Here is a 115,343-nt window from a genome sequence, read left to right on the forward strand (position 1 = left end):
CCGAAGTGCCCGAAGTGCCCGAAGTGCCCGAAGTGCCCGAAGTGCCCGAAGTGCCCGAAGTGCCCGAAGTGCCCGAAGTGCCCGAAGTGCCCGAAGTGCCCGAAGTGCCCGAAGTGCCCGAAGTGCCGGAAGTACCCGAAGTACCGGAGGTGCCGGAGGTGCCGGAGGTGCCGGAAGTACCCGACGTACCGGAAGTACCCGACGTACCGGAAGTACCCGACGTACCGGAAGTACCCGACGTACCGGAAGTACCCGACGTACCGGAAGTACCCGACGTACCCGAAGTGCCCGAGGTACCCGAGGTACCCGAAGTACCGGAGGTGCCCGAAGTACCCGACGTACCGGAAGTGCCCGAGGTGCCCGACGTCCCCGACGTCCCCGACGTCCCCGACAACCCACCATTACCAAGCGGGTTGTTCGGAGTCTGAATAGTCGACCCGCAGCCGTAGAGTGAGAGAAGCATGGATGTCGCGACAGCGATGGCTGTACGACCGGCGAATTTTTGCATGATGTCCTCGTTGAACGACTATTGATGGAGGTCACCAACGCAAGTTGCAGGCCAAACGTAATTTATATTTCTATTTCTTCTTTTATAAGAACATTTACCGCCGAATCATGCGAAAGGCGCAATTCATATCTGTAAAACGCGTGTTTTTCAGATTGTCCGAGGGCGATGTACCGGCCGGTGCTACGTAACGTTCGAGCCGGGCGTAACAGTCTTTTGAGGCATTGCGCATAACGCTCCGTAGCGCCGCTGCCGAACCGCATGCGTTTTGCTTCGCCCATGGATAACTCACCGGCAGATCGGGCTGCGCGCTCTTGGCCACACACCGTGCATCGCCGTCTAAAGCTCGGGCACACGCTTTGTGCCCCGATGAAGAGACCATGCCCTCATCGCTCCGTCGTCGGCATCCGGCTCGCGCTTTCCCGCATTGGGTTGTTCCCGTCCGCGCCGCTATCGTCCGTTCCAACAGCGGGCCCGCGCCTGAGCGTCGATTCGCGCAAGACGAGGTGCGGATCGAGCATCGAATAGCCGGCGTGTTCTTCGGCTTTGCCTTGCAGTTCGCCGAGCAGTTTCGTCATCGCGAGTTCGCCCATCTTCTCGCTCTGGAAATCCACCGAGGTCAGCGCTGGCGACGCGTACTCGCCATACGGCACGTTGTCGAAGCCGGCCACCGACACGTCCTGCGGCAACCGGAAGCCCAGTCCGCGCGCTTCCTTGATGAAGCCGAGCGCGATCAGATCGTTGTAGCAGATCACGGCATCCGGACGCCGCGGGCCGAGCATCAGTCCCGAGCACATGCGCTCGCCGGCCGCGGGCGACGGCGCTTGCGCCTCGTGAACGTCGAGCGGCAACCCGAAGGCGTCGAGACAGTTGCGGATGCCGCGAATCCGCTCGTCGTTCCAGCGCGAGCGGCCAAAGCCGAGATAAGCGATTCGCCGGTGGCCGAGTTTGACGAGGTGATTCGCGAGCATGTAGCCCGCGAGGCAGCTATCGGTGCCGACGCTCGAAATCGGAAAGCGCTCGCTGCGCCCGAACAGCACGACCGGTTTGCCGAGATCGAGCAGCCATTGCACGGAATCGTCGGGCATGCGCGAACTGACGATCATGCCGTCGACGCGTTGCGCGAGCGATTCGATCAGCGTTTGCTCGCGCTCCTGGCTTTCTTCGGTATCGACGAGCAGCAGCGTGTAGTCGTGCTGAAGCGCCACGCGGTTGGCGCCCTTCACGATGCTGGTGAAATGCGGATTGCGGATGTCGAGAATCGCGAGGCCGATGGTGCGCGTCCGCCCGGTGATCATCGAGCGCGCGAGCGGGTTCGAACGATAGCCGAGCTGTTCGATCGCCTGCTTGAGCCGCGCTTCGACGACCGGGGTAAAGCGCTGTGCCCCATTGATGTACTTCGACACGGTCGCAACCGATACGCCTGCTGCGGCCGCGACGTCGCGAATGGTGGCACTCTTTTTCATCGGCTCGGGATAACGTTTTCCGGTAACTTCTTAATACTAACGGCAATGCCCCGCACCGTAAAGGCAAACGCCGCGCGCGCAGTGCCCGAATGGCGCGGCGCGAGCGCGCTGACAGCGCAATCTCGTCGGCTCAATAACGCGGCTTCTTTGCGATCCATTCGGGGTGCAGCTTGCGCATTTGCGCGGCGTCGTTGCGCTGCGTCATGCCGCATTGCAGATAGCGCTCGTGCAGCGCGCCCAACGCGTCCCGATCGAGTTCGACGCCGAGGCCCGGCGCGTCGGTGATGCTCACGCAGCCGCCTTCGATCGCGATCTTGCCGCCCTTGAGCACTTCGTCTTCCTGCCACGGATAGTGCGTATCGCACGCATAGGTGAGATTCGGCACCGCCGCCGCGAGATGCGACATCGCCATCAGGCTGATGCCGAGATGCGAATTCGAATGCATCGACAGGCCGAGGCCGAACGTCGCGCACATCGTCGCGAGCGTTTGCGTGGCGCGCAGGCCGCCCCAGTAGTGATGATCCGACAGCACGATCTGCACGCCGCCGAGCGCGACGTTGCGGCGGAATTCGTCCATGCTCGTGACGACCATGTTGGTCGCGAGCGGCAGGCCCGTTGCGCGATGCAATTGCGCCATGCCTTCGAGTCCGGGCGTCGGGTCCTCGTAGTACTCGAGATCGCCTTCCAGTTGTTTGGCGATCCTGATCGACGTATCGAGCGACCAGTTCGCATTCGGATCGATCCGCAACGGATGATCGGGAAACGCGCGCTTGAGCGCCTTCAGGCTCGCCACCTCGATGTCGGGGTCGAGCGCGCCGGCCTTGAGCTTGATGCTGCCGAAACCATAGCGCTCGATCATCGTGCGCGCCTGCCCGACGATCTGCCCGGGCGTGAGCGCCTCGCCCCAGTTATCGGGGCGGTACGAGGCATCGACGTCGCTCGCGTACTTGAAGAACAGATAGGCCGAGAACGGCACCCGGCGCCGCACCGCGCCGCCGAGCAGCTCGTGCAACGGCACGCCGAGCGAGCGCGCCTGCAGATCGAGCAGCGCGACTTCGAAGGCGCCGAAGACCTTCTGCTCCGCCTTGTCCAGCTGCGAGCCGGGCGCGAGATCGATCTCGACCGCGCTCGCTGGCGGCGCGCCCGCCGACAAGGCCGCGCGCACTTCGCGCGCCGCGCCGTTCAGATCGAACGGGCTCAGTCCGGGCAGGCGGTCCTTCACTTGCAGCAGGCCGTCGAGCACGGGCTTGTCGCCATACGTTTCGCCGAGGCCGATCAGACCGTTGTCGGCTTCGATCTCGATGATCGAGCGCAGCGCGAACGGTTCATGCACGCCGCTCGTGTTGAGAAGCGGCGGGTCGCTGATGGCAATGGGCGTGACGCGGACGGAGGCGATCTTCATGGGGGCGGTTTGCTTTATCGATGAACAGCGCAGTCGCTTGCGCCTGGCGCGGGAGAAGGATAACGATTTCCAATTCTAGCGAGCGAGGACGGTCGAGTAAACGCGCTTCGACATCGCAATTCGAGAATTTTGATGTCGCCGCCTATACAGAAATCGAGCATTCATGACGCGTGCCACGGATTTTGCTAGGGCAAGGAAAACGCCTGAAAGCACTCGATTTACCACTGCGGTGGCCCGAAGAAAAAAGAAAACGTTTTCTTCATTCCGCGCCTTCGTGCGACAATCCAGCCGACAAAGACTATGCGGATTCCACCCGGTTTCGACCGGAGAATCGTCGCGGTGTCGATTGCGTTCGCGCCCGCCGGCTTGCCGCCGCGTCGCGCGGCACACGCCCCGCGACCAACGAAGCGCGCGGTTCGCCTGCAACCGCGCGACGCACGGAGACACGAGGTAACGGCATGACCAAGTCTATCAAGGTGAAAGGCCTGCGCTGGTGGATGATCGGGCTGCTCACGCTCGGCACGATCACCAACTATCTCGCGCGCAGTTCGCTGAGCGTGGCCGCGCCGACGGTGCTGCAACACCTGAACATTTCCACGCACGAATATGGCTGGATTACCGGGGCATTTCTCGTCATGTATCCGATCGGCGCACCGCTGACCGGTTATCTGATGGACCGCGTCGGCTTGCGCATGGGCTTTCTGCTGTGCGGCGTCGCGTGGTCGCTGATCTGCATGGCGCACGGTTTCGCGGCGGGCTGGGTCGGGCTCTTCGTGCTGCGCGGCATGCTCGGGCTCGTCGAAGCCGCGTTCATTCCGGGCGGCATGCGCGCGGCGGCGTACTGGTTTCCGTCGCACGAGCGCGGCACGGCCGCGGGCGTGTTCAACCTCGGCACGTCGACGGGCGCGATCCTCGCGCCGCCGCTGATCGCGTGGTCGATCTTGCACTACAGCTGGAATGTCGCATTCCTGATCGTCGGCGGACTCGGGCTTGCGTGGGCCGTGCTGTGGCTGCTGCTTTACCGGCATCCGGACCGTCATCCGGCGTTGTCGAAGGAAGAGGCGGCGTATATCGGCGCGACCCAGGAGTCGAGCTTGCGCGCCGCGAAAGGCTCGGGCCCAAAGGTCTTCGAGATCCTCCGGCAGCGTAATTTCTGGGGCATCGCGCTGCCGCGTTTCTGCGCCGATCCGGTGTGGGGCACGCTGGTCTACTGGATGCCGCTGTACCTCTATCAGGCGCGCGGCTTCGATCTGAAGGCGATCGCGCTCACCGCGTGGCTGCCGTTCGTCGCGGCCGACCTCGGCTGCATGGTCGGCGGTCCGTTCTCGGCGTGGCTCAAGCGCCGCTTCGACGTGCCGATCGTCAACGGCAAGCGCATCGCGTTCACGATGGCCGCGTTCCTGATGATCGGCATGGCCGGCGTCGGCTTCGTCCATAGCCCGGCGGTGGCGGTGTTCCTGCTGTGCCTCGGCGGCTTCGCGCATCAGACGCTGTCGATCACCGTGATCTCGATGTCGGCCGACCTGTTTCCGCGCCGCGAGGTCGGCACCGTGACCGGCATGGCCGCGCTCGTCGCGGGCTTGGGCAACTTCGCGTTCACGATGACGATGGGCTGGTTCGTGACCCGCGTCGGCTACACGCCGTTTTTCGTCGCGCTCGGTTTCGGCGATCTGATCGGCGCGACGCTGCTGTGGACGCTCGTGCGCCGTCCCGCGACGAGCGAAACGCCGGAAGCCGCGCCACAGCAAGCGCGGGCCTGATCAGAACTGCAAGGTCGCGCTCGCGACCGCCGTCCGCTGCGGCGACGGCGACACGTAGTAGCCCCACGCGGTCGTCCAGTAACGGCGGTTGAACAGGTTGTTCACGCCGGCGCGAAACGTAACGTCCTGGCCGGCGATCTTCGTTTCGTAGCGGCCGCTCAGATCGAACGTTGCGTAGGCCGGCACGAACTGCGTGTTGGCCGCGTCGACCGCCTGGTTGCCGACGTAGCGGCCGCCGAATGCGAGCGTGAGCGGCCGCAGATATGCCGGGTTGTATTCGATGCGCCCCGTCGCGGTAAAGCGCGGCGCGCCATAAACGCGCTTGCCCTCGATGCCCGGATCGTCGATATCGACGGCCTTCGCGTCGAGCCACATCACGCCGCCCGTCACGCGCCATTCGCTCGTCAGCGCGAGCCAGCCGCTTGCGTCGATGCCGGTGTAGCGCTTCGTGCCGTCCTGCACGAAAACGTTCGCGGTGTTCGTGTAGTTGTAGCCCTGATCCACGCGGAACAACGCGAGGTTCGCGCCCCAGCGGCTGTGATCGGACTTGAAGCCGACTTCGTACTGCTTGCTGCGCAGCGGGCCGAACGTCGCCGGATAGTTCAGGTTCGTGTTCGACGCCGCGCCGCCCTGTTCGAGCGATTCCACATAGCTCGCGTACAGCGTCGAGTACGGATCGGTCTTGAACATCAGCGCGAAGGTCGGTGTGACCGGGTTCGCGCTGTATTGCGACGTGACCGCGCCGCCCGGCTCGTACACGTTCTGCCGGTACTGCGTGTAGCGCACGCCGAGCAGCGCGGAGAGGCGCGGCGTGAACTGCACGGTGTCGCTCGCGTAGACGGCGGTCTGCGTGGTGCGCTGCTGGCGGTACAGTTCCTCGCCGATGCTCACTTCGTCGTTGCTCAGCAGCGTCGTGGCGTACAGGTTGCCGTTGCCGAGGAAGTAGCCCTCGTTCCAGCCTTCGCTGTTGCTGTACTCGCTCGTCTGCGTCTGGTAGCCGGTGCCGAGCACGATTTCGTGATGGATGCCGCCGGTGTCGAACTTGCCCTGCACCATCGCATCGACGTTCTGATAGAAGTAGCGCGTCATTGCCGCGTAGAGCGTATTCGCGTAGTTGCCGGCGGCGTCGGTCACATAGAGCAGGCTGTCCGAATTCGTGCGGTTTTCCTTCGCGAAGCGGTACTTCACGCTCGCGCGCCAGTTCTCCGACAGACGATAGTCGAGGCCCGCGCCGAACGACGCCATCTCGGTCTGATAGTAGTTCTGCGGCTGCGCGAGCGCGCCGCCGATCGTACTCGCGTCGGGAATGCCGAGGCCGCCGCCGAACATCAGGCCGAAGATCGTGCCCTCGGTCTTGCGCTTCTGATAGAGCGCGTCGGCGCTGAAGACGAGGTCCGGCGTGATGCGGAAGTCGAAGGCGAGCGACGCCACCTGGCGGCTCACGTGGCCGTCCTGCTCGGCGGTGGTGCCGTATTCGTTGGCGAGATTCAGGCGATAGCCGAAGCGCTGGTCGTTGCCGAAGCGCCCGCCCACGTCGACGGCCTGGCTGAATACGCCCGCCGATCGATAGCCGAGCGTGAAGCTGCGGTACGGGTCGTCGGTCGGGCGCTTGAGCACGTAGTTGACGATGCCGCCCGGCGAGCCGAAGCCGTACATGAAGCCGGACAGGCCCTTGAGCAGTTCCACCTGCTCGAACGGTTCGAGCGAGAGGTCGGTGTCCCAGGACGGGAAGGTTTGACCGTCCACCTTGATGCTGTTGAGCGTATCGATCGGCATGCCGCGCACGTTGAACGTCGAGTTTTCGCTGATCGAGTTCTCGCTGCTGATGGTGACGGCCGGGTCGTATCTGAACAGATCGTTGGCCGTCGTCGCGAACAGGTCCTGGGCGTCGTCGCTCGTGGCGATACGCGTCGAGAAAGGCGTGTCGACCTGCTTGCGCGAGCCGAGTGCGCCCGCGCTGACGGTGTCGGCCTGCGCGACGGCCGCATCCTTCGACGCCGATACGCTCACGGCCGGCAGTGTCGTCGCCTCGGCGTCGCTCGCCGCAGCCTGCTGCGCCCAACCCGCTGACGACAGCGTTGAAAGCGACAGCCCCGCGCTTACGAGCAGCCCCGCACTGAGGCGCGACGGGGTACGGCGCAAGCCGCGCGCGGAAGCGGGGCGGCGGATAACGGCAAGCTGGGCGGATTCGATGGATTTCTGCATGTTTGTTTTAGGTAGGCGTAGCGTGGCGCCGCCATGCGCCTATGCTGCGCGGCGGAATTCCAGTCGGCCGGGTGGTTGCGAGAAGTGATGAAGCGCTTGAGTCGTTAAGGTTGGCTAAACGGTTGAAACGAGCGATCCAGGTGCGAAATTTTCATAAATCATAATGCATATGATTCGCATTTACAAATAAACAGAGGGTCAACCCGAACTTCAAGTCATCTATAAGATATCTGTTTAAAGACTTGGGTAATCGGCCGCAAAGCCTTATCTGGCGGGGCTTGACCCCTTTGGGCGAGGTGCGGCCGTCTGTTTGTCGCGCCCCGGATAGAGGAAAACACGCATATACTCACGGTCTGGCCGCAAACTGAGGGCCGCGGGTTGCGTCGTGTCGCATTGCGCCGTAGCCGCCGCCGCGATTGCGCTGGCTCCGCACCGCCAACGCTCTGTCTACCACTTCCTAGCAAAGCATCGATCATGTCCACACCGCCGAAGATCATCTACACCCTGACCGACGAAGCGCCCGCTCTGGCAACGTACTCGCTGCTGCCGATCGTCAAGGCGTTTACGCGCTCGTCCGACGTGCTCGTCGAAACGCGCGACATCTCGCTCGCCGGCCGGATCATCGCCGCATTTCCCGACTACCTGAGCGCGGAACAGAAGGCTTCCGACGATCTGGCGGAGCTCGGCGGACTCACCACGCGCCCGGAAGCGAACATCATCAAGCTGCCGAACATCAGCGCCTCGGTGCCGCAGCTGAAGGCCGCGATCGCCGAGCTGCGCGACCAGGGCTACAAGCTGCCGTCGTATCCGGACGTCGCGACGACCGACGCCGAGAAGGACGTCAAGGCTCGCTACGACAAGATCAAGGGCAGCGCGGTGAACCCGGTGCTGCGCGAAGGCAATTCGGACCGCCGCGCGCCGCTGTCGGTGAAGAACTACGCGCGCAAGCATCCGCACAAGATGGGCGCCTGGAGCGCGGAGTCGAAGTCGCACGTCGCGCACATGAGCAGCGGCGATTTCTACGGTAGCGAAAAGTCGGCGCTCGTGGCGGCAGCCGGCAACGTCAAGATCGAACTCGCGGCTGCGGACGGCTCGACGACGGTCCTGAAGGAAAAGACGCCGGTGCAGGCGGGCGAGATCATTGACGCGTCGGTGCTGAGCAAGAACGCGCTGCGCAGCTTCATCGAGGCGGAAATCGCCGACGCGAAGGCGAACGGCCTGCTGTTCTCGGTGCACCTGAAGGCCACGATGATGAAGGTCTCGGACCCGATCATCTTCGGTCAGGTGGTGTCGGTGTTCTATAAGGACGTGCTCGCGAAGCACGCCGAGGCGCTGGCCAAGGTCGGCTTCAACCCCAACAACGGTATCGGCGACCTGTACGCGCGCCTGAAGGATCTGCCGGCCGAAACGGCCGCGGCGATCGAAGCCGATATCAAGGCGCAGTACGAACAGCGTCCGCCGCTCGCGATGGTCAACTCGGACAAGGGCATCACGAGCCTGCACGTGCCGAGCGACGTGATCGTCGACGCGTCGATGCCGGCGATGATCCGCGAGTCGGGCAAGATGTGGGGCGCCGACGGCGCGCTGCACGACGCGAAGGCCGTGATTCCGGACCGCTGCTACGCGGGCGTCTACCAGGCGGTGATCGAGGACTGCAAGAAGCACGGCGCGTTCGATCCGGTCACGATGGGCACGGTGCCGAACGTCGGCCTGATGGCGCAAGCGGCCGAGGAATACGGCTCACACGACAAGACGTTCCAGATTCCGGCGAACGGCGTGGTCCGCGTGACCGACGCCGCCGGCGCGGTGCTGCTGGAGCAGCCGGTCGAGCAGGGTGACATCTTCCGCATGTGCCAGACCAAGGACGCGCCGATCCGCGACTGGGTCAAGCTCGCGGTGAACCGCGCCCGCGCGACCGGCACGCCGGCCGTGTTCTGGCTCGACGCGGCGCGCGCGCACGATGCGCAGATCATCAAGAAGGTCGAGCAGTACCTGAAGGACCACGACACCAACGGTCTCGACATCCGCGTGATGACGCCGGTCGAAGCGGCGAAGTTCTCGGTCGAGCGCATCCGCGCCGGCAAGGACACGATCTCGGTCACCGGCAACGTGCTGCGCGACTACCTGACCGACCTGTTCCCGATCATGGAACTGGGCACCAGCGCGAAGATGCTCTCCATCGTTCCGCTGATGGCCGGTGGCGGCATGTTCGAAACCGGCGCGGGCGGTTCGGCGCCGAAGCACGTGCAGCAGCTGGTCGAAGAAGGCTTCCTGCGTTGGGACTCGCTCGGTGAATTCCTCGCGCTGGCGGCGTCGCTCGAACATCTGGGCACGACGTACCACAACCCGAAGGCGCAGGTTCTCGCGAAGACGCTGGATCAAGCCACCGGCAAGTTCCTCGACAACGACAAGTCGCCGGCCCGCAAGGTCGGCGGCATCGACAATCGCGGCAGCCACTTCTACCTCGCGATGTACTGGGCCGAAGCACTGGCCGCGCAAACCGAGGACGCGGCGCTGCAGGCGCAGTTCGCGGGCGTCGCGAAGGCGATGGCCGACAGCGAGGCGAAGATCGTCGCCGAACTCGGCGCGGCACAGGGCAAGCCGGTGGACATCGGCGGCTACTACCGTCCGAATGTCGGTTTGACGAGCCAGGCAATGCGCCCGAGCGCGACGCTGAACGCGATCGTCGATGCGATCGCCTGAGGCCGAAGCCGCGTGCGCGACTGAGGCGGTGAGCATGACGATGGCTTCGAAAGCCATGCGGTAAGCACGCAGCCCGGCCGCCAGAACGGTGGCAAATACGACAATGGCGCTTTCGAGCGCCATTGTCGTTTCTGCGTGCACTGCTACGTCACCGTCGGTCATACCCTTTCCTGGTCCTTACACGTGAACGATTTCCCAATCGGCGAGATGCTCCGGAAACTCGAGCTGCGACGTGTCGAGTTCAGACAGATGCTCGCAGTTCAGGCCGCGCGCGAGATCGTCGGCGGCCTGTTGCGGGCTTGAAAATTCACCGAGCGTTTCGTTGCCGTAGGTGGCCTCCCAACCGTCCTGACCCGGCAGAATGTAGAACGCTCCCAACGTCGAACCAAAGCGAAAGCCTTTCATTTTTTGTCTCCCAGTTGCCAATAAAAAAACCGTGGTTCGTGACGGCTTCTTCGCAATCTGTGGGATTGGGGCGGACCGCTCTGTTAGGCCTTCCCGAATCCGACTGCGTGAAGCGCGTGCTCTTGTAAAAGAGTCTACGTCAGCGGCTAGTTGGGCAAGCAGGCGTCAAACGGTTCTTTCTAATAAAAATTATGTTTTAAAAACAACAATTTGCGAGCTTAATTTTGCGATGTGCAACGTCGGGCGGCATTGCGAAATGGCTGATTTGTGCCACGCACCATGATTTTTTACGAAGCGCGGCATCGTTTCGTATCGCGAAAAATAGGGGGCTGTGTTAGGCCTGAAATGACGGTGTGCGGCTTTGAGCCGAGCCAGGGTGGGTTTCGGCCTCGCTTTGTCATGGATTCCTGCCGGCTTCACGCCATCGGTTAGCCATGCGCCGGCCGGCGCTTCAGCCTGCGTTTAACCCCGCGATGCGCCGCAAAAACTCGAGCAGCGCGCGATCGAACTGCGCCGGCCGTTGCAGCGGCGCGGAATGGCTGACGCCGGGCAGGACAGTCAGCCGTGCGCCTGGAATGCTGCGCGCAAGATAATCGGCGTGCTCGGGCTTGATGAACTCGTCGTGCTCGCTTTGCACGATCTCGATCGGCACGCGGATGCGTGCAAGATCGGCCGCCGAATAGTTCGGCTGCGTGCGCATCATCTCGCTGACCGCGGCGACGAATGCATCGAAGTCGTTCGGCGTCGCCGAGAGGCTGGCGTAGTCCTTCGCATGGCGGCCGAAGCAGCGGTCGATCACCTCCGCAGGCACGAATGGCTTCGTCCCGGTCGGGTCCATGTTGCAGCCAAAGAAGAACACGCCTGCGACGCGCTCGGGCGCGAGCGCCGCCAGCACGAGCGATACGCACGCGCCGTCGCTCCAGCCGATCATCGCGGCCTTGGCGAGTTGCAGCGTGTCCATGACGGCAAGCACGTCCGACGCCATCAGTTCGTAGCGATAGGGCCGTGCATCGCGTGTGCTGCGGCCGTGGCCGCGGCTGTCGATCACGACGACGCGATGCCCCGCATCGAGCAGCGCCGGCACCTGATAACCCCAGTTGCCGCTATGTCCCAGTCCGCCGTGCAGCAGGATCACCGGTGCGCCCGAGCCGTACGACGCGTACCAGATGCGCGCGCCGTCGTGCTCGACGTGGCCGCTCTGGTCCGTTGCCGGCAGCGGCGCGGCGCCCTGTACGGCGAACTGTTCGAGGGCGTCGTCGTGGTGCTGTGGTGCCATGCTGGCCTCCGTCGCGTTAGCCGCGTGACGAAGCCGGCGCGAACATACTGCGCCGGTTTCCCGCCGGAAGTATCGAGGTGAAATGCAACTGCGCGGACTGGTCCAGTCTCGTGCCGATGCGCGGGCAAGACGCCCTCAGGCGCCGACTTTCGTCAACTCATGCGCGCGACGCAGCCGCTCGCGGCTGTTGCTCAGATGCATGCGCATCGCGGCGCGCGCGTCGTCGGCGTCCTGGCGTTCGATCGCGCGATAGATCAGCAGGTGCTCGCCGAGCACGTTGCGCAGCACCTCGATGTGATCGAGTTCGGCGATCTCGGCGGTGCCGAGCCGCGTGCGCGGACTGACCGAGCGGCCGAGCTGGCTCAGCACGTCGAAGAAATAGCGGTTGCCGCTCGCTCGTGCGATCTGCAGATGGAACTCGATGTCGTGCGCGAGCGTGTCGGTGCTGCCGCGCTCGAGTTCCGACTCGAAGCGGTCGAGCGCGGCGTAGATCTGCTTGAGGTTCTGCTCGGTGCGGCGCGAGGCAGCCAGTGCCGCTGCGGCGGCCTCGACGTCGATGCGGAATTCGATGATCGCCATCACGTCGAGCATGCTGGAGAGATCGGCGGCGGGCAACTGCATCGGTTTTTCGGCGGCCGGGGCGAGCACGAACGTGCCGATTCCGTGCCGTGTCTCGACGACGTTGGCCGCCTGCAGGCGCGAGATCGCCTCGCGCACCACGGAGCGGCTCACCGAGAGCTGCTTCATCATCGCGACTTCGGTGGGAATGCGGTCGCCCGGCCTCAGCGTGCCGCGGCGGATTTCATCGGAAAGAGTGGCGACCACCTTTTCAGTTAGGCTGCTCATTTTTGTGGCTTGTTGACTGATCCAGCAAAGTATCGCACAGGACTTTACTGGATTCCCATGCGTTCGACGGTAGCGCTCGGGGCTATTGCGCGCGCGGGCGCATGGTGGGCGCGCGGCGCAACGGGCCGTTATCAGGCGTTCCAGGCCGCTTGCCTGCCTGTGCGCAACTAACGGTCAAGCCGTTGCCGCGCCTGCGGCTTGCCGATACAGGTTATCGGAAAATTATAGTCATCAGACGTCTTAGTTCGACGTGGGATACGTCATGAGTTCTGGGTCTTCATGCCGTAAAGCCTTGTGCCTTAGAAAGATTGCAGGGTAAACACTCATCTGGAATCGTCCAGGATATCGGAGTAGACTGTCGTCGTACAACGTGTCATGCTTGTCATGAGGCGATGTGCTTCGCCCGGATGCGCATCGTTGCGGGAGTCCCGAGGCCGCAACGTCCATTGGCTACACTGACGGTCGCAGGCGGCCGTCGATCCTTGCCAGTTCGCATTTCCATCCGGTCCGCTCGAAAGCGCGCAACTCGCGATGTCGTCGAAGGCCGGCTCATTTCACAAACAGGTGCTTTTTCCATGTCCACGAAACCAACCGAATCGAACGCCACGCCGGTCGTCACCGAACTGCGCGTCGTGCCCGTCGCGGGCCGCGACAGCATGCTGATGAATCTGAGCGGCGCGCATGGCCCGTTCTTCACGCGCAACATCGTGATCCTGCGCGATAGCTCGGGGCATACCGGCGTCGGCGAAGTGCCGGGCGGCGAGAACATCCGCAAGACGATCGACGATGCGCGGCCGTTCGTCGTCGGTCAGTCGATCGGCAATCTGCAAGCAATCCTGAACAAAGTACGCACGCAATTCGCCGACCGCGACGCGGGCGGCCGTGGTCTGCAGACTTTCGACCTGCGCACGACGATTCACGCGGTGACCGCGCTCGAAGCCGCGCTGCTCGATCTGCTCGGCCAGCATCTCGGTGTGCCGGTCGCGGCTCTGCTCGGCGAAGGCCAGCAGCGCGACGCAGTGGAAATGCTCGGCTACCTGTTCTATATCGGCGATCGCAAGAAGACCGATCTGCCGTACGCGGACAACACCGGCGCGCGCGACGACTGGGAGCGCGTGCGCACCGAAGAGGCGCTGACGCCGGAAACGGTCGTGCGTCTCGCCGAGGCCGCGCAGGCGCGTTACGGCTTCAACGACTTCAAGCTGAAGGGCGGCGTGCTGCCGGGCGATGCCGAAATCGAAGCGGTCACGGCGCTGGCCGAGCGCTTCCCCGAAGCACGCGTGACGCTCGATCCGAACGGCGCATGGTCGCTCGCCGAAGCGGTGCGCCTGTGCCGCGACAAACACGACGTGCTCGCCTACGCGGAAGACCCGTGCGGCGCGGAGAACGGCTATTCGGGCCGCGAAGTGATGGCCGAATTCCGCCGCGCGACCGGTCTGCCGACGGCGACCAACATGATCGCGACCGACTGGCGCCAGATGGGTCACGCGATCCAGTTGCAATCGGTCGACATTCCGCTCGCCGATCCGCACTTCTGGACCATGCAGGGCTCGGTGCGCGTCGCGCAGATGTGCAACGACTGGGGCCTTACGTGGGGTTCGCATTCGAACAACCACTTCGACATCTCGCTCGCGATGTTCACGCACGTCGCCGCTGCGGCGCCGGGCAAGATCACCGCGATCGATACGCACTGGATCTGGCAGGACGGCCAGTTCCTGACGCGCGATCCGCTGCAGATCGTCGGCGGCAAGGTCAAGGTGCCGCAGAAGCCGGGTCTCGGCGTCGAGCTCGACATGGATGCGCTGGAGAAGGCGCATGCGCTGTATCAGCAGCACGGCCTCGGCGCGCGCGACGACGGCGTGGCGATGCAGTATCTGATTCCGAACTGGACGTTCGATAACAAGCGGCCTTGCCTCGTGCGCTGATTCGGGCCGCACGGCGGTTGAGGTAGTGTGATGTAAAGAGAGCGGCTGCGTGGTTTACCATGCAGCCGCTCGATGTTTTTTAAGGCCCGGTGTTGGCGTATGCCCGGGCGAATGCGCTTCACTCCAGGTTCGCTCATTGCGTATCGAGCGGACTCATCGGAGACCTTGCGGAAGCGCTCGTGTTTTCGTCTCGCTGAATCTTTGCCCATCCCTGCCGATCCCCTGCGGCAACGCTTGAGTTGTCGATCTTGAAATTCTCATCGGACATCAGCGCATCAATATAAGCCATTGTTTTTATTGGTTTGATGTAAACCCTAGTCGTCTGATGACGAATTTATATCTACGATGCCTATCACTGGATAGCAGACCGTGTCGCCGCTGTTAGCCCGAGGTTCGATTCGGCAGGCGGATGAACATCAAGGGACGAAAAGCTTCCAGTCAGGCCTGCATGCTTTTGGGAGTCGAAGCTGAAGGGAGACCGCCGGCCGGGTCATAACAACTCATCAGGTAGTAATCCTTAGTACTAGAACGAGCAGTGCGTCTCGCGCATTTGTGCCTATAACAATTGAGGAAAGACAATGTCTGTGAAATTCATTCAGAGGAGAACCGCCGCCGCCGCAAGCATCATGTTCTTTCTGGCGGCGTGCGGAGGCAGTAATAACCCCAACCCATCGTCGACGGCTTCGGCGCCCACCCCGGCATCGACGCCGTCAGCCGCAATGCCGTGGATGAATACGTCGCTTTCTCCTGAAGCACGCGCGGCACTGCTTGTCCCTGCCATGACGCTCGCCGACAAGGAGGAGCAACTGGCCGGTTCGAACCCCGGGATTCTGCCCGAGTTGCCGCAGTGCTATGGCGCGCGGCACATTCTCGGTCTCGCGAAGTACGCGATTCCGACTCTGCGGATTACCAATGGCCCTGTCGGCATCGGCCAGAACGATTGCGTTTCTCCGTCCGTAACGGGCTATGCAGCCTATACGGATTCCAGTTCGGCCAAGGCGACGGCCTTGCCGTCGGCGATCGCGATGGCGGCCTCGTTCGATCCTTCCGTGGCAACCCAGTTCGGTAACGTGGTCGGCGTCGAGGGCGGGAATCTGGCGCTGCACGTGTTCGAAGCGCCCGGTATGAACCTGGCGCGCTTGCCGGTGGGCGGCCGCAATTTCGAGTACATGGGCGAGGACCCGTATCTCACGGGCACGATGGGGGTCGCCGAAATTCAGGCCGTGCAGGCTCACGGCATGATTGCGATGGCCAAGCACCTGGTGGCGAACGAACAGGAAACGAATCGCATGACGATTCAGGAGAGCGTCGACGATCAGACGTTGCACGAGCTCTATATGCTGCCGTTCGAGATGGCGGTGAAGGCAGGCAACGTCGGCGCCGTCATGTGTTCGTATAACTCGGTGAACGGTTTCTCGATGTGCGAACAGAAGCACATTCTCTCCGATGTTCTGCGCGGGCAATGGGGCTTCAAGGGCTACGTGCAATCGGACTTCTTCGCCGCGCATAGCACCGCGCCGACCATGCTGGCCGGTATGGATAACGAAATGCCGCTACCGCAGAACTGGACCCCGGCGAACCTGAACGCGGCGCTGGCCTCGGGCCAGATTCAGACCTCGGACATCGACAATGCGCTGCTGCGTCGCTATACGCAGATGTTCCGCGCGGGTATCTTCGATCGGCCGATTGCTCAGACTGCCATCAATGCGACGGCGGACGGTACGGTCGCGAAGCAGATCGGCGAGCAGGCCGCCGTGCTGCTGCAGAACAACGGTACCTTGCCGCTGAAAAAGACGGTTCGAAACGTGCTCGTGGTCGGCAAGGCGACGCAGGTCTATGCCCAGCAGGCCGTGGCCGGCGGCAGCTCGGTCGGCAACCCGATGGGTTCCGGCGGCGGCAGCTCCGATGTCGTCGCCTTGTACACGGTGACGCCGGTGCAGGGCATCAAGGACACGCTCGCCAACCTCGGGAACACCGGCGCAACGGTTCACCTGGCGCTCGTGGACGACAGCAATTCGACCGCCACGATCGATGGCGCGGCCGCGTCCATCTCGGCCGTGACGACAGCGGCGACCAGCGCCGATGCCGTGATCTTCATGGCCGGCTCCATGTCGGAAGAAGGCGCTGACCAGGCGACATTTACGGACTCGACGGGCCTGACGCTCGACACCGGCAAATACCTGAATACGCTCGACTGGTATGCGCCGAAGTCGAACTCGATCACGACCTCGAGTACCGCGAAGAACAGCAACACGCTGGCGTTGCTCCAGACCATCGTCGCGGCAAACAGCAATACCGTGCTCGTGCTGAAGGACAGCGCCGCCGAGGCTCTCGATCCTTCGCTTCTCACGGGCGGCACGTCCGCACCGGGCGCGATTCTCGAAACGTGGTTCCCGGGCGAGGAAGACGGGCATATCGTGGCGGATCTGCTGTGGGGTGTGGCGAATCCGTCCGGCAAGCTGCCGGTGACGTTCCCGCAGGTCGGCCAGGGCTTCATGGATTCGATCACGCCGTATCAGTATCCCGGCGTGTCGATCAACGGAAGCGCGACGGTGACTTACTCCGAGGCACTCAATGTCGGTTATCGCTGGTATGACGCGATGGGTAAGACGCCGGCATTCCCGTTCGGTTATGGTCTCTCGTACTCGACCTTCACGATTACCAACCCGACCGTGAGTTCCGGCGCGAACGGCACGTACACGGTGACCGCGGTCGTGAAAAACACGGGTTCTGTGGCGGGCGCCGAAGTGCCGCAGGTGTACGTCGCATTGCCGAGCTCGGCTGGAGAGCCGCCCAAGCGTCTGGTGGGATTCCAGAAGGTCAGTCTGAATGCCGGCGGATCGCAGACGGTGTCCATCACGATCGATCCGGCCGCGCCGAATCATCCGCTCAGCACCTGGAACAAAGACTCGCAGCAGTGGACGACCCCGGCCGGTTCTTATTCGGTGTACGTCGGTAACTCGTCGCGCAGCCTGACGCTTGCGGGAACGATTACGCAATAACGTCGTGTTTAACGTTGCGTAAGTCGCCGGAGTCCGATGCTCCTTCGGACTCCGGCATAAGCGCTCGAACCAACCTGAGTGGTCCGCCGAATGAAAGTACTATCACGATGGATGCTTGCACTGGTGTTCGGTGCAACGCTTCCCCTGGCCGCGAGTGCCGCGGAAAAGCCATTTGTCACCGTCAACGGCAAACCGGTTTCTCAAGCAGACGCCGACTTGTATATCGGACAGGCGCATGCGCAAGGTTTTCCCGATTCGCCGCAATTGACCGACCACGTGCGCGACGAACTGGTGCGCCGCGAAGTCATCTTCCAGGCGGCGCAGAAGGCCGGCTTCGACCGGCAACCGGACGTCGCGGCGCGCGCCGAGGCGGCCCGGCAAAAGATTCTGGCTCAGGCTCAGGCAACATGGGAGACTGAAATCGTCAGGGAGTACATGCAGGACTTTCTCAAGAAAAATCCTGTCACTGACGATCAATTGCGGGCGATGTACAACGACATGAAGGCGAAAGGCGGGAGTACCGAATATAAAGTCCGCCATATCCTCGTCAAGGATGAAGGCGCAGCCAAAGACATCATTGCGAAGCTCAATAAGGGCGCATCGTTCGCGGACCTTGCTCGCGAATCGGTCGATCCGGGTTCGAGATATAACGGCGGAGACCTGGGCTGGGTCACGTCCAGCAAGGTCGTCAAACCGTTTGCCGACGCGATGGCTCATTTGCACAAGGGCGAATACACGCAGACTCCGGTTAAAACCGGCTACGGCTTTCACGTCATAGAAGTGGATGACACCCGCCCGTTGCAGGTGCCCTCGTTCGAGGACATGAAGCCGATGCTGTACCAGCAGGCACAGGCCGAACTCGTCGACAGAATGGTGAAGAATCTTCGAGCCAAAGCCACGGTTCAGTGAGCAGGCTCCCCTGACGTTCATCTCCTTGGGATGCGACGGAGAGCCTGGCGAGACGTTATCCGGCCTCTTCGACCTGCCCATTCGCTCCCCGCGCCCTTATCCGGACCGGGGAGCTTTTTTATTCGAGCGGGGCACGCGCGATTCGCCGATCGCAACCGAACCGCTCAGTTCTTGTGAAACACCACGTGCGAAATGCGCGGCACGAGCAGCGCGGCCGCGAGCGATGCCACCGCCGTCAGCCACACGCCGAGATGGATCGACTGCACGAGCGCATCGCGCGCGCTATCGATCAGCGCGAGCGTGTCGAGTCCCGACGGTTTCATATCGGCGATCAAGCGGATGCGCGATGCTTCGTCGATCAGAATGCGCAGATCGACGAAACGCGGCTGCCATTGCGACGCGGCCGGCTCGCCGAGCACGCTCATCGTGCGCGTGACGACGCTGCGGTAGTGATGCGAAACCACGGTCGTGACGATGCTCGTGCCGAGCATGCCGCCGACCATACGCGTCGATTGCAGCAGCGCGGTCGTGATGCCGAAGCGTTCGCGCCCGGCGATCTCCTGGGCGAACACGTTCAGATTGTTGAGGATGAACCCGAGCCCGATGCCGACCGCGGCCATCGGCAGCGCGATGCGCACGTGCGGCGTATCGGGATAGGCAAACGCAAGCGCGATCGACGCGAACATCAGCAGGGCGAAGCCGATCGAGAGAATCTGCGTGGGCTTTTTCATGTGAATCACGATGCGCGTGTTCAGCAGGCTGCCGAGCGCGATGCAGGCGGCGATCGGCGTGGCGAGCAGGCCGGCCTGTTGCGGCGAGAGGCCGAAGCCGCCTTGCAGCAGCAGCGGCGCGAAGAAGATCAGCGAGAACATCACGAAGCCGGACAGCATGCCGAGTGTGAACAGTGTGACGAGCTGCGAGTCCTTGAACAGGTCGAGGGGAATGATCGGGTGCGTCGCGCGTTTTTCGCAGATCAGCAGCGCAACCGTGCCAAGGACCACGCAGGTGCCGAGCACGACGTTGCCGGTCGTGAGGCCATGCTTCGGCACGCCTTCGATCAACGCCTGCAAGCCGCCGAGCACGGCTGCGACGAGCGCCGCGCCGAGCCAGTCGATTTTCACTTCGTCCTGTTGCGGACGCCGGAAGCTCGGCAGATGCGCCCAGGTGAAATAGAGCGCCGCCACGCCGACCGGCAGGTTGACGAGAAACGTGGAGCGCCAGCCGAGGTGTTCGCTCATCCAGCCGCCGAGCGACGGCCCCGCCGCCGTGCCGATGCCGTATGCCGCGGCCAGCACCACCTGCCAGCGAACGCGGGTGCGCGGATCGGGGAACAGATCGGGGATCGAGGCGAACGCGGTGCCGACCATCATCCCGCCGCCGATGCCCTGCAGCCCGCGCGCGATGACGAGAAACAGCATGTCGTTGGCGAGCCCGCACAGCACCGACGCCACCGTGAACGTGATGACCGAGGCGATCACGAAACGCTTGCGGCCGAAGTAGTCGCCGAGCCGCCCGAACACCGGCACCGTCACGACCGAGGCGAGCAGGTAGGCGCTTGCGATCCACGCGAAGTATTCGAAGCCGTGCAGTTCGGCGACGATCGACGGCAGCGCGGTACTGACGACGGTCTGGTCGAGCGCGACCAGCATGTTGACGAGACCGATGCCGAGCATCGCGAGGAGGGCGTTGCGAAACGGCAGGGCGGAGGCGGGGGCGGTGGAATTCACGTGTCGGGCAGAAGGCGGTTCGGGTGGGCGCTGCGCGGTGGCGGGCGGGTCGGGCTCTTGGCGGCTTCGTGCAATGCTAGTTGTCTGACCTCTTGATGATTATACGGGTTTCCCCTTAATCGAAACTATTCGTTGAACGAAAAGAGACACGGGGAGGGCAAAAAATGGCCGGTCTCGCTGCGCGTGCGGGAAGGCGCCGGCCCATGCGTGCCGAACATGGTCGAACCTGGCCGAACGTGGTAAGTTCGCTCGCGATATATGTCCGATATGTGTCCGCGGAGGACTTCATCCTGCACGACGCCCCGGCTTCATTGCTCAAGACGGCCCGCACGATCCTCGCGGCCGCATGGCGCCAACGCGATGCGGCGAGGTTTGGCCGGGCCGTCGCCATGAGCGCCGCGTTGCTGCTCCCTTGCCTGCGCGAGGCGGCCGCCGCCGACATGAACGCCGGCTTCGTCTCGCTCTATGGCGTCTTCGACACCAGCATCGAAATCACCGATCCCGGCTCCGGCTGGACGCCGCGCATGGATTCGGGCGCGTATCGCGGTTCGCGCGTGGGCTTGCATGGCGCGGAGCCGATCGGCGGCGGCACGGCGATCGTGTTTACGCTCGAAAACGGTTTCAGCTCGGCCGACGGCTCGTTGCAGGTGCCCGGTTCGCTGTTCAACCGGCAGGCGTGGATCGGCGCGCGTGGCGCGTGGGGCGAAGTGAGAATGGGCCGTCAATATTCGCCGATCTACATCCCGTTCAAGGGCGGTCTCGACGCGTTCGGCGCCGGCACGATCGCCTCGGGACTCAATAATCTGTCGAAGATCACGCCGTATGCGAACGACGCGTTCGCTTATCTGTCGCCGCGGATCGCCGGTTTCGACGCGACCGTGATGATGGCGACGCGCGATCCCTCCGAGGACGACGGCAACGGCCTCGACGGCTATTACGTCACGGCATCCTATCGGCTCGACGGACTGCACGTGCTGTACGCGCATCAGCAGACGCACGGCGCCGGCGCGCTGCGCGCGAATCTCGGCGGCGCGAGCTACGGCTTCGGCAAGTTGCGCGTGTGGCTCGCCTTCTTCAACGGCGACGGCGGCACGCCGGTGTATCACGGCGCGGGCGGATCGCTGTCGGCGCAGTACCGTTTTTCCGCCGTCGCGCGCGCCTCGCTCGGCTATGCGCACGTACGCGACTACACGCTGGCGGGCGCGAACGCGGACCAGTTCAGCGCCGCCTTCGAATACGACGTTTCGCCCACGCTGCTGCTTTACTTCAGCGCCGCTTATCTCGCCAATCACGACGACGCAAGCTTTACGCTGCGCGGCGTCAACGTGACCGGACTGCCGGTGGCTTATCCGGGCGCGCCGGTCGCGGGCGTGCAATTCGGCCTGCTCGAACGGTTCTGACACGCCGCGCAATACAGCGGGTTTTATTCACTGATTACCCAATCATTAGATAAAAGCGCTTAAATTTTCTGGAATGTGGGAAACAGGATAGGCGGGGACCGGGCGTATTAATTTTGAGATATCGCGTGTGATTTTTTGGCGAAACTATGATTTGCGTGGCAGGAATTTGACAGATTGCCGTAAATACAAGGTTTGCGGAATAAAAAAAGGCCGACACGATGTGTCGGCCTAAAGATCCTGGCGTCCGAGGATGTTTGCCAGAACCTGAGAGACATGCCCACAAACCGGCGCAGGGCACGGTGCACGGGACTTCGAGCCGGAAACCGGAGCGTATGAATATCGCGTCGCGGTTTCCCTCGTCAGGCTGGGACGGCATGTTTGGCCGATGGCGCTGGCGAGTGGGGTATTAACCAGAAAGCATGGCGGCAAGTATAACGTCAGCCCTGAAATTTGTGGGTACGAATGAGGCTAAATTAATTGTAAAAAAGTTCTTCTGCTTATCCAGATATTGGCCGGCTCGAATAAGGCGCCGATACGGAGTCGATAAGACGCCGAATTGAGCGGCGCTACGCCCGTTCGAGGCGCCGGTTTGAAGCGCGGGAGCCGATAGCGCAGGATTCGCGGGACAGGCGCTATGCTACCGGTTTCGTCTATCCGAGGAGAAACCCATGACGCAGCCAGCAGGTTCGATGATTACCTTCAACCGTCCCGATGGCCGGCAACTTCAGGGCTACCTGGCCAAACCGCGGAAACCGGAGGGCGCGCCCGCGGTCGTCGTGATCCAGGAATGGTGGGGCGTGAACGGGCAGATTCGCGGTGTCGCCGACCGTCTCGCGCAGGCCGGCTACCTCGCGCTCGTGCCCGACCTCTATCGCGGCAAGTCGACGGTCGAGCAAGAGGAAGCGCACCATCTGATGAGCAGCCTCGATTTCGGCGATGCCGCCACCCAGGACGTGCGCGGCGCGGTGCAGTATCTGAAGCAGCACGCGGCGAACGTGGGCGTGACCGGCTTTTGCATGGGCGGCGCGCTGACGCTGCTCGCGCTGTGCAACGTGCCCGAAGTGGCGGCCGGCGTCGTCTGGTATGGTTTCCCGCCGCTCGACTATCTCGACGCCTCGAAAATCAAGGTGCCGGTGATGGGCCACTGGGCTCTGCAGGACGAATTCTTCGCGGCGGAAACCGTCGACGCGCTCGAAAAGAAGCTCGGCGAGGCGAACGTCGACCTCGAGTTTCACCGTTATCTCGCGCGCCACGCGTTCGCGAACGAAACGGCCGTCGGACCGGGCCGCATCGCGGCGACGCAGTACGATCCGGCATGGGCGCAGCAGGCGTGGGATCGTACGTTGACGTTCTTCGGCCGCACCTTGTGGAAATGAGCGCTTAGCGCCGTTCAGCGGCAGACTGGGGGCAGGCGGGGCAGGCGGGAGCGGCGCAGGGCATCCCGCCGCGCCTCACGCGATTCACGCGAGGACATCTTGACGACCGATTCCGCAACGGGCTACGCGGCCGCTCCGGTTTGCGACTATAGCCACTTCGATACTTACGGTAGCGCCGCGCGCCTGCAGTTGCCCGCGTGGCGCGAGCGCGTCGGCCATTTTCTCGACGTGCCGATCTCGCGCCGGCAACTGGCCGACGGTTTTCGCGGCAGCATCGACAGTTACCGCGTCGGCGGCATGGCTTTCATGGACTGCCGCACCGATCCGGTCGAGCAAACGCGCGCGGTCGCGCGCATCTCCACCGACAACGTGTGCCAGTTCGTGTTTCATGTGGCCGTGGACGGCGTGGTCGAAACCGCGACGGGTCTTTATCCGAAGCGCAATGCGGTGCAAACGGTGCCCGGCATTCTCGCGCTCGATCTGAACCAGCCGATGTGGATGACGCGCGGCCCATGCCGCGTGATGGCCTTGTTCGTGCCCCGCGAGATCGTGGAGGCGGTGCTGCCGGAGGCGGCGTCGATTCATGGCCGCGTGATCGAATATCATTCGCCGCTCGCGCGGATGATTCCCGCACATCTTGCCGAGCTGTCCCGCTCGTTGCCCGAGATGAGCCCGCAGGCCGCCTACGAGGCGCTCCGCGGCTGCGCGATGCTGATCGCCGCGGCCTTCGGCAGGCAGACTGGCTTGACCGGCAACGCTCGCGCGGCGGCGCGCACGGCGATGTTCGCGAGCGCGCGCCGCTATATCGACGCGCATCTCGGCCAGGCGGATCTGACGATCGACAAGGTGCTCGCCGTATCGCAGCTTTCGCGGCCCACGCTGTATCGTCTGTTCGAGCCGGAGGGCGGACTCGCCGCGTATATTCGCAACCGGCGGCTGCGCGAAGCGGCGGACGAGTTGCATCGCTATCCGCACAGGCCGGTGATCGAAGTCGCGTATGGCCTCGGCTTCAATAGCGCGTCGGATTTCAATCGCGCGTTCCGGCGCGCTTACGAAATGTCGCCGGGCGATTTTCGCGAGGCGGCGCTGGCGCTCGACATACGCAGATAAGCGCGTGGCGAAGCCCGATGCGCGCCGCACAGGCATGCAGATGCAGCACGAGCCGCCTATCGGCACGTCGGGCACGCCGGGCACACCAGGCACGCCGCGCCGGTCCAGTGAGGCCGTGATCGTTCGGCAAAACAGCCGCTATGGAAGCAGTAACGACATGAATCCGATCGCAGGAGATAACAACGTGGTAAACATCAACCCGACCCGCCTGATGGCCGACCTTAAACATCTGCGCAGTTTCGGCGCGACCGGTCCCGGCGTGGTGCGGCTCTCGCTCTCGCCGGTGGATCTGGCGGCGCGCGCATGGCTCGTCGGCCGGATGACGGAAGCCGGGCTCGAGGCGCGCATCGACGGCGTCGGAACCGTGTTCGGGCGCTCGCGCAACGGCGGCCCCGCGCTGCTGGTCGGCTCGCACACCGACACGCAGCCGACCGGCGGCTGGCTCGACGGCGCGCTGGGCGTGATGTACGGCCTCGAGATCGCCCGCGCGCTCGCGGAGAACGAGGCAACGCGTCATCTCGCGGTGGACGTCGCCTCGTGGATCGACGAAGAGGGCACCTTCTCCGGCCTGCTAGGCAGCCGCAGCTTCGTCGGCGAGGCGGTCGACGAAGCGATTCGCGGCGCGGCGAACCGCCAGGGCGAGCGTCTCGAAGACGTGCTCGCGGCGGCCGGGCTCGCGGGACGGTCGCGCGCGCATTTCGAAGCGGGGCGGCACGTCGCGTATTTCGAGCCGCATATCGAGCAGGGCGGCCGGCTCGAAGCGATCGGCAAATCGATCGGCGTCGTCACGACGATCGTCGGGATGCATGAGTTGCGTTTGCGCTTCACGGGCCAGCGTAATCATGCGGGCACGACGCCGATGGCGATCCGCCGCGACGCGGGCGCGGCGCTCGTGGCGTTCATCGCGCGCATGAACGAGGCATTCGAGCAGCTTGCGGATGCCGACACGGTCTGGACCGTGGGCCGCATCGATCTCGATCCGGGTTCGATGAGCGTCGTGCCGGGCGCGGCCGACATGTATCTGCAATTCCGCGACGCGAACCCCGCGCGTCTGCAGGCGATGGAACAGCGGCTCGCCGAACTCGTGCGCGACTTCAACGCGCATCACGCGGTGAGCGTCGAATGGCAGAAGATCGACGAGCCGATCGAACCCGTCAGCATGGATGCGGCGCTTGCCGGTCATCTGGCGCGCGCCGCCGAAGCGCTCGCGCCAGAGCAATGGCTGCGCATGCCGAGCGGCGCCGCGCACGACGCGCAGGTGATCGCGCGCCGTATGCCCGCCTGCATGATGTTCGTGCCGAGCATCGGCGGCGTGAGCCACGACTTTATCGAAGACACGGCAGAGGAGCATATCGTGCTCGGCTGCCAGGTCGCGGCGACCGCCGCGGCTTCGATGCTGCTGGAAGCGGCCGCCCAGCGCGCCTGAGGGATGGCCGCGCCGACGGTGCGGTGAGTTGCGTCTTGCCGTCGGCGTCGTCAAACGGAGCGCGCCGCGGTTTTCCCCGTTATTTCCATTTTGAGCCGAGCCCGTCGAGTCCGGCTTTCATCAGATCCGCGGGCAGCATCGCGATGCGCAGTTCGCACTCGGCGTCGAGCTTCAGGAACCACGGCTCGGCGAGTGCGGGAATCGCCGAGGCATCGTCGATGTTCACGACCGCCACCGCGCCGCGTTTGCCGCGTTGCTCGGTGAAGTAGATGCTCTCGGGCTTCGTTTCTTCGAGTATCTGCGCGATCAATTCGCCGGCGCGGCCTTCGCGCACGAGCGTGTTGAATGGCTCGTTGGGTATTTGTATGTTGAGAAGCATCCGCATGTCGTCCTCCCGATCGATGCCGAAATGGCATCTTAAGGATAGGTGCTGCATGCGCCGCCGCTGGCGTCCATCGCGGACGATTTATCGCCCGTTATCGCCCGTTGCAGCCGCACGCGGGATGCGTCGGGCTCAGTTGCCGAACAACGAAGCCTGCGTTCCGCGGCTCGCCGTATGGCGCGCGGGTTGAGGCTGCGCGCTGTCTTGCCTGGCCTGTGCCGCTTGCGTGGAGGCGGGCTTCGGCGCCGGCGGCCGTGCCTTCGCTGCGGCATCTGTCATTGCATCTGCTGCCTCATCGGCCGCCGCTTCCAGCGAAGTCTGCCCCGCTTCGAGCGAGAGCAGCAGCATCTTGTTCGCGAGTCCGCCAGCGAAGCCGGTCAGATCGCCCGACGCACCGATCACGCGATGACATGGCGCGACGATCGAAATCGGATTCTTGCCGTTGGCCGCGCCCACCGCGCGCACCGCGTTGACGCTGCCGATCTGCTGGGCGATCTCGGTGTAGCTGCGGGTTTGGCCGAACGGGATCGTCAGCAATGCCTGCCACACTTTCTTCTGGAATTCGGTGCCCTGAAAATCGAGCGGCAGATCGAACGCGTCGCGCGTGCCCGCGAAATACTCGCGCAATTGCCGCTCGGTTTCGACGAGCACCGGGTGTTCGCCCGCTTCGCTCATTTCGCCGAGGCGCACCCGGTTCGGCTTGTCGTTTTCCCACAGAATCGCGGCAAGGCAATCGCCCCTGGCCACCAGCTTCAACTGCCCAACGGGCGAGTCGATCAATTTGTATGTGTAAGTCACTTTGCTTGACTCCTGACGGGGTGAGGCCATTCGGGCCGACCGGCGCGAGAAGGCGCGCCGTTATGGAGCAGTGTGCTCGCCGCGTTGTCCGAAGGCGCTCCAGATATTGCTATTTCATTCGCATTGCATGGCCGTATTTGATACGACGATCATGTCACTGTACCGCAGACGGCTCGCGACTCAGTAGAATTGATACCTTCGGTACGACGCGCGGCGCTACCCGAATCTCTTCTCCTCGATCGTGATTACGACTCTAGAACAACTGCGGGCCGGGCAACTGGCGGGTACGCGCCAGCTCAAGCTGGCAGGCGGCCTGCGCGAATTTCCGCGCGAGATTTTCGATCTCGCCGATACGCTCGAAGTGCTCGACCTCTCGAACAACGTGCTCTCGACGTTGCCCGACGATCTGCCGCGCCTGCGCAAGTTGTGCATTCTCTTCGCATCCAATAACCCGTTCACCGCATTGCCCGAGGTGCTTGGCGAATGCGCGCAATTGAGCATGATCGGCTTCAAGGCGAATCGCATCCGTACCGTGCCGGGCCGCGCATTGCCGCCGTCATTGCGCTGGCTGATTCTGACCGACAACGAGATCGAGCGCTTGCCCGCCGAGCTTGGCCGCTGTGCGCAATTGCAGAAGCTGATGCTGGCCGGCAACCGCTTGCGCGCCTTGCCCGAGGAACTGGCCGCGTGCTCGCGGCTCGAACTGCTTCGGCTCGCGGCGAATCGCTTCGACGCCTTGCCGCGCTGGCTGTTGCGTCTGCCGCGCCTGGCATGGCTCGCCTATGCGGGCAATCCGTTTGGCATGGCGCTCGAAAATGCGGCGCTGATCGATACGCCGATCCGCGCGATTCGCTGGAACGCGTTGAAGCTCGAACAGCCATTGGGCGAAGGCGCGTCGGGCGTGATTCATCGCGCCTCGCTGTTTGCCGGCCGTGCGGATGCGCCGGAGCGCGAGCCACATGCGGTCGCCGTAAAGCTCTTCAAAGGCGCGGTGACGAGCGACGGGTTGCCCGACTGCGAAATGGCCGCTTGCATTCGCGGCGGCGACCATGCGAACCTGATTCCGGTGCTCGGCAAGGTGGTCGATCATCCGGCGGGCGCGCACGGTCTCGTGATGGAACTGGTCGATCCGTGCTTCGCCAACCTCGCGGGTCCGCCGAGCTTCGAGTCGTGCACGCGCGACATCTATCGCGACGGCACGCGTTTCGATCTCGCGACCGTGCTCGGCATCGCAAGCGGCATCGCGGACGTCGCGAGTCATCTGCATCGGCATGGCGTCATGCATGGCGACCTGTATGCGCACAATATCCTGCATGGCGGCGCGGGGCATGCATTGCTCGGCGATTTCGGCGCGGCATCGTTTTATGATGCCGATGATCGAAGTTCCGGCATGGCCTTGCAGCGGCTCGAAGTGCGAGCCTATGGCTGTCTGCTCGAAGAACTGATCGAGCGGTGCGAAGTGCCCGATACGCCGCCTCGTCGCGCCGCCGTCGCGCAACTCGCGGCGTTGCAGGCGCGCTGCCTGAGCGACGAGATCGACAGCAGGCCGCTCTTCGATGAAATTGCCGCGAGCCTCGCGGCCCTGAAGGACGCACAATGAGCATGCGACGATACCGGCACGGCCGGCGCCACGATAATCCTGCATCGGCACTGAAGGCGCGCGCTACCGCGATACGCCAGGGCCGCAGCGAAGGAGACGCGCGATGACGCCGAACCTGCGCCGCCGCATACTGCTCGCCGGTACGCTGGCCGCAAGCGGACTCGCGGGCCTGCCCGCCCTCTTCGCGAGCGACGCATGCGCTGAAGCGCTGCCCGGCGCGAAGCGCAAGATCGCGCTCGTGCTGAAGTCGATGTCGGACCCGTTCACGGTCTCGATGGTCGATGCCGCACGCAATTATCAGCGGCACTTCGCGTCGCAATTGAGCCTGACCCTGCACGGCACGGCCAAACAGACCGACACGGCCGCGCAGATTCGCATCGTCGAGGACATGATCAAGGCGCAGATGAATGCGATCGTGCTCGCGCCGACCGACTCGAAGGCGCTCGTCGCCGTCGTCGCGCGCGGCATCAAGGCCGGCGTCATCATGATTACGATCGACAATCCGCTCGACGACGCGGCGCAGGCGGCCGCCGGCATTTCCGTGCCGTTCGTCGGGCCGAACAATCGCAACGGCGCGAAGCAGGTGGGCGATTATCTGGCCAGGCACCTGAAGGCCGGCGACGAGGTGGGGATCATCGAGGGCATTTCGGTCAGCACCAATGCGCAGCAGCGCACGGCCGGCAGCCGCGATGCGATGGACGCGGCGAACGTGAAAGTCGTCGCGGTGGAGTCCGGCAACTGGGACTACGCCAAGGGCCGCGACGTGGCCGCGAAAATGCTCGGCGAGCATCCGCAGATTCGCGCGCTGCTGTGCGGCAACGACAGCATGGCGATGGGCGCGGTCGATGCGATTCGCGACGCGGGCCGAAGCGGTAGCGTCTATGTGACCGGCTATAACGCGATCGATGCGATCAAGCCCTTGCTCGCCGATGGCCGCGTGCTTGCCACGATGAACCAGTTCGCCGACCGCCAGGCCGTGTTCGGTATCGACTTCGCGTTGCGGGCGGTCACCGAGCGGCGCAAGCAGCGCGACTTGTCGACGCTGATCGAGACGCCGCTGCAACTCGTGACGTCTCCCAAAGGTTGAAGCACCGCATGCGGGCCCGCTATCCGGGCCGCATTTCTCGCGCACTTTTCGTGACGCTTGATAACGCTTTCTCGAGCGCGGCAATTCAGAAAACAGACTGAAAAAAGTATTGGCGATACTGCTTTGGCGATATCGCATCAAGCCCGTTTGTGTTTTAGCCTGTCGTTTCCGGCGGTTTTGCGTTATCGTGCTGCAGCAAAAATAGCGGCTGCCGGTGTATTTCCCGCGTATAGCGCGGGACGCGCCGCGATTCGATTTATCCATTGCTGCATGGCGATGGATTCGGAAGGATCAGGAACGCCAACCAGCCGGTTGGCAAGCAAAGAGGAGATGTGTCGTATGTCGTTCAAGTTTCATAAGCTGTTGCCGGTTAGCGCCGCGGTCGTGGCATTCGCAAGCATGGTGGGCACCGCGAACGCGGACCAGATCGTCAAGATCGGTCACGTCGGTCCGCTGACGGGCGGCTCCGCCCACCTCGGCAAGGACAACGAAAACGGCGCGCGTCTCGCGATCGAGGAAATCAACGCGAAGGGTCTCACGATCAACGGCCAGAAGGTCACGTTGGTGCTCGACGCACAGGACGACGCCGGCGACCCGCGCCAGGCGACCCAGGTTGCGCAGAAGCTCGTCGACGACAAGGTCGTTGCGGTGGTCGGCCATTTGAACTCGGGCGCATCGATCCCGGCCTCGAAGATCTATAGCGATGCGGGCATCGTGCAGATTTCGCCTTCGTCGACGAACCCGGCCTATACGCAGCAGGGCTTCAAGACGACCTATCGCGTCGTCGCGACCGACGCGCAGCAGGGCCCCGCGCTCGCGACCTATGCCGCGAAAAACCTGAATGTGAAGAGCGTCGCGGTGGTCGACGATTCGACCGCATACGGTCAAGGTCTCGCGAACGAATTCGAAAAGACCGCGAAGGCACTCGGCCTGAAAGTGATGTCGCACGATGCGACCAACGACAAGGCCGTCGATTTCCGCGCGATTCTGACCAAGATCAAGGGCGAGAATCCCGACGCGATCATGTACGGCGGCATGGATGCCACCGGCGGTCCGTTCGCGAAGCAGGCGCGTCAACTCGGTCTGCGCGCGAAGATGCTGTCGGGCGACGGCGTCTGCACGGAAAGCCTCGCCGATCTCGCCGGCCCGGCGGCAGGCAACGTGGTGTGCTCGCAGGCCGGTATGGCGGTCGAGCGCATGAACGGCGGCGCGGAATTCGCGGCCAAGTACGTGAAGCGCTTCGGCCATCCGATCGAATTCGACGCACCGTTCACGTACGATGCGGTGTATATCGTCGTCGATGCGATGAAGCGCGCTAACTCGACCGATCCGGCGAAGGTGCTCGCGAAAGTGTCGGGCACCGACTACAAGGGCGTGACCGGCGAAACGACGTTCGACGCGAAGGGTGACCTGCAGCACGGCGTCATCTCGCTGTACGACTACAAGGACGGTAAGAAGACGCTGCTCGACGTCATGAAGATGTAAAAGCGCTTGCCAGGGTAGAAGAGGAAAAGGCCGATGAAGCATAGCTTCATCGGCCTTTTTTAACGGCAATGGCTTCGCTCGAGCGAGGCCATTGCATTGATGGCGGCGCTTACAGCACCCACGGCACCTACGGCACGAGCCACAGCGCCACGGCATAGATCACGAGCGACACGGCGAACGTCACTGCCGTATAGCCCATGACGCGCTGAATGCGGATGCCCGCGATCGCGACGATCGGCACGGCCCAGAACGGTTGCAGCATGTTCGACACGTTCTCGGCCATCGCCACGCCCATTGCGGTACGCGGCACCGATGCGTGCAGGCTGATGGCGGCAGGCAGCACGAACGGACCCTGCACTGCCCAGTGACCGCCGGCGCTCGGCACGAGCAGCGTGATAATCAGCGAACTCAGATAGCTCCACAACGGCAGCGTGGCCGGCGAGGCAATCGTCACGAACGCTTTCGCGATCATCGACGCGAGGCCCGTGCCCTTCATAATGCCCATGATGCCGCCATACATCGGGTATTGCAGCAGCATCGAACCGGTCTGACGCGCCGCGCGGCGGATCGAATTCGCGTAGGCGATCGGCGTGCGCTGCAGCGCGAGTCCGATCAGCAGGAAGATCAGGATCGTGTTGTTGATGTCGAGATCGAAGCCTTCCTTGTGCCACGTCATTGCGAGGTAGCCGATGCCGAGCGCGAGCAGCAGCAGCGTGCCGAGAACCGATCGTTCGAGGCGCGCCGCGAGCGACGAGGCACCGCTCGCGCGAGCATGCGGATCGTCGCTTGGTGCGTCGGCGGCTTCCTCGCCGCTCTGGCGAAACGCGACGACGTTCTCGGCTTTCGGATGCATCCTGATGAAGATCGCGGTCATCACGACCACGACGAGCACGGTCGGAACGAACACGAACGGCGCGAAGATGGTTTCGCCGAGCGGCACCACGTGGCCAGTCGCTTTCTCGACGAGATTCAGCGCGTTGCCGTGCGATGCCTGCGAAAGCGCGATCGAACTCGACAGCCCGCTGTTGCAGATCGACCAGGCCGAATAGCTGCCGGCGACGAGCCACGCGAAATCGACATCGACGCGCCGTGCAATTTCCCGCGACAGCAGCGCGCCGACGATCAGACCGAGCCCCCAGTTGAGCCACGCCGCCACCGCGACGACCGGAAACACGAGCAGCGCGGCGCGCGTCGGCGTATTCGCGTTGGCCGCGAGCGCGCGCAGTCCGCGCTGCACGATGGGGGCTTCCGCAATGGCGTAGCCGGTCGCGAGGATCAGGATCATCTGCAGTGCGAAGCCCAGAATGCCGAATGTTCCGGTGTACCAGGAATCGAGCAGCGTCGGCAGCGTTCCGGTCGGCGCGATCAGCAGCGCGAGCGCGGCGACGAAAAACGTCAGGCAGATGGACAGCACGAACGGGTCGGGCATGACCTGCTCGAAAACGTAAACCAGGCCTTCGACGAGGCTGCGCGACGTGGCGGGCTGGGCGGCAGGGTGGGGGGAAGTGTCTCGCGTCATATGTGTGGCTCTGAATGATGCCCGGTCATTTGCATGACGGAGCGGACAGGGCAGGTGCGCGGCGTGCCGTCAGGACCTCTGCCCTCCTTTTCGATGTTCTCGCAATGAACACCGTTTCGTTAACCGAACGGGCTATTATTCTGCTCACGCGAGATCAATGTCAAGAAAAGCGATGCTCGACGTTGGACGTTTCGATCATAGAGCACCGAGTTTGCAATTCGTCACAATCGCACCTTCGATTGCGCTTGCAGGCGCCGAAGTTAAATGAGAAGGTGCAGCCCCATGAAGACGGGCGAGTTGATCTTTGGCATGACGAAATGAGTCGAGGCCGAACGATTGGAATGCCAGTGCGAGACTGCCGGGCGAGGTCCTGCTGCATGGTGTCGATCCGTTTTCCCTTGACACACTGCGCGAGTCAAGGTGAGCACGCCGAAGGCGTCAGGCCTCGCGTCGCGAACGTTTTTGCGATACGCCCGCTGGGCGCTTGCAATCTCAGCGAACTCAGCGATCTCAACGAACAAGACCAAAGACTATGACGATTGTTTATCGCGGCATGGACCGGCCGACACTCGATGCGGCCTACAACAACACCAAGGCCATTCCTAACTTTCCGGAAGTCCTGGCGGATTTTCAGTCGCGTAGCGCGACGCTGTACGAGCGTGTGCCGGGCCGGCGCGATCTGCGTTACGGCGAGCGCGTTCGCGAGCGTTTCGACTGGCTCTCCTGCGGCGAGGCCGATGCGCCCACCTTCATCTTCATCCACGGCGGCTACTGGCAGAACTGCGTGAAGGAAGATTTCGCGTTTATCGCCGATGGTCCGCTCGCGAGAGGCTTCAATGTCGTGCTGGCCGAATACACGCTGGCGCCCCAAGCCTCGATGACGCAGATCGTCGGCGAGATCGGCCGGCTGCTCGATCATCTGCACGCGGACCCGGATGGGCTCGGCATCGCGGGTCGGCCCGTGTGCCTGAGCGGGCACTCGGCCGGCGGTCATCTGACGGCGCTGCATCGCGCGCACCCGCTCGTCACGCGTGCGCTGCCGATCAGCGCGCTGGTCGATCTCGAACCGGTCAGCCTGTCGTGGCTCAACGACAAGCTGCAATTGAGCCCGCACGAAATCGCCGCCTACAGTCCGCTGCATCACATCGGCAAGGGCGTGCCGACCGTCGTCGCGGTGGGCGCGGCGGAATTGCCGGAGCTCGTGCGCCAGTCCGAGGACTACGCGGCGGCGTGCGGCGCCGCCGGCGAGAACGCCGTCTACGTTCCGATGCCGGGGTGTACGCATTTTTCGGTACTCGACGATCTCGCGCGGCCGGACGGGATGCTGCTGAGCGCGCTTCAGCGGCTGGCTTGAGCGTCAGCGCGCCGGAGCGGGGCCGCCGGCATCACCTGATCCGCTCGAATCGATTAATATCTTTTCCGACCTGATGGCGCCGGAAAAATATATTGGACGTCTTACCGGCGCTCTTGCACTATTCGTTTCCAGCGCAAGCCGCGCCCCGTGGCGATTCTCACCGCTCGCGGGCCAGCGGAATGCCGGCGCCGCCCACGGCGGGTCCACGGCAGCGCCCCGGCGGGTCCGCGCGCCATTCCAATTCGATAACAGCAATCCCCAAGGACACAGATGCCTCACTATCGCTCACGCACCTCGACGCATGGCCGCAACATGGCCGGCGCCCGCGCTTTGTGGCGCGCCACCGGCATGAAGGACAACGATTTCGGCAAGCCCATCATTGCGGTGGTGAACTCGTTCACCCAGTTCGTGCCGGGCCACGTGCATCTGCGCGACCTGGGCGCGCTGGTCGCGCAGCAGATCGAAGCGGCTGGCGGCGTGGCGAAGGAATTCAACACGATCGCCGTCGACGACGGTATCGCGATGGGCCACGACGGCATGCTCTATTCGCTGCCGTCGCGCGAACTGATCGCGGACTCGGTCGAGTACATGGTCAACGCGCATTGCGCCGACGCGATGGTTTGCATCTCCAATTGCGACAAGATCACCCCGGGCATGCTGATGGCCGCGATGCGCCTGAACATTCCGGTCGTGTTCGTGTCGGGCGGTCCGATGGAAGCGGGCAAGGTCAAGTCGCCGGCCGACGGCCAGGTGATCGCGAAGATCGACCTGATCGACGCGATGATCAAGGCCGCCGATCCGAAGATCAGCGACGCCGAAGTCGCCGAGGTCGAGCGCAGCGCGTGCCCGACCTGCGGTTCGTGCTCGGGCATGTTCACGGCGAATTCGATGAACTGCCTGACCGAAGCGATCGGTCTCGCCTTGCCGGGCAACGGCACGATCGTCGCGACGCACGCATGGCGCAAGGGCCTGTTCGAGCAGGCCGGCCGCCTCGTCGTCGATCTGTGCCGCCGCTACTATCAGGAAGAGGACGCGTCGGTCCTGCCGCGCAATATCGCCACGAAGCAGGCGTTCGAGAACGCGATGACGCTCGACGTCGCGATGGGCGGCTCGACCAACACCGTGCTGCACCTGCTGGCCGCCGCGCAGGAAGCGGGCGTCGATTTCACGATGTCGGATATCGACCGCATCTCGCGCAAGGTGCCGTGCCTGTGCAAGGCGGCGCCCATGACCGACAAGTACCACATCGAGGACGTGCATCGCGCGGGCGGCATCATCGGTATTCTCGGCGAACTCGCGCGCGCGGAACTGCTCGACCTGTCGTGCGGCAACGTGCATAGCGGCACGCTCGGCAACGCGATTGCGAAGTGGGACGTCGCCGGCGGCGCGGGCGAGGAAGCGCAGAAGTTCTTCCGCGCGGCGCCGGGCGGCATTCCGACCACGGTCGCGTTCAGCCAGGAAGCGACGTTTGCCTCGCTCGACCTGGACCGCAAGAGCGGCTGTATCCGCAGCAAGGCGGATGCGTATTCGAAGGACGGCGGCCTCGCCGTGCTGTACGGCAACCTCGCGCTGAACGGCTGCATCGTGAAGACCGCTGGTGTCGACGAATCGCAGTGGAAGTTCTCGGGCCGCGCGCGCGTGTTCGAAAGCCAGGACGCAGCCGTCGAGGCAATTCTCGGCGACCAGGTGGTCGCGGGCGACGTCGTCGTGATCCGCTACGAAGGTCCGAAGGGCGGCCCCGGCATGCAGGAGATGCTGTACCCGACGTCGTATCTGAAGTCGAAGGGCCTCGGCAAGACCTGTGCGCTGTTTACCGACGGACGCTTCTCGGGCGGTTCGTCGGGCCTCGTGATCGGCCATGCGTCGCCGGAAGCGGCCGAAGGCGGCATGATCGGTCTGGTGGAAGACGGCGACAAGATCGAGATCGACATCCCGGAGCGCAAGATGCATCTCGCGGTGTCGGACGAAGAACTCGCACGCCGTCGCGCGGCGATGGAAGCGCGCGGCGACAAGGCGTGGATGCCGGCGAACCGCGAGCGTGTCGTGTCGCAGGCATTGCAGGCGTATGCGGCGCTCGCGACGTCGGCGGATCGCGGCGCGGTGCGCGATATCTCGCAACTGAAGCGCAAGTAAGACGGGCATGGCGCGCTAACGACGCGCTGATGTGGCGATAACGGCTCCGGCGCGATCGAGCGAGCGGAGCCGATAGACAACCGGTATGCGGGGTTCCGCGTACCGGTTTTTTTATTTGCCGCGGAGCGTTGTCTAACCAGCGGGCGCAAGGAGGAGGCGCAATGAGCGGGCTGCTTGAAGTATTGGCAACTTCGTGCACGCAGCGGCGGTGCCTTGCGGCGGGTTCGAACAGTCGGAAATTGGCCGCGAATACGGCGCGTTCAGGCTCTGGGCGCTGCTTGAGCCGAAGAAGACATGGCCTCGCGTGAGGCAATGAAAGCGCAGCGGCAGGAGCCCGCGGATTTTCCGCCAGGCTCGTTGCCGCCGCGTGAGGAACCCGCTTACTTGATGGCCTGGATTTCGTCGGCGATCTGCTTCATTTGCGGGGTCTTCTCGTACTTCGTCCACACCGGCTGCATCGCCTTCACGAAAGCCGCGCGGTCGATCTGCGAAGCGGGGATGATCGTCGCGCCGCCCTTCGTGACCGTCTTCTGCGCATCGGCTTCACGCGCGGTCCACAGCTTCTGGTAGTAAGGCACCGAGTCGGCCGCGGCCTTCTTGATGATCTGCTGTTCCTGCGGGCTCAGCGTGTCCCACACCTTCTTCGAGAACACCAGCACTTCCGGCGTCATCGAATGCTGGGTTTCGGAGTAGATGGTCGCGACTTCGTAGTGCTTGCCTTCTTCATACGTCGGCAGGTTGTTTTCCGCGCCGTCGACGAGGCCGGTCTTCAGGCCCGTATAGACTTCGGCGGTCGGCATCGGCGTCGGGATGCCGCCCATTGCCTTGATTTCGTCGACCATCAGGTCCGACGGCTGCACGCGCACCTTCACGCCCTTCATGTCGGCCGGCGACTTGATCGGCTTCTTCGCGTACATCGAGCGTGCGCCGCTTTCATAGAACGTGAGCGCGATCATGCCCTTCGCCGCGAACGCGTCGAGAATCTTCTGGCCTTCCGGGCCGTACATCACCTTGCGGAAATGGTCGATGTCGCGGAACAGGAACGGCAGCGACGGAATCATCGATTCCGGCACGATTTCGTTGAACGCCGCGCCGTTCGCGCGCGTCATGTCGAGTGCGCCGATGCGGACCTGGTCGATCGTGTCGTTTTCGGAGCCGAGCGAGCTATTGCCGAAGACCTTCACCGAATCCTTGCCGTTGGTCGCCTTGCTGATTTCCTCGCCCATGAACTTCACGGCCATGTTGGTCGGATAGGTATCGCCATGGACGTCGGCCACACGAAACACGCGCGCTTGTGCCGAACCCATGCTGAACGCCAGCGCCGCGGCTGCGATGATCATCGAAACACGGGAAGAGGCAAACTTCTTGTTCATCGTGACATTCCTTAAGAAATAGATCACTCAGCGGATCGCGGATACCGCCGGGTGGTGTGGGGTACGTCGTACGGCCCGCAAGGCGTGTGGCATTTTTGCGGGCTGCACGGTCGCCCTCATCGAGGGCGAATGCTTTAAACCGGGTTCGATACGCTGACAGGCAAAGGCGCTGCGGCGGCTCAAATGTTGTACGACAACGTACAAATTTTATAAAACTCGTCTGAGCTGCACATTTAGTGTTTACCCGCTAGGTAGATGTAATCGAGATGACGAATCTGTCAGAAAGACAAATTCGATCGCGGGTTTTGGGGACTGGAATCGAGGGTGACGGGTGTGCGGGGCGATGCTGTGGTTGGGGAGGTGGGGGGAGCGGGCTTGATTGAAATAGAGTTGTACGACGACAAACGTTTATCGCTTGGCGCCTCACTTCGCGATAAACGTATCGATCCGTTTAATGAGGGTGATCCAGGCCCTGTCGAATAAAGCGGAAGCAGACAAAAAGTAAACCAGAAGTTGAACGTTAGGCCACGCGGCAGTCACGACCCGATAATGACGGTTGCCGAACCTCACGGGCGTTGACAGCTTTGTAATATACATAAATAATGAGACGCATTATCATTTCGGGCGTGATGCTCGCTCATCCCGTAACAATGTGACAGGCTCGCACCGCGATTCCGCCCACTCTTCGTTGATCGCTGCCTTCATCAAGCACTACGAAGATCTCGTCAGCCATGTACGGCGTCGCTTTGGCGATCGAGCGTTCGCCTGCGATGTGGTTCAGGATGTCGGTGTCCAGCTTCTCCAGCGGCCTCCTGAAGCCGCCGTCCATGCGCCACTCGCGTTTTTGCGGCATATGTCTATCCATCGGGCGATCGATCGATGGAGAGGGGATGAGGCGCATGCAAGTCACACGGAATCGACGGGTGTGGTTGTTCCCGATACGCGCTCGGACGATAACGACGGAGAGCAGGCCCTGAGTTACCAGCAGACCGTGCAGGAGCTCGAGCAGATCATCAATGCCTTGCCCGAGCGATGCCGCGAGGTGTTCATCCTCCACAAACTGCACGATTTATCGCAGGAAGAAGTGGCGGCACAATTGCGGATGTCGCGTAACATGGTGGCCAAACATATGGCCCGTGCGATGACGGCCCTTACTCCGATCCTGCAGAACACTCTGCATACCTAGACGGCAAATGCCGATGTTGCCTGAGCCTTCCCGTAGTCACGATTCGACATCCCTTCAAGACGGCTCGCTCGATCCCTTCAAGGACGCGTTGCGCGCGCGTTATCCGCTTGACGCGGTGGTGCGCCGGGCGGCTCGCCGCCGAACAATACGGCGCGTTACCGGCAGTACGATGCTGTCCGCGGCGGCGGTCGCTGCAGTCTGGTTCGCCGATCCGCCTTACCGTGTCGATACGCTGCAGACCGCCGTAGGCGAGCACCGTGACTGGTTGCTTGCGGACGGTAGCCGGCTTGCGCTCAATACGGGTTCGTCCGTGCGTGCCGAATGGCATATCCGGTCGCGCCGTGTGCAGATCGATCGTGGAGAGGCATCGATTGAAGTCGCGCATTCCTTGTTCCGCCCGCTCGTGACCTACGCAGGTGATGTCGTGATTCACGACGTCGGGACGACGTTCGCTGTACGGCGCGATGCTGCCAGCGTGCAGGTTGGCGTGGTGTCCGGTTCGGTCGCCGTCGCCACAGGCGCGCAAGCTCCCGTCGACCTTAAGCCCGATCAGGCCGTTACCGTTGCCGCGGGTCATATAGGTGCACGCCAGTCGTTCGATCCCAATCAGGCGTTGGGCTGGCGCGATGGGCGTCTGGCGTTCGACGGAACGCCATTAAGCGTCGCCGTTGCGGAAATGCGCCGTTATCGGCAGGCGCCAATCGAACTCGATCCTCGCGCGGCAAACCTGCGTGTATCTGGCCAGTTCAATACCGCCAACATCGACGCGCTGCTCGATATGTTGCCCCACGTGCTGCCGCTGAAGGTAAAGCGTGACGTCAGTGGTGCGGCCATGATCGCGCATCGCTAGTCACCCACCCTGCCTCAAAAATATTTTCTCCGGGACGTCAACAAAACCATCGGCCGATCCGGCAACCCTTGTGAGAGTCATCGATTTATATCGATTCAAACGAGGAGTGGTGGTATGGGGATTCATGGGCGCCATGCTGGTTTGGGGCGCATCGCGTGCGTAGCGGTTGCGAGTAGCTGTCTGTCGGCCGCGGCGTGGGGGCAGGGTGGGGACCTGGCATCATTCGACATTCCTGCGCAGCGACTTGACCGCGCGCTGAATGCGTTTGCACGGCAGTCCAATGCGCAACTGCTGTTTTCGACGGCCAGCGCCGAGCAGGCGACGAGCCATGCCGTGAAAGGCAGGATGACCGCCTCCGCAGCGCTAGACCAGTTGTTAGCGGGCTCCGGAATGCGCGCTCAAGCGACAGGCGCGAACACGTTCACAGTGGAGCGTGCAGCGCCCGCATCGCCAGAATCCGATTCGAGTGCGAGCCGTTCGGCGGAGCCGGCAGAGCTCTCGGCCATCGCTATTTCAGCAGATCGGACCCATAGCGACCTCGTTCGTCCTACGCGACAGATCACGGTCATTGACCGCGACGAACTGCGCGATCTGCAAACCGGCTCGAACAATCTGGCGACGGTATTGAGCAAGGCTGTGCCCGGCATGGCCGATTCGAGCCATACGATCACCGACTACGGCCAAACCCTGCGTGGCAGAAATATCCTCGTGCTGGTCGATGGCGTGCCGCTGAACACCAATCGCGATTCCGCCCGCAATCTGGCAAACGTCGATCCGAACAACATCGAGAAAGTCGAAGTCCTGCGTGGCAGCAGCGCGGTCTACGGCGCGGGCGCGACAGGTGGCATTGTGTCGTTCACGACGCGGCAACCCGGTGGTGAGCCTCGCGCCGAGACGACGTTTTCCATGACGTCGCCGCTTTCCCATTTGGGGAGTAGCGGCCTTGGCGGCACCGTCCAGCAGTATTTCGCGGGCAGTCACGGCCCCGTCGAATATGAGTTCAACGTCGACGCGCAGCACATCGGCAGCTCATACGACGCGCGCGGTCATCGCATTGCGCCGGAGCCCAGTCAGGGCGATCTGTTCGACTCGAACGTCTATAACGTCGAAGGCAAACTCGGATTTCGCATCGACGCGAACCAGCGCATCGTGTTTTCGGCGAGCCACTTCGACGCGAAGCAGGACACCGATTACGCAAGCGATCCATCGGTCGCGAAGCTGACGCCCGGCACGGTTGCCGCGCGCGCAAAAGATGGACTCCAGCTCGACGACCAGAACCGCATCCGCAACACGCAGCTCAACCTGCAATACAGCAACAAGGATGTGCTGGGCAGCGAGGTCGCGGCGCAAATCTATTATCGGGACTACTACACACGTTTTGCACCGTTCGACGCGCGTGCCGTTGCAACGCGTGGGAGCAATATCGACCAGGTCATGCAGGATTCGAAGGTATTCGGTAGCCGTCTGACGATCACGACGCCGCTCGATCGCGCCGGCCGCACGAAGATCCAGTGGGGCGCCGATTTCAACCAGGAGCGCAGCGACATGCCGGACGATATTTTCTCGCCCACGGCATACGACGCCAGTGGCGGTCTGGTCTATCGCAAGACCGGAACGCTCATGTATCTTCCGCCGCTCACGACGACCAGCGTCGGCGGATTCGCGCAGTTGCAGCACAAGTTCAACGAAAAATGGTCGGCGGAAGGCGGTGTGCGCTACGAGCATGCAAGCGGGAGCTTCGATAGTTTCGTGCCGCTTTCGCAATTGCGGTTGGCGAACAGGTACACGGTGCCGGGTGGATCGACCGATTACGGCGCGTGGTTGTTTAATGCGGGCGTTGCCTATGCGCCCATTCCGGGCCAGGAAGTCTATGCGGCGTTCAGTCAGGGCTTCCAGTTGCCGGACGTCGGCCTGCAATTGCGCAATGCAACCGCAGGTTTCGATATTCACTCGTCGAGCCTTGAGCCTGTTAAAACCAATAACTATGAGATCGGCTGGCGCGGCAGCCTCGGCAAAAACACGGACGGCACCATCGCATTGTTCTACACGACGTCCGAGCTTGGCGATGTGCAGAGCTTTAACAACGGTTTGATTCTCACGCGAACGGCCGAGCGCATTTCCGGCGTCGAAGCGACGCTCGACTACGTGAGCGACGATGACAAGTGGGGCGCAGGCGGCACGCTGACCTACATTCAAGGCCGCGAGCGTCCGCAGAACAGCGCGAATTTTCAGGACATGACGGGCTACCGGATTCCGCCGCTCAAGCTGACCGCGTATCTCGAGTACCGGCCGTCTTCTCGCTGGAGCAATCGCCTGCAGGCGACGTTCTACGCGGCCCGTGACTACCGGCTCAACGGCAAGACCAGCTTCGGGCGCATGGATGTGAGCAGCTATACGACCGTCGATCTGATCTCGCGCTATCAGGTCACGAAAAAGGATCGCGTGACGGTCGGCGTCGAAAACCTGCTGAACCGTTATTACTTCCCGCAATACAGCCAGCTCATGCGCAACAGCAACAACACGAGCCGCCTGCCTGCCGCAGGCGCCGTGATGACGGCCAGCTATACCCATCGCTGGTAAGGGTGCGCGGCGTTCTTCGGGGCGCTGTGCGCGTTCGTTAGTTAATGAGACGCAATCTCATTAACTGTTGGAAACATCCTCATCAAGGAGGGAGTGATGATCGGCAGAAATATCGTCGATTGCGTTGGTGGCACGCCGCTTGTGCGGCTCGATCGCCTGTACGCCCAGCATGAAGCCGAAGTGTTCGCAAAGCTGGAAATGCTGAATCCGGCGGGCAGCATCAAGGACCGCCCGGCCCGCTATATCGTCGAACGCGGACTGGCCGACGGCACGATCGCGCCCGGCGCTCACATCATCGAAAGCTCGTCGGGAAATCTTGCGATCGCGCTGGCGATGGTGTGCCGGGTGAAAGGCCTGCGTTTTACCGCGGTCGTCGATCCGAAGATTTCGCCGACGAACCTGAAGATTCTGCGCTGCTACGGCGCGGGCATCGAGCAGGTCAGCCGCAAGGACAGTCAGGGTGGTTACCTCGAAACCCGCATTGCACGTGTGCAGGAGATGCTTGCTGGGGACACGAGTGCTGTGTGGATCAATCAGTACGGCAATCCGCGCAACTGGGAGAGTCATTTCCACGGAGAGGGCGATGAGATCGCCCGCGCGCTCGAACAACCGGCCGACGTGCTCGTGCTGGGCGTCAGCACATCGGGCACGGTACTCGGCATCGCGCGACGGCTCAGGCGTGCGTGGCCGGAACTGAAGGTCGTGGCGGTGGACGCGGTCGGCTCGGTCCTGTTTGGCGCGAAACCTGGCCCGCGTGAACTGCCTGGCATTGGTGCGAGTCGCGTTCCCGAGCTGCTCTGTCTGGACGATATCGACGAAGTCGAGCATGTCGATGACTACGACGCGGCGCTCGGCTGCCGGCGTCTGCTCGAACATGAAGGCATTTTCGCGGGCGGGTCGTCGGGCGCCGTTGTCGTCGCGATTGACCGCCTGCTGGCGCGCGCAGCGCGTCCACTTCGCGTGGTCACGCTGCTGCCCGATCGCGGGGAGCGCTATCTCGACAGCGTGTACGACGACAGCTGGCTGGCGCGCATTGCCGCAGCGCGCGCTGCGCAAACGCAGCCTGAAACATCGTCACTTTCAACTTCCCTTCTCGAAGAGGTTCACTGATATGACCCAACCCGCTCATTCCGGCCTTCTCTATCTCGGCCGTCAGGATCTGATCGCCCTCGGTGGCAACCGATCACAACCTTATGTCGACGCCATTGCCGATGGACTGGCCTTGCACGCGCGACGCGCCTTCGTTCAGCCGTTGAAGCCGTATCTGCGCTGGGCGGGTGCGGATCACATCGCGGATCGGATCATCGCGATGCCGTGCTATGTGGGCGGCAACGATCCGATCGCCGGCCTGAAGTGGATCGGCAGCCGGCAGCACAATCCGTCTCGCTTCGGGCTTGAGCGCGCCAGCGCAGTCATCGTCCTGAACGATGCCGATACGAACTATCCGGTCGCGATCATGGAAGGCGGACTGATCAGCGGGATGCGCACGGCCGCGATCAGCGCGGTAGCAACGCGCCATCTCGCGCGTGCCGGCTTCACTGACGTCGCGTGCGTCGGCTGCGGCCCGATCGCGAAGATGCAGATGCAGACACTGCTCGAACAATTCGCCAGCATTCGACGCATTCATCTGTTCGATTTGTCGCGCGACGCGATGCGTGCCTTCAGCCGTGAGTTGAGCGAGCGCTATCCGCAGGTCGCCTTTGAAGAGATGGCGAGCGCCGAACTCGCGGTGCGCGCATCCGATGTGATCGTGACCTGCACGGTCACGGACACGCCCTATCTCGAGTACGCGTGGCTCAAGCGCGGCGCGTTTGTTTGCAACGTCTCGATCATGGACGTGCAGAAGGACGTCTATGAAAAAGCGGACAAGGTGATCGTCGACGACTGGGATCAGTCGAATCGCGAGAAAAAGATCATCAATCAACTGGTGCTCGAAGGGCGGTTCAGTCGTGAACAACTGCATGCCGAACTCGGTGAAATTGTGATCGGCGAACGCCCGGGGCGCGAGAACGACGACGAAATCATCCTGCTCAACCCCATGGGGATGGCGTTGGACGACATGGTTTGCGCGCGTCATTTTTATCGGCTTGCAACTGAGCAGGGCGTGGGCACCCGGCTGCCGCTGCTATGACATACGCCGAAAACGAGGTCGATTGCAGAATGGCATGCGTCGATCCGCTCGCACACGGCAGTGTCGAACGACTGCTCGCCCAGGATCTGCTCGACGCGCTGTGGCTGGAGGATCTGTACGGCATGCGCGCCCGCACCCGCAGGATTGGCGGCGCCGCCGACACTGCACTCGTATTGTCGCTCGGTCGTGGCCTCGAACTTATGTGGCGAGGCACGCGGCTAAATGGCGTGCGGCCTTTGAGGATCGCGCGATCGGGGCCTGGAGTGCAATTGGCGAGTGAGGCCGGTCGAAAGGCTTTGAACGTCACACAGACACTCGAAGCACTGCAACGAGCGGACTGGTGGCCTGCGTACAGCCACCGTCTGACGGAGTTGCTGGCGCTTGCAGCGCGTCAGATCGAGAAAACGTTTGCTGCACAGGCGCGATGGTTGGCGGATATCGACGCAACGCCGCACAGCCTGATGGCCTGGGAGGCGATTTGCTGTCTGCGCGACCGGCCCTTTCATCCGCTTGCACGCGCAAAATTGTGGCCCGGCAGCTCAGGCGATGCCTTCGAGGTCGAGGCTGGCGAGATCGCGCTGCACTGGGTCGCCGTGCCGCGAAACGTGCTGTGGTGTTCGGGTGAACCGGCATTGGAGTGGGACGACCACCAGCCAATCGCCGGAGCAGTGCTGGATGCAGATGCATTTGCCGTGCTTGCAGAACGTGCCGCCTTGCTCGGTATCGATCCGGCTGCGCTATGGATGCCCGTTCATCCGTGGCAGTGGGGGGAGATCCAGGCGAAGCATCCGCAGCTCGCTGCGCAATGCGTCGATCTCGGCGAAGGATGCGGAACCGTGAGGCCGACCGCTTCGTTGCGTACGCTCGGCATCGGATCGGGCGAACGGTTGCACCTGAAGCTTTCTCTGGGTGTTCAGGCGCTCGGCGCATCGCGCGTGATGCCACCGAGATATCTTCACAACGCAGTGCTTGCCGAGCTTTGCCTGCGCGAGCTTTGTATTCGTGACAAGTGGTTAGGTGAGCATCTTGAACTGTGCGATGAGCGCGCGTGGTGGGCGCTCGGCAACGACAGTACGCTGATTGCCGGGCAGGGAGTGCTGGCGTGCATGCTGCGTCGCTATCCCGACGCTGACGGCTGGCTGTTGCCGATGGCCGCCTGCGCTGCGTCGACGAGCGATGCACATCTTCCCGCGTTTGCAGTGTTATGTCATGCGAATGGAACAACAGGAAAAGCGGATCTGGAATATGCGTGGAGGATGTTCGAGCGTATCGCGCACCTCTTGATCGAACTCGGTCTGCGCTGCTTTGCGCACGGTGTCATGCCTGAGTTGCACGGCCAGAATGTGCTGTTGCGCGTTGGGGAAAATGGGCCATGCAAGATCGTGCTGCGTGACCACGATACGTTGCGGATTTGCCCTGCGGTCATGATCGGGGCGGGCGTGGAGGTGCCTGACTATGTGATCGATCGAAGCACGCCTAATACCCTGATTCTCGAATCGCGGGACGCCTTGCTCGCCTATTTCCAGACCCTCGCGGTCGAAGTCAATCTGTACGCGATCATTGCCGCAATCGCTGATTGTTTCGATGGCGACGAGGCTACGGGTTGGGGCATTGTCGATCGTACGCTGCACGAGGTGCTAGAGCGTGTCTTCGCCACGAGCCCGACGCGCGATCACGTGGCGCGTCTGCTTTTCGACGCACAGCATTGGCCGTTCAAGCAACTGCTTGAACCGCTCGCGGCGCGTGCGGCGCTGGGCACGGGGATGCCCAGTGGAATGGGCGCAATCGGCAATCCACTGCTATCCCGCCGACCGGCGCAACCAGCGAGGGTTCCGTAATGCGTCGTGCGAACCTTGCCGTCGCCATGCTGATCGTGTGCCAGGGCGTGATCACGCTAGGCCTGATGGTGCTGGTGCCCATCATGCCGTTCTATCTCCACGGTCTGAGCGGCGGCTCCAGCGCCGATGCAGCACGCTGGACGAGCATTGCGTTAGCGGCCCCGGGCGTTGGCGCGTTGCTTTGCGCACCTTACGCAGTGCGCTGGTGCGAGCGATTCGGGTATAGGCGGGCACTTCTTTTTGCCCTCGCGCTGTTCGTCGTGAGCATGACGACGATGGCGATATCACGCGACGTCGTGATGTTCGTGGGCGGGCGCCTGCTGCAAGGCGCGAGCACGGTGGGCGTCATCATTACGGCTTTCATCACGCGTGTCAGTGACCCCGCTGCCCAGGGGCGATCGCTTGGCTGGCAGGAGTCCGCTGTAGCGGCGGGCGCTCTTGCTGGTCCCGTTCTTGGAGGCGTGCTGCAGGACCACTGGTCGGTGCGCCCATTGCTACTAGGCGTAGCACTCTGCACGGGCGCCGCATTGCTGCTGCTGGCATTCGCGTTGCGTGAACCCAGCCAGAGAAACGCGGAGCGCGTAGGGGCGGCGGAAACGCCTGGAACGACATTGCTCGCCGATCCTGTCCTGCTTCGTTGGGTTCTCGCAGGCGCATTGACGCAAGCCGGCGCATTCGCGCTCGTGAACGTGTTCGCTCTGTTTGTCGATGAACGCATGGCGGGTGCCAGCTTTCTCGCCAGCAAGATCGGCGTTTTGCATGCGCTTGGCTGGGCCGCCACGCTCGTTGCGGGGCCGTGGTGGGGGGCGCGCAACGACCGTGGGGATCCCGCACGTCACTTCGTCGCTGCGGCGCTGTCGTGCGCGATCGTCCTTGCGCTGATGCCGTTCGCTTCCCGTTTGTGGCAGATCGGCGTTCTGCGCATCGTGCAGGGCGCCAGCTACGCCGCGCTGGCCCAATCAGTTCTGCTGCTTTGCTGCCGCAGTGTGCCGCCTGCAATGCGAAGCCGCATCACGGTGGTCTCCAAAAGTGCCATGGTGCTCGGACAGTTGCTCGGACCGATTGCCGTTCTCGTTTTTCTTCCTTGTGTCGGCGCTTCCGCGACGCTCTGGCTGACCGCATCCATGTTCATCGCCGCAGCGGTAGTCGCGCGTAGCGCGCCGGCGGCCCATCCCATCTCCGTTTCCGATTCGAGGTAAGACTTATGCTGTTTTCCTCTCCGAGATCCGTTTCGCTGACGCGAAATGCTGCGCTGCAGGTGTCCCACGCTTCCCATGCAACGCATCGTGTCGACGAACCTCACAGTGCCGAAAGCGTTCTGTCTGCGCTTGATCGAAGGTTGCTCGAACAATACTTCAACACGTATTGCCGGGAAACCGGCCAGTTCGACCCGCGTGTTTCACCCGATGCAGACCGGGAGCTCGCCGACGATGTCTGCGCCGTCGTGCAAAGCTGGCGCGATGCAGGTTTGGACGTGGCGACGATTGCCTTTCCCGGTGACGGCAGCCGCCTTTATGTCGCGCTCGACTATTTTTCCCTCATTGGATTCCATCGAGTAGGGCGCTACGCCATCGTGGAATTGCCGGGCGGCTCCGGTCATGTCCAGTTCGATGGCATCGAGGCGCTGATTGTACGCATCGCGCAGTCGCTTGCCCGCGGGCTTGCGATCAGCCCCGACTGGATCGCACGCTTCACGACGCTGATGCAAAACAGCGTGGATCGCGTGCGCTACTACCACACGCAGACCCCAGACCCTGGCGTATCGGCGTTCGTGCGCGCGGAACAGTCGCTCCGCTTCGGGCATGTATTCCATGTGACGTCGAAAGCATCGGATGGCTTTGCCGAGCGCGACATGCAGGCGTTCGCGCCAGAACTCGGGGCATCGTTCCGTTTGCATTACTTCGCGGTGGCGACGAACTGCCTGGATACGCGCTCGATTGACGGCACACGTCCGCCGATCGATCCGGAAGCGATGCACGCCGCGGCTGCGTTGCTGGGTGACAGCGAATATCGCCTGCTTCCTTGTCATCCGTGGCAAGCCGAATACCTGTTGCAACAGGAAACAATCCAGAAATTGCTCGCACGTCGCGATCTGATCTCGCTCGGGCCGCTAGGTGAAGTGGTCTGGCCGACGTCATCGGTTAGAACGGTATGGTTGCCCGTGCAACGACGATTCCTGAAGCTTCCGCTCAATGTACGGATAACGAATTTTATTCGCAACAATCCTCCAGTACAGGTCGTTCGCGCGTTGGATGCGAGTCTCTACATTGCCTCGTTGCCGTCCAGCGATCGCGCTTCCGATGCGTTCGAGGTTCTGCTCGACGGTGCGAGCGCGTCACTCGAGACGACGGAGGATGCCCTGAAGGCGAGTTCGGCGGTCCTCTATCGGGATGGCATGAGCGATGAAGTGGGCGACTATGCCCAGGTGCTGGCGACGGTGATGGAGGAGCCGGCAGAAGGCGAATCATCGCTTGCCATGCTGCTTGAAGAAGCACTCGGGACGGCGCCTGGCGATCAACACCTCGTCGCCTGGTGGGCACGCTATCTGAATGTCACGCTTATGCCATTGCTTCGGTTGTTCGCGCGCTACGGCGTCAGCCTTGAGGCACATCTGCAAAATACGATGGTCGCGTTTCAGGACGGATGGCCGGTGCGCGGCTATGTTCGCGACATGGAAGGGGCGAGCATCAGCCGCGCGCGATGCCTGCGCCCGTTCAACCTGCCCGACGACAGTCCAGCGCTATACCGCGATGAGGATGCGTGGCATCGCTTCCTGTACTACGTGCTGGTCAATCACATCGGGCACGTGATTGCGGGCGTGGCACGGGCGGGCTATGGCGACGAAGCAATGCTCTGGAGTTTGACCGCCGACATCTGGTCGCGTGATCCAGAGCCCGCAGTCACCGCATTGCTGCGTGACGTCCGTGGCCGGACTTCGCTTCCCGCCAAGGCGAACATGATGAGCTGTTTTGGCCGGCATGGCGAATTACCGGCGTGGGTCGAGATTCCCAATCCGCTGGCGACCGTGGAGGTATCCATATGAAATTCGCTGCATTCGAAGCGCTGTTCGAAAGCGCTCCCTATCAGGAAGCGGGAGAACGCGTCGTTCGCCAATTGCTTGAGGCGCTACTGTTCGAAGGTGCGCTGCCCGACACGGCGTGGTCCGGCGAAACGTTGTCGATTTCGGCGACCACCAGCAGCGGCGAAGCGGTGTTCTATCGTTGCAAGGCGCAACGAACCGCGTCGTTCGGCAGAGTCCGGATTGTTTCGCCGGTGAGCCGGGACCACAACGGGGTGATGACGAAAGCCGATGACGTCGCGCGCGTTGTCGCGGAACTGGGACCGCAACTCGGTGCCGATCCGGTACGCCTCTCGCAATTCGCTGCGGAGTTGTCGGCCACACATATCAAGGATGCGCAGACCCGGATGGCGCAATCAGGAAAACTGCTTCGCACGGGGAGCTACGATGAGATCGAATCCGCGCTAATCGGCGCGCATCCCTACCATCCGGGATACAAATCGAGAGTCGGCTTCACACTCGACGACAACGAACGTTACGCGCCCGAATGTTCTTCCGGCGTCGCGCCGGTACTCCTGGCTGTGCATTCGGATCATTGCCGTTCGAACGTCAGCCGGGACGTGGCGGGACGCGATGCCCAGCAGCTTCTTTCGCTGGAGGAACAAGCGGCGTTCAACGTGCAGCTTGCTCAACGCGGCCTGAATCCCGCGCATTACGTGCCGCTGCCGGTACATCCCTGGCAATGGAGCGCCATTGCGGAAACGGTCTGCCATTCCGCGTTCTCGCGTCGCGAACTGGTGCCCGTTGGACCACTTGCCGGACGATACCGGCCGCAGCAGTCGATCCGGACGCTGGCGAACGTCAATCGGCTCGATGCGCCATCGTTGAAACTGGCGATGAATCTCGTCAATACGTCGACCTCGCGGGTGCTTGCGCCGCACACCGTCTGCAACGCTGCGCCGATCAGCGACTGGCTTGACGATCTCGTCGCGCGAACCGACTGGAGCGAGCCACTCGCGCGGCCCGTGATACTCAAGGAAATTGCAGGCGTTGCCTATGTGCCGACGGTTCCCGTCGCGGGGCTTTATGGTGCGCTAGGCTGTATCTGGCGCGAGAGCGTGCATCGCCATGTGCGGGCCAACGAATCGGCGTTGCCAATGACTGCGCTTACGCATATCGACGCCGATGGCCGGCCGCTGATCGCCGACTGGATCGCGCAACATGGCGCGCGAGTCTGGGTCCGTCGACTGGTGGAGCGGGCCTGGCTGCCTGTGCTCCATCTGCTTTGGCGCAACGGCACCGCGCTTGAATCGCATGCGCAAAACATGGTGCTTCTGCATGTGGACGGCCTGCCGGTGCGCGTTGCGCTGAAAGATTTCCACGACGGCGTACGCTATTCGAAGCAATGGCTTTCCGTGCCGCCGCCGTCTTTGTATGCTCCGCCAGCGGAACACGCTCGCGTCAATCCGAATTCGTTCATCGAGACGGACGACGCCAATGAACTGCGCGATTTCACCTGCGACGCGCTCTTCTTCGTCAATCTCGCAGAGATTGCGTGGTTCTTCTCCTGCCACTTCAATCTGGACGAAACCGAATTCTGGGCAATCGTGGCTCGTGCGATTGGCGACTATCAAAGTCAGCATCCCGATCTCGCAGACCGTTTTTCGTTGTTTGACTGTCTGGCGCCGGAGATGGAGGTCGAGTTGCTCGCAAGTCGCCGCTTTCTACCGGAGATCCGTCTGCGAACACGCGCGACCGCAAATCCGCTTGCCCAGCTGGAGTTCGCATGAGATCAATCGCCGAGGCATCAAGATCACTAAAAGAGCGCATTGGAGATGCCGGCACGCCGCCGTTGGTTGGACTGTTTTGCTCAACTCCCGCATCGCTATCGGTTGAGCTGATCGCCGCCGCGGGATTTGATTTCACCGTGATCGATCTTGAGCACACGCTGATCGACGGTTCGACGCTTAACGCAATGCTTCTCGCCGCCCGTGCAAGCGGCATCGCTGCGCTTGTACGTATCGCTGCGCCACATCAAGTCGTTCAGGTTCTGGACGCTGGCGCGCAAGGCATCGTCGTTCCGCGTGTGCGAACGGCGCATGAGGCTCGGCTTGCCGTCAGGTCCGCTTATCACGCGCCATTGGGATATCGCGGCTTGAATTCGACCGCCGCAAACGGTTTCGGCCGTGACGATCTCGCGCAATCGGTGCTGCAGGCATCGAACGATACGCTGGTCGTCGCGATGATCGAAGACCGCACAGGACTCGATTCGCTCGATGACATTGCCTCGATCGACGGGATCGATGTTCTGCTCGGCGGCGCTGCGGACCTGTCACAGGATTTGGGTCTCCCGTGGCAGACTGGACACGCGGAGATACGGTCGGCGCTCGCGCGAATCGAGGCGGCGGCCCGCAAGCATGGCAAGGCCTTCTGTGCACTTCCGCGCAACGCCGACGAAATTGCCACGGTACATCGTTGCGGCACTCGCCTGCTGATCGCTGGCGACGATCGCGGTATCGCGCGGCGAGCGATGGTCGAGCAACTGCATGCCTGCCTGCAGGATTTTCAAGGGATTCGGGAATGAATCGAACTTTGGTTGAGCGCTATCTGGCTGGCGTAGCATCGCCAGTGTGCGCTTATCTTTACGATCTGGATCATCTGCGGACGCGCACTGCCGGGCTCGTCGAATTGCTTCCGCGCAATTGTGAGTTGTTTTATGCCATCAAAGCCAATAGCGATGCTGAGGTTTTGCGCTCGCTCGATGGCATCGTTGCGGGCTACGAGGTCGCCTCACTCGGCGAGGTGACGCGTGCCCGGGAAGTTGGCCCTCACGCGCGAGTCGTTTTTGGCGGCCCAGGAAAAACCGACTCGGAGCTCGAGGGCGGGCTGGCGCGCGGCGTGGAGCTGTTTCACGTCGAGAGCCAACTGCAATTGCTGCGCCTCAATGCCGTGGCGGCGCAAATGGGGCGAAGCGCGCGCGTGCTCCTGCGGGTCAACCCGAACGCGCTGACTGTCGATCCGGATAGCAAACGGCCGACGGGTACATTGACGATGGGCGGCCAGCCAACTCAGTTTGGCATCGAGGAAAACGAATTACCTCGAGTGATTGCGATTGCAAACACGCTTGCGGCGGTGGAGGTTGTGGGCTTGCACATACACGCGCTCTCAAACAATCTGGATGCGCAGTCGCATCTTGCTTTGATGGCCCATTACATGACGCTCGCACGCCGGTTACAGCGCGAATGTGGTCTGAGGCTGGAGACGCTTAACGTCGGAGGAGGAATCGGCGTCAATTATGTCGACCCCGACAGCGGTTTCGACTGGAGCGCATTCTGCGCCAGACTCGGTGCTTTGCTGACCGATTTCGACAAGGGTTGCCGGATTGTGTTCGAGTGCGGGCGTTTCATTGCCGCAGATTGTGGCTACTACGTAACAGAAGTCGTCGACCTCAAAAGTAATCACGGAAAGAACTTCGCGATCCTGCGTGGTGGCACCCACCATTTTCGTCTGCCTTCGTCGTGGCAGCACAATCATCCCTTTTCAATCGTGCCCAACGAGACGTGGCCGTATGCGTTCGGGAGACCATCGCTTGAGCGTGCGGCAGTGACGCTGTGCGGAGAGTTGTGCACCCCAAAAGATGTTCTTGCGCGCGAAGTCGAGGTTGGGCGTTTGCGAGTGGGTGATCGCATCGTGTTCAGACTGGCAGGCGCATATGGATGGCATATATCGCATCACGATTTCCTGAGTCATCCGCATCCAGAGCGAAGGTTTTTCGATGTGGTGAGGAACGCTGACGCCCGCGCAGGGACGTTGACATGAAACTCGCGATCGTCGAAATCGAATTCATCGATCCAGAGAGAATTCTGCGCAATGAGGAACACAGCGCGGCACATGCCGAGGAACTTGCGAATGCAATGAAATACAGCGATCTTTGGCGCGTGCCGATCCTTCTTGAAAAAGAAAGCCTTGCCGTAATGGACGGTCATCATCGTCTCGCGGCAGCGCGTTCACTCGGTCTAATCAGGGTTCCTGTTTTACGGCTTGACTACCAGCATGTCGAGGTAGTGGCGACGCGAGAGGGATTCACGGTGACGCCGGACGAGATTGTGATGCGTGCTCGTCAAGGGAACCTCTACCCGGAGAAGACCACACGTCATATGTTTTCGTCCCCAATACCAAACTGCAATATCTCTTTGGTCCTGTGCCGAGGGCGGGTGCCAGGCATGCCTGAAATCCGGTAACCGCACTCGGAATTCACTTTTATGGTGTGGTTGCGGTTATCGTCCCGACCGCGACCGCGACCGCGACCGCGACCGCGACCGCGACCGCGACCGCGACCGCGACCGCCACTTTTCGATGGTCCTCCTGGGTTTTTTGAACTCAAGGCGCGAGGACATGTCGATCATGGCGCGTATCCGAGGACGAATGAGCACGGATCTGCAGCTTTCGAGGCGATGCTGCAACCACGCTCCGAGTTCATTGTGTCATCTGTGCATGTGGTCAAACAGCTAAGATCATCATTCCTGTGGTCACTGTGTTGTGAAGAGCGTGTACCAAAAACGTTGCCAAAAACGGCCTGCCTCTTCGTGAGTCTTCGATCATGAACACCGAACCCAGCACCAACCCTACACAGAACGTTAGGCTTATGTATAAAACACTGTAACTATGCGCGAGAAAAAAATTGCTGAAGCGAGGACTGCGAAGCCTGCTCGGACCCGCGCCTTTCTTAAGATCGGAATACAAAGCCACTGAAGCACCACTGTTTCCAGCAGAGGCGCGACGATGCATTCAGGAACGGTGACTTTGACAGGATCGTGCCGAGTAAGGGTTGGCCCCCCTTAAACCCTCCCGGGGTAAAGTAAACCTAACGCAATCGGAGGCACAGACGCGATATAAGTTAATAGCAAGGCAAGTGGAATCAGTCTTGCTATGGACAGCCTTCTTATCCATTCCTTCAGTTTGCAAAGACTTGCATTCCTCGATGCACATATTTACCAGTAAGAACGCCGCCGCCCAAGACCCTGAATGGCAACAGTGCGAGATGATTTTCATCAAAAAACGAGGCCCGATGCCGTAGCCCCTGCGGCTGCAGAACGTTGCATTCGACCTGGCAAGAAACGAAATGGCCTGGGCGGTACAAGCTGATGAGTTGTCTCAACTCCTCGTTGCTCGCATGTCCGCAACCGACGTATCGCACCTTGCCTGAATCTACGAGCCTTTTCGTTGCATCGATAACTTCATCAAGAGGCGATAGGTCGCGATACGAATGCAGTTGATAGAGATCAATGCGGTCGGTTTTGAGACATCGCAAGCTATCTTCAGCCAATTTAACTATGAATTCAGCGACTGCCCCGGTCCGAGGTCCTCGACGGCGCGCGACTTTGTCGCGATTATCACCTCGTCACGACAATTCTGCCGCGCCGTCCCTTTCATTCTCTAGTGATTCACAGGCGCATGGTCTCCTTTCGTGTACGCCGTGCCGATCTCCCATGGCTAAAAATAAGCCGGTGAGGGCTGAAAACGTCTTCATTGTTCCGGGGTGGACGTCCTGTGTGCTGATAATTCTGGCGAGTGGGGTGTCGCCGGTGATCAACCGGTCCGAGATCCTTGCGCTACTGATCGGCGCGAAACTGCGGCGTGCGGTTCCGTCTGCATCCCTTCGTCTTCTTCATCATGCGGTTCACGTTTCTGCCAGCTGTTGAGCTCACCGTTCGGCCCTTATTGCGGCAAAGTCCACTTTCAAAGGGTAAACGATAGGTTCTTGCCTTATTGACTCAAGACGAATTGCTGATACTATCAATTCATCAGCATACTGATCAATTATCTAGGCAAGTCGATGACACTCAAATTCGCGGCAAATCTTGACGATCTGAACCCGGACGAGCCTTACGCAGCAACGGTCGACAAGGAGCAGATCGCCCTGTACCTCGTAGATGGCGAGGTCTATGCGACGCACAACGTGTGCACGCATCAGTTCGCGCTGCTTAGTGACGGTTTCCTCGAGGACGGATGCGTTGAGTGTCCGCTTCATCAGGGGAAATTCGATGTGAAGACCGGCGCCGCGCTTTGTGCGCCGGTGAGCGCTCCGCTCAGGACTTACAAGGTCCACGTGGAAGGCGGTGCGGTGATGGTTGAACTCTGAGCGCCATACCTTTTTGACTACGTCAGGAATCCGAAAGTGGAAACGATTTTGATCGTCGGCGCCGGACAGGCAGGCGGCCGTGCAGCCGAGACGTTGAGGGCGCATGGCTTCGAGGGATCGGTCCTGCTCGTCGGTGATGAACAGCATAGGCCGTACGAGCGGCCTGCATTGTCAAAGACGGTGCTGACGGCAGCGGACGATAACGAATGCTTCGACGCGTGGCTACATTCGAGCGACTTCTACGCCACCAGAAAGATCGACTGGATCGCAGACGGTGTCGAAAGACTGGATGTGACACACCGCACTGCGATGCTCAGGAGCGGGCGAAGCATCAGCTTCGACAAGTGCCTGTTGACTACAGGCGGTCGCGCGCGCCACCTGCCCGGTACGCCGGACAGTCGCCATGTATTCACGCTGCGTACGCTGCCGGATGCGATGCGGGTGCGGCAGCGCATGGCCGGTGCTAGTTCGGTGGCCGTCATCGGCGGCGGCTTCCTTGGGCTTGAGTTCGCAGCAAGTGCAAGGGCGCGCGGAATCGATGTCACCGTGATTGAAGCGGGAGAGCAGATACTGGGCCGCGCGTTGCCGCACGAATTCTCGGAGCGTTTGCGCGCCAGGCACGAACAGAACAGCGTGAAGTTCATGCTGGGTGCAAGGCTGGTTGCCTCCGTGGAGCATGCGTCGGGGGTAGCGCTGACCTTTGCCGACCACGCACCGCAGCGGTTCGATTTCGTGGTGGTTGCCATTGGGCAGCAGCCGAATGAAGAGCTCGCCAAAGCGTCTGGTCTGGAAACGGGCAACGGCATACACGTTGATGCGCATTGCCGGACGTCGGGCGCCGGTGTCTATGCCGCGGGTGATTGTGCAAATTTCCCATTTGGCGCGTCCGGAAGACGTCTGCGTCTCGAATCATGGCAGAACGCGCAAGACCAGGCGATCGTTGCCGCGCGCAACATGCTGGGAGAGTCGATCGAATATCGGCCAAACCTCTGGTTCTGGACAGATCAGTATGACTGGAACGTACAGATGCTAGGAATGCTCGACAGCCCAATAGAGCAATGGATCGAGCGCCGGGTATCGAGCGACAGGGTTCTGCTGATGGGGCTGAGCAACAACGTCATTGTGTACGCGCTCGCAGTCAATAGCGGTGGCGAACTGCGTGCAATTCGCCGTCTCGTTGAGGAGGCGATTCAGGTCGACCCCGAGGCCCTCGCGGACCTGAACGTCAAGTTGCGGCAACTTGAACGAAAAGCTCACTCATAACGCATTCAGGAGAGTACTTTGTATTCGTCAGAGACGGTAATTGGCCTTGGTACGCCGAGCGTCAAAAATAAGCCCATCGAGCAACTGGTCTGGCCGGAGGACGGCCTGCACGCTATTCCAGACTGGGTTTACACGAGCGACGATGTGTACGCTCGCGAGGTTGAGCGGATTTTTCAGGGCCGTACCTGGAACTTCGTTGCGCTGGAGGCCGAAGTGCCCAACAGCGGGGACTACAAGCGCTCGTATGTAGGTCCGACGCCGGTGGTCGTCTCACGCGCAGAAGATGGTTCCATTCATGTGTTCGAAAACCGCTGCGCCCATCGTGGCGCCGAATTATGTCGTCACACGCGCGGCAACAATGCTGAGTTCGTCTGCCCGTATCACCAGTGGTCCTATGACCTGAAAGGGAATCTGCAAGGTATTCCGTTCAAACGGGGTGTGAACAAGCTCGGCGGGATGCCGCGCGACTTCCGTAATGAGGACCACGGTCTCAAGAAGCTTGCTGTCACGACGCGTAACGGAGTGGTCTTCGCCTCGTTCACGCACGACATGGAGCCTATTGAAGATTACCTCACGCCCGAAATCCTGAAAGATTTCGACACCGTCTTCAACGGCAAGAAGCTGCGCATCCTCGGGTTTTACAAGAACGAGCTGCCATGCAACTGGAAGATGTACCACGAGAATCTGAAGGATCCTTACCACGCAACGCTGCTGCACTCCTTCCTGGTGGTGTTCGGCTTGCTGGTTGCAGGGAACCGCTCGGCGATGGTGGCCGACAGTAAATACGGCATACACGGCACGATGGCGTCGGCCAAAAGCGATTCACTCTATGCAACGGTGGACACCGACAAGAAAAAAGAAATGCGTTCGTTCCACGAGGGTATGGTCCTCAAGGATGAACGGTTTCTTGAGTACGTCAAGGAGTTTGACTCTGAATGGTCGGTGACGATGCAGACGATCTGGCCGAATCTGATCGTCCAGCGTGAAATGAATACTTTGGGGGTGCGGCATATCGTTCCGAATGGGCCAAACAGCATGGTGATGCTGTGGACGATGTTCGGCTACGAAGACGATACAGAAGAGACCACACGTCACCGGCTGCGCCAGGGCAACCTGATGGGACCGGCTGGATTCCTCGGTCTCGAGGACAACGAAGCCATGAAGTTTGTGCAGGAAGGTGTGCGTCGCTCCGTAACCGATCGCAGCGTGCTCAAACTCGACAGTGAAAAAATTGGAACCGCGGACAATCTGATTTCGGAAGCTGCAATTCGCGCGATGTACAAACACTACCGTGACGTGATGGGGTTTTAAATGCTGCCAGGATTCGAAAAGAAACCAATTGCACACGACAAGGCACTTGCTGCGCGCGCAGCCGTGGAAGATTTTCATGCCGAATATTGTGCGGTGCTCGACGGGGGCGACGTCGAGCGGTGGCCGGAATTTTTTACGGAGAACTGTCTTTACCGGGTGACCGAGTACGAAAATGCCGCCCTCGGGTTTCCGGTCGGCCTGGTCTACGCCGAAGGGCGGGACATGCTGCGCGACCGCGCAGTAGCTATCTCCAGAACGCAGATGTTCGCGCCGCGACAGATGCTGCATTTCGTCACCAACGTTCGGATTCTTGACGTGACAGACGAAGAAATCATTGCTCAGAGTAACTACATGTTGATGCAGACCCTGGTCGAAGGCGCGACTTGCCTGCATCAGGCCGGTCGGCTTTTCGACCGCTTTGCTCGAAAGGGCAATGAGCTGCTTCTGAAGGAACGGCAGGCTATTTATGACACGGCGATGATTGCGAACGATCTGGCCTATCCTGTTTGAAGGGGGTAAGCCGAGAATGTCAAGAGCGGGCCACAAACCAGGGGGATGCATATGAGCCACACCGAACCGACGGAAGCGCCCATCGAAAGCGGCGGCATCGGCGCCCGCGTGAGGCGTCGCGAAGATGAGCGCCATTTGCATGGCAAGGGAAAATTCGTTGCCGACTATACGTTTCCTGATTTGCAGGAAGTGGCGTTCCTGCGCAGCCCACTTGCGCATGCTCGCATCGAGCGCATCGGCAAGCCCGAACGCTTCGCTGATCAGGTCATTGTGCGGGAAGACATGCAGACGGCGACAGACATCGTGGCTGATTCCAGCTTGCCGACCTACAAGCCTTCGTCGCACCCGCCGCTCGCCTCCGGGAAAGTCCGCTTTGTCGGCGAACCTGTGGCAATGTGTTTCGCGAGTTCCCGCGCCGAGGCCGAGGACATCGCGGAGGAAGTTGAGCTGGATCTGGAGGAACTGCCTGCGTTTGCGAGTGCATTTACAGCACGCGAGCGCACAGACGTGCGGGTGCATGACCACTGGACAGACAATCTTTTCCTCGATCTGAAGGCGGATGTCAATTTCGACGAGCGCTCCAAAGACGCACCCGTCGTCGTCAGACAAAAGGTCGACCTGGCCCGTCAGTGCATGGTCCCAATGGAAGGCAAGGCCGTACTGGCCTACTGGGACCACACGCAGGCGCAACTGGTCGTCATTACGTCGACCCAGGTCCCGCACATGATCCGTACGGTGCTTGCGCAATGCCTTGGTATTGACCATGCTCAGGTGCGTGTCATTTCGCCTGATGTGGGCGGTGCATTCGGCTACAAATGTGTGCTTCAACAGGAAGAGCTTTGCATTGCGTGGCTTGCTCTCACCTACAAACGTCCGTTTCGCTTTATCGAAGACCGTCGCGAGCATTTGATCGCGGGTGCGAATACGCGCCAGCACCACTACGAACTTACCGCATATGCGGACAACAATGGACGGCTCCTGGCGCTGGACTGTAACCTGTTGATTGACGGCGGCGCGTATTCCGCGTGGCCTTTTACGATTGGGCTCGAAACAGGGCAGGCGTTGGGTAACCTGCCTGGCCCCTATGATTTCAGCGGATACCGCTGCCGTACCCAGTGCGCGGCAACCAACAAGCCCGGGTTCCTCCCGTATCGCGGCGTGGCACGTACCGGCGTCTGTTTCGCGATCGAACTGACGATGGACGCCATTGCGCGCGCAGTCGGCCGCGAAGCGTGGGAGGTTCGCTACGACAATCTGATTCGCGGGGCTGACATGCCCTATACGAACGTTGTCAAGAAGCACTACGACAGTGGCGACTTCCAGAAGAGTCTGAAGCGGGCCGCTGAACAGCTTGATGTTGCCAGATGGCGCCGTCGTCAGAAAGAGGGTGAGCCAGACGGCAGGCTGATCGGTGTCGGGTTCGCGACATTCACGGAGCAATCGGCACACGGCACGGCAGTGTTCGCGTCGTGGGGCTTGCCGGTGGTTCCAGGCTACGACCTGGCAACTGTCCGGATCACAGCGGATGGCGGTCTGGAGGTTCGTGCCGGAATCCATTCCCATGGCCAGGGTATGGAAACGACATTGGCGCAGATCGCGAATGAAGTGCTGGGCGTTCCGATTCAGAAGATCAAGGTCGTGCACGGCGATACGGCTCTCACGCCGTACTCCACGGGTACCTACGCCTCTCGCAGCATTGTCATGGCGGGTGGTGCAGTTGCGGCAACGTGCCGCGAACTGGTACCGCGACTGATCAAAATTGGCGCACATATCCTGGGTGAACCGGAAGACGCGGTCCGATTCGAGGCCGGCGAGGTGGTTGGCGCAACGGGACGGGTATCCCTCGCGGAGATCGGTCACGCGTGGTATCTGCGGCCCGAACGCTTACCGCCGGGCGTGGATCTGACCGGGCTCGAAGCAACTCAGGGTTTCAAGCCGAAGGTCGATACCGGCGCATTCAGCTACGCGACGCATGCGGCTGCCGTGGCGGTTGATACAAAAACGGGCCACGTCGACATTCTGGATTACGTCATCGTTGAAGACTGCGGGCGAATGATTAACCCGATGGTTGTCGAAGGCCAGACCATCGGCGGCACGGCACAGGGCATCGGCACCGCGTTCTATGAAGAAACGCTATACGACGATAACGCGCAGCCACTGACGTCCACGCTCGCAGACTACATGTTGCCCGGGCCGACGGAGTTGCCGTCGTTGACCATCATTCATATGGAGACGCCGTCGCCCTACACGGAATTCGGCGCGAAGGGGGTCGGCGAAGGCGGTGCAATCGCACCCCCCGCCACGCTTTTCAATGCGGTAAACGATGCGCTTAGCCCTATTGGAGCACTCGTCAGCGAGACACCTCTCACGCCGCGACGGCTGCTTGCCGCGATTGAAGCGGCCAAAGCGGCTTCGCACGGCAAGGCAGAAGCAGAACATGCTCACGAGGTGATTTGATGAAGGCCGCCGCTTTTGAATACGTACGCGCTGCTACATTGTCTGACGCGTTACGTGAGTTCGGTGATTCGGCGACGAGCGTGAAACCGATTGCCGGTAGCCAGTCGATGGGGCCGATGCTGAATCTCCGCCTGGCGAGGCCATCGCGCGTGGTCGATGTGTCACATGTTGACGAATTGCGCGGCGTCACTGTCGTAGGCGATGTGGTTCGTGTGGGCGCGGCGATTACTCACGCGGAAATCGAGGACGGGAAGTACGAACCTTTGCGTAACGGATTTATGCAGTATGTCGCTTCGGGTATTGCGTACCGCGCGATTCGTAACAGAGGAACCATCGGCGGCAGTCTGGCGCATGCCGACCCCGCAGCGGACTGGCCGTTGGCGCTTTCGGCCCTCGACGCCAGGCTGGAGCTCGCGAAGGCGGGCAGTACGCGTCACGTGCGCGTCAGTGAGTTCATGCTGGGCGCCTTTACAACGCTGCTTGACGACGGCGAGATTATCTCTGCGGTTCTGTTGCCAAAAATCGGGAGCACCCTGCGTTGGGGCTATTACAAGCTTTGCCGCAAGACTGGCGAGTTCGCCCACGCAAGCGCAGCTGCGGCGTTTGACGCGCAAACCGGCCTGGCCCGCGTGATCCTTGGCGCGCTTGATGGCCCGCCGACTGCATTGGACTCGCTTGCGCAGTCAATCGCGAAGCAGGGCCCAAGTGCTGCCACGCCGGAAGCGATTGCGGCAGGTGTGGCGAACGCGATGCCGAATGCGGACGCTATCGACCGCTCCATGCACGCCGCCACGGTTGAGCGCTGTCTTGCACAAACCTTCGGTTCATCAGCGCGTTAACGCGTTAACAGGAATTTCCATGTCTGTCATTGAACTCACCATCAACGACCGGGCGATACGCGGCGAGGTTGCGCCGCGCACGCATCTGGGCGATTTCCTGCGCGATAACCAGAATCTGACCGGTACCCACCTGGGGTGCGAGCACGGAGTGTGCGGCGCGTGCACCGTCCTTATCGACGGCGAACCGGTGCGTTCCTGCATTACTTTCGCGGTCGCTTGCGACCACCAGAAGGTGCGTACGATCGAAGGGTTCGACGACGATGAACTGATGAAGCGCATCCGTCGATCTTTCTCGGTGCATCACGGCCTGCAGTGCGGCTACTGTACGCCGGGCATGCTCATTACGGCACGCGATATCGTGCGCCGTTTTCCTGACGCTGATGAGTCGCGCATTCGTCTCGAGCTGTCCGGAAATCTGTGCCGCTGCACCGGCTACATGGGTATCGTCAACGCCATCAAAGCGGTACTTGGCGACCTGAAAGACAATCCGATCGCTGACGTCCTCACCGTTCCCACTGCTCCAGTTCGACAAGCGGCGACGCAGGAAACCGGTGCATTCCAGACATTTGCAGCAGTGGCGGCTGCCCCGTCGATTTCCTCGGAACGCGCGCCGCAAGAGGCGAGCGCGGCATCGCCGGTTTCTGCTGCCCAGCCGGCGGGTGAGCGCAAAGGCTGGACGGCAATTGATGACAGTTTCGTCGTGCCGTTTCCGCTTGAGCGGGTCTGGGGTTTTATGGGAGACCTTCCCTCCGTCACCGGCTGTCTGCCAGGGGCGGAACTGATCGAGCACGATGCTGAAAAAGTGAAAGGCAAGATCGCCATCAAATTTGGGCCGATGTCGGCGAATTTTGCCGGTGCTGCACGCCTTGAACGTGATGACGCGGCGCATCGGGCCGTGATGCGTGGAGCCGGCCAGGACAACATCAGCCGCTCGAAGGCGAACGGCGACGTGACTTACGCGTTGAGTGATGAAGCGAACGGGACGCAGACACGAGTGGCGGTCACGCTCGAATACATGCTGCAAGGACCGCTCGCGCAATTTTCCCGTTCCGGGCTTGTTAAAGATTTTGTGCGACGGATGATTGCTGACTTCGGTATGCGAATTACCGCGCAGTTGGGCGGCGCAGACGTGCCGGACTCCGCAACGTTGCAGACCCGATTCAACGTCGGCAGTCTGGTGTGGAGTGTCCTGTGGGGTCGTATGAAACGGCTCTTTGGCCGAGGCGAATAAATGCTGTCACAACGATAGCGGAAGATCGGGGGCGTAGCGTGTCAAGCACGCCGTCTCGCCCCTTTATTGTCAGCATGCTGATTAAAAAATGGGAGTTTGTCGTGACTAAACGGATTCGGAAGATTGCCCTGGAAGAGCACTTTTCAACGCCTGACTTCCAGGGCTACTCAAAAAGCTTCACGCAGCACATCGAGCCGGACGTGCTCGCCGATCTTGCGGCCCGGCTTGCGGATTTCGACGAGCAGCGGATCGTCGAGATGGACCGCGCCGGGATCGATTACACCATCTTGTCCCAGAGTGGGCCGAGTGTGCAGGGCGAGACTGACCCGGCCTTGGCAGTTGCTCGCGCCAGGCAAAGCAATGACTTTCTGGCACAACAGATTGCGCGGCATCCGACGCGGTTTGGCGGGTTTGCCACGCTGCCGATGCACACACCTCATGGCGCCGTTGACGAGTTGACCCGCACGGTTCGGGAATTTGGTTTTAAGGGCGCGCTGGTGAATGGGCACACGCTGGGAACGTACTACGATGGCCGTGCTTACGACCCTTTCTGGGAGCGGATGCAGGAACTCGATGTGCCTCTGTATCTGCATCCTGCCGATGCGTATGTGGCGCCAAAGGTATTCGACGGCCATCCAGAACTGGCGGGTGCCGTGTGGGGGTGGGGTGTTGAAACCAGCAGCCATGCATTGCGCCTTCTCTTCGGCGGTGTCTTCGACCGCTTCCCCGGACTGAAAGTCATTCTGGGCCACATGGGTGAGGGCTTGCCCTACCTGCGCTGGAGGTTTGATAGCCGTTTCGCTGTTTACTCGCACGGTATTCGTCTCGAACGCGCGCCTTCCGAGTACATCGGAACAAACATCCTGATTACCACTTCCGGTGTTTGCTCGGCTCCATCTCTGCTTGGTGCAATTGGGGAAATGGGCCCGGAGGCCGTGATGTTTTCGGTGGACTACCCGTACGAATCCACCGCGATTGCCGCCGATTTCATTGAGCAGGCGCCACTCGACGAGAAAGTCAGAAATCTCGTTTGCCACGGCAATGCCGAACGTATCTTCAAGCTGTGACGCTGGTTTTTTAACCGCGAGCAGCGAAAACATCAGGTTAAATTTATCCAGGAGTAGCAATGACGAATCAGTACCGAATTGGTCAGATTGTGCCGAGTTCGAACACGACGATGGAGACAGAGATTCCGTCGATGTTTCTCGCGCGCCAGACGATCCGTGCCGAGCGTTTCACGTTCCACTCCAGCCGCATGCGCATGAAGAAAGTGGTGAAGGAGGAGCTGGCCGCCATGGACGCGGAGTCGGACCGCTGTGCGCTGGAACTCAGCGACGCGCGCGTGGACGTGCTTGGCTATGCGTGTCTGGTTGCGATCATGGCGATGGGCCACGGTTACCACCGCGTGTCGCAGAAACGACTGCATGAGCGTACGGTCGAGAATGGTGGGGCGGCACCGGTCATCACTAGCGCTGGCGCACTCGTTGATGCGCTAAAGGTGATCGGCGCAAAGCGTATTGTGGTAGTGGCTCCGTATATGAAGCCACTCACCGAGCTGGTGGTCGACTACATCCGTAATGAAGGTTACGAGGTGCTCGATTACCGTGCCCTCGAGATTCCCGACAACCTCGAGGTCGGCCGTCACGACCCCGGTCTGCTGCCGGGCATCGTTTCCCGGATGGACACAACGCACGCCGATGCGATCGTGCTCTCGGCATGCGTGCAGATGCCCTCGCTGCCGGCCGTAGCCAAGGTCGAAGCGATGACGGGCAAGCCTGTCATCACCGCCTCGATTGCGACGACCTACGCCATGCTCAAACAGCTCGGTCTGGAAGCCGTAGTGCCGGGTGCCGGCGCGTTGCTCTCTGGTGCCTACTGATGTGCTGACGCTTAACGACTCCGAGACGGGCATGAGCAAAACATCCACATTTCTCTACGGCGGCAACGTTCACGCGAACGGAATCCGCCAGCACTACCTGCGCTACGGCGGTGCGACCGACGCACGTGCCGGCCGGGACCCTGTCATCATCGTGCCGGGCATCACCAGCCCGGCTGTAACGTGGGGTTTCGTCGGTGAGCACTTCGGCACGACGTTCGACACTTATGTGCTCGATGTCCGCGGCCGGGGTTTGTCTTCGGCATCGGACTCACTGGACTACAGCCTGGATGCGCAGGCTGCGGACCTGGTCGCGTTCGCTCAGGCGCTGGGGCTGACACGCTACAGCGTAGTGGGCCACTCGATGGGCGGCCGCATTGGCGCACGCGCCGCGCGCACGCAGCCGCACGGTCTTGTGCGACTGGTCATGCTCGACCCGCCCGTATCCGGACCGGCCCGTCGCTCGTATCCATCACAGCTGCCCTGGTACGTCGATTCGATGCGCCTGGCGCGCGAAGGCACAGACGCTGAGGGTATGCGTGCGTTCTGTCCTACCTGGACCGATGAGCAGCGCCAACTGCGCGCCGAGTGGCTGCACACGTGTGACGAGCGCGCCGTGATCGCGAGCTTTGAGGGCTTCCATACCGACGACGTGCATGGGGACCTGCCGCACATCGGCATACCCGTCCTGCTGATGACGGCTGGGCGTGGCGACGTGGTTCGCCCCGAAGACGTCGAAGAGATCCGTACGCTGGTACCGCAACTCGAGCACTCGCACGTGTCCGACGCCGGCCACATGATTCCGTGGGACGACGAGCCCGGTTTCTATCGTGCGTTCGGTGATTTTTTGGGCACGCCTCTGCCGAGTCTGGCCACCGTTCGGGCTTGACGCCCCTTTTTAAGGAGAACTCGATGCCAGTCAGCGACTACCAGATGGTTGAGGCGTGGAAGCAGGTATTGACACTCTCGCGCCTTGAAGCGGGCCAGACTGTCACGATTCTGACGAGCGCGGCTACCCATCCGCAAACGCTCTCGACCGCGTTGATCGCGACGCAGTCGATGGGTGCGATCGTCAACCGGTTGGACCTGCCGCCGGTGAATGGCGAAAAGGCGCTGAGCCGCGACTCGCTTGCCTACCTTGGCACGACACCGCTCACGGGCAACCCCGCGGCGATAGCCGCGCTCAAGGCGAGCGACCTCGTCCTGGACCTGATGACGCTGCTGTTCTCGCCGGAGCAGCTCGACATTCTGAAGACTGGCACCAGGATTCTGCTCGCGGTCGAGCCGCCTGAAGTGCTGACACGGCTAGTGCCAAGTCTGGCCGACCGCGAGCGCGTGCTGGCTGCCCAGGCCCACATCAATCGGTCCAAAGAGATGCGCATCGTGTCGGCCGCCGGAACGGATTTCCACTGTCCGATAGGCGAATTCGAGGCGATCGCGGAGTACGGCTTTGTCGACACGCCGGGCCGGTGGGATCACTGGCCCAGCGGCTTTGCACTGACATTTCCCGACGAAGGGCGAGCCTACGGGCGCATTGTGATCGACCGCGGCGACATCCTGCTGCCGCAAAAATGCTATGTGCAGGACCGGATCGAGCTCACTGTCGAGAACGGCTTTGCTACGCGCATTGAAGGCGGCATGGACGCGGATCTGCTCAAGGAGTACATGGGTACCTTCAAGGACCCCGAGGCGTATGCCATCTCGCACATCGGTTGGGGGCTGCAGCCACGCGCGCACTGGTCAACGTTGGGGCTGTATGACCGGGAGGCAACCATCGGTATGGATGCGCGCGCCTTCGAGGGCAACTTCCTGTTCTCGCTCGGACCGAACAACGAAGCGGGTGGCAAGCGCACAACTACCTGCCACATCGACATTCCGCTGCGCCACTGCGATGTGTTCCTCGATGGTGAAGCAGTGGTGCGCAATGGCAAGGTGCTGGATAAGTGAGGAATCAGCATGTCCAATGAACTTGATACATACCAGCGCCAGAGCTTCGGCTCGACGCTTGAACCGAAGGCGCCGGTGGGCCTCCTTATCGTCGATTTTGTCAACGGCTTTGCCGACCCCGAAGTGTTTGGCGGAGGCAACATCGCGCCAGCTATCGAGCGCACCGTTGCGTTGCTGGCGCATGCGCGCGAGCGCGGCTGGCCCGTCGCCCATACGCGTATCGTATTCGCTGACGACGATGCGGACGAAAACATCTTTACGCTGAAGGTGCCGGGTCTGCTCACACTGAAGGAGCACACGCACAACAGCGCCATCGTGTCGCAACTCACGCCGCGTGAGGGTGAACTGGTGGTGCGCAAGACGGTGCCGTCGGCGTTCTTCGGCACATCACTGGCTGCGTGGCTCACACAGCGCGGTGTACAGACGCTGGCGGTCGCCGGTGCGGTGACGAGCGGCTGCGTGCGCTCGAGCGTAGTGGACGCGATGCAGTACGGCTTCCGTCCGTTCGTGCTCTCAGATTGCGTAGGCGACCGTGCCATCGCTCCGCACGAGGCCAACCTCTTTGATATGGCACAGAAGTACGCCGCTGTCATGACCCGGGACGAAGCACTCAGAGTCCTTGGAAATTTGTAGCCGGGGCCGAAGCAGAAGGGCGCGTCAGATAAGGCGCGCCCGGCGCCGATCGCTAGCGCTTTTCGAATCGAAGCGTGCATCAATACTGGTCTGGTTATGCCAGATCATCCTTAAATAATTATGTATAACTAAATATATATGCGGAGAAAGCCGTGCAACCAGGAGTGGGAATGGATATCTCGACGTCGAAGCCGTCGCGGCACGCTGTCACGCGTCGCGAATTTACGCTTATCATCGCGTCCTCATTTGGGGCGTTACTCGAATGGTACGACTTCTATATCTACGCCGCCCTGGCGGGAACGTTCAGTACGCTCTTCTTTCCCAGTGGAAATGAGACCACGGCCTTTCTGGCCAGTCTCGCGACATTCGGTGCGGGCTTCCTCGTGCGGCCACTCGGCGCGCTGTTCTTCGGCCGGCTCGGCGACAGGATCGGTCGAAAATATACTTTCATGGCGACCATTGTCCTGATGGGTGTCGCTACAGTGGGTGTGGGACTGCTTCCTTCGTTCGCAAGGATCGGGATGTTGGCGCCGCTGTTGCTCGTATGCCTGCGGCTGTTGCAGGGTTTTGCGCTGGGCGGTGAAACGGGTGGGGCGGCTACCTATCTGGCTGAACATTCCCCAGCCAGGAGTCGGGGTTTGTATACCAGTTCGCTGCAAACGACTGCCACACTGGGTTTGCTGGCATCCATTGCAGTTGTCAGCGCGTGCCGGTCCGCCATGGACAGTACATCGTTTCAGGAGTGGGGCTGGCGGGTGCCGTTCCTGGTTTCGCTCGTGCTACTGGTGATCTCCGTTTACCTTCGAACGAAGTTAGCCGAGTCGCCGACATTCCAGAGTATGAAGCATGCGGGAAAACTGTCGAAATCTCCGATCAGCGAGAGCTTCGGCAGCTGGGAAAATCTCAAGTACGTGCTCATCATGCTGTTCAGTACCGCCTCCGGCGTCGGCGTCGTGTTTGGGACTGGTCATTTTTACTCGATGTACTTTCTGCAGAACACGCTGAAGGTCGCTCCCAACACGGTGAATCTCTATCTGGCCATCGCCTTGGTGTGCGTTTTTCCGTTCTACCTGATCTTCGGCTGGCTCTCCGACCGCATTGGCCGTAAGTGGATCATGATGGCAGCCTGCCTGCTGCTCGCCGTAACGACGCAGTCAATCTTTCACGCGTTGACCCACTACGCGAATCCGAAATTGGAGGCGTTCCAGAAAAACTCACCTGTCATCGTTCACGCAGATGACTGCCACTTTTCGTTGTTTGCCGCACCGAAAACGGATTGCGACCGCATTCGTTCGTTCCTGAGTGCATCGGGCGTTTCATACCAGCAGATGCCATTGCAACCAGGGCAGTCGGCGGATACCACTATTGGCGACGTCACCGTGCACGGCAGCGATCGGCACGAGCTGGAGAATGCGCTGCTGGCCGCTGGGTGGGTGCAGCATGCGGACCCGGCGCAGATCAATACGCCCATGGTCATCTTCCTTATGTGGCTGCTGATTGTGTATCTCGCGATGGTCTACGGTCCGATGGCGGCATTCATGGTTGAATTGTTCCCCGCACGAATCCGCTACACCTCGCTGTCACTTCCGTTCCATCTAGGATCGGGCTGGTTCGGCGGGATGTTGCCGTTCGTTGTTTCGGCCATGGCCGTAGCGAACGGAAACGTCTACTTTGGCCTGTGGTATCCGATTGTGATTGCGGTGCTCTCTCTAATAGTCGGTGTGCTTTTCGTTCCAGAAACTTTTCGCCGGGACATTTCTAAGTAATTCATATTTTAATAAATAGAGAAGATTTATCCTGTTCATTTGGGTAACGGAGATCTTCGTACAATCTTGCATATAAGGTTTGGCGATGAGAAATTCATGGGCCGTTGCTGCAGCAGCGTGTACTCTTGCGGCCGCCATTCCGGCGCGCGCACAATCTTCCGTGCAACTCTGGGGTGCGCTCGATGCGGGGGTCACAATAGTCACTAATCAGAAGGGCGGCCATAACTACACGATGGATAACGGCATCGCGATGCCGAACCTGTGGGGCCTGCGCGGCACGGAAGATCTCGGCGGCGGTAACAAGGCAATATTTGAATTGATCGACCAGTTCAATCTCGGAACCGGCGCAATTTTTCCAACGAACGGCGGCGGACTTTTTGGCCGTAACGCTTATGTGGGTCTGTCGAGCGATCAGTACGGGAAACTGACTTTTGGAGAACAGTACGACTTCATGATTGACTCGTTGCTGCGCTTTGACAATTCGATCTACATCGCGGGATTGTACGGTTTTCGGGAGGGACCATTTTCGGGCCTTGACATTCCGGGAAATTCCTCAGGGAACGCGAATTTCGACCGCATGTCGGGCACCGCCATTTCCAACTCGGTGAAATACACGACGCCAACGTACTATGGATTCTCAGCCGGCATGCTTTACAGCTTTGGCGGTGTGCCTGGCGCGATCGCGCAGAACGACGGTAAGAGTTTCGGCGCTAACTATGCCAATGGGCCTTTTTCCGCGGGTGTGGCGTATACGTACCAACGGTATGCGCAGCTTGCGAACGGCATGGCAGGGATACGAAATTTCGGGGCCGGCGCCGAATACAAATTCGGTCTGGCCGCGCTTAACGTCTTGTACACGAACACAAAAAACACAGCCAACAACGCAACCATCAACGTATATCAGATCGGTGCGCACTACCAGATTACGTCGGCACTTTCAGTTGGTGGAGACTACGAATTGATGAAAGGCAATGCCGTGCTTGCCAGCGACAAGGCTAACCAGTTCTCAGTGGGCGTTCGATATGCATTGTCCACGCGCACGGTACTTTATACAGAAGCCGTGTATCAGAAGGTGAGTGGCGACAACGACCCGCAGGCATGGATCATGGCAGTGTCGAGTGCGTCGAGCAACGACAGGCAACTGTTGACGCGAGTCGGGATATTGCATCGGTTTTGAGAGCGGAAATATGGCGTCCCAGGACGCCACATTTTCAGTCGAAGTGTTTGAGTAATGTGCGGCCATACTGGTTGTTGCCTTCGACCAGCTGCATCATCATCCGGATGAATTCAATGCGCTCCTTGGCGTCCAAAGGAGCCAGAAATCGGACCTGAGCTTCGCGCATGCTCTCATACATGTCATTCATGACGCGCTGCCCCTTGCTGCTGATATTGGCGATTTTCTGGCGTCCATCAGCGGGACTAGGCTCGCGCTTGACGAGTCCCCGTTCTTCCAGGCGCCGGAGAACGTCGGCCATCGTCGTGCGGTCGACGCCGACTTCGGCGCAGAGTGAGGTCTGGTCGAGCCCAGGACGCTCGCTCAGCGTTGTGAGCAAGCCGTACTGAACCGGCGTAATCGCGAAGTCTTTGCAGCTTTCAAAGAACAGTGCGACGTGGATCTGATTGAGGCGCCGGATCAGGAAGCCCGGACGCTGCCAGAGGTGACCGGTCTCAATCGCCGAATCCGCGACGGCAGTCTTTTTCTCCGTAACTGTACCCATATTCATCCTTTTCAAAGAGTCCTGTCATTCAGGACAAGTGTAACTGTTGTCTGGCGGTGGCAGTCGGTGGCGCTTGCGTCATGGCAGGCTGCGTAGTGCGCGCCTGGGTTGCAGACACGCCGTCTGCAGTCCTTGACGGGACGGCCTGGGGGAACTCCTGTTGCATTCGTTTTTTTTTCGGGATACAAACCTATCTGTCAGTACGCTGATTATTTTACAGCCAAGTTGGCGGGCCGTTGCTAACGGCTGAGATTCCCTTGGTTTTAAGAGTCAACATAAGAGAAGCGTCACGCAGGCATTTCGACCCGAGGATTCGTTAGTGGGCTAGTTCTATACCCTATTTATCAGTGTGCTGATCAATAGGGGTGGCAGTTTTGCCAGGCGTCAACTTTCATGTGTTTGGAGGCAACGAATGAGTACTACCCCTGTACGACCGAATGAGGCTGCCTTGGGCGGGCAGTCGATGTCCTGGCGCGACATCAAGACGCTAGGGCTCGCTTCCCTCGGCGGCGCACTCGAATACTACGACTTCATCGTCGCCGTATTCTTCACGAAGCTACTCGCTACCGTGTTCTTTCCGCCGCACACACCGGAATGGCTTGCCCAACTCGAGGTGTTCTGTATTTTCGCCGCCGGCTACCTCGTTCGTCCGATCGGGGGTATCTTCTTCGCCCACTTCGGCGACCGGATCGGCCGCAAGAAAATGTTTGCACTCAGCCTGTTCCTGATGGCATTTCCCACGTTGCTGATTGGCCTGCTGCCCAGCTATACGATGTTCGGCATGGCCGCGCCACTGCTGTTTCTGCTGTGCCGCGTCCTTCAGGGCCTCTCCGTTGGTGGGGAAGTTCCGGGTGCCTGGATCTTCTGCTCGGAACACGTGCGCCGTGACCGCGTGGGTCTCGCGTGTGGCCTGCTGATGTCGGGTCTTTGCACTGGCATCCTGCTGGGTGCGTTGAGCGCCAAATATCTGATGGGCAATCTCGATGCGGAGAGCCTGAGGAGTTGGGGGTGGCGCATGCCGTTCATCGCGGGCGGCGTCTTTGGGTTGATCTCCGTCTACCTGCGTCGCTACCTGCACGAAACGCCCGTCTTCGAAGCGCTGCGCGCCAAACGTGCCGCTGACTCGCGTTTGCCGCTGTCGGTCGTGCTCAAACATCATCGTGGTGCGATCGTTGTATCGCTGCTGGCCACATGGGTCTTCTCCGGCATCTTCGTGCTGTATTTTCTGTACACACCGACCTTCCTGCAGTCGCAGTTCCACTATGAAGCGAAAGCGGTATTCACCAACAACTCGTGGTCGATTCTGGGACTGATCATAGGCAGCACGATCGCAGGCTGGGTCGCGGACAGGATTGGCGGCGGCAAGGCGTACGCGCTGGGCAGCATTACAATGCTCGTTGTGACGGGCGCCTTCTACTTCGCGCTGACTTCCGGCAGTAGCGCGGTTTGGCCGCTCTATATCGCCGGCGGCTTCCTGATCGGTACCATTACGCTCGGGCCGTACATTATTGTGAAAAGCTTCCCGCCCGAGGTCCGCTTCACGGGTTTTGCACTGTCGTACAACACAGCCTACGCGATCTTCGGCGGCACCGCACCGGCAGTCGCCTCGTACATGGTGGGTCGGCAGGGCATCCTCATGGCGCCCGCCTGGTATATCGCCGCGCTCTGCGTACTCGGCGTCATCATTGGCTTCACCTGGCGTGCTCCAGTCCACGCCGACGTTGCATCCTCACATTGAGGCTGCTGGGCGCATTGGGTCGCCACGGAAATCGCCCTGCGCACCTGCATTTCTTTGCCACTTCGGACAGCTATCGCAAGTTGACCACTCAGTTCAACATCGAAGGTGATCCCCTGATCTGGAATGATTTTGCTTACGCGCCGCGCGAGGAACTGATTCCTCCCGTTACCGAAAAGCAGGGCGGGACGGAACTAGGTTTGAAGAACGATAACTACAGGGAGATCGAATTCGGCTTCGTCGTGATGCCGCTGGTGCAGGGCAGGGACAATCAGATCGTCGAACGTGTGCGCGCTGCGGTTGTAGCGTAACTCGTGGTAAGGGAGCACCCGGTTGCGCTGCGCGGTGCTCCCGTGATTGTCGTCGGATGACATGTATTAGCCTGGACCGGACCTGACAGGTAGTCGGAGAAGCGAAGTAAGGAATGCGATTCAGTGAGGAATCGGTTTCCCCCTGGCGAGTTCGAGTGAGTCGAGGAAGGTACGCCAAGGCGTCTTGACGTAGCACTATCGCCCCTGATGTTCGTGCTCATTGTTGTACCGCTCCGGTGGTCGTGTCACGCTGAAATGCGGCCTGCTGATCGCATAGGCGCGCCATCTCGGCCAGAGAACAGCACGTTTAAACCTTGAACAGAGGTTTCCAGGACCGGAGCAGGTGGCGAAATGCCCGAGCCTGAGGGCTTAATGAGTGACCCTTCCGCCAAACAGCGCCAATATCCATCGTCGGCAACTCAGCGCTAATGTCGCGGCGGCTTATGCGACGTCCCTCTAGCGACCACGGTCTATACACCAGGTCAGAGAGAATCGTGACCCCGTGATTCACAGCAACCAGGCTGCGAACCGCCTCGATTGAACGGCTTTGTATGTGGACTTGTGGAGCAAGTCCGTAATGTCCCCAGTACCTGTTGACCGTTACTATATGCCCATCCATGTCGAGCAGCAGAAATCTTTCTTTTGCAACGTCCTCAAGTGTGACGCGCTCGGCTGCCTGCAGCGGGTGGTCGGGTGCTGTCCAAAGGCGTCTCGGCGAGCGGAGAACGACCTCAAAGGTTAGTTCGTCGGCTGGCGCGACGTTCGATACTAACAGCAGCGCCAATTCCAATTTGTCGTGTATGAGAGCCTCTTCGATATCTTCGCGTGATCGCTCGACAACCTCGATATCCAGGTCTGAAAACCGCTGACGAAGCGATGTGACGAGCGACGGTAGGAGATATGCGGAGATCGTATCCGTCATCCCAACCTTGACGCGGCCAGATATCTGCACTGGAACTTCCTGCGCAGCTGACACGGCATCTTCAACCGAGCGGCTGGCTTGTTGCACATGGCGGAGAAATCTCTCTCCGGCGTCGCTTAGCCGTACGCCTTTTGCATGTCTTAAAAGAAGCTCTACTCCCAGGCTCTCCTCCAATTTTTGGAGCGCGATTGTCATGGACGACTGCGACACATTGCATAGGCTGGAAGATATCGAGATCTGACCCGTGTCGGCGACGGAGATGAAGTACTCGATCTGTCTAAGGGTGATATGAGTGCTCAAGGTGCAACCTCCAATGACCCTGGCGCGAACTCAATGAGGCCGACGACCAGTGTCACAGAAGAATACAACAAACGATATTGAAAAAAACGATATCAGGAGATTAGAAATATGAATTTGGCGATCAAATTGTGACTAGATAGGATTTCTTCGAAATAGCGAAGGAAGGGCAAGATGGAAGTAGAGGAAAAAAAAGGATATTGCACGCTGTGCAGATCGCGATGCGGCACGATAAACACCGTGAAGAACGATGTGCTGGTAAAGGTTCGTCCGGACCCGGACCATCCGACCGGCTCCGCAATGTGCATGAAGGGAAAGGCCGCACCTGAACTCGTGCATAGCCCTAATCGAAAGCTTTATCCGATGCGGCGCACAACGCCCAAAGGGTCGAGCGATCCAGGTTGGATGCGAATCACCTGGGAACAAGCTCTGACAGAGATTGCCGGAAAACTTCTCCAGTTCAAGCGGGAGAGTGGACCGGAGTCAATGGTGTTCGGTGTAAGCACGCCTAGCGGTACGCCAATGAGCGACAGCATTGACTGGGTGGAGCGATTCATCTGGTCTTATGGAAGTCCGAACATCTGCTACGCAACGGAAATATGCAACTGGCACAAAGACTTTGCGCATGCTTTTACATTTGGATGCGGACTTCCTACAGCAGATTATCAGTATGCTGATGTTATCGTCCTTTGGGGGACGAATCCGACCAACACATGGCTTGCTCAGGCCGATGCGATAGGACGTGGACGGCGCGCTGGTGCTTCGCTAGTCGTTGTAGATCCACGCCCGACGGAATTAGCGAAAGAGGCGAATGCATGGATGCGCGTGCGCCCGGGTACAGACGGCGCTCTTGCGCTCGGCATAGCCCGCCGAATGATTGAGATTGGCAATGTGGACTACGAGTTCGTAAAAAAATGGACGAATGGTCCCTTGCTCGTCCGGTCTGATAACGGAATGTTTCTTCGCGAACGGGACATTTCTCCGGGATCGTCTTCAAATCGTTACATGGCATGGAACGCTCTGAAGGGATGGAGCATGCCGGTCGCTTCTGAACTTCAACAATCGCCAGGCGATCTCGCTATCACGGGGGCGTATGAAATACGAACAATCGATCCGAAGGGGCGGACAATTTTCGTCCAGTGCGTTCCGGCCTTTCAGATTTACAGGGACGCTCTGGAAAGTTATACGCCCGACGCAGTTGAGCAAATAACCGGGGTTGAGCGGGCTGTTTTGCTAACTGTTGCGGGCATGTTGAAACCAGGTAAAAGAATTGCATACCACTCCTGGTCGGGCGTGGCTCAGCATACGAACGCCACTCAAACCGAACGAGCAATCGCCACACTTTACGCGTTGACCGGAGCTTTCGACACGCGAGGGTCGAACCGTGTGCTCACCCAGCAGCCTTATAACAGGATAAATGCTTTCTCTTTGCTTGATCCGTTGCAGGCGGCCAAAGCGCTCGGCTTGGGCGATCGTCCTATTGGCCCTGCAGCGCACGGTTGGGTAACAGCTCGAGATGTTTATAAAGCCATTATCTGCCGAGAGCCCTACCAGGTTAGAGGGCTTTTTGCTTTTGGAACGAATATGCTCGCTTCGCACGCTGATGCGGATTCGGCGCACGAGGCGTTGAGTTCGTTGGAGTTCCACGTGCACTGTGACCTTTTCGAAACGCCAACGTCTCGGTATGCCGACATATTCCTTCCCGTGAACACACCGTGGGAACGAGAGGCGTTGCGTTTCGGCTTCGAGATCAATGACAGAGCGGTTGAGTTAATCCAGCTTCGGCAGCGGATGGTCTCTCCCAGAGGCGAGAGTCGGGGAGACTACGAAATTGTTTTCGACCTTGCAAAACGAATAGGGCTGGAAAAAGAATTTTATGAAGGCAATGTCGAAGCAGGCTGGAATCATATGCTTGCTCCGCTCGGATTAGACATCGGTACTCTCCGAGGAGTACCAGAAGGTGTTATACGGCCGTTGGTTCAGAATGAGCGAAAGTACGCTTTTCCGACGGAAAACGGTTTGCGCGGATTTGATACGGAAACTCAACGCATTGAACTCTATTCCGAAAAACTGTTGCGACATGGCTATCCAGCAGTGCCCGCGTATGTCCCTCCTAATAAAAACCCGACACCAGAGAATAATGCGAACTATCCATTGATCGTTACTTCAATCAAAAATGGATACTACTGCCACAGTCAACATCGAAGCTTGGCTAGCCTTCGCCGGCGAGCACCGTATCCAGTCGTGGAGATAAGCGTTGAACTAGCTGAAGAGCGAAAAATCGTAGACGGAGATTGGGTAAAAATAAATTCTACTAATGGTTCAGCTCGTTTTCGTGCGCGTGTGATTAAAGCGTTAGCTCGTGATGTCATCGTCGCCGAGTATGGCTGGTGGCAATCATGCGACGAGATTGGCATGGAGGCAATGGCTGTTCGAGGGCCTGGGAACAGCAACTTCAACAAATTGGCGGACGGCACGGCCGGAGACCCTATCAGTGGTTCCTCGCCACTGCGAAGTATTCTTTGCAATATCGATCTTGATCCTTCGTATGACGTTATGCGAAGAGCGTGGCAAGGATTTCGCGATTTTTATGTGGCTTCAATCAAGGCAGAAGCAAGTGGGGTGCGGACGGTTACTTTAGCAGCCGTGGATGGCGGTTCTTTGCCGGACTATTTGCCAGGGCAACACATCACCGTGTCAGTTCCGTCGCTTGGCGAAGAGGGAACAACCCGGGCGTATTCTCTTGTCGGTCCGGCCGTCGAACCCGATCGGAAAACCTACAGTATTTCCGTGCGGCATCAACGCGGAACAGCTCGAAACGGGCAAGCCTTTGAAGGGGCAATGTCAAGCTACATCCATAACGTTCTCAAAGTTGGAGATCGCGTCTCTGTACGCTCACCAAGCGGCATCTTTACGTTGCCATTGACCTGCAGGCAACCGATTGTGCTAGTTGCCGGCGGAATAGGCATAACACCATTTATCTCCTACCTCGAGTCGGTCAAGGACTCCCCCGATGCGCCGGAGACGTTGCTCCTGTACGCAAACCTGAACAGTCGCACCCACGCTTACCGAGAGCGGGTGGCCGAACTAAAAGGGCACTTGTCGCAGTTCAAGGTGATTGATTGCTATAACCAGCCAGAAGGAGAAACGGCAGGCGTTGATTATGACCTTATGGGTTATTTGACAGCAAAAGACGTCGACGAAGACTTGATTCAAAGGCGAGCCAGATTTTATCTGTGTGGTCCCGATCGGATGATGGAGGCGTTTATTACAGGACTCACCGATCGCGGCGTTCCCTCCTTCGACATCTTCAAGGAGGCTTTCAAGTCGCCTTCCAAGCCTAACCTGGATGCGTCACAGCACTTCACTGTCCAATTTACTCGCTCAAATGTGTGCGCTGAGTGGTCCTCGGAGAAGGGGAGCTTACTATCTTTCGCAGAGAGCTTGGGAATCTCAATGCCCAGCGGGTGTCGAGTTGGACAATGTGAAAGCTGTGCGGTTCGTGTTGTGTCGGGGAAAGTTGACCACATGGGGGGGCATGGACCAGAGGAGGACGGTATGTGTTTCGCCTGTCAGGCTATACCGGCTAGCAAAATTGAGATCGAAGTCTAGCGAGAACCAATCATTGTCAGCAGGATGGTATGGACGATTCCAATCTATTTCCCTTAGCCATTGTAGGGAAAATCAGAAGAATGGCTTAAGGGCGCGGCGTAGCTGTTTTCACATAATCAGATTATCAAATTGGAGATCGGAGGCAGTCATGGAGCAGATATCAGGCAGAGAATTAGCAGGGGATAGCCGGCAGAACACGGTTGGAATGCTAGAGGGGGTCGCCGCGGCTATGACTCGGTGGTCAGAAAGATGGTTTCCGGATGCGTATATCTTTGCTGCGATCGCAGTTATTGTTGTTGCGGTTGGAGCGATGGCGATTGGAGCGCCAGTTAAAACGGTTGGGCGCGCGTTCGGTGATGGCTTCTGGACGTTAATTCCTTTCACCATGCAAATGGTCATCGGCGCTATCTCTGGATACGTAGTCGCTGTTTCTCCTCCGGCAGCGAAAGTGATGAATCGACTGGCTCGTTTACCGAGAGGGCCACGTTCTGCCGTTGCATTTGTCGCATTCGTGAGTATCTCCACATCGCTCCTGAACTGGGCAATCAGCCTGATCTTTAGTGGTCTATTGGTCCGGGTTCTCGCGAGGCGCGAAGATTTGCGCATGGATTACCGGGCAGCGGGTGCTGCTGCTTACCTGGGTCTAGGAGCCACATGGGCTCTGGGCCTAAGCTCTTCTGCGGCCCAATTACAGGCGAATCCGGAAAGCCTTCCTAAGGGACTGCTCGCTATCACCGGCGTTATTCCATTTTCCGAAACAATTTTTCTTCCACAGTCGTTCTTGGTGGTTGCTGTTCTGACAATAATTTCAGTCCTAATCGCATACTTTTCAGCGCCAACAGGTGATCGGGTACGCACTGCAGTGGATATGGGCGTTGACGTTAGTGACCAGGAGACGCGGTTAAGCGCTCCGGTTCGACCTGGAGATCGGCTTGACCACTCGCCGGTTATTACAATCATGATCGTCCTGCTTGGAGCAGTCTGGATATGGCACGAGTTCACTACGAAAAACCCTATACTCGCGATCTCAAACCTGAACACCTACAACTTTGTCTTTTTGATGCTTGGGATGCTATTGAATTGGCGGCCCAAACGCTTCCTTAATGCGATTGCGAAATCTGTGCCATCTACGGCAGGCGTCCTTATCCAGTTCCCGCTTTACGGCGGAATAGCATTCATCCTCACCAAGGCTGCCGTCCCGTCGGGTGTACCACTGTCCGAGCACCTTGCGCACTTCTTTGTTGCGATTTCTTCTCACTCCAGCTTCTCAGCAGTCATGGGCTTGCACTCCGCAATATTGGGATTCTTCATCCCCTCAGGTGGCGGTAAATGGATAATCGAAGCCCCTTATGTAATCGAGACCGCAAAAGCTGTGCAGGTTCATCTGGGTTGGGCAGTCACGGTTTATAACGCCGCTGAAGCGCTTCCCAACCTCATCAACCCTTTTTGGATGCTGCCGCTTCTAGGAGTCTTAGGATTGCGCGCCAGAGACGTAATCGGTTTTACGTTTACGCAGTTGCTAGTGCATTTTCCCGTTGTTATCTTCCTTCTTTGGGCTCTGACTAGCACTCTTCAATATCATCCACCTTGGATGCCTTAGAAATCCGGAGAACATAATTGTCGAATTTTTCGACATTATTATTTTATATTGATATGTAACCTAAGCCAAATAGTATGTTATTGCGTCTGAGATGGGATGATTCATGGTAAAAAAGTGAAGCAAGAATCTCTTTTGGAGGCCATGCAATCGCCTGGGGGGCTGAGCTGCACGGTAGAATCCCCTGGTGATTGCTATGGATAACTTATCGGTCTTATGCCAGATTCCGCCAATGTGCGTGGGGCAGTGGAATTGCGAAGGGGTTGTCAGCTATTTGTTCCGGCTGGCCAAAGCACATGCGGTTGCCGTCGATGATCTCGTCAACCGTCGCCATGCTCGGGATACGATTTCCGGAGATGGAGGCACTTTTCCTGGTGGAATCGTAGTGCCGCCGTTTCCCTGTTTGTGCGCGGACGTACGGAAAGGCTCGAAACGGCTCTGGCGATAGCAACAGGACTGTCCGCGGTCCGTTACCTTTCGCTTGCGGCGCTCGTGTCAGTGCTGGACCTGGCTGGGATGGCAGCCGATGGGCCGCGTCATTGTCCCGAATGTTTGCGCGAGAGACCGTATCCGGCGGCGTTTCGCCCGATTCTTTGGGATGTCAGTGTCGTTACCGTATGCCCGCGGCATGCGATGCGGCTCGCTCGTTCGACCTGTGGCAGTCCGCCAGCGCGTCGCCTTGGACTATGGTGGCGACGGCAGGTGCCCGGGGTGTGCGCCAGATGCGACAGTCTGGGCCTGTCATGTGCAAGTATCGGGGTTGAGTGAGTGACCGATGACGAAATGTGGGTGGCCGCTCAGACCGGGGAGATGATTGCAGCTCTTTCCGGCGGCGAGCGGTTTTCGGCTGATCGCGTCCAACAGGGCGTTCTCGCAATGGCCACTCGCATCGGGGACGGGCGTCCCTATCGCGCGGCGGCCGTCTGCGGTTTCAGTAAAGCGCGTCTGTTCGACTGGGTTCCGCAACCAGCTTCTTGAGCCGCGCATTCTCGTCCTGGAACTGCCTGAGTACGCGGACCTGGTTCGACTCCAGGCCAGCGTACTGCTTTTTTCATCGCTAATACGTCTGCTCGGATATCCCCAGCTGTCGGATCAGGTCCGCCACCGGCATGCCCAGCTCAGCCTGCTTGAGCGCCGCCACGATCTGCTCCACCGGGTACTGTTTGCGTTTCGTCGCCAACCTCCCGTGTCATGGGGAAAATTGCTCCGAAACACTAACACTCATTTCTGTCCAGGATTCCTGCAGCAGATCAATAAAGCGATAGCCGATTTTCTGCGTCAACTATCGCTTAATCCGTCAGGCCCTCACACAGCGGAACCCCGCATAAACATACTGATAATGCGGCTGAAACCAGTTGCGGAATTCCGGCCGCAGCATGCATGCCGCGGTACGCGCCGAGCCGCCTTTGAGCACGTAATGCTGTCCGTCGAAGAAGTTGGCCGAATAGCCGGGATAGAACGGAAACGCTTCGAAGCCGGGCAGTGCGTCGAATAACGTCGAGGTCCACTCCCAGCCATTGCCGAACTGACCTTCGACGCCGAACGTGCTGACGTTGTCCGGATGCGCGTCGACGGGTTGCGGGTCCCAACTGCGGAAGTCGAAATTGCCCGATGCCGCCAGCGGCGCGCCATGCGCGGCGCGCTGCCATTGCGCTTCGGTCGGCAGCGTCTTGCCGGCCCAGCGCGCATAGGCGCTCGCTTCGGCGTGACTCACGTAGACGGGCCAATCGAGCGGCAGCGGCACCTCGTCGAACATCGTGCGCAGCGTCCATTCGCCATGGTCGCTTCGCGCCGCGCGTTGCGACCAGCCGGCCGGATGGTCGATGCGCTCGGCTTCGCGCCACGCCCAGTCACGTGGCGACCACCACTTCGGCTCGCGATAACCGCCGTCCTCGATGAACCCGAGGAGCGCGCCGTTCGTCACCATATGGCGTTCGACCTCGAACGCGGGCACCTCGACCTGTCTTGCGCCGAATTCGTTGTCCCAGCCGAAGCGGCCGGCCTCGCGCGTCATGCCGAGCACGGCGGTCCCGGCCGGCACGCTCACCATCGACGACAACGCCCCGCGCCGCTCGGGACGCGTCGCCACGGCCTCACGCAATGCGGTGTCCTTCTGCGCGAGCGGCAACTGATGGAACATGTACGCGAGCGTTTCGGCATGCATCAGACGATGCTCGATCGCGACGTTGAGCAACTGCTCTGCTGCCTCGCCGCGAGCCACGTCGCCGAGGTTGTCGAGCGCGTTGTCGATTTGCCGCCGCGCGCGTACCGCGTACTCGCGCACCGTATCGAGCGAGGGCCAGTCGCCCGGCTCGTCGGTCGGATAGCCGCCGCCGACCGGATCGATGCCGAATGCGAAAAGCTGGTCGAGTTCCGGCGCAAACGCGGGCAGATCGAACAGACGCCGGCCGAACAGATTGCGATCGAAGGCTTCGAGGTGGCCGATATAAAACACGATGCGATGACGTTCGCGGATCGGCCGCTCATAGAGGTGTTCGGGTTTGACGACGGCAAAGAGGGCGTCGGTGATTCGACGCGCGTCGATCAGACGTTGCACGAGCGGGTGATGCGGAGCAGGGTCGCGATTCATTCGCCGGGTCTCCTAAGGCGGTCGAGCGGAGTTAGCGCAAGGCGCTCACTCCTGTCCCGCGCGAGCGGCTTGCCACGGGGGACGGTCCAAAAACTCTATCCGCTCGCAGGGCCCGTGCCAAGGTGAAAAGTGCGCGAAAAGCGCACGAAAAGCTGCGAGGAATACCGCTGGAAAAAGACGGCATACGGGCCCGTAAGCCCTTTCACGAGCGGGCCGACAGACGGCTCAAACCTGCCGCAGTCCTTCGATATCGACGATGCGAATGTGCTTGCCCTGCGTGTCGATGAGACCTTGCTTTTGAAATCTTGACAGGGTGCGGCTGACGGTTTCGAGCGTCATGCCGAGATAGCTTCCCATGTCCTCGCGCGTCATGCGCAGATTGAATTCGGCCCACGAATAGCCGCGCTGCGCATTGCGTTGCGATACGTCGAGCAGGAACGCGGCGACGCGTTCGTCGGCGGACAGCGAGCCGAGCACCATCATCTGCGCCGCCTCGCTGACGATCTGCGCGCCGAGCAGCTTGTGCATGCGTTCCTGCATCGAACTGATCTCGCGGCACAGCAGCTTCAGCGCGCTGTACGGCACGATGCAGACGCTGCTGTCTTCGAGCGCGACGGCACTGCACGCATGCACGTCCGCGCTGATGCCGTCGAGCCCGAGCGCTTCGCCGGCAAGGCGCAAGCCCGTGACCTGCTCGCGGCCGTCGCGATGAACCATCACCGTTTTCATCGAGCCCGAGCGCACCGCGTAGATGCTGTCGAAGTGGTCGCCGCTGCGATAGAGCGCTTCGCCGCGCTGCACGGAACGCGCCGAGCAGATCAGCGTTTCGAGCTTCGACAGCTCTTCCGGCGACAAGCCCTGCGGCATGCAGAGCTGCCGCATCGAGCAACTCGAGCAGCGCGCGGCGGTGCGTGCGGCCGGGGTCCGGCGGCTGCCGCGCGCGGGCGGCGCGCCGGTGGTGCGATCGGCCGTGCCGGTGGCGCGGGGTAGGGAACGGCTAGCAGCGGAAGAGGTCGGCATGGTCTGCGCGCGGTAAGCGTAAGGGTGAATCGATTGTCCCATCCGTCTTTGCACGGGCCGGGTGGCAAAGTGACGCGTGGGCTGGGTAGGCATTCTGCGAAGCCTGCGCGTTCACGCCGGAGCGGGACGATGAGCCGCCGGGGATTGCGCCGGTGGGTTCTCTGCCGGCAGACACGGCGGCCCGGTTGCCGCCAGGCATCGCGTTGTATGCGGTGCCCGGCGCATGCTGCAACAACTCAGGCGGATTCCTTCCCGGTGCCCGCGGCGGACGGAATCAGCAGCACCGGCAGCGTAGCCTGACGCACGCAGCGCTCGGCGACGCTGCCGAGAATCAGCCGCTGGAAGCCGCGCCGGCCATGCGTGCCCATCACGAGCAGATCGGCGCCGAATTCTTCCGCGGCCTTCAGCACGATATCCGACACATCGCCGAGCGATGACGCCTCGGAAACCGCCGGCTCGCCTCGCACGCCCTGGTCGGCCATGGCCTTCGAGAATTCCGCGCGAAGCTCCTGGCCTTCCTCGATCAGCCGGTTGCGCAGAATGGACGGATCGTAGCCGGGCGCCTCGAAATACATCGGCGTGTTTTCGACGACATAGAACGGCCGCAAAACCGCGCCATTGGATTTGGCCAGATCGAGCGCTGCTTCGAACGCACGGCGCGAGGTATTGCTGCCGTCGACCGCGACGAGAATGCGTGTGTACATATCGACTCCGCTTCTGAGAAATGCATTTGCCGCAACCGCTATGCAACAAACGTTGCAGCGGCCGGGCTCCTCGGTCTTTTATACCAACGAAGCTTAGATGATTGCCGGAAAAGATGCACTCGACCAGGATGTAAATCAAACATTTGCCAAATTTCGCGGCTCAGTCGCTGTGCGACGAGCGTTGCGGCGGCAAGCGCGGGCGATCCCCGGGAAAATACAGGGCGCATAAGTTTTCTCAAGTCGTCACAGGGTTGGCCTTACAATCAGACCATATTCAGACAAGTAGCCCAGTCCGCTGATGAACGATCGTAAAACCAGGGGCTTGCCCGACCAGATTTACGGCGACATTCTCAATCGCATTCTCGAAGGCGAGTACAAGGAAGGCGAGAGATTGCCGACCGAGCATGCGCTCGCCGAGCGTTTCGCGACCTCGCGGCCGACGGTGCGCGAGGCGCTGGCGCGGCTGCGGGCGGACGGCATCATTACGACGCGGCATGGCTCGGGCACGACCGTCGCGCGGCGGCCCGATCCGGACGTGCGCCGCTTCGCGCCGCTCGAAACGCTGTCCGATATCCGCCGCTGCTACGAATTCCGCATCGTGACCGAGGCGGGCGCGGCCGCGCAGGCCGCGCTGAAGGCCGATGCCGAGGACATCGCGGCGATCGAGCAGGCGTGGGACGAACTGGAGCGCATCATCGAAGCCCAGGGGATCGGCGCGAAGGACGACTTCATGTTTCATGTGGCGGTCGCGCGCGCCTCGAAGAACCCGTTTTTCATCACGGTCATGTCGTTTATCGAGGAGCAGATCGTGTTCAGCATGAACCTGTCGCGCAATCTGTCGCTCGTGAAAACGGTGGAGCGGCAGCGGCTCGTGCAGGCCGAGCATATGGCCGTGCTCGATGCGATTCGCCGCAGGGACGCGGCTGCCGCCGAGGCGGCGATGCGCGCGCATCTCGAGAACGCTCTCGAACGGATGTTCGGTTCCTGAGTCGGCGCGCATGCCGCCGGATTGGGTGTCGCGGTGGTCAAGCCACAGCCGGGTTGTTGTCAGGCTGCGAATCGGTGCCACAAACCGGGCTTGGAGTCGGATCGAGAGTCGGGCTTGGAATCGGGCGGAGAGTCGGAGCCGTCGATCAGACGGCGATCAGGGCTGCAAACCGTGACCGTCAAACGGTGTCCATAAACCGGGCCGCGCTCGAATTCGCTTCAGCCGGCGATCAGGCTGCCGCCGCGACCGGTCCGAACAATGCGGTAAGGGTCTTTTCGCTCACTGTAACGTTGAGTGCCACGGCACGCTCGACGCCGATCTGCATCGGCTCGCCGAGCCGGCTGATGTCGAGGCCGGCGCGGCGCAACATCCGTTCGATCGGTGTGGTTGTCACAGTGACGTAACGTGAGATGCCCATGCGCTGCGCGAAGCGCATGACTTCCTGGATCGCGCGGATCGTCATGTCCGTGAAGCCGAACGACTGTTCCTCGCCGCCGGTTTCGATCGCCCAGCGGCTCAATTCCCATATATGCCGGCCGACCGGCGCGGCCGCGCCGTGCAGCAGCTGCGGGAAGGTGTCCTTCAGCATATTGGGCCCTTCGGTCGGCATCAGCCGCCAACAGCCGCGCAACTGTTCGTTTTCTCCCTGAATCAGCATATAGTGCGGCCCGAGCGCATCGTAGCCGTCGATCTCCATGCCGGCGATGGTCGGGATTTCCCAGCCTAGCCGGCCGTGAAATACCCGGGCCCGCAGGCGGTACATCTCGTTGATGACCTCGTTGTCGAATTCCTGCCGCATTCCAATCCGGATCGTTGTCTGCATGACGTTCTCCTGAACGTGTTGGGGGTTACCAGTACGCAGGAAAACTTATGCATTTTGGGTCGTTCTGCCACCTACCTACCTGGATAGGTGTGGATGCTTATCGGGTCACGCAGAATTCGGACACGTATCCACACTCAACCTACAAGGCTCAAAAATGGAACTCCTCGATAGTCACTGGCAACCGCAAACCCATCTCCAGCCGCGCTCGGCGGACGTTTCCTCGGCAGTGGATCGCGTGCTGATCATTGCCTATCGCAAGAAGAAAAAGGAAAGCCAGCGCCGTTTCTGGGCTCGTTTCGGCGTCACGCAGTCGCGCGGCAGCCGCTTCGAGTCGGGCGCGGAGATTCCGGCACCGGTGTCGATTCTGCTGGGCCTGTATTTCATGAAGACGGTGTCCGACGCCGACCTCGGCCGCGCCGAACGCGTGATGTACAGCCGCGACGCCGCCGCGTTGCTCAACCCGGGTCAATAAGCCCGAGCTGCGCCGCAATCACGGCCGCCGCGCGCCGCGAATTCACACCGAATTTCGTCCTGATGTTCTTCATGTGGAAGTTCACCACGGCTTCCGAACAGTTCAGGATGTGGGATATCTCCCAGGTGGATTTGCCGCGCGCGGTCCATTTCAGGCATTCGCGCTCGCGCGGCGTGAGCTTGGGCAGCAACGTCTGGGCATGCGTATTCAGATGCCGCTGACTCGTGTCGATCACGAGATCGCGCAATAACACCAGGTTCGGCAGCACGGCGTTGAGATCGCGCCGGAATTCCTCGGATGGATTGCTGTCGTTGACGAAGCACATCATGCCGGCTTCCTGGTTCGGCCCATGAATCGGCAGCGACACACCGGAGCGCAGGCCGTACGAGCGAGCTTCCTCGTAAAGCGCCTGCTGCGCCGTGGTCGAGAAAAGGTCCGGCGTCCAGATCAGCGGCGCGACGCGCGACAGGCAATGCGCGACCGTCGGGTCGATATGAACCATTCCCGTATCGTCATACGTCTGCCGCCACGCGGGCGCGTAGGTGCTGCGCAGGTAGGCATCTTCCAGACGCATGGTGGGGCGCGGCAGCATGGCGATCAGAATCCTGTCGAAGCCCCACGTCTCGGCAAGGCCCGCGATCGCGCCGAACCATTCCGCCTCGTCGGCGGCGTCCAGTAGCGGAGCCATTTGCTCGATAAAATGTAGCGTCAATTTTGACTCTCTCAGGCTCGCAAACAACCTATTTGCGGTTAACGGCGGGCCGGTATTCCGCGTCCACCTGTTTTATCCACATAATCTAACACTAAAAGGTGAATTCTCGACGCGACGGAACCACAGCCATGAGACGGACAGTGCCCGTAGTGTCGCGAAAAAACATGCGTATTAAATTTTTAGACCATGCCGGGTTCATAGTCTATTGAAAATGCTCATTACGAAAAATAAAGAAATTTAATGCGTGTTATTGACAAAATTATTGCGGCTTCCTTTTGATTAATCGCAATTATCCAGCTTATTCGGGAGGCGGCTTAATTCGGCAGGGTTGCTGCTGTCCCGAAAAAGAGCCGCGATGACGCGCGAGGCGTCGCGCAGGCGCTATTGTCATACGAAATGGACAATTCGCACCTTGCCGTTGACATGGCTCGGACGGGAGACCGGCCTTGCTTCCGGCGGACCAGGTTGTTTGACATCGTCGCGATGCCGGTGCTACCGTCGAATCCCCCGTCCCGCCTGCCTGCGTGAACGATCATGAACGAAGCTCCGCTCCATGACAGCGAGTTCGCCGCGTCGGTGATGGCCGTGCCGCCGCTCGCGCGCCGCGCCGACTACACGCTCGACCCCGAACAGAATCTCGCGCTGATCCGCCATATCGAGGCCGGCGGTGTGCGTACGCTGCTGTACGGCGGCAACGCGAATCTCTATCACACCGCCGTCAGCGAATACCGTGAGCTGCTGGACCTGCTCACCGATGCCGCGAGCCCCGCTACGCGCGTGATCCCGGCGATCGGCCCCGACTACGGCAAGATGCTCGATCAGGCGCGCATTCTCGCGCAAACGCGCTACCGGACCGCAATGGTGCTGCCGCCTGGCGGCTTCACGACCGCCGAGGGCGTCGAGACGGGACTCGCGCGGATCGCGGACACGGCGGCCATGCCGCTCACGGTCTACATCAAGAGCGAAAACTACGTGGACGTCGACGCGCTCGCGCGGCTCGTCGAGCGCGGTACGCTGTGCGCCATCAAATACGCGATCGTGCGCGACGATCCCGCGCACGATCCTTATCTGCAAAGGCTGCTGCGCAGCGTGCCGGCCGCGAAGATCATCTCGGGCATGGGCGAGCGGCCGGCGCTCGTGCATCTGCGCGAGTTCGGCCTTGCCGCATGGACCACCGGTTCCGGCTGCATCGCGCCGCGCATGGTGATGGCGCTGCTACAGGCGGCGCGTCATGAGTGTGGCAACGAACGGAGCAACGAGCGACGTCATGAGCGAAGCAGCGAGCGGAATAACGAACGAAGCAACGAGCGAAGCAATGAACGCAGCAACGGCGGCGACCCCGTGCAACCTCTGTACGACGCGTTTCTGCCGCTCGAAACGCTGCGCGATGAAATCTCGTTGATCCGCGTGCTGCACGACGCGGTCACGTTGTCGGGCATCGCGAACATGGGGCCGCTTCTGCCGCTGCTCAGTTCGACGCCGCCCGGGCATCATGCGAAGATCGCGCAGGCCGCGCACATGCTGCTTGCGCGCGAGCGCGAATTCGCGCACACCCACCCGAATCTTTCTCACACTCAGGTATCCGCATGACCGACAACAGCCGCCGCTATCCCGATGCTTCCATCCGCGTGTTCGACCCGCGCTTCAAGTCGCTGATTGTCACGGCGGCGTCGGTCGAGTGTCTGTATCAGGGCGCGCGCTGGTCGGAAGGGCCCGTATGGTTCGGCGACGGCCGCTATCTGCTGTGGAGCGACATCCCCAACGACCGCATCCTGCGCTGGGACGAAACGACCGGCGCCGTCAGCACGTTCCGGCAATCGTCGAATAACGCGAACGGCCATACGCGCGACCGCGAGGGGCGTCTCGTCAGTTGCGAGCATCTGACGCGGCGCGTCACGCGTACCGAATACGACGGCTCGATCACCGTGCTCGCCGACCGCTATCAGAGCAAGCGTCTCAATTCGCCGAACGACGTGGTCGTGAAGTCCGATGGCTCGATCTGGTTCACCGATCCGACCTTCGGCATCGACAGCTTCTACGAAGGCGAAAAGCAGGCCTCGGAGTTGCCCGCGTGCGTGTATCGGATCGACGGCCAGTCCGGCGAAGTGTCGGTCGTCGCCGACGACGTGCTCGGCCCGAACGGCCTCGCGTTTTCGCCGGACGAGTCGCTGCTGTACGTGGTCGAATCGCGCGGCGAGCCGCGCAAGATCCGCGCGTTCGACGTCGACGCGAGCGGCAAGGGCGCGGCGCTGTCGAACAATCGCGTGTTGATCGACGCGGGTCCGGGTACGCCCGATGGTTTTCGCGTCGACGTGCACGGCAACCTGTGGTGCGGTTGGGGCATGGGCAACGACGAACTCGACGGCGTGCGCGTGTTCACCGCGCAAGGCGAGCCGCTCGGCCATATCGCGTTACCGGAGCGCTGCGCGAACGTATGCTTCGGCGGGCGGCATCGCAATCGCCTCTTCATGGCGGCGAGCCACGGCTTGTACTCGCTGTATGTGAATACGCAGGGCGTTCGCGGCGGTTGAGCGCGCGGCAATTCGCGAGCCCGATGCAGGCGTTTCGCGCGTAGCGGACGAGCGGCAAAAGAGGGAAGCGTGGAAAGCGCGGAAAGCGCGGCGCCAAGGCTGAGACACCGAGGCATGACGAAATCCTGGAGCAGACGTTGACGAAAAGAAAATCCCCCGAGGAGTTGCGCAGCCATCGCTGGTATGGCGTGAACGATCTGCGCTCGTTCGGACATCGCTCGCGCACCGCGCAGATGGGCTACAACCGCGACGAATACGCGGGCAAACCGGTCATCGCGATTCTCAATACGTGGAGCGAGATCAACGCGTGCCATACGCATTTCAGACAGCGCGTCGAGGAAGTGAAGCGCGGCATCTGGCAGGCCGGCGGCTTTCCGATGGAGCTGCCGGTGCAGACGCTCTCCGAGCCGTTCCAGAAGCCCACCACGATGCTGTACCGCAACTTCCTCGCGATGGAAGCCGAGGAGACGCTGCGCTCATATCCCGTCGACGGCGTCGTGCTGATGGGCGGCTGCGACAAGACCACGCCCGCGCTGCTGATGGGCGCGATCTCGATGGACCTGCCCGCGATCTTTCTTCCCGCCGGCCCGATGCTGCGCGGCAGCTGGAACGGCGTGACGCTCGGCTCGGGCTCCGACTCCTGGAAATACTGGGCCGAGCTGCGCGCGGGCACGATCACGCCGGAGGACTGGCAGGGCGTCGAAGGCGGCATTGCGCGCTCGCCGGGCCACTGCATGACGATGGGCACTGCATCGACGATGACGAGCGCGGCCGAAGCGCTCGGCTTCACGCTGCCCGGCTTCGCCTCGATTCCGGCGCCCGATTCGCGTCACGCGCAAATGGCCGCGCATACCGGCATGCGCATTGTCGAGATGGTGTGGGAGGACCTGAAGCCCTCGGACCTGCTCACGGCCGGCTCGATCGATAACGCGGTGACCACCTGCGTCGCGCTGTCCGGCTCGACCAATGCGGTGGTCCATATGATCGCGGTGGCGCGGCGCGCGGGTATCGGGTTGACGCTCGATCGCTTCGACGAGATCGCGCGCCGCACGCCGGTGCTCGCGAATATCCGGCCGACCGGCGCCTATCTGATGGAAGACTTTTTCTATGCGGGCGGTTTGCGCGCGTTGCTTGCGGAACTCGGCGAACTGATCGATGGCTCGCAGAAAACGGTGAACGGCCGCACGCTCGGCGAGAACCTCGCCGACGCACGCATTTTCAACGACGACGTGATTCGCCGCCGCGCCAATCCGCTGCTGCGGGACAGCAGTCTCGCGGTGCTGCGCGGCAATCTCGCGCCCGACGGCGCCGTCATCAAGCCGGGCGCGGCCGAGCCGCATCTGCTCGTGCATACCGGGCGCGCGGTCGTGTTCAGCGACTACAACGACATGGCCGCGCGCATCGACGACGATGCGCTCGATATCGACGAGACCTGCGTGATCGTGTTGCAGCATGCGGGACCGGTCGGCGCGGGCATGCCCGAGTGGGGCCAGTTGCCGATTCCGCGCAAGCTGTTGCAAAAGGGCGTGCGCGACATGGTGCGTATTTCGGACGCGCGCATGAGCGGCACGAGCTATGGCGCGTGCGTGCTGCACGTGGCGCCGGAGTCGTTCGTCGGCGGGCCGCTCGCGCTCGTGCAGAGCGGCGATCTGATCGAACTCGACGTGCCGCGGCGCAAGCTCGACGTGCTCGTGTCCGACGACGAACTCGCGCGCCGCAAGGCCGCGTGGGTCAAGCCCGAGCCGCGTTTCGCGCGTGGCTACGGCGCGCTGCATCAGACCCATGTGTTGCAGGCCGACCGCGGCTGCGACTTCGATTTTCTGCAACGCGGCGGCGCGCAGGACCCCGCGGCCGGTGCCACCGGCGAGGGCCGCGCGGGCGAGCCGGAGATTCACTGAGGCGCGTGTCGATATGCCACGGATACGCCACGGATAGGCCACGCGATACCTGCGCCGCCTCCGCACGCGAAACGCCAGGGCGCGAGATATTGAAACGCCGCGTGCTTGCCTGTTGATTGATTAAGCGGAATAAACGCGGCAATTCAAACGCGAGCCCGTGTTGCAATACGGGCTCGTCGCTTATTTCAGCCGGTGTAATTCGATCACGCGCGTGGGCCGCAAATGATTGAGCGCGTAATGAATGCGGCCACGCTCCTGACGTTGCCCGACGGGGCGTGGATCATCGTATTGATGGTCCGCCGAATAGGCGCCCTGCGGTGCGGTCATGCCCTTGTCGATGACCGCATAGCCCGGTTCGAGCGCAAGCAGCAGATGATTGCCGCCGGGCCGGCTGTCGAAGCCGGCCATGCCGTCGAGCGCCTCGGGCACGCTGTTCGCGAGCGTCGCATTGCTCGTGATGATCTCGTCCGGCGAGATCGGACTGTGGCCCGCGATGCGCGCGGCTTCGAGGTTCTTGCCGTCGGTGTCGACGGTGCTGTCGTGCGTGCGCTCGTTGTGCAGATCCGTCGATTTCGGGTCCTTCACAGCGGGTTTCGTGCCGGCGTTTTCCGGCCTGGTGATCGCGCTGTTCATCGTGCATTCTCCTGCAGAGGATAGGGTGGAAAGCAGCAAAAGCCGTTCCGGGTGACACGGCGCCTCGGCGCTGAACTCGCGATGCGCATGCCCTGTACTTTCATGCGACGGAGGTTGTCTCGCGCGATCGAATGGCGATGGCGTCCGTGATTCTTTTCGATTTTTTTAATGAACGCCTATTTTCTACAGAGTATGATCGTACTCCGGCGTGCCGTGTACGGTGGCACTGACGCCGCGTTCCGGCTGTTCCAGCATGGCCGGAAATAACTAACAACAAAATGGCCGCGCGACTGAATACATACATGTTACGGGGCTGTCATGGGCGGGTGACACATGCACTTCGATGCTGCATTTACACATCGCGGCTATCTGTTGAATTGCGAACCGGCACGCACGGGCGACGGAAGCTGGCAACCGTATGTGGTGATCTCGCGCTCGAGCGACGGCGAACTGGTCGCCAACCGTTTCTTTCCCATCGAACTCCGCTTCCCCGACGAAGCCGGCGCCATCGCGCATGCCCGCGACTGGGCGGTGCGCTGGATCGACGCGAGCAGCATGACGATCTGAATGGCGCGACCGCGCTGTGCAAGCCGTATCGCGCGGGCCGCGTTAAAACGCGGTAATCTTTGCGGATAACCACTTCGAACCGTGCTTGCCGCACGGCGCTGTCTTTATGTCCAACGTGCCCACCCAGAACTGGGGTCTCGAACAGATCGTCGCCGACCTGCGCGCCTCGCGCGAACAATTGCATCGCACGCGGCATCCGCTCGGCATTCGCGAACTGCCGTCGCGCGACGCGATCGTCAATATCGTGGCCGGCCTGCGCGCGGCGCTGTTTCCCACGCATTACGGCGCGCCCGATCTGACCGACGAAACCGTCGACTACTACGTCGGCCATACGCTCGAAAGCACCTTGCGTTTGCTTGCCGCGCAGATTCGCCGCGCGCTGCGCTTTCTGCCCGAGTTCGGCGAGACGCCGGACGCCGAGTTGCAGGAGCGCGCATTCGCCGTGGCGCGCGAATTCGCAACGCAATTACCGGGCATTCGTGCACTGCTCGTCAGCGACATTCAGGCAGCTTTTACCGGTGACCCCGCCGCACAGCACATCACCGAGATCCTGCTCTGCTATCCGGGCGTATGGGCGATGACGCATCACCGCCTCGCGCATGCGCTGCATCGGCTCGGTGTGCCGCTGCTCGCGCGCTTTATCAACGAGATCGCGCACTCGGCCACCGGCATCGATATTCATCCGGGCGCGACGATCGGGCCGAGCTTCTTTATCGACCACGGCACGGGCGTCGTGATCGGCGAGACCGCGATCATCGGCGAGCGCGTGCGCGTGTATCAGGCGGTGACGCTCGGCGCGAAGAGCTTCGCCGCCGATGAGAGCGGCGCGCTGGTCAAGGGCAACGCGCGGCATCCGATCGTCGAGGACGACGTCGTGATCTACGCGGGCGCGACGATCCTCGGACGCGTGACGATCGGGCGCGGCTCGGTGATTGGCGGCAACGTGTGGCTGACGCATAGCGTGCCGCCGGGCAGCAGCGTGTCGCAAGGCAAGGTGCGCGAAGGCGAGCGCGGTGACGAAGGGCGGCAGTGACGCGTGCGAGGTGGGGTGCGCGCGGTGGGGCGCGAAGTTTGCGCGACTCGCGGCGCGCGTGCCGTGCAGAGTGCGAAGAACGGCGAGTGCCGATGCACGATCGCGCGCGTGCGCATGTGCAGCACGGGGCATGACTTCCGCATGAGCCCCGCGTGAGCGGCCTGTAGCGACCCGCTCACCCCACCCGCCAATGCCGCAGCCACGGCAGCCCATGCGCGCCATGCAGCAGCACATGATCGCCGATCAACCACGCTGCGGCCCACGACGCCGCCACCACGATCAGATCGCAGTGCCCGCTATTCCATAGATTCAACGAATGCCGTCCGGCGATCCACGGTACGCCGAGCGGATTCGGCCAGTCGGCGAGCAGATGCATGAGCCCGCCACACGCGAAACCGAACGCCGGCGCGGCATAGAGCGAATGCCCGAGCGAGCGGTACGACAGCACGAGCAACGCGAGCCATGCGAGGCCCCAATGCGTGAGCGTGCGATGCGTGATCCACAGACGCCGCGCGCGCGACCACCATGCGACTTCGAGCCAGTCCGGCGCGGTGCCGCCGGCCACGCCGGCGATAAAACTCAGCAGCACGCCCGGATGAAGCAGGCCGCCGCTGCCGCGCGCGACGATCGCCGCCGCGATGACGCCCGCCGCAAAACCGGTTGCATGATGTGCCTTGCTGGATGCCATCGAAACTCGCGACACGAGCGCCGCGCTAAAAAACACAGGGCGGCTATGTTCGCAGATGAGCGCATAAAAAAATAGCCGATGCGCGAGATAAAAATTCGCGCATCGGCCTCGCGTTCACGCCGCTTATAACGCTGACGGCATGAGCGATCGATGCAAACCTCAGGTCGCGCAGCGCGCGATGTCGAAGCGCAGTTCCTCTTCGGGCGGATCGTTCGGCGCATTCGCGGGACGCATCACCTTGATGACAGTATTGCCGTTGAGCGGCGTCAGCGTAATGAAGTAGGAGTTGTTCGAATCCGCGCCGACCGCGAGTTCGGTGGAGTCGCCCGCCTGCGAGGTGCGCACGCGTGACAGACGATCCTGCAGGCAGGTGGCGATGGATGTAGCCGTGCGTGGCGACGACACATAGACGAGCGGCGCGGACGCATCGCGCGCGGGACCGCTCGACGAGCCGCAGGCGGCGAGAGTGGCGGTGATGGCAACAGCGGGGGCAAGCAGAAGAAGTCTTTTCATGATCCGATCGTCGGCGTTCCCGGTCGTGCATGGGAAGATGAGGCGCGGGCGAAGCGCGCTGCGGCGACGCGCAATGCAATGCTTCGCGACGAAGCCGCGATACACCGTCACGGCGGCGCGGCGGTGTATCGTGGCCGGGGCAGTATACCCACCGCACGCGGGCAGCGTCACTATGCGCGTTCGTTTGTCGATGCGCGCATGAGCGTGTTCAGCGCAACGACGGCGGATCGTAAGGCCCATGAAAAAACCCGCGGCGCGATCGTATCGCGCGCGGGCCGAAGCGCGGCTCGGGTGGATGAACCCGCGCCGCGCGTACTGCGTGGAAGATGGCAAGCGAAGCCGCAGTCACCGCGAGGCGCACGGCCCGGAAGCGGTACCTGCAAGCTGTGCTGCCTGGAGGCGTTGATTAGAAGCGGTGACGCAGACCGACGGCCGCCGCAACCTGATTGCCCGTCGACGACGGCGCGAGCGTGTTGATCGACGCGACGTTCGTGCCGAAGTTGCCGAGTTCGCCCGACGCATGCTGATACACGCCTTCGACATACACGTCGGTGCGGCGGCTCAGCGAGTAGTCGCCTTGCAGCGAGACCGTGTGCCACTTCGGATCGCCCGAGCCGTTCGAGCCCGTCATCTTGCCGTCGGTGAACGTGTACGAAGCCGCGAGGCTCAGTGCCGGCGTCAGCGAGTAACGGCCGTTCACTTCGTAGTTGTCCAGATGCAGGTTGGTGCCCGCGATGCCCGGCAGCGTCGCGCCGCCGACGTTCACGCCGGTGATGCCGTCGAGTTGCGTATGCGTATAGACAAAGCCCGCGGTGGCCGGGCCGTACGTATAGTTGATGCCCGCGCCGAACGTGCGTTGCAGTTCGGCCGCGACTGCCGCGGTGCCGTCGCCTTGCGACACGGCGCCGTTCAGGTTCGCGCTGCCCGAGTTGTTCAGTTGCAGATAGGCGGCTGCGAAGCTGAGCGGGCCGTTATCGTACGAAGCGCCCGCGCTCCATGCGCGATTGTTCGCGAATTCGCCGGCTGCATTGCTGAAGCCGTACAGGCCGCCGAACTTCAGGCCCGCATAGTTCGCGCTCGTGTACTTCACAGCATTCTTGATCGAGAACGAGCTGGCGAGATTGTCGTTGTCGAACGGGTGGGCCGCGAGATTGTTGCCGAAGCCCGCGCCCGCTTCGGACAGCGGCGCCAGATAGTCGCTCACCGAATCGTACTGACGGCCGAGCGTCAACGTGCCGAACTGGTCGCTCTTCAGGCCGACGAACGCCTGGCGATTGAACATCGTGCCGTTCTCTGCGTTCCGCCCGTTGTTCAGGTTGAAGCCGTTTTCCAACGTGAAGATCGCGTGCAGACCGCCGCCGAGGTCTTCGCTGCCGCGCAGGCCGAAGTACGTGTTCGACAGCGAGCTGCTGCCTTGCTGCCAGTTGGTGTGGCCGCCCTGGTTGTTCGAGTAGACGAGGCCCGCGTCGAGCGAGCCATATATCGTGACGCTGCTTTGTGCGTGTGCGGTGACGGCGAAGGTGCCGACCAGACCTGCGGCAATGAGGGTTCTTTTCATCTAGGGATCACTCCGGGATAGGGCATGGACAATCGGATTCCAGTGCGCTGACTGGCGATTCGTGACGAAGTGTAATTGCCGTTATGCGGATATTTAATTCCGCGTACTACAACAATTAATTCTCAAATTAGAGATAGTGAGAATTGATCGCCTAAGTACAGGCTGGCAAAAGAAAAATAATCTTTGCAATTAATGGGCAGAGGGCTTGTCAAGCCACTTGACGTTGTCCGGCAGCGACGGCTTACGGCCTGTCAGGCAGACTGGAGCGCGCCGCGCACCGACTTCATGACGGGCGATTCGCACTGTTTTTTGCAATGCAGTCTTCCGGTGGTGACGTTAAATCGTCAGAGCCGGCCACTTATAATCGTGAAAGACCCCTATGACCAAGGGTGTCTTTTTCATTTTTACACGCGGCCTTCGGGTCGCGTTTTTTTATGGATTTTTAAATCCGGTTTATACATTGCCGCGCGCCGACCGGAATACGTTATTCCGGTCGGCGCGCGGCGCGGCAGGGCTTGTCCGTTCGTCAGAGTCGGCGGGGCGGCGTGGGCGGGGCGGGTAGAATCGCGGGTTCGATATGTTTTTCGCCCCCGCGAACGTGAGTAACCTGTAATGACCGACACGCCCCTTTCCTCGTCCGATGCGGATGCCGATCCGAATGCCGATGCCCGCGTGGAAGATTCGTCCGGGCTCGACGACAGCGTGCACGAAGAGCGTCTGTGGCGCGACAACGGCTGGACTGCGCGCATCATCAAGAATGAAGACGACGAAGGCTGGGCCGTCGAAATGATCAAGGACGGCGAAGCGGAGCCCGCGCTCGTCGGACCCTGGACGATGGGCCGCAACAAGAAGGACCCGAAGCCGCTCGACGTTTCGGCGTTCAACACGCTCGTGAAAACCGCCTCGGAAGTGCTGCGCCGTCATGAACAGCAATTGCGCGCGCAACTGCATAAGGCGGTGCGCGTGCCGAGCGCGGACGGCAACGACGAACTCGACATCACGCTCGACATCGTTCCCGACGAAGACGAGCCGTATGCCTTGCTGAGCGCGCTCGATCCCTTCGGCGAGCAGCTCGCGCAAGTGCAGGTCGCGCCCAACTTCAAGCTCAACAAGGCGAGCGCCGCGGCGTGGGTCGAAAACGGCTTTCGCCGGCCGAACTAGACCACCTGTCAGTTCCGCTTGCAGAAAATCGCGGTGATGAACGGCGCGACGTGGTGCACGATCGCCGTGCTGCCGGCATCCGCCAGTGCGCTTTTCACCTTGTCTTCGCTGGCGAACACGACCGCGCCATACGCCGACTGCGCAAGCGGTTCGCCGTCGCCGGTACGGAATATCGGATCGTCCTTTTCGAATCCCACCACCGCGAAGACGCGAAAGCCGAACGCGGTCAGATCGGCATGGGGTACCGGCGAAAACGCGTTGATCGAATTGCTTTCGACATGCGTCGGCTTCGGGTTGATCAGTTGCTGCCCGATCAGATCGGCAATGAACTGATGGCCGCTTTCGTTGCAGGCGAGCGGCGCGTCGAGCGCAACGGCCAGCGCGGGCAGCGGCAGCGCGGCGGCCGCGCTGAACAGCAGGGTGGCAAGAAAACGGTTCATGAGGGTCATGAGCTTGAGCGGCAATCCGGGTTCGCTGTCGTGGTTTTGCAACGGCCGATGGCCTCGCGCGCAGGCCCGCGAGGCCTTGTGTATCAAGGTGATCGGGCGTGACAGGCGCAACAGGATTCGCACTTTATCGCGATTCGGTGAATCCCGCTGCGTGACCGACACACCCCTGTCATCGTCGGATCGAAGAGAAACGTACGGGAAGAAAGCAATCTTTTGTGAACCCGTATATATTTGCAGGTTATGACTTCGAAAGCTCCGCCTCCATTAAACGTTCCAGCGCCCCGCACATGGGACGCCCGGCTCGCACGCCGGCTCGTGACACCGCTAGTCGATACCTGGGTCACTCCTAATCACCTGACCACGCTGCGCCTTCTGATCGGCGTGGCGGGCGCGCTGTGTCTCGCCCGCGGCGGTTTTTCGCCGGCCAATGCGGGCGCATTGCTGATTGTGCTCTCCAATTTTGTCGATCATACGGATGGCGAGCTTGCGCGTATTGGCGGCAAGTCGAGCCGTATCGGTCATTTTTACGACCTTGCCTGCGACGCGCTTGTCACCGTGATGCTGTTCGTCGGCATGGGCATGGGCATGGGCATCGGTGTCGGCGGCACGCAGATCGGCGGCCTGAAACTCGCGCCCGGCGTGCTGGGCGCGGTAGCCGGCATTGCGGTCGCGCTGATCTTCTTCCTGCGCATGCGCATCGAGGAAATGGCCGGCAAGGCCGGCACGAAGCAGGCGTCGGTGGGCGGCTTTGAAACCGAAGACGTGCTGTACCTGCTACCTATCGTCACGCTGACGAACGTCGTGACGCCGTTCGTCGTGGTGGCGTCGATCGGCGCGCCGCTGTTCGCCGTCTGGGTCGTGATCGATTATGTGCGCGTGTCGCGCCGCAGCGCCCGGCTGGCAGCCGGCGCCGCCAAAGCCTCCGAAACCAGTCAACTTTGGACCAGCAAATGAGTATCCACGCCGAAGACGACGTGATCGCATCCCCCGTGGCAACCGCCTCTGTCGCAGCATCTGCCGCGCCCGCACCGGACGCGGACCGCGCGGTCGCAAGTCGCACCCGCACGTTCGACAATCCGCGTCTGCGCAAAGACTTCGCGGCACAGGGTGCGTTTCTTTATCTGGACGACTTTCTCGCGCCGGAAGCCACCGCGCAGCTGGTTCACAGCGCGCGTGCCCTGCTCGATAACGTGAACCGCAGCTATCTGCCGGGTCACAAGCAGGGCGGCAGCGTGAGCCGCCATATGATCGACCGTCTTGCGCCGTTTATCGCCGAACTGTATCGCTCGAAAGAGCTGATCGGCTGGCTCGAGCAGGTGAGCGGCGACAAGCTGCAGGTTTCTCCCGCCGACGATCCGCATGCCTACGCGCTCTATTACTACACGCGGCCGGGCGACCATATCGGCTGGCATTACGATACTTCGTACTACGACGGACGCCGTTACACGCTGCTGCTCGGCGTGATCGACGAATCGTCGTGCCGGCTCGAATACGAGCTGCACACGCGCAATCCCGACGTGCCCGACGTGCCGGGCGCGGTGCAGATTCCGCCGGGCGGCCTCGTGTTTTTCGACGGCGACAAGCTGCGCCACCGCATCACGCCGGCCGGCGCCGAAGAAATGCGCGTGTCGCTTACGTTCGAATATGTCACGGACCCCAACATGCGGCCGTGGCGCCGTTTCGTCTCGAACATGAAAGACGCGATTGCGTACTTCGGTTTCCGCCAGGTGTTCCGTCAGATGGTCTCGCGGGGCAAGGGCGCTGCATGAGTCGCGTGGCGCTGCTTCTGCTGTCGATCGGCACGGCGCTGTTCGTCGGCCTGCTCGCGTGGCAGGGCTTCGGCTCGGTGGCTTCGACCTTGCTGGCGGCCGGCTGGGGGCTCGTGGTCGTCGCGGCGTTCCATCTCGTGCCGCTCGTGCTCGATGCCGGCGCGATCTCGGTGCTGCTTCGGCGCCGCGGCGCCGCGCGCGAGAACACCGCTTACGATCTCTCGCTGCGCGATGCGCTGTTCGCACGCTGGATCGGCGAATCGGTCAATAGCCTGCTGCCGGCCGGGCAGATCGGCGGTCCGGTCGTGATGGTGCGGCAGCTGTCGCAGCGCGGCATGCTGCTGCGCGACGCGGCCGCCGCGATCACCGTCAGCACGACTTGGCAGGCGCTCGCACAAATCGTTTTCGCGCTCGGCGGCCTAGCGTTGTTCGGCGCATATGCCGCGCACGGCGCGCTGCACGACCTGCGCATGGCCACGCTGATCGCCACGGCCGTGCTCGGCGCGCTGATCGCCGGTTTCTACTATGCGCAGCGGCGCGGCCTGTTCGGCCGGCTGCTCGGCATGGTGTCGAAGGTGTTCGGCAAGCGCGACTGGTCCTCGCTGATGACGCGCGCCGAAGCCGTCGACGCCGCCGTGCAGTTGCTCTATCGCGAGCGCGGCCGGGTGGCGGCGAGCTTTGCGCTGAGCCTGGTCGGCTGGGTTGTCGGTACGGTCGAGGTATGGCTCGCGCTGCGTTTTCTCGGCCATCCGGTCGGCTGGATCGATGCGCTGCTGCTCGAAAGCATCGGCCAGGCGATTCGCGGCGCGGCCTTTATGATTCCGGGCTCGCTCGGCGTGCAGGAAGGGGGGTATCTGCTGCTCGCGCCGCTCGTTGGCCTGCCGCCCGACGCGGCGCTGGCGCTTTCGCTCGCCAAGCGCGCGCGTGAAATCCTGCTCGGCTTGCCGGGTCTGCTGGTTTTGCACTTCAGCGAAAGAAGCTGGCAACGGCGGCGCGCCACGCGGCGCGTGCCGGTTGCCGATTGATCTCCGTATTTTTTCAAAGGACCGCGCATGCGCGCCATCATTCTCGCCGCAGGCCTCGGCCTGCGTCTTCAGCAGCCGCCACAGGCCCAGTTTCCGAAGTGCCTGCTGCAGTTCGACGGCATGAGCCTGCTCGAACGGCATCTGCAAATGCTCGAAACCGCCGGGGTGACCGACGTCGTGCTGGCGCTCGGCTTTCAACCGGAATCGGTGCAGGCGGAACTCGCGCGCATCGGCTGGCCGCATCGGGTCGAGACCGTGCTGAACCCGCGCTTCGATCTCGGCAGCGTGCTGACCGTGCATACCGTGGCCGATGCGCTGACGCGCGGTGGCGACGTGCTGCTGATGGACGCCGACGTGCTCTACGACGAACGCATCCTGAGCGCGCTGGTGGCCGGTGAATCGGTCAACCGTCTGTTGATCGACCGCGATTTCGAGGCGGGCGACGAGCCCGTCAAGCTGTGTCTGAAAGACGGCGTGCCGGTCGAATTGCGCAAGCAGCTGGCGGTCAATCTCGAGTACGACACGATCGGCGAATCGGTCGGCTTCTTCCGCTTCCGCGAAGAAACCGCGCGCCGCTTTACGCAGATTGTGGCGGGTTATATCGACAGCGGCCGCGCCAACATGCCTCACGAAGAAGCGGTGCGCGACCTGCTGCTCGAACGCAGCCAGGTGTTCGATACCGCCGACGTGACCGGCGCGCCGTGGATCGAAATCGACTTCCCGAACGACGTCGCGCGCGCGGCCAACGAGATCCTCCTGCAGTTGCAGCCGCTCGTTAGCGCGTCGCGCTAAGCCGTAGCGGGGAACCGGGAGCGGGGCATTGGACGGGACACGCGGTAGCCCTTAACTGTCTAATCTCGACACGGAGACACCGAGCCCGGTGCAATACCGGCACGGCGTCGTCCGCACCGCTGTGCGTGGCGAAAATTCCTTCGCACAACAACATGGGTTGCCGCCGCGATGCCATAATCGCTGCTTTAAATCGTCGGCCTAGCTGCCTGCCGCCACGCCCATGCTGCTCGCCTTAGGCCCTTTCATCGTTCCGCTGATCGTTGCGTGCGCGATGTTCATGGAAAACGTGGACGGCACGGTCATTGTGACGTCGCTGCCGGTTCTGGCGCGCGACCTCGGCCACGATCCCATCACCCTGAAGCTTGCGGTCACCTCGTATGTAATCGGGCTGGGCGTCTTTATTCCGATCTGCGGCTGGGTGGCCGACCGCTTCGGTTCGCGTACCGTGTTCCGCACGGCCATCGGTATCTTTATCACCGGCTCGCTGCTGTGCGCGGTCTCCACCTCGCTCGATACCTTCGTTGCCGCGCGCTTCGTGCAGGGCATTGGCGGCGCGCTGATGGTCCCGGTGGGGCGCATCATTATTTTCCGTTCGCTGCCGAAGTCCGAGTTTATTCGCGCGATGAACTATCTGGCGGTGCCGGCGCTGCTCGGGCCGGTGGTCGGGCCGCCGCTCGGCGGCTTTATCACGACGTATCTGCATTGGCGGCTGATCTTCGTCATCAACGTGCCGATCGGTCTGCTCGGCATCTGGCTGACCAACAAATACATCGAGAATACGCACGAGCCGCATCCCGGACGGCTCGACTGGATCGGTTTCGTGCTGTCGGCGAGCGGCGCGTCGCTGTTTATGCTCGGGCTTTCGCTCGTGGGCGGCGAACTCGTCTCGGGTAGCGCATCGTTCGGCATGTGCATGACCGGTATCGCGCTGCTGCTGGCCTATGTGCTGTACGCGGGCCGTGTCGAGTTGCCGGTGCTCGATCTGCGCCTGCTGCGCATTCCGAGCTTTCATGCGAGCGTGATCGGCGGTTCGCTGTTTCGTATCGGCTTGGGCGCCGTGCCGTTTCTATTGCCGCTCGCGTTGCAGGAAGGGCTTGGCATGACCGCGTTCAGAGCCGGTGCGATCACGTGCGCGTCCGCGTTCGGCTCGATCTTTATGAAGACGCTAGCGACGCGCATTCTCGGGCACTACGGCTTTCGTACCGTGCTGATGGTCAATGCCGCCTGCGCGGGTGTTGCGATCGCCGTATATGGGCTGTTCTTTCCGGGTACGCCGCACTGGCTGATCTGGTGCATCGTGCTGGTGGGCGGCTTTTTTCCGTCGCTGCAATTTACGTCGCTCAATACGCTCGCCTATGCGGATATTCCGGGCAGCGATATCGGCCGCGCCACGAGCGTGGCGAGCGTGATCCAGCAGATGTCGCTCGGGCTCGGCGTGACGATCTCGGGTATCGTGCTGCAGATTTCGCATTACGTGCAGGGCCATCCCAAGATCGTGTTCTCCGATTTCTGGCCGGCGTTTGTGGTTGTCGGCCTGTTCTCGTTCCTGTCGATTCCGATTACGGCGCGTCTTCCGCACGATGCGGGCGACGAAATTGCTCGCGGGAGCACGTGAGCGTGTGAGCACAATTCGCGGCGCTTGTAGTGCGCGCTTGCTCTATTTGTGCCGATCGTTTTACGCCTCGCGTTCGCGGCATCGGCTGCGCCGTTTTACCGTTCCCCAGCTTCGATTGCTTTGCTTCTATCCAGCCGATTCGCACTTCGCCAGTGCCAGTGCCAGTGCCAGTGCGATTGCGGCGGCACGTATCAAGCCACGTTCATCCCATTGCGCTTGAGTGCCTTTTTCAAGGCTTTTTATGCGGCAGTACACCGAGGCATACGGCATATAGCGGTTTAGCAAAACCTTGCTGCGCATGTTATAAGCCCAAGGTAGCCCGATTCGTCATACGGATAAAACCGTCGTTTACGGAGATCGCAATGAAGTCGTTTCGCAGCGCCAAAGCTTCGCTTAGCGTTTCGGCCAGCGGTTTTGCGCTGGTTACGCTTCTGTCTGTTGCCACTGGTTTTCTCGAAGCGACGCCCGCGCTTGCCAAGGCGCCCGCGACAACGCAGCCCGCCGTGCTGAGCGGCTCGGCGATTGCCGTGCCCGATAACTACAGCGCCGATGCCGCCGAGCAGATTTTCAGGCAAGGCGGTAATGCGGTCGACGCGGCCGTTGCGATCGCCTTTACGCTTGCGGTCACGTTTCCGGATGCGGGCAATATCGGCGGCGGCGGTTTTATGACGTTGTATATGGACGGCAAGCCTTACTTTCTCGACTATCGCGAGCGCGCGCCGCTTGCCGCGACCACAAACATGTATCTCGACGACAAGGGCGAGGTCATCAAGGATATGAGCCTTATCGGCTATCGCGCGGTGGGCGTGCCCGGCACCGTCGAAGGCATGTGGGAAGCGCAGCGCCGCTTCGGCAAGCTCCAGTGGAAGCAGGTGCTTGCGCCGGCCATTCACTATGCGCGCGACGGCTTCGAAGTCAGCCAGCCACTACAGCAGCGGCGCGACGAAGCGGAGAAAAACTTCGCGGGCAAGACCAATTTCGATACGTATTTCGGCGGTTTGAAACAGGGCGCCCACTTCAGGCAGCCCGATCTGGCCGCGGTGTTGCAGCGTATTGCCGATCAGGGCGCGAAGGATTTCTATTCGGGCAAGACCGCCGATCTGATCGCAGCCTCGATGCGCGGTCACGGTCTGATTACGAAGGCCGATCTCGAACAATACAAGGCCGTATGGCGTGAGCCGGTGCAGGCCGATTGGAACGGCTATCGTGTGATTACCGCGCCGCCGCCGAGTTCGGGCGGCGTCGGTCTCGTGCAGCTGTTGAAGATGAAGGCCGATCTCGCGCCCGACTTCAAGGGCGTGCCGCTCAATTCCGCGCAGTATGTGCATCTGATCGCGGAGATCGAGAAGCGCGTGTTTGCGGATCGCGCGCAGTATCTCGGCGATCCCGACTTCTATCAGGTGCCGGTCGCGCAGTTGATCGACGATGCGTATCTCGCGAAGCGTGCGGCCGAGGTCAATCCCGTTACGCCTTCGGATACGGCGAGCATTCAGCCGGGCCTCGGCACGTCGATGCCGGAGAAGTCCGAGACCACGCACTATTCGGTGGTCGACAAATGGGGCAATGCGGTTTCGAATACGTATACGCTCAACGGCGCGTTTGGCTCGGGTGTCGTGGTGGATCGCGCCGGTATCGCGCTCAACGACGAGATGGACGACTTTTCCTCGAAGCCCGGCGTCGCGAATGCATTTGGCGTGGTGGGCGCCGATGCGAATGCGATCGAGCCGAAAAAGCGGCCGCTATCGTCGATGGACCCGACGATCCTGACGAAAGACGGCAAGGTCGCGCTCGTCATCGGCACGCCGGGTGGCTCGCGTATCTTTACGTCGATCTTCCAGGTCATCAACAATATCTACGACTACGATATGCCGCTGCCCGATGCGGTTGCCGCGATGCGTTTCCATCATCAGCTATTGCCAGCGAATACGATTTTCTGGGAGCCGTATAAGCCGATCGAGGGCGAACTCGCGAAGCAGATCGAAGCGAAGGGCTATACGCTGGAAGGACAGGATTTTGTCGGCGATATTCAGGTGATCCAGGTCAATGGCAATAGGCCGGAAGCGGCAACGGATCCGCGCGGGCGAGGGGTGGCGCGGGTGGTTCAGTAGAGGGTGTTGGGGGTTGCGGTTTGCCTATTCCTGGTCGACTTCGGGCCACAAGCGTGGGAATAGAAAGCGAAGGCTTTTTAGTGGGAGTCCAAAGGAAAGATCACCGCGATGCGAAGGCGAATCGAGCAGACCGATATCGAGTAGGGAGCGCGTAATCCGGCGCGCCAGAACATCGCTTACGCCGAGCATCTGATTGAATTCCGCGCGCGTGACTGCGCGGCGCGTCGCCACGAATTCCATAGCCAGTGCTGATGCTTCTGGTTTGATAACCGATTTTTCCGAACCGATCATCCATGGATTGGAATCGAAATATCGCAATAGATCGTGCAGGCGATCCGCAATGCCGTCGAATCCGGTCATGCGGACCATAAAGCTGACCTGGTCCAGGCAACAGTCCAGAAAGAACTGGGCGAACTGCACCAGGCCTTCCTGAGAGAGTGTGCCCCGGCCATCGAGATCATTACGGCGCCGCTGATCGGCCTCGCTTAATCTGACATAGTACTGCTCATGTTCTCGCGCAAGGCCACGAAGCGGGGACCATAAACCGTGCGTCAAATCGGCTGCACGCAGGGCGAGATGCGAATGCAGGCGCGCGACCCGGCCATTGCCGTCCGCAAACGGGTGAATCCATGCCAACCGATGATGCGAGCAGGCAATGCCGATCAGCTGGTAATCCTTGATTCGTATGCGCGCATATCGAGTGGACCAGGCATCGAGTAGCGGCTCGATCATCTCGGGCTCCGGCGCCAGATGCCGGCCTACCGTGACATCCGCCTGGCGAAGCTTGCCGGGTTCAATCGGCTCGCCCTCGCTGGTAAAGCGCTCGTCGACCGGCAGATAGGAAAAGAACCGGTTGTGAATGGCGGCAAGCCGTGCGGGTTCGAACAGGGCGGATACCCCGAGCGAAAACCACTCTTCTTCAAGCGTGGTTTCCGTTGCGATATGCGCCAGCGCAAGGCGCTGTTTTTTGCGTTCGGCCATATCGGCGGAATAGTTCCGCTTGAGCGCGGCCTCGATTCGGGCAGGCGTCGTGTGCTGGCCTTCGATCTTGTTTGTGTAGTACGAATTCATTGCCCGCAATTGCGGCACGAGCGCAGCGGCAAGTGGCGTTCCGCTTACGGCAAGCAGCTTTTGTGACGAATCGACGAGTTCGGCGGTGCGTTCGAGCAGCGGATCGAGTACGCGCTCCTCGGGAAACAATGGTTCGAACGAAACGACGGTCGTCATAACAGAAAATACGGTTCTATGTAGGGTTTAATGTCCTCGATTATATATCGCAACTAATTGGTTTATAAGGGTTAATTTATTTTTATGTAGGGTTTAATGTAGGGTTCGATGTAGAGTGCCCCAGCCCTACCCAGGGGCCGGCCGCGGCGCGGCCAACCCTTTTCCTCACCCCGCCTGCTCCACCGGCGTCAACGTCAGTTCCACCCGCTGCGCGCCGCGCAGCACGGTCACGCTGACTGGCCTGTCGATACGCGAAGCGTCGAGCGTACGTTGCAGGCTATCCACGTCCTGCACCGGCTGTGAGTCGATCGCGACAATCGTATCGTCGGTGCGCAAGCCGCCGAGCGCGGCCGGGCTGCCCTTGACGATTTCCATTACATGCACGCCGCTTTGCGCGCTAAGCCCGAAATAGCGCTGCATACGTCGCGACAGCGGCATGGTCGTGCCGGCCACGCCGATATACGCGCGCCGTACGCGGCCATAAGCAAAGATCTGCATGATGACCCATTTGGCGGTATCGATTGCCGTCGCAAAGCAGATTGCCTGCGCGCCGGGGATGATCGCCGTATTGACGCCGATAACCTGGCCCGCCGAATTGATAAGCGGGCCGCCCGAATTGCCGGGATTGAGCGCGGCGTCGGTCTGGATCACGTCGTAGATCATGCGGCCGGAATTCGAGCGCAGCGAACGGCCCAGTGCCGAGACTACGCCGGTCGTGACGGTCTGCTGAAGGCCGAGCGGATTGCCGACCGCAATCGCAATCTGCCCGACGCGCAGCTTCGACGATTCGCCAAGCTCGACATGCGGCAGCGGCTCCGGCGAACCGATGCGCAGCACGGCGAGATCGCTGCCGGGGTCGTCGCCGACCAGATCGGCGTCGAATTTCGCGCCGTCGGCAAGCGTCACCTGAATATGCGTCGCGCCATGCACGACATGGCTATTGGTCAGCAGATAGCCGTCCGGCGTAAATAAAAAACCCGAGCCTGTGCCGCCGCGCGCGCCGCGGCTGTGCCCGGACGGCTCGCCCGGCAGGCGGCGTTCGACGGCGATAAAGGCGACCGCCTGCTGGACGCGCTCGAGCGCGCCGATCACGGTGCGCGAATAGGCGTCGAGCAGGGCAGTGTCGTCGCTAAGCGGTTCGGTGGATTGGGGCCCGGGGGCGTCGGATGCGGCGCTCGACAGGTCATCGATAAAGCGGGGGCGGCTTCCCATGGCGATGCTCCGGATAGGCGGGCCCAAAGATGCGGGGCGCGCCGAGGATTTTTCAAGGGCGCGCGCATGGGGATGGGACGGCGGCGTGTGAGACACTTGCCGCATGCCGGCGGTTGGGTGCGGGCTCGCGAATTCGAGGTTGATTCGAGGTTAATTCGAGGTTAAGTGGGGCGTGCTGGACCGATATCGATAGTGTGGTCTCCATGCCTATGCCGCTGCGCTTTATCGATAAAAAGGAGACGCTTTATGCCCGCAACTGCTTCCTCGTCATCGTCGCAAACCGCTTCTTCCGAACCGCGGATCGAATCGCTGAGTGCGATTACGCTGGCCACCGGCGATATGCGGCGCGCCGTGCCGTTCTACGAAGCGCTCGGTTTTCCGCTTAAATTCGGCGGCCCGCAGGAGACGTTTACATCGTTCGCATTCGGCGGGACCTATCTGAATCTGATTGCCGATGCTCGCGCGCCGGTCAACTGGTGGGGGCGCGTGATTATCTATGTATCGGATGTCGACGCGCTCTATCGCAAAGTACTCGCGGCGGGATTGCAGCCATCGTTCGCGCCATCCGACGCGCCTTGGGGCGAGCGCTATTTTCATCTCACCGATCCGGATGGCCACGAACTGAGTTTTGCCCGGCCGCTAGGCTAGTGGCGGCGTTTGCGATTAGGCTGGCGACTCCATCCAGCCGCTGATCCGGCTATCGGATCGGCGGCCGAATTTGCCGCCGGGAACCGCGCAAAACTCGCTATCCTCGCTATCATGAGTCGCACCGATGCATCGGCAATCTTACGATGCGGTAACAAGGATGACACCTTCTACTCCGATAATCGAGCAACTGCGTCCGCGCCGCGCTTGCCGCTGCGCGCCAATCCATTTCTGTTGCGAGGAGAGCCGCAATGAAAGAGCTTGACCCGAGATCCGAAGCCGAAGTCATGGCGGAGCGGCAACGCCGTTTCGAAGAGGACCTCATCGATGCCTATGACGAAGAGCTCGAAATGGAAGTCGATGACCGCATTATCGACGGCCCGGACAGCTTTACGCCCGAGCATCGCGAGGCGCGCAAGCAGTACTTCCGCGAGCTATTCCGCTTGCAGGGCGAACTGGTCAAGCTACAGGACTGGATCGTGCAGACCGGCCATCGGGTCGTCGTGATCTTCGAGGGGCGCGACGCGGCCGGCAAGGGCGGTGCGATCAAGCGCATTACGCAGCGGCTTAATCCGCGCGTCTGCCGCGTCGCTGCGCTGCCCGCGCCGAATAACCGCGAGCGCACGCAATGGTATTTCCAGCGCTATGTCTCGCATCTGCCCGCGGGCGGCGAGATGGTGCTGTTCGACCGTAGCTGGTACAACCGCGCGGGTGTCGAGCGCGTGATGAATTTCTGCACCGATGAAGAGTACGAAGAGTTTTTCCGCTCGGTGCCGGAGTTCGAAAAGATGCTCGTGCGCAGCGGCGTGCAGATTATCAAATACTGGTTTTCGATTACCGACGAAGAGCAGGAAATCCGCTTCCAGAACCGCATTCACGATCCGCTCAAGCAATGGAAGCTGAGTCCGATGGACCTGGAAAGCCGGCGCCGTTGGGAAGCGTATACGCAGGCCAAGGAAGTGATGCTGCAGCGCTCGCATATTCCCGAGGCGCCGTGGTGGGTCGTGCAGGCCGTCGACAAGAAGCGCGCGCGCCTGAACTGTATTCAGCATCTGCTGAGCCAGGTGCCGTATCACGAGATCGAGCATGCGCAGATCGATTTGCCGTCGCGCGTCTATCACGAAGACTATAGCCGTCAGCCGGTGCCGCAGACGATGATCGTGCCCGAGGTGTATTGAGGAGCGATTGGCGGTATCAAATAGCAGGGCAAAAAAAAGCGCGGTACGTTTTCTACGTACCGCGTTTTTTTATTGGCGAAGCCGGCGGTTGCAGCAACCGCCGGCCTGGACACTCAAGCTTAGAACACCGTCCGGAACAGCCAGTACAGACCCGCGGCGAGCGCGATCGAAGCGGGCAGCGTCAGCACCCATGCGAGGATCAGGCTGCGCACCGTGCTCCATTGCAGACCCGAGCCATTGGCCGCCATCGCGCCGGCCACGCCGGACGAGAGCACATGGGTCGTCGAAACCGGCAGGCCGTATACGTCGGCGGCGCCGATCGTCACCATTGCCACGACTTCGGCCGCCGCGCCCTGGCCATAGGTCAGATGCTGCTTGCCGATCTTTTCGCCGACCGTCACGACGATGCGCTTCCAGCCAACCATCGTGCCGAGCCCCAGCGCGATCGCGACCGCCACCTTGACCCATGTCGGAATGAACTTGGTGGCGTGATCGATCTGCGTTCTGAAGTTGCCGATCACCTTCGCATGCTCCGGCGCGAACTGCGGCTGGTTGGCCTTCTGCATCAGGCGGATCGCTTCGGACGTGACATACATATTGTTGCGCACGTTATCGACGATACCTTGCGGCACCGCGGCCATCGAGCCCGATGAGCCGACCTGGCTGCCGATCTGCGCGGTCAGCTGTTGCAGCGCGGGCAGCGTGGCCGGCGTCAGATGGCGTGTGCGTACGAACTCTTCGACATCGGCACGCGGATTCGCGGAGGGCGCCGCGCCCTGCGTATAGTTCGCGAGCGTCGTCGCGGTTTGCTGCGCGACGGCGACGAAGTTCTGCGTCTGCTCGGCGGTGACCGCCTTGTTTAGCGCATAGGCGGTCGGCACCGTGCCGATCAGGATCAGCATGATGAGGCCCATGCCTTTCTGGCCGTCGTTCGAGCCGTGTGCGAACGACACGCCCGTGCAGGTCAGAATCAGCAGACAGCGAATCCAGAACGGCGGCGGCTCCTTGCCCTTCGGCTCGGCATAGAGCGCCGGCACGCGCACGACCGCTTTCAGGATCAGCAGCAGCAGGCCGGCGAGCAGAAAGCCCACGATCGGCGAAAACAGCAGCGACTTGCCGACGCCGAGCGCCTGGTTCCAGTCGACGCCGCTCGTGCCGCTCGCACCGTGCATCATCTGATTCATCAGGCCCACGCCGATGATCGAGCCGATCAGCGTATGCGAACTCGACGACGGCAACCCGAAATACCAGGTGCCGAGATTCCAGATGATCGCGGCGATCAGCAGTGCGAACACCATCGCAAAGCCCGCGCTGCTGCCGACCTGCAGGATCAATTCGACCGGCAGCAGTTGCAGGATGCCGAACGCGACCGCGCCGCTCGACGTCAGCACGCCGAGAAAATTCCACGCGCCGGACCAGACGACCGCGAGGTTCGGTGTCAGCGAGTGGGTATAGATCACGGTGGCGACCGCGTTGGCCGTATCGTGAAAGCCGTTGACGAACTCGAAGCCGAGCGCGATCAGCAGTGCGATAGCGAGCAGCAGATACGGCAGGAACGAGCTTTCGCGAACGGGTTGCAGATCGTCGAGCAGATTGACGGCGCAATAGACGACGCCGGCGCCGAGCAGGGCGAGAAAGATAAACAGGCCGAAATTGCGCCCTTTGCCGCTAGCAGCGCCTGGTTGCGGATACGAGAGTTCCGGCATGACATGAGCCCCAAAAAGTGAGTCGCAGAGTTTCCGATGCTGCTTTCTTTACATGTCGTAATAATGACAATTTCGTGACGGCACTACAGGGTCTGCTTAACGAAGGCGTGGCAGTCGCTACGTGGCGGTGCGCCGCGCCGGAAAAGGGGTTTTCCCGCATGGCGGACGCAAGCGCACGGATGTCCGAAGCGAACCGGGCCGGCGGCCCGTTACGACGTGCTGGTGCTGCGTTGACCGGAGAAGCCCGCGTGTGGAGCGAAACCCTCGTGGTTTGCGGCTCGTGGTGCGCGGTGATGATGGCGTGCTGCGCGGCTCGACGATTGCGCCGCCCGCGTATAGATCAAGATAGACGCTCGCGACACGCGGCGCCATCGTGCTGCAAGGAAGAGTGTACGGGTATGGATGCGCGTGGGAAATATTTGCGGGCGTTTTTATGCGTATCGGGGGTATCGAATGGGTTGCATACCCGCTGAGTCCCCTTTTTGCTACCCTCGAAGTAACGTCGTGTTGCGGGGGAGTGTCGATGAAGCAAGACAGCGGGACAACCAGCCAACTGGCGCAGGACGCTTCGGCGCAGCAGGCATTTGCATCCTATGCCAGGCCGCTGATCGGCGAGGCGATCGAACTTGCCGAGGCGGTGCATCAGGACCCGTCGCCCGAAGCGCTGCACGAGCTGCGCGTATCGTTGCGGCGCTTGCGCTCATTGTGGTGGGCCTTCGCGCCGTTGCTCGACGAGGGCGAGAATGCACGCCAGCGCGCGGTCTATCAGTTTCTCGCGAGCGCGGCCGGCAAGACGCGCGACTGGGACATCCTGATCGAATTGCTCGCGCGGAACCGCAGCGCGAGGGAACTGATACCCAAACTCGAGGAAGCACGCGGCGAAACGCTTGCGGTTAGCCGCCAAACGCTTCTGAATGCGGACGTCAAGCATCTGCTGCGCGATGCATTCACGCGCACGACGGCGGAACTGAATACCGCGCACGCACCGCGTATTGCGCTGCGTCAATTTGCGTTCAAGCGCGTCAGCGCATCGAAGCGGTCGATGAAAAAGCGCGTCAAACGCGCAAGCCGCGCAAAGCGCTCCGATTACGCGGCTTTTCACGATGTCAGGAAAGCGGGCAAGAAACTGCGCTATCTGTTCGAGTTTTTCGGGCCGGTTCTGAAGGGCGGCCAGAAGCGCACGCTCAAGCGTTTAAAGCGCATCCAGAAATGCTTCGGCGAGCTGAACGACACGGTCGCAAGCGAGGCGCTGTTGCGCGACAATGCCGCATTGCTGGCCGGCGCCGGCGATTTCGACGGCGCGCTGCAGTGGCTCGATAAGGAGCGCAAGCGCCATTTGCGCGCGGTGGCCGGATTGCTGCGCTGATCGCACGCGCTTACGCAGTGCGATGCAGTGCGACGCAGTTCGGCTCGCCGACGCCGCGCGGGCCTGCCAGATTCGAAGCATGACCGGGGTGTAGGCCGCGGCGCAACGACGCCGCGGCGGAATCGTCCGCGAAAGGAGAGTTGATGAGCGTGGCATGGCGGACGCTGCTGTGGCGGTTGCATACGATGTTTCATCTCGGCAGGGCCGCCATGACGCGCTACCTCGGCAACCGGCCATGGCTCGCCGGCGTGGCGGGCACGCTGGTCGCCACGCTCATGGCGGTGCTGACGCTATTGACGCTCGACGCGGGCCGCACCGAAACGCTCGATCATGCGCGGCAGACCTCGCGCAATCTCGTCTCGATCATTTCCGCCGATCTCGCGCGCAACGTCGAAATCTACGACCTGTCGCTGCAATCGATGGTGGACGGCGCGCGCAATCCGGTTATCTCGGCATTGCCCGTCAAGGTGCGACGCTCGCTGCTGTTCGAGCGCGCGACCACCGCGCCCTATCTCGGCGGCGCCTATCTGATCGGCGCCAATGGCGCAGTCATGGTCGCGCAATACGACGACGCCCACCCCGCGGTTCGTCTTGACGACCGCGATTATTTTCAGGCGCAGCAGCGCAATCCGGCGGCCGGCCTGTTTTTCTCGCATCCTTACCGCTCGCGGCTGCGCGACAACAAACTGTCGATTGCGCTGACGCGGCGCATCAACGACGAGCAGGGCGGCTTTGCCGGTATCGCGCTGATCGCGATTCGCATCGAGTATTTCCAGCATCTGATCGATCGCGTCGATCCCGGCAAACAGGGCTCGGTGTTTATCGCGATGAGCGACGGCACGCTGCTTGCGCGCAAGCCGTTTGTCGCGCGCGATATCGGCGCGAGCATCGCGAAGTCGCTCTCCTTTCAGACGATGGCGACGCACGACGCCGGGACCTATCTGTCGGTCGCGGCCGTCGACGGCGTGCGCCGCATCTATAGCTACGCGCATGTACCGGGCACGCCGCTGATCGCGGTGGTGGCGCCCGCCGTCGACGACGTGCTCGAGCCGTGGCGGCACCGCACCGAGATTGCCGTTGCGCTGACGTTCGTATTCGGCGGCGTCTTCGTTTTCGTGTCGTGGCTGCTGGCGTTTGCATTGCGCGACAAGCAGCGCGCGCAGGCCGCGCTGGTGCGGCTTGCCGCGACCGATCCGCTGACGCGGCTCAGCAATCGCCGCGTGCTCGACAAACGGCTCGACGAAGAATGGGGACGCGCGCGGCGCGAGCAGCAGCCGTTGTCGGTGCTGTTTGTCGATATCGATCACTTCAAGCGCTTCAACGATACCTATGGTCATGCGAGCGGCGACGAAACGCTGATCGCGGTGGCCCGTTGCATCTCGTCGGTTGCGCGGCGCCCAGCCGATCTGGTCGCACGCTATGGCGGCGAGGAGTTCGTGGTGCTGCTGCCGGACACGACGGCGCAGGGCGCCTTCGAGGTTGCCGAGCAGATTCGCCGCAAGGTGGCAAGCCTGGCGATCGAGCGCGGGCACGATACGCCGCTTGCAGTGACGGTGAGCGTCGGTTGCGCGAGCGCGATGCCCGCGCATGGCGGCAGCGCGCTCGAATTGCTGGCTACCGCCGATCAGCAGTTGTATATCGCCAAGGAGCAGGGACGCAATCGCACGAGATCGGCGCAATGGGACGAGTGCGCGGCGACGCAGGGGACGTAGGTATCGGTGCTTTGTGCGGCAAGGCATGTGGCGCAAAGCAAAGCGCATGCGGGGCTGAAGCGGCGCTGGTGCGGCCCTTGTGTCGTTGTGGCCGTGCCGCGTGGCTTCGCGATTGCCGCCGTGCGGCGCGGTGCGCCTCGATGCGCTTGAAGCCGCTTCAATCCGCTTGAGCCTGTGTGAGCCTGCTTGAGCCCGCCTGACCTTGCTTTACCCCCGCCTGACTCCGCTTCAACTTGCCCTGACGCGGCTTACACGCGGCGCGCTGCGTGGCGCGAAACCGCGCAGCGTGATCGCATCCTGCGTGTCGCCGCGCGAGCGCGGCATCTTCGTGGCCGCCGCAATCTGTCCATCCTTATGCGCCGGCAAGCCGACCGGAAAGCCGCGCCGCTGCCATGCGTCGAGCCCGCCGCGTAGCGCTCGAATCCGCGTATAGCCGTTGCTGCGCATCCGTTGCGAGACGTCGAGCGCGGTCGCGCTGTCCGGGCAGATGCAGTAGATCACCATGTCGTGCGTACGCAGCGCGCCGTCGAGCTGCTCGGGCGAATGCGGATCGAGCGCGAGCGCGCCGGGGATGCCGTGCGTCGAGTCGAGCAGCGGCGCGCCGGGCCGGGCATCGAAGACTTGCGACGGCGCCATGCGGCGCCAGCCGCGCGCGATTTTCGGCGCGGGCCGCGCGGGTTGCATGGATGACTGCAGCGAGGCTTGCAGCGAGGCTGCGCGCGCGAGCCGCCGCCCCCGGTCGCGCGCATACAGGCGATACAGCAGATACGCGAGCGCCGCGGCGAGCAGGAGATCGGCGAGCGTGCCGCCGCGCGATTCGACGAACGCGCGCAGCATATGCAGCTCTCTTTGGACCGCCGCGCCGCCCAGCAGCCAGAACGTCGCCCAGCCGAGCGCGCTCATGACATCCCAGAGCGCGTAGATGCGGGCATCGACGGCGGTCGTGCCCATCAGCGGCGGGGTGATGAGGCCGAGCCCCGGTACGAACTTCGAGATCGACACGAGCGGCACGCCATAGTGCTCGAAGAGCGAGCGCGCCATGTCGAGCCGCGTATCGACGGCCGGCGACAGACGGCCGAGCGCTGCCAGCAGCTTGCGGCCATAGAGACGGCCCGCGGCGAACCAGGCGCCGTCGCCGAGCACTGCGCCGAGCACGGCCGCGCCGAGCACCGGCCAGAACGACAACGTGCCGGCGGCGATCGCCGAGCCCGCGAACAGCAGCACCGGGACCGCGGGAATCGGCATGCCGAGGCGCGTCAGCAAGACATTGGCGAATACGATTGCGCCGCCCCAGGTGGAAATCGCCGACGACGGAAGCTCTACCAATTGAGGCGCTCCTGTTCCTGCGGTTGGGCTGATGCTGCCGGGGCGGCTGGCCCTGGCCGGCTTCACTTGACCGGCTTCAGCGGCCAGCTTCAGTGGTCAGCGTCAGGGGCCGCGACGGCCTGCAAGGCAAGGCTCGGGCATTCGGAAGAAGTCTCGAGCCCTGATCCCGCTCACGTATTCGGCACCGCCATTCCGCCGGGGCTGCCGACGATCGACAGAAACTCGCGGCGCGTCGACGGATCGGTGCGGAACGTGCCGAGCATGCGCGAGGTGACCATCGTGACGCCGGCCTTATGCACGCCGCGCGTCGACATGCACTGGTGCGCGGCTTCGAGAATCACGCCGACGCCGGCCGGTTGCAGCACGTCGTTCAGCGT

90 protein-coding genes and 3 pseudogenes (1 of these 93 running past the window's edge) are annotated in these 115,343 nt (G+C 61.5%); 62 read left to right on the forward strand and 31 right to left on the reverse strand.

Translation table 11 applies throughout. The annotated features are described in order from the left end of the window. The 3 genes and pseudogenes from GXB81_RS02640 to GXB81_RS02650 all read right to left on the reverse strand — a co-directional run. Nucleotides 1-508 (reverse strand): annotated as a pseudogene (locus GXB81_RS02640) (hypothetical protein); the annotation flags it as partial. A 383-nt stretch (nucleotides 509-891) separates the two neighbouring features. Beyond that, nucleotides 892-1,971, reverse strand: coding sequence for a LacI family DNA-binding transcriptional regulator (locus tag GXB81_RS02645; protein ID WP_205988300.1), 1,080 nt, complete (start codon nucleotides 1,969-1,971; stop codon nucleotides 892-894). 130 nt (nucleotides 1,972-2,101) lie between these two features. Then, complete coding sequence (locus GXB81_RS02650; RefSeq protein WP_205988301.1) at nucleotides 2,102-3,373, reverse strand: glucarate dehydratase family protein; 1,272 nt, start codon at nucleotides 3,371-3,373, stop codon at nucleotides 2,102-2,104. A gap of 458 nt (nucleotides 3,374-3,831) precedes the next feature. Between GXB81_RS02650 and GXB81_RS02655 the strand changes: the two genes are divergently transcribed. After that, the gene (locus tag GXB81_RS02655) at nucleotides 3,832-5,133 is read left to right on the forward strand and encodes an MFS transporter (protein WP_167281862.1); all 1,302 of its coding nucleotides are present in this window, start codon (nucleotides 3,832-3,834) and stop codon (nucleotides 5,131-5,133) included. On the opposite strand, the gene GXB81_RS02660 is transcribed toward GXB81_RS02655, so the two are convergent. Further along, nucleotides 5,134-7,338 (reverse strand): TonB-dependent receptor, encoded by a 2,205-nt coding sequence (locus tag GXB81_RS02660; RefSeq protein ID WP_205988302.1) that lies wholly within the window; start codon nucleotides 7,336-7,338, stop codon nucleotides 5,134-5,136. Between the two features lie 474 nt (nucleotides 7,339-7,812). Here GXB81_RS02660 and GXB81_RS02665 point away from each other — a divergent pair, with 474 nt between their 5' ends. Next, the gene (locus GXB81_RS02665; protein WP_205988303.1) at nucleotides 7,813-10,041 is read left to right on the forward strand and encodes an NADP-dependent isocitrate dehydrogenase; all 2,229 of its coding nucleotides are present in this window, start codon (nucleotides 7,813-7,815) and stop codon (nucleotides 10,039-10,041) included. Between the two features lie 177 nt (nucleotides 10,042-10,218). On the opposite strand, the gene GXB81_RS02670 is transcribed toward GXB81_RS02665, so the two are convergent. From GXB81_RS02670 to GXB81_RS02680, 3 genes are all read right to left on the reverse strand, one after another. Then, the gene (locus tag GXB81_RS02670) at nucleotides 10,219-10,446 is read right to left on the reverse strand and encodes a hypothetical protein (RefSeq protein WP_167044865.1); all 228 of its coding nucleotides are present in this window, start codon (nucleotides 10,444-10,446) and stop codon (nucleotides 10,219-10,221) included. Between the two features lie 451 nt (nucleotides 10,447-10,897). Beyond that, nucleotides 10,898-11,722, reverse strand: a complete 825-nt coding sequence (locus GXB81_RS02675) for an alpha/beta hydrolase (RefSeq protein ID WP_205988304.1) — start codon at nucleotides 11,720-11,722, stop codon at nucleotides 10,898-10,900. 135 nt (nucleotides 11,723-11,857) lie between these two features. Continuing rightward, entirely contained in the window at nucleotides 11,858-12,568 is a 711-nt protein-coding gene (locus GXB81_RS02680; protein WP_167044859.1) for a FadR/GntR family transcriptional regulator, read from the reverse strand. Between the two features lie 575 nt (nucleotides 12,569-13,143). On the opposite strand from GXB81_RS02680, the gene gudD reads away from it, so the two are divergent. After that, on the forward strand, nucleotides 13,144-14,493 hold the full coding sequence (gene gudD, locus GXB81_RS02685; RefSeq protein ID WP_167044856.1) for a glucarate dehydratase: 1,350 nt from the start codon (nucleotides 13,144-13,146) through the stop codon (nucleotides 14,491-14,493). A gap of 595 nt (nucleotides 14,494-15,088) precedes the next feature. On the opposite strand, the gene GXB81_RS31305 is transcribed toward gudD, so the two are convergent. Further along, a complete protein-coding gene (locus GXB81_RS31305) occupies nucleotides 15,089-15,274 on the reverse strand; it encodes a hypothetical protein (RefSeq protein ID WP_240159098.1) in 186 nt (61 codons plus the stop codon). Here GXB81_RS31305 and GXB81_RS02690 point away from each other — a divergent pair. Continuing rightward, nucleotides 15,273-17,495 carry a glycoside hydrolase family 3 C-terminal domain-containing protein gene (locus GXB81_RS02690; RefSeq protein WP_241016209.1) on the forward strand — a complete coding sequence of 741 codons (2,223 nt, stop codon included), beginning with the start codon at nucleotides 15,273-15,275 and terminating at the stop codon, nucleotides 17,493-17,495. The genes GXB81_RS31305 and GXB81_RS02690 overlap by 2 nt on opposite strands. Before the next feature lie 90 nt (nucleotides 17,496-17,585). Beyond that, on the forward strand, nucleotides 17,586-18,404 hold the full coding sequence (locus tag GXB81_RS02695) for a peptidylprolyl isomerase (RefSeq protein ID WP_241016210.1): 819 nt from the start codon (nucleotides 17,586-17,588) through the stop codon (nucleotides 18,402-18,404). Nucleotides 18,405-18,568: 164 nt separating this feature from the next. Here GXB81_RS02695 and GXB81_RS02700 read toward each other — a convergent pair whose 3' ends face one another. Continuing rightward, the gene (locus GXB81_RS02700) at nucleotides 18,569-20,077 is read right to left on the reverse strand and encodes an MFS transporter (protein WP_205988372.1); all 1,509 of its coding nucleotides are present in this window, start codon (nucleotides 20,075-20,077) and stop codon (nucleotides 18,569-18,571) included. A 494-nt stretch (nucleotides 20,078-20,571) separates the two neighbouring features. On the opposite strand from GXB81_RS02700, the gene GXB81_RS02705 reads away from it, so the two are divergent. The 4 genes from GXB81_RS02705 to GXB81_RS02720 all read left to right on the forward strand — a co-directional run bounded on the left by GXB81_RS02705 (nucleotide 20,572) and on the right by GXB81_RS02720 (nucleotide 25,443). Further along, nucleotides 20,572-21,531 (forward strand): porin, encoded by a 960-nt coding sequence (locus GXB81_RS02705; RefSeq protein WP_241016214.1) that lies wholly within the window; start codon nucleotides 20,572-20,574, stop codon nucleotides 21,529-21,531. A gap of 668 nt (nucleotides 21,532-22,199) precedes the next feature. Continuing rightward, nucleotides 22,200-22,907 (forward strand): dienelactone hydrolase family protein, encoded by a 708-nt coding sequence (locus GXB81_RS02710; RefSeq protein WP_167044847.1) that lies wholly within the window; start codon nucleotides 22,200-22,202, stop codon nucleotides 22,905-22,907. A 99-nt stretch (nucleotides 22,908-23,006) separates the two neighbouring features. Then, nucleotides 23,007-24,017: a helix-turn-helix domain-containing protein gene (locus GXB81_RS02715; protein ID WP_167044844.1), complete on the forward strand. Its 1,011-nt coding sequence runs from the start codon at nucleotides 23,007-23,009 to the stop codon at nucleotides 24,015-24,017. 184 nt (nucleotides 24,018-24,201) lie between these two features. Further along, nucleotides 24,202-25,443, forward strand: a complete 1,242-nt coding sequence (locus GXB81_RS02720; protein ID WP_205988374.1) for a Zn-dependent hydrolase — start codon at nucleotides 24,202-24,204, stop codon at nucleotides 25,441-25,443. Between the two features lie 79 nt (nucleotides 25,444-25,522). Here the strand turns inward: GXB81_RS02720 and GXB81_RS02725 are convergent, their stop codons facing one another. Next, a complete protein-coding gene (locus GXB81_RS02725; protein ID WP_167281873.1) occupies nucleotides 25,523-25,828 on the reverse strand; it encodes a panthothenate synthetase in 306 nt (101 codons plus the stop codon). Between the two features lie 129 nt (nucleotides 25,829-25,957). Beyond that, nucleotides 25,958-26,623: a methylated-DNA--[protein]-cysteine S-methyltransferase gene (locus tag GXB81_RS02730; protein ID WP_167044838.1), complete on the reverse strand. Its 666-nt coding sequence runs from the start codon at nucleotides 26,621-26,623 to the stop codon at nucleotides 25,958-25,960. A 241-nt stretch (nucleotides 26,624-26,864) separates the two neighbouring features. Between GXB81_RS02730 and GXB81_RS02735 the strand changes: the two genes are divergently transcribed. From GXB81_RS02735 to GXB81_RS02745, 3 genes are all read left to right on the forward strand, one after another. After that, complete coding sequence (locus GXB81_RS02735; protein ID WP_205988306.1) at nucleotides 26,865-28,223, forward strand: leucine-rich repeat-containing protein kinase family protein; 1,359 nt, start codon at nucleotides 26,865-26,867, stop codon at nucleotides 28,221-28,223. Nucleotides 28,224-28,326: 103 nt separating this feature from the next. After that, entirely contained in the window at nucleotides 28,327-29,310 is a 984-nt protein-coding gene (locus GXB81_RS02740) for a substrate-binding domain-containing protein (protein WP_167044832.1), read from the forward strand. 339 nt (nucleotides 29,311-29,649) lie between these two features. Further along, complete coding sequence (locus GXB81_RS02745; RefSeq protein ID WP_205988307.1) at nucleotides 29,650-30,795, forward strand: branched-chain amino acid ABC transporter substrate-binding protein; 1,146 nt, start codon at nucleotides 29,650-29,652, stop codon at nucleotides 30,793-30,795. A 127-nt stretch (nucleotides 30,796-30,922) separates the two neighbouring features. Here the strand turns inward: GXB81_RS02745 and GXB81_RS02750 are convergent, their stop codons facing one another. Continuing rightward, nucleotides 30,923-32,314, reverse strand: a complete 1,392-nt coding sequence (locus GXB81_RS02750; protein ID WP_167044828.1) for a TIGR00366 family protein — start codon at nucleotides 32,312-32,314, stop codon at nucleotides 30,923-30,925. A gap of 532 nt (nucleotides 32,315-32,846) precedes the next feature. Here GXB81_RS02750 and GXB81_RS02755 point away from each other — a divergent pair. Both GXB81_RS02755 and ilvD read left to right on the forward strand, forming a co-directional pair. After that, a complete protein-coding gene (locus tag GXB81_RS02755) occupies nucleotides 32,847-33,668 on the forward strand; it encodes an alpha/beta hydrolase (RefSeq protein ID WP_205988308.1) in 822 nt (273 codons plus the stop codon). A gap of 270 nt (nucleotides 33,669-33,938) precedes the next feature. After that, a complete protein-coding gene (ilvD, locus tag GXB81_RS02760; protein ID WP_167281879.1) occupies nucleotides 33,939-35,801 on the forward strand; it encodes a dihydroxy-acid dehydratase in 1,863 nt (620 codons plus the stop codon). A gap of 380 nt (nucleotides 35,802-36,181) precedes the next feature. Here ilvD and GXB81_RS02765 read toward each other — a convergent pair whose 3' ends face one another. Continuing rightward, complete coding sequence (locus tag GXB81_RS02765; RefSeq protein WP_205988309.1) at nucleotides 36,182-37,174, reverse strand: TRAP transporter substrate-binding protein; 993 nt, start codon at nucleotides 37,172-37,174, stop codon at nucleotides 36,182-36,184. Nucleotides 37,175-37,826: 652 nt separating this feature from the next. Between GXB81_RS02765 and GXB81_RS02770 the strand changes: the two genes are divergently transcribed. From GXB81_RS02770 to GXB81_RS02900, 26 genes are all read left to right on the forward strand, one after another. Then, on the forward strand, nucleotides 37,827-38,360 hold the full coding sequence (locus GXB81_RS02770; protein WP_167044920.1) for an RNA polymerase sigma factor: 534 nt from the start codon (nucleotides 37,827-37,829) through the stop codon (nucleotides 38,358-38,360). A gap of 7 nt (nucleotides 38,361-38,367) precedes the next feature. Next, nucleotides 38,368-39,210: a FecR domain-containing protein gene (locus GXB81_RS02775; RefSeq protein ID WP_205988310.1), complete on the forward strand. Its 843-nt coding sequence runs from the start codon at nucleotides 38,368-38,370 to the stop codon at nucleotides 39,208-39,210. A 114-nt stretch (nucleotides 39,211-39,324) separates the two neighbouring features. Continuing rightward, nucleotides 39,325-41,790 (forward strand): TonB-dependent receptor, encoded by a 2,466-nt coding sequence (locus GXB81_RS02780; protein WP_205988311.1) that lies wholly within the window; start codon nucleotides 39,325-39,327, stop codon nucleotides 41,788-41,790. Between the two features lie 96 nt (nucleotides 41,791-41,886). Continuing rightward, nucleotides 41,887-42,900, forward strand: a complete 1,014-nt coding sequence (sbnA, locus tag GXB81_RS02785; RefSeq protein WP_205988312.1) for a 2,3-diaminopropionate biosynthesis protein SbnA — start codon at nucleotides 41,887-41,889, stop codon at nucleotides 42,898-42,900. A 1-nt stretch (nucleotide 42,901) separates the two neighbouring features. After that, a complete protein-coding gene (gene sbnB, locus GXB81_RS02790) occupies nucleotides 42,902-43,921 on the forward strand; it encodes a 2,3-diaminopropionate biosynthesis protein SbnB (RefSeq protein ID WP_205988313.1) in 1,020 nt (339 codons plus the stop codon). After that, entirely contained in the window at nucleotides 43,918-45,759 is a 1,842-nt protein-coding gene (locus tag GXB81_RS02795) for an IucA/IucC family protein (protein ID WP_205988314.1), read from the forward strand. The genes sbnB and GXB81_RS02795 overlap by 4 nt, the downstream gene beginning before the upstream one ends. After that, a complete protein-coding gene (locus tag GXB81_RS02800; protein ID WP_205988315.1) occupies nucleotides 45,759-46,958 on the forward strand; it encodes an MFS transporter in 1,200 nt (399 codons plus the stop codon). Before GXB81_RS02795 ends, GXB81_RS02800 begins: the two co-directional genes overlap by 1 nt. A 5-nt stretch (nucleotides 46,959-46,963) precedes the next feature. Continuing rightward, nucleotides 46,964-48,802, forward strand: a complete 1,839-nt coding sequence (locus GXB81_RS02805) for an IucA/IucC family protein (RefSeq protein WP_205988316.1) — start codon at nucleotides 46,964-46,966, stop codon at nucleotides 48,800-48,802. Further along, a complete protein-coding gene (locus tag GXB81_RS02810) occupies nucleotides 48,799-50,568 on the forward strand; it encodes an IucA/IucC family siderophore biosynthesis protein (protein WP_205988317.1) in 1,770 nt (589 codons plus the stop codon). The genes GXB81_RS02805 and GXB81_RS02810 overlap by 4 nt, the downstream gene beginning before the upstream one ends. Next, nucleotides 50,565-51,362 (forward strand): aldolase/citrate lyase family protein, encoded by a 798-nt coding sequence (locus GXB81_RS02815; RefSeq protein ID WP_205988318.1) that lies wholly within the window; start codon nucleotides 50,565-50,567, stop codon nucleotides 51,360-51,362. The genes GXB81_RS02810 and GXB81_RS02815 overlap by 4 nt, the downstream gene beginning before the upstream one ends. Next, nucleotides 51,359-52,597: a type III PLP-dependent enzyme gene (locus GXB81_RS02820; RefSeq protein ID WP_205988319.1), complete on the forward strand. Its 1,239-nt coding sequence runs from the start codon at nucleotides 51,359-51,361 to the stop codon at nucleotides 52,595-52,597. Before GXB81_RS02815 ends, GXB81_RS02820 begins: the two co-directional genes overlap by 4 nt. Next, a complete protein-coding gene (locus GXB81_RS02825; protein WP_205988320.1) occupies nucleotides 52,594-53,019 on the forward strand; it encodes a ParB N-terminal domain-containing protein in 426 nt (141 codons plus the stop codon). The genes GXB81_RS02820 and GXB81_RS02825 overlap by 4 nt, the downstream gene beginning before the upstream one ends. A 1,595-nt stretch (nucleotides 53,020-54,614) precedes the next feature. Then, nucleotides 54,615-54,920 (forward strand): non-heme iron oxygenase ferredoxin subunit, encoded by a 306-nt coding sequence (locus GXB81_RS02835; protein WP_028197862.1) that lies wholly within the window; start codon nucleotides 54,615-54,617, stop codon nucleotides 54,918-54,920. Between the two features lie 36 nt (nucleotides 54,921-54,956). Then, nucleotides 54,957-56,183 (forward strand): FAD-dependent oxidoreductase, encoded by a 1,227-nt coding sequence (locus tag GXB81_RS02840; RefSeq protein ID WP_205988322.1) that lies wholly within the window; start codon nucleotides 54,957-54,959, stop codon nucleotides 56,181-56,183. Nucleotides 56,184-56,201: 18 nt separating this feature from the next. After that, nucleotides 56,202-57,494, forward strand: a complete 1,293-nt coding sequence (locus GXB81_RS02845; protein ID WP_205988323.1) for an aromatic ring-hydroxylating dioxygenase subunit alpha — start codon at nucleotides 56,202-56,204, stop codon at nucleotides 57,492-57,494. Further along, complete coding sequence (locus tag GXB81_RS02850; RefSeq protein ID WP_167044778.1) at nucleotides 57,495-58,004, forward strand: aromatic-ring-hydroxylating dioxygenase subunit beta; 510 nt, start codon at nucleotides 57,495-57,497, stop codon at nucleotides 58,002-58,004. Nucleotides 58,005-58,055: 51 nt separating this feature from the next. Further along, complete coding sequence (locus GXB81_RS02855; protein ID WP_205988324.1) at nucleotides 58,056-60,461, forward strand: xanthine dehydrogenase family protein molybdopterin-binding subunit; 2,406 nt, start codon at nucleotides 58,056-58,058, stop codon at nucleotides 60,459-60,461. Further along, entirely contained in the window at nucleotides 60,461-61,300 is an 840-nt protein-coding gene (locus tag GXB81_RS02860) for an FAD binding domain-containing protein (protein WP_205988325.1), read from the forward strand. Before GXB81_RS02855 ends, GXB81_RS02860 begins: the two co-directional genes overlap by 1 nt. A 13-nt stretch (nucleotides 61,301-61,313) precedes the next feature. After that, nucleotides 61,314-62,531 (forward strand): 2Fe-2S iron-sulfur cluster-binding protein, encoded by a 1,218-nt coding sequence (locus tag GXB81_RS02865; protein ID WP_167044915.1) that lies wholly within the window; start codon nucleotides 61,314-61,316, stop codon nucleotides 62,529-62,531. A gap of 74 nt (nucleotides 62,532-62,605) precedes the next feature. Continuing rightward, entirely contained in the window at nucleotides 62,606-63,598 is a 993-nt protein-coding gene (locus GXB81_RS02870) for an amidohydrolase family protein (protein WP_205988326.1), read from the forward strand. 59 nt (nucleotides 63,599-63,657) lie between these two features. Further along, entirely contained in the window at nucleotides 63,658-64,410 is a 753-nt protein-coding gene (locus tag GXB81_RS02875; protein ID WP_167044770.1) for an Asp/Glu racemase, read from the forward strand. 31 nt (nucleotides 64,411-64,441) lie between these two features. After that, a complete protein-coding gene (locus GXB81_RS02880; RefSeq protein WP_167044767.1) occupies nucleotides 64,442-65,296 on the forward strand; it encodes an alpha/beta hydrolase in 855 nt (284 codons plus the stop codon). Between the two features lie 23 nt (nucleotides 65,297-65,319). Continuing rightward, entirely contained in the window at nucleotides 65,320-66,354 is a 1,035-nt protein-coding gene (locus GXB81_RS02885; protein WP_167044764.1) for a 2,5-dihydroxypyridine 5,6-dioxygenase, read from the forward strand. A 9-nt stretch (nucleotides 66,355-66,363) separates the two neighbouring features. After that, nucleotides 66,364-66,987: an N-carbamoylsarcosine amidohydrolase gene (locus tag GXB81_RS02890; RefSeq protein WP_167044761.1), complete on the forward strand. Its 624-nt coding sequence runs from the start codon at nucleotides 66,364-66,366 to the stop codon at nucleotides 66,985-66,987. A gap of 170 nt (nucleotides 66,988-67,157) precedes the next feature. Continuing rightward, nucleotides 67,158-68,753, forward strand: coding sequence for an MFS transporter (locus GXB81_RS02895; protein WP_167044758.1), 1,596 nt, complete (start codon nucleotides 67,158-67,160; stop codon nucleotides 68,751-68,753). Between the two features lie 85 nt (nucleotides 68,754-68,838). After that, on the forward strand, nucleotides 68,839-69,930 hold the full coding sequence (locus GXB81_RS02900) for a porin (RefSeq protein ID WP_205988327.1): 1,092 nt from the start codon (nucleotides 68,839-68,841) through the stop codon (nucleotides 69,928-69,930). A 34-nt stretch (nucleotides 69,931-69,964) separates the two neighbouring features. Here GXB81_RS02900 and GXB81_RS02905 read toward each other — a convergent pair whose 3' ends face one another. Next, entirely contained in the window at nucleotides 69,965-70,471 is a 507-nt protein-coding gene (locus GXB81_RS02905) for a MarR family winged helix-turn-helix transcriptional regulator (RefSeq protein ID WP_167044753.1), read from the reverse strand. Between the two features lie 412 nt (nucleotides 70,472-70,883). Between GXB81_RS02905 and GXB81_RS02910 the strand changes: the two genes are divergently transcribed. Together GXB81_RS02910 and GXB81_RS02915 are read left to right on the forward strand one after the other, a co-directional pair. Beyond that, entirely contained in the window at nucleotides 70,884-72,209 is a 1,326-nt protein-coding gene (locus GXB81_RS02910) for an MFS transporter (RefSeq protein ID WP_167044750.1), read from the forward strand. Continuing rightward, nucleotides 72,209-72,517, forward strand: a pseudogene (locus GXB81_RS02915) (catechol 1,2-dioxygenase); the annotation flags it as partial. The gene GXB81_RS02910 and the pseudogene GXB81_RS02915, both read left to right, overlap by 1 nt. Nucleotides 72,518-72,824: 307 nt before the next feature. On the opposite strand, the gene GXB81_RS02920 reads toward GXB81_RS02915, so the two are convergent. Further along, a complete protein-coding gene (locus tag GXB81_RS02920) occupies nucleotides 72,825-73,739 on the reverse strand; it encodes a LysR family transcriptional regulator (protein ID WP_205988328.1) in 915 nt (304 codons plus the stop codon). Between the two features lie 171 nt (nucleotides 73,740-73,910). On the opposite strand from GXB81_RS02920, the gene GXB81_RS02925 reads away from it, so the two are divergent. Further along, a complete protein-coding gene (locus GXB81_RS02925) occupies nucleotides 73,911-77,348 on the forward strand; it encodes a molybdopterin-dependent oxidoreductase (protein WP_205988329.1) in 3,438 nt (1,145 codons plus the stop codon). A gap of 148 nt (nucleotides 77,349-77,496) precedes the next feature. Continuing rightward, nucleotides 77,497-78,948 (forward strand): TIGR00366 family protein, encoded by a 1,452-nt coding sequence (locus GXB81_RS02930; protein WP_205988330.1) that lies wholly within the window; start codon nucleotides 77,497-77,499, stop codon nucleotides 78,946-78,948. 955 nt (nucleotides 78,949-79,903) lie between these two features. Here the strand turns inward: GXB81_RS02930 and GXB81_RS02940 are convergent. From GXB81_RS02940 to GXB81_RS02955, 4 genes and pseudogenes are all read right to left on the reverse strand, one after another. Then, nucleotides 79,904-80,125: pseudogene (locus GXB81_RS02940) on the reverse strand (transposase); the annotation flags it as partial. Nucleotides 80,126-80,242: 117 nt separating this feature from the next. After that, nucleotides 80,243-81,535: an SUMF1/EgtB/PvdO family nonheme iron enzyme gene (locus GXB81_RS02945; protein WP_205988332.1), complete on the reverse strand. Its 1,293-nt coding sequence runs from the start codon at nucleotides 81,533-81,535 to the stop codon at nucleotides 80,243-80,245. 225 nt (nucleotides 81,536-81,760) lie between these two features. Then, nucleotides 81,761-82,555 (reverse strand): fumarate/nitrate reduction transcriptional regulator Fnr, encoded by a 795-nt coding sequence (gene fnr / locus GXB81_RS02950; protein ID WP_167044906.1) that lies wholly within the window; start codon nucleotides 82,553-82,555, stop codon nucleotides 81,761-81,763. Nucleotides 82,556-82,791: 236 nt separating this feature from the next. Next, nucleotides 82,792-83,259 carry a universal stress protein gene (locus GXB81_RS02955; RefSeq protein ID WP_167044732.1) on the reverse strand — a complete coding sequence of 156 codons (468 nt, stop codon included), beginning with the start codon at nucleotides 83,257-83,259 and terminating at the stop codon, nucleotides 82,792-82,794. 298 nt (nucleotides 83,260-83,557) lie between these two features. Between GXB81_RS02955 and GXB81_RS02960 the strand changes: the two genes are divergently transcribed. Next, nucleotides 83,558-84,247 (forward strand): FCD domain-containing protein, encoded by a 690-nt coding sequence (locus GXB81_RS02960; protein WP_167281918.1) that lies wholly within the window; start codon nucleotides 83,558-83,560, stop codon nucleotides 84,245-84,247. Between the two features lie 229 nt (nucleotides 84,248-84,476). Here GXB81_RS02960 and GXB81_RS02965 read toward each other — a convergent pair whose 3' ends face one another. Continuing rightward, the gene (locus tag GXB81_RS02965) at nucleotides 84,477-85,070 is read right to left on the reverse strand and encodes an acyl-homoserine-lactone synthase (protein WP_205988333.1); all 594 of its coding nucleotides are present in this window, start codon (nucleotides 85,068-85,070) and stop codon (nucleotides 84,477-84,479) included. Between the two features lie 154 nt (nucleotides 85,071-85,224). On the opposite strand from GXB81_RS02965, the gene GXB81_RS02970 reads away from it, so the two are divergent. Beyond that, entirely contained in the window at nucleotides 85,225-85,542 is a 318-nt protein-coding gene (locus tag GXB81_RS02970; protein ID WP_167044723.1) for an XRE family transcriptional regulator, read from the forward strand. Here the strand turns inward: GXB81_RS02970 and GXB81_RS02975 are convergent. Next, complete coding sequence (locus tag GXB81_RS02975) at nucleotides 85,526-86,230, reverse strand: LuxR family transcriptional regulator (RefSeq protein WP_167044721.1); 705 nt, start codon at nucleotides 86,228-86,230, stop codon at nucleotides 85,526-85,528. The two genes, GXB81_RS02970 and GXB81_RS02975, sit on opposite strands and share 17 nt — an antisense overlap. Before the next feature lie 558 nt (nucleotides 86,231-86,788). On the opposite strand from GXB81_RS02975, the gene GXB81_RS02980 reads away from it, so the two are divergent. The 3 genes from GXB81_RS02980 (at nucleotide 86,789) to araD (ending at nucleotide 90,683) form a co-directional block, all read left to right on the forward strand. Further along, a complete protein-coding gene (locus GXB81_RS02980) occupies nucleotides 86,789-87,844 on the forward strand; it encodes a dihydrodipicolinate synthase family protein (RefSeq protein ID WP_205988334.1) in 1,056 nt (351 codons plus the stop codon). After that, nucleotides 87,841-88,785 (forward strand): SMP-30/gluconolactonase/LRE family protein, encoded by a 945-nt coding sequence (locus GXB81_RS02985; RefSeq protein WP_205988335.1) that lies wholly within the window; start codon nucleotides 87,841-87,843, stop codon nucleotides 88,783-88,785. The genes GXB81_RS02980 and GXB81_RS02985 overlap by 4 nt, the downstream gene beginning before the upstream one ends. Before the next feature lie 137 nt (nucleotides 88,786-88,922). Further along, nucleotides 88,923-90,683 (forward strand): L-arabinonate dehydratase, encoded by a 1,761-nt coding sequence (araD, locus tag GXB81_RS02990; protein WP_205988336.1) that lies wholly within the window; start codon nucleotides 88,923-88,925, stop codon nucleotides 90,681-90,683. Nucleotides 90,684-90,863: 180 nt separating this feature from the next. On the opposite strand, the gene GXB81_RS02995 is transcribed toward araD, so the two are convergent. Continuing rightward, complete coding sequence (locus GXB81_RS02995) at nucleotides 90,864-91,316, reverse strand: DUF3005 domain-containing protein (RefSeq protein ID WP_167281923.1); 453 nt, start codon at nucleotides 91,314-91,316, stop codon at nucleotides 90,864-90,866. Between the two features lie 333 nt (nucleotides 91,317-91,649). Here GXB81_RS02995 and GXB81_RS03000 point away from each other — a divergent pair, with 333 nt between their 5' ends. Together GXB81_RS03000 and epsC are read left to right on the forward strand one after the other, a co-directional pair. After that, complete coding sequence (locus GXB81_RS03000; protein ID WP_167044705.1) at nucleotides 91,650-91,883, forward strand: hypothetical protein; 234 nt, start codon at nucleotides 91,650-91,652, stop codon at nucleotides 91,881-91,883. A gap of 106 nt (nucleotides 91,884-91,989) precedes the next feature. Further along, on the forward strand, nucleotides 91,990-92,916 hold the full coding sequence (gene epsC, locus GXB81_RS03005) for a serine O-acetyltransferase EpsC (protein ID WP_167281925.1): 927 nt from the start codon (nucleotides 91,990-91,992) through the stop codon (nucleotides 92,914-92,916). Nucleotides 92,917-93,091: 175 nt separating this feature from the next. On the opposite strand, the gene GXB81_RS03010 is transcribed toward epsC, so the two are convergent. From GXB81_RS03010 to GXB81_RS03020, 3 genes are all read right to left on the reverse strand, one after another. Next, nucleotides 93,092-93,604, reverse strand: coding sequence for a metal-dependent hydrolase (locus tag GXB81_RS03010; RefSeq protein ID WP_167044700.1), 513 nt, complete (start codon nucleotides 93,602-93,604; stop codon nucleotides 93,092-93,094). 159 nt (nucleotides 93,605-93,763) lie between these two features. After that, nucleotides 93,764-94,117, reverse strand: a complete 354-nt coding sequence (locus tag GXB81_RS03015) for a hypothetical protein (protein ID WP_167044699.1) — start codon at nucleotides 94,115-94,117, stop codon at nucleotides 93,764-93,766. 406 nt (nucleotides 94,118-94,523) lie between these two features. Further along, on the reverse strand, nucleotides 94,524-95,675 hold the full coding sequence (locus GXB81_RS03020; protein ID WP_167044696.1) for a porin: 1,152 nt from the start codon (nucleotides 95,673-95,675) through the stop codon (nucleotides 94,524-94,526). Between the two features lie 612 nt (nucleotides 95,676-96,287). Between GXB81_RS03020 and GXB81_RS03025 the strand changes: the two genes are divergently transcribed. Beyond that, entirely contained in the window at nucleotides 96,288-96,836 is a 549-nt protein-coding gene (locus tag GXB81_RS03025) for a hypothetical protein (protein WP_205988337.1), read from the forward strand. 8 nt (nucleotides 96,837-96,844) lie between these two features. On the opposite strand, the gene GXB81_RS03030 is transcribed toward GXB81_RS03025, so the two are convergent. Next, on the reverse strand, nucleotides 96,845-97,276 hold the full coding sequence (locus GXB81_RS03030) for a hypothetical protein (protein ID WP_205988338.1): 432 nt from the start codon (nucleotides 97,274-97,276) through the stop codon (nucleotides 96,845-96,847). Between the two features lie 249 nt (nucleotides 97,277-97,525). Here GXB81_RS03030 and GXB81_RS03035 point away from each other — a divergent pair, with 249 nt between their 5' ends. From GXB81_RS03035 to ggt, 6 genes are all read left to right on the forward strand, one after another. Continuing rightward, a complete protein-coding gene (locus GXB81_RS03035; protein ID WP_205988339.1) occupies nucleotides 97,526-98,239 on the forward strand; it encodes a CDP-alcohol phosphatidyltransferase family protein in 714 nt (237 codons plus the stop codon). Continuing rightward, nucleotides 98,236-99,054, forward strand: a complete 819-nt coding sequence (locus tag GXB81_RS03040) for a 2OG-Fe(II) oxygenase family protein (protein WP_167044685.1) — start codon at nucleotides 98,236-98,238, stop codon at nucleotides 99,052-99,054. Before GXB81_RS03035 ends, GXB81_RS03040 begins: the two co-directional genes overlap by 4 nt. Beyond that, nucleotides 99,051-100,079: a lysylphosphatidylglycerol synthase domain-containing protein gene (locus GXB81_RS03045; protein WP_205988340.1), complete on the forward strand. Its 1,029-nt coding sequence runs from the start codon at nucleotides 99,051-99,053 to the stop codon at nucleotides 100,077-100,079. Before GXB81_RS03040 ends, GXB81_RS03045 begins: the two co-directional genes overlap by 4 nt. A gap of 27 nt (nucleotides 100,080-100,106) precedes the next feature. Then, a complete protein-coding gene (locus GXB81_RS03050; protein ID WP_205988341.1) occupies nucleotides 100,107-100,871 on the forward strand; it encodes a phosphocholine cytidylyltransferase family protein in 765 nt (254 codons plus the stop codon). A 220-nt stretch (nucleotides 100,872-101,091) separates the two neighbouring features. Next, nucleotides 101,092-102,486, forward strand: a complete 1,395-nt coding sequence (locus tag GXB81_RS03055; RefSeq protein ID WP_167044676.1) for an MFS transporter — start codon at nucleotides 101,092-101,094, stop codon at nucleotides 102,484-102,486. A 362-nt stretch (nucleotides 102,487-102,848) separates the two neighbouring features. Then, on the forward strand, nucleotides 102,849-104,594 hold the full coding sequence (ggt, locus tag GXB81_RS03060) for a gamma-glutamyltransferase (protein WP_167281935.1): 1,746 nt from the start codon (nucleotides 102,849-102,851) through the stop codon (nucleotides 104,592-104,594). 24 nt (nucleotides 104,595-104,618) lie between these two features. On the opposite strand, the gene GXB81_RS03065 is transcribed toward ggt, so the two are convergent. Together GXB81_RS03065 and GXB81_RS03070 are read right to left on the reverse strand one after the other, a co-directional pair. Continuing rightward, nucleotides 104,619-105,821, reverse strand: coding sequence for a Fic family protein (locus GXB81_RS03065; protein ID WP_205988342.1), 1,203 nt, complete (start codon nucleotides 105,819-105,821; stop codon nucleotides 104,619-104,621). A gap of 165 nt (nucleotides 105,822-105,986) precedes the next feature. Then, entirely contained in the window at nucleotides 105,987-107,033 is a 1,047-nt protein-coding gene (locus tag GXB81_RS03070) for a trypsin-like peptidase domain-containing protein (protein WP_205988343.1), read from the reverse strand. 246 nt (nucleotides 107,034-107,279) lie between these two features. On the opposite strand from GXB81_RS03070, the gene GXB81_RS03075 reads away from it, so the two are divergent. Beyond that, a complete protein-coding gene (locus GXB81_RS03075) occupies nucleotides 107,280-107,681 on the forward strand; it encodes a VOC family protein (RefSeq protein ID WP_205988344.1) in 402 nt (133 codons plus the stop codon). Between the two features lie 248 nt (nucleotides 107,682-107,929). Beyond that, a complete protein-coding gene (gene ppk2, locus GXB81_RS03080) occupies nucleotides 107,930-108,856 on the forward strand; it encodes a polyphosphate kinase 2 (RefSeq protein ID WP_167044663.1) in 927 nt (308 codons plus the stop codon). A gap of 119 nt (nucleotides 108,857-108,975) precedes the next feature. Here ppk2 and GXB81_RS03085 read toward each other — a convergent pair whose 3' ends face one another. Continuing rightward, nucleotides 108,976-110,562, reverse strand: coding sequence for an inorganic phosphate transporter (locus tag GXB81_RS03085; protein WP_205988345.1), 1,587 nt, complete (start codon nucleotides 110,560-110,562; stop codon nucleotides 108,976-108,978). Nucleotides 110,563-111,085: 523 nt separating this feature from the next. Between GXB81_RS03085 and GXB81_RS03090 the strand changes: the two genes are divergently transcribed. Together GXB81_RS03090 and GXB81_RS03095 are read left to right on the forward strand one after the other, a co-directional pair. Then, nucleotides 111,086-111,928 carry a CHAD domain-containing protein gene (locus GXB81_RS03090; protein ID WP_205988346.1) on the forward strand — a complete coding sequence of 281 codons (843 nt, stop codon included), beginning with the start codon at nucleotides 111,086-111,088 and terminating at the stop codon, nucleotides 111,926-111,928. A gap of 143 nt (nucleotides 111,929-112,071) precedes the next feature. Beyond that, complete coding sequence (locus GXB81_RS03095; protein ID WP_241016211.1) at nucleotides 112,072-113,640, forward strand: GGDEF domain-containing protein; 1,569 nt, start codon at nucleotides 112,072-112,074, stop codon at nucleotides 113,638-113,640. 228 nt (nucleotides 113,641-113,868) lie between these two features. Here the strand turns inward: GXB81_RS03095 and GXB81_RS03100 are convergent, their stop codons facing one another. Together GXB81_RS03100 and folE are read right to left on the reverse strand one after the other, a co-directional pair. Next, complete coding sequence (locus tag GXB81_RS03100) at nucleotides 113,869-114,966, reverse strand: VTT domain-containing protein (RefSeq protein WP_205988347.1); 1,098 nt, start codon at nucleotides 114,964-114,966, stop codon at nucleotides 113,869-113,871. A 170-nt stretch (nucleotides 114,967-115,136) separates the two neighbouring features. Further along, nucleotides 115,137-115,343, reverse strand: partial view of a GTP cyclohydrolase I FolE gene (folE, locus tag GXB81_RS03105; RefSeq protein WP_167044651.1) — the 3' end only. It continues 432 nt past the right edge of the window; the window shows 207 of its 639 coding nt (coding positions 433-639); the start codon falls outside the window, past its right edge; it ends in the stop codon at nucleotides 115,137-115,139.

It is taken from the genome of Paraburkholderia sp. Ac-20336 (assembly GCF_017105025.1).
GTDB lineage: Bacteria > Pseudomonadota > Gammaproteobacteria > Burkholderiales > Burkholderiaceae > Paraburkholderia.

What these genes read in the sequence shown, in the direction of transcription:
- GXB81_RS02645 (WP_205988300.1), bottom strand. Translation starts at nt 1,971, where the DNA reads ATGAAAAAGAGTGCCACCATTCGCGACGTCGCGGCCGCAGCAGGCGTA.
- GXB81_RS02650 (WP_205988301.1), bottom strand. Translation starts at nt 3,373, where the DNA reads ATGAAGATCGCCTCCGTCCGCGTCACGCCCATTGCCATCAGCGACCCG.
- GXB81_RS02655 (WP_167281862.1), top strand. Translation starts at nt 3,832, where the DNA reads ATGACCAAGTCTATCAAGGTGAAAGGCCTGCGCTGGTGGATGATCGGG.
- GXB81_RS02660 (WP_205988302.1), bottom strand. Translation starts at nt 7,338, where the DNA reads ATGCAGAAATCCATCGAATCCGCCCAGCTTGCCGTTATCCGCCGCCCC.
- GXB81_RS02665 (WP_205988303.1), top strand. Translation starts at nt 7,813, where the DNA reads ATGTCCACACCGCCGAAGATCATCTACACCCTGACCGACGAAGCGCCC.
- GXB81_RS02670 (WP_167044865.1), bottom strand. Translation starts at nt 10,446, where the DNA reads ATGAAAGGCTTTCGCTTTGGTTCGACGTTGGGAGCGTTCTACATTCTG.
- GXB81_RS02675 (WP_205988304.1), bottom strand. Translation starts at nt 11,722, where the DNA reads ATGGCACCACAGCACCACGACGACGCCCTCGAACAGTTCGCCGTACAG.
- GXB81_RS02680 (WP_167044859.1), bottom strand. Translation starts at nt 12,568, where the DNA reads ATGAGCAGCCTAACTGAAAAGGTGGTCGCCACTCTTTCCGATGAAATC.
- gudD (WP_167044856.1), top strand. Translation starts at nt 13,144, where the DNA reads ATGTCCACGAAACCAACCGAATCGAACGCCACGCCGGTCGTCACCGAA.
- GXB81_RS02690 (WP_241016209.1), top strand. Translation starts at nt 15,273, where the DNA reads ATGACGCTCGCCGACAAGGAGGAGCAACTGGCCGGTTCGAACCCCGGG.
- GXB81_RS31305 (WP_240159098.1), bottom strand. Translation starts at nt 15,274, where the DNA reads ATGGCAGGGACAAGCAGTGCCGCGCGTGCTTCAGGAGAAAGCGACGTA.
- GXB81_RS02695 (WP_241016210.1), top strand. Translation starts at nt 17,586, where the DNA reads ATGAAAGTACTATCACGATGGATGCTTGCACTGGTGTTCGGTGCAACG.
- GXB81_RS02700 (WP_205988372.1), bottom strand. Translation starts at nt 20,077, where the DNA reads ATGCTCGGCATCGGTCTCGTCAACATGCTGGTCGCGCTCGACCAGACC.
- GXB81_RS02705 (WP_241016214.1), top strand. Translation starts at nt 20,572, where the DNA reads ATGAACGCCGGCTTCGTCTCGCTCTATGGCGTCTTCGACACCAGCATC.
- GXB81_RS02710 (WP_167044847.1), top strand. Translation starts at nt 22,200, where the DNA reads ATGACGCAGCCAGCAGGTTCGATGATTACCTTCAACCGTCCCGATGGC.
- GXB81_RS02725 (WP_167281873.1), bottom strand. Translation starts at nt 25,828, where the DNA reads ATGCGGATGCTTCTCAACATACAAATACCCAACGAGCCATTCAACACG.
- GXB81_RS02740 (WP_167044832.1), top strand. Translation starts at nt 28,327, where the DNA reads ATGACGCCGAACCTGCGCCGCCGCATACTGCTCGCCGGTACGCTGGCC.
- GXB81_RS02745 (WP_205988307.1), top strand. Translation starts at nt 29,650, where the DNA reads ATGTCGTTCAAGTTTCATAAGCTGTTGCCGGTTAGCGCCGCGGTCGTG.
- GXB81_RS02750 (WP_167044828.1), bottom strand. Translation starts at nt 32,314, where the DNA reads ATGACGCGAGACACTTCCCCCCACCCTGCCGCCCAGCCCGCCACGTCG.
- GXB81_RS02755 (WP_205988308.1), top strand. Translation starts at nt 32,847, where the DNA reads ATGACGATTGTTTATCGCGGCATGGACCGGCCGACACTCGATGCGGCC.
- ilvD (WP_167281879.1), top strand. Translation starts at nt 33,939, where the DNA reads ATGCCTCACTATCGCTCACGCACCTCGACGCATGGCCGCAACATGGCC.
- GXB81_RS02765 (WP_205988309.1), bottom strand. Translation starts at nt 37,174, where the DNA reads ATGAACAAGAAGTTTGCCTCTTCCCGTGTTTCGATGATCATCGCAGCC.
- GXB81_RS02775 (WP_205988310.1), top strand. Translation starts at nt 38,368, where the DNA reads ATGCCGATGTTGCCTGAGCCTTCCCGTAGTCACGATTCGACATCCCTT.
- GXB81_RS02780 (WP_205988311.1), top strand. Translation starts at nt 39,325, where the DNA reads ATGGGGATTCATGGGCGCCATGCTGGTTTGGGGCGCATCGCGTGCGTA.
- sbnA (WP_205988312.1), top strand. Translation starts at nt 41,887, where the DNA reads ATGATCGGCAGAAATATCGTCGATTGCGTTGGTGGCACGCCGCTTGTG.
- sbnB (WP_205988313.1), top strand. Translation starts at nt 42,902, where the DNA reads ATGACCCAACCCGCTCATTCCGGCCTTCTCTATCTCGGCCGTCAGGAT.
- GXB81_RS02795 (WP_205988314.1), top strand. Translation starts at nt 43,918, where the DNA reads ATGACATACGCCGAAAACGAGGTCGATTGCAGAATGGCATGCGTCGAT.
- GXB81_RS02800 (WP_205988315.1), top strand. Translation starts at nt 45,759, where the DNA reads ATGCGTCGTGCGAACCTTGCCGTCGCCATGCTGATCGTGTGCCAGGGC.
- GXB81_RS02805 (WP_205988316.1), top strand. Translation starts at nt 46,964, where the DNA reads ATGCTGTTTTCCTCTCCGAGATCCGTTTCGCTGACGCGAAATGCTGCG.
- GXB81_RS02810 (WP_205988317.1), top strand. Translation starts at nt 48,799, where the DNA reads ATGAAATTCGCTGCATTCGAAGCGCTGTTCGAAAGCGCTCCCTATCAG.
- GXB81_RS02815 (WP_205988318.1), top strand. Translation starts at nt 50,565, where the DNA reads ATGAGATCAATCGCCGAGGCATCAAGATCACTAAAAGAGCGCATTGGA.
- GXB81_RS02820 (WP_205988319.1), top strand. Translation starts at nt 51,359, where the DNA reads ATGAATCGAACTTTGGTTGAGCGCTATCTGGCTGGCGTAGCATCGCCA.
- GXB81_RS02825 (WP_205988320.1), top strand. Translation starts at nt 52,594, where the DNA reads ATGAAACTCGCGATCGTCGAAATCGAATTCATCGATCCAGAGAGAATT.
- GXB81_RS02835 (WP_028197862.1), top strand. Translation starts at nt 54,615, where the DNA reads ATGACACTCAAATTCGCGGCAAATCTTGACGATCTGAACCCGGACGAG.
- GXB81_RS02850 (WP_167044778.1), top strand. Translation starts at nt 57,495, where the DNA reads ATGCTGCCAGGATTCGAAAAGAAACCAATTGCACACGACAAGGCACTT.
- GXB81_RS02855 (WP_205988324.1), top strand. Translation starts at nt 58,056, where the DNA reads ATGAGCCACACCGAACCGACGGAAGCGCCCATCGAAAGCGGCGGCATC.
- GXB81_RS02860 (WP_205988325.1), top strand. Translation starts at nt 60,461, where the DNA reads ATGAAGGCCGCCGCTTTTGAATACGTACGCGCTGCTACATTGTCTGAC.
- GXB81_RS02870 (WP_205988326.1), top strand. Translation starts at nt 62,606, where the DNA reads ATGCTGATTAAAAAATGGGAGTTTGTCGTGACTAAACGGATTCGGAAG.
- GXB81_RS02875 (WP_167044770.1), top strand. Translation starts at nt 63,658, where the DNA reads ATGACGAATCAGTACCGAATTGGTCAGATTGTGCCGAGTTCGAACACG.
- GXB81_RS02880 (WP_167044767.1), top strand. Translation starts at nt 64,442, where the DNA reads ATGAGCAAAACATCCACATTTCTCTACGGCGGCAACGTTCACGCGAAC.
- GXB81_RS02885 (WP_167044764.1), top strand. Translation starts at nt 65,320, where the DNA reads ATGCCAGTCAGCGACTACCAGATGGTTGAGGCGTGGAAGCAGGTATTG.
- GXB81_RS02890 (WP_167044761.1), top strand. Translation starts at nt 66,364, where the DNA reads ATGTCCAATGAACTTGATACATACCAGCGCCAGAGCTTCGGCTCGACG.
- GXB81_RS02895 (WP_167044758.1), top strand. Translation starts at nt 67,158, where the DNA reads ATGGATATCTCGACGTCGAAGCCGTCGCGGCACGCTGTCACGCGTCGC.
- GXB81_RS02900 (WP_205988327.1), top strand. Translation starts at nt 68,839, where the DNA reads ATGAGAAATTCATGGGCCGTTGCTGCAGCAGCGTGTACTCTTGCGGCC.
- GXB81_RS02905 (WP_167044753.1), bottom strand. Translation starts at nt 70,471, where the DNA reads ATGGGTACAGTTACGGAGAAAAAGACTGCCGTCGCGGATTCGGCGATT.
- GXB81_RS02910 (WP_167044750.1), top strand. Translation starts at nt 70,884, where the DNA reads ATGAGTACTACCCCTGTACGACCGAATGAGGCTGCCTTGGGCGGGCAG.
- GXB81_RS02925 (WP_205988329.1), top strand. Translation starts at nt 73,911, where the DNA reads ATGGAAGTAGAGGAAAAAAAAGGATATTGCACGCTGTGCAGATCGCGA.
- GXB81_RS02930 (WP_205988330.1), top strand. Translation starts at nt 77,497, where the DNA reads ATGGAGCAGATATCAGGCAGAGAATTAGCAGGGGATAGCCGGCAGAAC.
- GXB81_RS02945 (WP_205988332.1), bottom strand. Translation starts at nt 81,535, where the DNA reads ATGAATCGCGACCCTGCTCCGCATCACCCGCTCGTGCAACGTCTGATC.
- fnr (WP_167044906.1), bottom strand. Translation starts at nt 82,555, where the DNA reads ATGCCGACCTCTTCCGCTGCTAGCCGTTCCCTACCCCGCGCCACCGGC.
- GXB81_RS02955 (WP_167044732.1), bottom strand. Translation starts at nt 83,259, where the DNA reads ATGTACACACGCATTCTCGTCGCGGTCGACGGCAGCAATACCTCGCGC.
- GXB81_RS02960 (WP_167281918.1), top strand. Translation starts at nt 83,558, where the DNA reads ATGAACGATCGTAAAACCAGGGGCTTGCCCGACCAGATTTACGGCGAC.
- GXB81_RS02965 (WP_205988333.1), bottom strand. Translation starts at nt 85,070, where the DNA reads ATGCAGACAACGATCCGGATTGGAATGCGGCAGGAATTCGACAACGAG.
- GXB81_RS02970 (WP_167044723.1), top strand. Translation starts at nt 85,225, where the DNA reads ATGGAACTCCTCGATAGTCACTGGCAACCGCAAACCCATCTCCAGCCG.
- GXB81_RS02975 (WP_167044721.1), bottom strand. Translation starts at nt 86,230, where the DNA reads ATGGCTCCGCTACTGGACGCCGCCGACGAGGCGGAATGGTTCGGCGCG.
- GXB81_RS02980 (WP_205988334.1), top strand. Translation starts at nt 86,789, where the DNA reads ATGAACGAAGCTCCGCTCCATGACAGCGAGTTCGCCGCGTCGGTGATG.
- GXB81_RS02985 (WP_205988335.1), top strand. Translation starts at nt 87,841, where the DNA reads ATGACCGACAACAGCCGCCGCTATCCCGATGCTTCCATCCGCGTGTTC.
- GXB81_RS02995 (WP_167281923.1), bottom strand. Translation starts at nt 91,316, where the DNA reads ATGAACAGCGCGATCACCAGGCCGGAAAACGCCGGCACGAAACCCGCT.
- GXB81_RS03000 (WP_167044705.1), top strand. Translation starts at nt 91,650, where the DNA reads ATGCACTTCGATGCTGCATTTACACATCGCGGCTATCTGTTGAATTGC.
- epsC (WP_167281925.1), top strand. Translation starts at nt 91,990, where the DNA reads ATGTCCAACGTGCCCACCCAGAACTGGGGTCTCGAACAGATCGTCGCC.
- GXB81_RS03010 (WP_167044700.1), bottom strand. Translation starts at nt 93,604, where the DNA reads ATGGCATCCAGCAAGGCACATCATGCAACCGGTTTTGCGGCGGGCGTC.
- GXB81_RS03015 (WP_167044699.1), bottom strand. Translation starts at nt 94,117, where the DNA reads ATGAAAAGACTTCTTCTGCTTGCCCCCGCTGTTGCCATCACCGCCACT.
- GXB81_RS03020 (WP_167044696.1), bottom strand. Translation starts at nt 95,675, where the DNA reads ATGAAAAGAACCCTCATTGCCGCAGGTCTGGTCGGCACCTTCGCCGTC.
- GXB81_RS03025 (WP_205988337.1), top strand. Translation starts at nt 96,288, where the DNA reads ATGACCGACACGCCCCTTTCCTCGTCCGATGCGGATGCCGATCCGAAT.
- GXB81_RS03030 (WP_205988338.1), bottom strand. Translation starts at nt 97,276, where the DNA reads ATGAACCGTTTTCTTGCCACCCTGCTGTTCAGCGCGGCCGCCGCGCTG.
- GXB81_RS03035 (WP_205988339.1), top strand. Translation starts at nt 97,526, where the DNA reads ATGACTTCGAAAGCTCCGCCTCCATTAAACGTTCCAGCGCCCCGCACA.
- GXB81_RS03040 (WP_167044685.1), top strand. Translation starts at nt 98,236, where the DNA reads ATGAGTATCCACGCCGAAGACGACGTGATCGCATCCCCCGTGGCAACC.
- GXB81_RS03045 (WP_205988340.1), top strand. Translation starts at nt 99,051, where the DNA reads ATGAGTCGCGTGGCGCTGCTTCTGCTGTCGATCGGCACGGCGCTGTTC.
- GXB81_RS03050 (WP_205988341.1), top strand. Translation starts at nt 100,107, where the DNA reads ATGCGCGCCATCATTCTCGCCGCAGGCCTCGGCCTGCGTCTTCAGCAG.
- GXB81_RS03055 (WP_167044676.1), top strand. Translation starts at nt 101,092, where the DNA reads ATGCTGCTCGCCTTAGGCCCTTTCATCGTTCCGCTGATCGTTGCGTGC.
- ggt (WP_167281935.1), top strand. Translation starts at nt 102,849, where the DNA reads ATGAAGTCGTTTCGCAGCGCCAAAGCTTCGCTTAGCGTTTCGGCCAGC.
- GXB81_RS03065 (WP_205988342.1), bottom strand. Translation starts at nt 105,821, where the DNA reads ATGACGACCGTCGTTTCGTTCGAACCATTGTTTCCCGAGGAGCGCGTA.
- GXB81_RS03070 (WP_205988343.1), bottom strand. Translation starts at nt 107,033, where the DNA reads ATGGGAAGCCGCCCCCGCTTTATCGATGACCTGTCGAGCGCCGCATCC.
- GXB81_RS03075 (WP_205988344.1), top strand. Translation starts at nt 107,280, where the DNA reads ATGCCCGCAACTGCTTCCTCGTCATCGTCGCAAACCGCTTCTTCCGAA.
- ppk2 (WP_167044663.1), top strand. Translation starts at nt 107,930, where the DNA reads ATGAAAGAGCTTGACCCGAGATCCGAAGCCGAAGTCATGGCGGAGCGG.
- GXB81_RS03085 (WP_205988345.1), bottom strand. Translation starts at nt 110,562, where the DNA reads ATGCCGGAACTCTCGTATCCGCAACCAGGCGCTGCTAGCGGCAAAGGG.
- GXB81_RS03090 (WP_205988346.1), top strand. Translation starts at nt 111,086, where the DNA reads ATGAAGCAAGACAGCGGGACAACCAGCCAACTGGCGCAGGACGCTTCG.
- GXB81_RS03095 (WP_241016211.1), top strand. Translation starts at nt 112,072, where the DNA reads ATGAGCGTGGCATGGCGGACGCTGCTGTGGCGGTTGCATACGATGTTT.